99 protein-coding genes (1 of these 99 running past the window's edge) are annotated in these 115,343 nt (G+C 29.8%); 63 read left to right on the top strand and 36 right to left on the bottom strand.

The window, feature by feature from the left end; genetic code table 11:
• From GQS58_RS04845 to GQS58_RS04835, 3 genes are all read left to right on the top strand, one after another.
• A protein-coding gene (locus tag GQS58_RS04845) for an efflux RND transporter permease subunit (RefSeq protein WP_166383444.1) crosses the window boundary here: on the top strand, nucleotides 1-3,010 show its 3' portion. The gene continues 185 nt to the left of window position 1, outside the view; only the last 3,010 of its 3,195 coding nucleotides appear in the window; the start codon falls outside the window, past its left edge; the stop codon is at nucleotides 3,008-3,010.
• A 99-nt stretch (nucleotides 3,011-3,109) separates the two neighbouring features.
• Nucleotides 3,110-3,415, top strand: coding sequence for a hypothetical protein (locus tag GQS58_RS04840; RefSeq protein WP_166383443.1), 306 nt, complete (start codon nucleotides 3,110-3,112; stop codon nucleotides 3,413-3,415).
• A 19-nt stretch (nucleotides 3,416-3,434) separates the two neighbouring features.
• Nucleotides 3,435-3,620, top strand: coding sequence for a DUF2892 domain-containing protein (locus GQS58_RS04835; protein WP_166383441.1), 186 nt, complete (start codon nucleotides 3,435-3,437; stop codon nucleotides 3,618-3,620).
• Nucleotides 3,621-3,641: 21 nt separating this feature from the next.
• Here the strand turns inward: GQS58_RS04835 and GQS58_RS04830 are convergent, their stop codons facing one another.
• From GQS58_RS04830 to GQS58_RS04815, 4 genes are all read right to left on the bottom strand, one after another.
• On the bottom strand, nucleotides 3,642-4,544 hold the full coding sequence (locus tag GQS58_RS04830; protein ID WP_166383439.1) for a YihY/virulence factor BrkB family protein: 903 nt from the start codon (nucleotides 4,542-4,544) through the stop codon (nucleotides 3,642-3,644).
• A 129-nt stretch (nucleotides 4,545-4,673) separates the two neighbouring features.
• On the bottom strand, nucleotides 4,674-7,415 hold the full coding sequence (locus GQS58_RS04825; RefSeq protein WP_166383437.1) for an outer membrane beta-barrel protein: 2,742 nt from the start codon (nucleotides 7,413-7,415) through the stop codon (nucleotides 4,674-4,676).
• Nucleotides 7,416-7,944: 529 nt separating this feature from the next.
• The gene (locus tag GQS58_RS04820) at nucleotides 7,945-8,709 is read right to left on the bottom strand and encodes an SGNH/GDSL hydrolase family protein (RefSeq protein ID WP_166383435.1); all 765 of its coding nucleotides are present in this window, start codon (nucleotides 8,707-8,709) and stop codon (nucleotides 7,945-7,947) included.
• Nucleotides 8,710-8,749: 40 nt separating this feature from the next.
• The gene (locus tag GQS58_RS04815) at nucleotides 8,750-9,928 is read right to left on the bottom strand and encodes an acyl-CoA dehydrogenase family protein (protein ID WP_166383433.1); all 1,179 of its coding nucleotides are present in this window, start codon (nucleotides 9,926-9,928) and stop codon (nucleotides 8,750-8,752) included.
• 171 nt (nucleotides 9,929-10,099) lie between these two features.
• Between GQS58_RS04815 and rnpA the strand changes: the two genes are divergently transcribed.
• The 10 genes from rnpA to GQS58_RS04765 all read left to right on the top strand — a co-directional run bounded on the left by rnpA (nucleotide 10,100) and on the right by GQS58_RS04765 (nucleotide 21,398).
• Nucleotides 10,100-10,516: a ribonuclease P protein component gene (rnpA, locus tag GQS58_RS04810; RefSeq protein WP_240914558.1), complete on the top strand. Its 417-nt coding sequence runs from the start codon at nucleotides 10,100-10,102 to the stop codon at nucleotides 10,514-10,516.
• On the top strand, nucleotides 10,503-12,134 hold the full coding sequence (locus tag GQS58_RS04805; protein WP_166383429.1) for a S41 family peptidase: 1,632 nt from the start codon (nucleotides 10,503-10,505) through the stop codon (nucleotides 12,132-12,134). The genes rnpA and GQS58_RS04805 overlap by 14 nt, the downstream gene beginning before the upstream one ends.
• Before the next feature lie 26 nt (nucleotides 12,135-12,160).
• On the top strand, nucleotides 12,161-13,840 hold the full coding sequence (locus GQS58_RS04800; RefSeq protein ID WP_166383427.1) for a DUF6909 family protein: 1,680 nt from the start codon (nucleotides 12,161-12,163) through the stop codon (nucleotides 13,838-13,840).
• A gap of 32 nt (nucleotides 13,841-13,872) precedes the next feature.
• Nucleotides 13,873-14,910: a hypothetical protein gene (locus tag GQS58_RS04795; RefSeq protein WP_166383425.1), complete on the top strand. Its 1,038-nt coding sequence runs from the start codon at nucleotides 13,873-13,875 to the stop codon at nucleotides 14,908-14,910.
• A 3-nt stretch (nucleotides 14,911-14,913) separates the two neighbouring features.
• Nucleotides 14,914-15,921 (top strand): dTDP-glucose 4,6-dehydratase, encoded by a 1,008-nt coding sequence (gene rfbB, locus GQS58_RS04790; RefSeq protein WP_166383423.1) that lies wholly within the window; start codon nucleotides 14,914-14,916, stop codon nucleotides 15,919-15,921.
• Nucleotides 15,922-15,923: 2 nt separating this feature from the next.
• Nucleotides 15,924-16,781 (top strand): glucose-1-phosphate thymidylyltransferase RfbA, encoded by an 858-nt coding sequence (gene rfbA / locus GQS58_RS04785; protein ID WP_166383421.1) that lies wholly within the window; start codon nucleotides 15,924-15,926, stop codon nucleotides 16,779-16,781.
• Entirely contained in the window at nucleotides 16,778-17,329 is a 552-nt protein-coding gene (rfbC, locus tag GQS58_RS04780; protein WP_166383419.1) for a dTDP-4-dehydrorhamnose 3,5-epimerase, read from the top strand. Before rfbA ends, rfbC begins: the two co-directional genes overlap by 4 nt.
• A 219-nt stretch (nucleotides 17,330-17,548) precedes the next feature.
• Nucleotides 17,549-18,964 (top strand): lipopolysaccharide biosynthesis protein, encoded by a 1,416-nt coding sequence (locus GQS58_RS04775; RefSeq protein ID WP_166383417.1) that lies wholly within the window; start codon nucleotides 17,549-17,551, stop codon nucleotides 18,962-18,964.
• Nucleotides 18,961-20,181 (top strand): glycosyltransferase family 4 protein, encoded by a 1,221-nt coding sequence (locus GQS58_RS04770; RefSeq protein WP_166383415.1) that lies wholly within the window; start codon nucleotides 18,961-18,963, stop codon nucleotides 20,179-20,181. Before GQS58_RS04775 ends, GQS58_RS04770 begins: the two co-directional genes overlap by 4 nt.
• A 35-nt stretch (nucleotides 20,182-20,216) precedes the next feature.
• Nucleotides 20,217-21,398 (top strand): glycosyltransferase family 4 protein, encoded by a 1,182-nt coding sequence (locus GQS58_RS04765; protein ID WP_166383413.1) that lies wholly within the window; start codon nucleotides 20,217-20,219, stop codon nucleotides 21,396-21,398.
• Here the strand turns inward: GQS58_RS04765 and GQS58_RS04760 are convergent.
• Nucleotides 21,369-21,692 (bottom strand): hypothetical protein, encoded by a 324-nt coding sequence (locus GQS58_RS04760; protein ID WP_166383411.1) that lies wholly within the window; start codon nucleotides 21,690-21,692, stop codon nucleotides 21,369-21,371. The genes GQS58_RS04765 and GQS58_RS04760 overlap by 30 nt on opposite strands.
• Nucleotides 21,693-21,819: 127 nt before the next feature.
• Between GQS58_RS04760 and GQS58_RS04755 the strand changes: the two genes are divergently transcribed.
• The 8 genes from GQS58_RS04755 to GQS58_RS04720 all read left to right on the top strand — a co-directional run bounded on the left by GQS58_RS04755 (nucleotide 21,820) and on the right by GQS58_RS04720 (nucleotide 31,042).
• Complete coding sequence (locus tag GQS58_RS04755; RefSeq protein WP_166383409.1) at nucleotides 21,820-22,551, top strand: hypothetical protein; 732 nt, start codon at nucleotides 21,820-21,822, stop codon at nucleotides 22,549-22,551.
• On the top strand, nucleotides 22,548-23,867 hold the full coding sequence (locus GQS58_RS04750; protein ID WP_166383407.1) for an O-antigen ligase family protein: 1,320 nt from the start codon (nucleotides 22,548-22,550) through the stop codon (nucleotides 23,865-23,867). Before GQS58_RS04755 ends, GQS58_RS04750 begins: the two co-directional genes overlap by 4 nt.
• Nucleotides 23,854-24,909 carry a glycosyltransferase family 4 protein gene (locus tag GQS58_RS04745; RefSeq protein ID WP_166383405.1) on the top strand — a complete coding sequence of 352 codons (1,056 nt, stop codon included), beginning with the start codon at nucleotides 23,854-23,856 and terminating at the stop codon, nucleotides 24,907-24,909. The genes GQS58_RS04750 and GQS58_RS04745 overlap by 14 nt, the downstream gene beginning before the upstream one ends.
• A 288-nt stretch (nucleotides 24,910-25,197) precedes the next feature.
• The gene (locus GQS58_RS04740; RefSeq protein ID WP_166383403.1) at nucleotides 25,198-26,301 is read left to right on the top strand and encodes a glycosyltransferase; all 1,104 of its coding nucleotides are present in this window, start codon (nucleotides 25,198-25,200) and stop codon (nucleotides 26,299-26,301) included.
• A gap of 1 nt (nucleotide 26,302) precedes the next feature.
• Nucleotides 26,303-27,658 carry an exopolysaccharide biosynthesis polyprenyl glycosylphosphotransferase gene (locus GQS58_RS04735; protein WP_166383401.1) on the top strand — a complete coding sequence of 452 codons (1,356 nt, stop codon included), beginning with the start codon at nucleotides 26,303-26,305 and terminating at the stop codon, nucleotides 27,656-27,658.
• Nucleotides 27,659-27,662: 4 nt separating this feature from the next.
• Nucleotides 27,663-28,433 (top strand): glycosyltransferase, encoded by a 771-nt coding sequence (locus GQS58_RS04730; RefSeq protein WP_166383399.1) that lies wholly within the window; start codon nucleotides 27,663-27,665, stop codon nucleotides 28,431-28,433.
• Between the two features lie 110 nt (nucleotides 28,434-28,543).
• Nucleotides 28,544-29,818: a phosphoribosylamine--glycine ligase gene (gene purD, locus GQS58_RS04725; RefSeq protein WP_166383397.1), complete on the top strand. Its 1,275-nt coding sequence runs from the start codon at nucleotides 28,544-28,546 to the stop codon at nucleotides 29,816-29,818.
• 165 nt (nucleotides 29,819-29,983) lie between these two features.
• Nucleotides 29,984-31,042 carry a UDP-N-acetylglucosamine--N-acetylmuramyl-(pentapeptide) pyrophosphoryl-undecaprenol N-acetylglucosamine transferase gene (locus GQS58_RS04720; protein ID WP_166383395.1) on the top strand — a complete coding sequence of 353 codons (1,059 nt, stop codon included), beginning with the start codon at nucleotides 29,984-29,986 and terminating at the stop codon, nucleotides 31,040-31,042.
• Here the strand turns inward: GQS58_RS04720 and GQS58_RS04715 are convergent.
• Both GQS58_RS04715 and GQS58_RS04710 read right to left on the bottom strand, forming a co-directional pair.
• On the bottom strand, nucleotides 31,007-32,047 hold the full coding sequence (locus GQS58_RS04715; protein WP_166383393.1) for a sensor histidine kinase: 1,041 nt from the start codon (nucleotides 32,045-32,047) through the stop codon (nucleotides 31,007-31,009). The two genes, GQS58_RS04720 and GQS58_RS04715, sit on opposite strands and share 36 nt — an antisense overlap.
• Before the next feature lie 9 nt (nucleotides 32,048-32,056).
• On the bottom strand, nucleotides 32,057-32,755 hold the full coding sequence (locus GQS58_RS04710) for a response regulator transcription factor (protein ID WP_166383391.1): 699 nt from the start codon (nucleotides 32,753-32,755) through the stop codon (nucleotides 32,057-32,059).
• Between the two features lie 231 nt (nucleotides 32,756-32,986).
• Between GQS58_RS04710 and GQS58_RS04705 the strand changes: the two genes are divergently transcribed.
• Entirely contained in the window at nucleotides 32,987-33,796 is an 810-nt protein-coding gene (locus GQS58_RS04705; protein ID WP_166383389.1) for a T9SS type A sorting domain-containing protein, read from the top strand.
• Nucleotides 33,797-33,890: 94 nt separating this feature from the next.
• Nucleotides 33,891-34,607, top strand: coding sequence for a 3'-5' exonuclease (locus GQS58_RS04700; protein WP_166383387.1), 717 nt, complete (start codon nucleotides 33,891-33,893; stop codon nucleotides 34,605-34,607).
• 214 nt (nucleotides 34,608-34,821) lie between these two features.
• Here GQS58_RS04700 and GQS58_RS04695 read toward each other — a convergent pair whose 3' ends face one another.
• Together GQS58_RS04695 and GQS58_RS04690 are read right to left on the bottom strand one after the other, a co-directional pair.
• Nucleotides 34,822-36,693, bottom strand: coding sequence for an ABC-F family ATP-binding cassette domain-containing protein (locus tag GQS58_RS04695; protein ID WP_166383385.1), 1,872 nt, complete (start codon nucleotides 36,691-36,693; stop codon nucleotides 34,822-34,824).
• Nucleotides 36,694-37,237: 544 nt separating this feature from the next.
• Nucleotides 37,238-40,396, bottom strand: coding sequence for a S8 family serine peptidase (locus GQS58_RS04690; RefSeq protein WP_166383383.1), 3,159 nt, complete (start codon nucleotides 40,394-40,396; stop codon nucleotides 37,238-37,240).
• 355 nt (nucleotides 40,397-40,751) lie between these two features.
• Here GQS58_RS04690 and GQS58_RS04685 point away from each other — a divergent pair, with 355 nt between their 5' ends.
• From GQS58_RS04685 to GQS58_RS04665, 5 genes are all read left to right on the top strand, one after another.
• Complete coding sequence (locus GQS58_RS04685) at nucleotides 40,752-41,768, top strand: sugar phosphate nucleotidyltransferase (RefSeq protein WP_166383381.1); 1,017 nt, start codon at nucleotides 40,752-40,754, stop codon at nucleotides 41,766-41,768.
• Entirely contained in the window at nucleotides 41,769-42,749 is a 981-nt protein-coding gene (locus tag GQS58_RS04680) for a tetratricopeptide repeat protein (protein ID WP_166383379.1), read from the top strand.
• Nucleotides 42,750-42,751: 2 nt separating this feature from the next.
• On the top strand, nucleotides 42,752-43,522 hold the full coding sequence (locus tag GQS58_RS04675; protein WP_166383378.1) for a DUF4292 domain-containing protein: 771 nt from the start codon (nucleotides 42,752-42,754) through the stop codon (nucleotides 43,520-43,522).
• Entirely contained in the window at nucleotides 43,522-44,766 is a 1,245-nt protein-coding gene (locus GQS58_RS04670; protein WP_166383376.1) for a murein hydrolase activator EnvC family protein, read from the top strand. Before GQS58_RS04675 ends, GQS58_RS04670 begins: the two co-directional genes overlap by 1 nt.
• Nucleotides 44,767-44,887: 121 nt before the next feature.
• Nucleotides 44,888-45,448 carry a type 1 glutamine amidotransferase domain-containing protein gene (locus GQS58_RS04665; protein WP_166383374.1) on the top strand — a complete coding sequence of 187 codons (561 nt, stop codon included), beginning with the start codon at nucleotides 44,888-44,890 and terminating at the stop codon, nucleotides 45,446-45,448.
• 136 nt (nucleotides 45,449-45,584) lie between these two features.
• Here the strand turns inward: GQS58_RS04665 and GQS58_RS04660 are convergent, their stop codons facing one another.
• The 3 genes from GQS58_RS04660 to GQS58_RS04650 form a co-directional block, all read right to left on the bottom strand.
• Entirely contained in the window at nucleotides 45,585-46,085 is a 501-nt protein-coding gene (locus GQS58_RS04660; protein ID WP_166383372.1) for a mechanosensitive ion channel family protein, read from the bottom strand.
• A gap of 11 nt (nucleotides 46,086-46,096) precedes the next feature.
• The gene (locus tag GQS58_RS04655; protein WP_166383370.1) at nucleotides 46,097-46,606 is read right to left on the bottom strand and encodes an acyl-CoA thioesterase; all 510 of its coding nucleotides are present in this window, start codon (nucleotides 46,604-46,606) and stop codon (nucleotides 46,097-46,099) included.
• Between the two features lie 77 nt (nucleotides 46,607-46,683).
• Nucleotides 46,684-47,595 carry an SPOR domain-containing protein gene (locus GQS58_RS04650; RefSeq protein ID WP_166383368.1) on the bottom strand — a complete coding sequence of 304 codons (912 nt, stop codon included), beginning with the start codon at nucleotides 47,593-47,595 and terminating at the stop codon, nucleotides 46,684-46,686.
• A 96-nt stretch (nucleotides 47,596-47,691) separates the two neighbouring features.
• Between GQS58_RS04650 and dprA the strand changes: the two genes are divergently transcribed.
• Both dprA and GQS58_RS04640 read left to right on the top strand, forming a co-directional pair.
• Nucleotides 47,692-48,792: a DNA-processing protein DprA gene (dprA, locus tag GQS58_RS04645; protein WP_166383366.1), complete on the top strand. Its 1,101-nt coding sequence runs from the start codon at nucleotides 47,692-47,694 to the stop codon at nucleotides 48,790-48,792.
• A 34-nt stretch (nucleotides 48,793-48,826) separates the two neighbouring features.
• Nucleotides 48,827-49,894 carry a hypothetical protein gene (locus GQS58_RS04640; protein WP_166383364.1) on the top strand — a complete coding sequence of 356 codons (1,068 nt, stop codon included), beginning with the start codon at nucleotides 48,827-48,829 and terminating at the stop codon, nucleotides 49,892-49,894.
• Nucleotides 49,895-50,091: 197 nt separating this feature from the next.
• Here GQS58_RS04640 and GQS58_RS04635 read toward each other — a convergent pair whose 3' ends face one another.
• The 6 genes from GQS58_RS04635 to mutY all read right to left on the bottom strand — a co-directional run bounded on the left by GQS58_RS04635 (nucleotide 50,092) and on the right by mutY (nucleotide 57,800).
• Nucleotides 50,092-51,450, bottom strand: coding sequence for a hypothetical protein (locus tag GQS58_RS04635; protein WP_166383362.1), 1,359 nt, complete (start codon nucleotides 51,448-51,450; stop codon nucleotides 50,092-50,094).
• 11 nt (nucleotides 51,451-51,461) lie between these two features.
• Entirely contained in the window at nucleotides 51,462-53,879 is a 2,418-nt protein-coding gene (locus tag GQS58_RS04630; RefSeq protein ID WP_166383360.1) for a TonB-dependent receptor domain-containing protein, read from the bottom strand.
• Between the two features lie 498 nt (nucleotides 53,880-54,377).
• Nucleotides 54,378-54,929, bottom strand: a complete 552-nt coding sequence (gldD, locus tag GQS58_RS04625) for a gliding motility lipoprotein GldD (RefSeq protein ID WP_166383358.1) — start codon at nucleotides 54,927-54,929, stop codon at nucleotides 54,378-54,380.
• Nucleotides 54,922-56,250, bottom strand: coding sequence for a gliding motility-associated protein GldE (locus GQS58_RS04620; protein ID WP_166383356.1), 1,329 nt, complete (start codon nucleotides 56,248-56,250; stop codon nucleotides 54,922-54,924). The genes gldD and GQS58_RS04620 overlap by 8 nt, the downstream gene beginning before the upstream one ends.
• 19 nt (nucleotides 56,251-56,269) lie before the next feature.
• Entirely contained in the window at nucleotides 56,270-56,716 is a 447-nt protein-coding gene (locus tag GQS58_RS04615) for a single-stranded DNA-binding protein (protein ID WP_166383354.1), read from the bottom strand.
• Between the two features lie 40 nt (nucleotides 56,717-56,756).
• The gene (mutY, locus tag GQS58_RS04610) at nucleotides 56,757-57,800 is read right to left on the bottom strand and encodes an A/G-specific adenine glycosylase (protein WP_166383352.1); all 1,044 of its coding nucleotides are present in this window, start codon (nucleotides 57,798-57,800) and stop codon (nucleotides 56,757-56,759) included.
• Between the two features lie 164 nt (nucleotides 57,801-57,964).
• On the opposite strand from mutY, the gene GQS58_RS04605 reads away from it, so the two are divergent.
• The 6 genes from GQS58_RS04605 to GQS58_RS04580 all read left to right on the top strand — a co-directional run bounded on the left by GQS58_RS04605 (nucleotide 57,965) and on the right by GQS58_RS04580 (nucleotide 67,205).
• Nucleotides 57,965-61,300 (top strand): SusC/RagA family TonB-linked outer membrane protein, encoded by a 3,336-nt coding sequence (locus GQS58_RS04605; protein WP_166383350.1) that lies wholly within the window; start codon nucleotides 57,965-57,967, stop codon nucleotides 61,298-61,300.
• Nucleotides 61,301-61,320: 20 nt separating this feature from the next.
• Complete coding sequence (locus tag GQS58_RS04600) at nucleotides 61,321-62,796, top strand: RagB/SusD family nutrient uptake outer membrane protein (protein WP_166383348.1); 1,476 nt, start codon at nucleotides 61,321-61,323, stop codon at nucleotides 62,794-62,796.
• A gap of 2 nt (nucleotides 62,797-62,798) precedes the next feature.
• Nucleotides 62,799-63,650, top strand: a complete 852-nt coding sequence (locus tag GQS58_RS04595) for a substrate import-associated zinc metallohydrolase lipoprotein (RefSeq protein WP_166383346.1) — start codon at nucleotides 62,799-62,801, stop codon at nucleotides 63,648-63,650.
• A gap of 11 nt (nucleotides 63,651-63,661) precedes the next feature.
• Complete coding sequence (locus GQS58_RS04590) at nucleotides 63,662-64,948, top strand: DUF4302 domain-containing protein (RefSeq protein WP_166383344.1); 1,287 nt, start codon at nucleotides 63,662-63,664, stop codon at nucleotides 64,946-64,948.
• A gap of 150 nt (nucleotides 64,949-65,098) precedes the next feature.
• A complete protein-coding gene (locus tag GQS58_RS04585; protein ID WP_036824254.1) occupies nucleotides 65,099-65,389 on the top strand; it encodes an HU family DNA-binding protein in 291 nt (96 codons plus the stop codon).
• Between the two features lie 292 nt (nucleotides 65,390-65,681).
• Complete coding sequence (locus tag GQS58_RS04580; protein WP_166383342.1) at nucleotides 65,682-67,205, top strand: ribonuclease E/G; 1,524 nt, start codon at nucleotides 65,682-65,684, stop codon at nucleotides 67,203-67,205.
• 553 nt (nucleotides 67,206-67,758) lie between these two features.
• On the opposite strand, the gene GQS58_RS04575 is transcribed toward GQS58_RS04580, so the two are convergent.
• Nucleotides 67,759-68,823: an endonuclease/exonuclease/phosphatase family protein gene (locus GQS58_RS04575; RefSeq protein ID WP_166383340.1), complete on the bottom strand. Its 1,065-nt coding sequence runs from the start codon at nucleotides 68,821-68,823 to the stop codon at nucleotides 67,759-67,761.
• Between the two features lie 133 nt (nucleotides 68,824-68,956).
• Here GQS58_RS04575 and GQS58_RS04570 point away from each other — a divergent pair, with 133 nt between their 5' ends.
• The 7 genes from GQS58_RS04570 to truB all read left to right on the top strand — a co-directional run bounded on the left by GQS58_RS04570 (nucleotide 68,957) and on the right by truB (nucleotide 76,446).
• On the top strand, nucleotides 68,957-71,713 hold the full coding sequence (locus tag GQS58_RS04570; RefSeq protein WP_166383338.1) for a carboxypeptidase-like regulatory domain-containing protein: 2,757 nt from the start codon (nucleotides 68,957-68,959) through the stop codon (nucleotides 71,711-71,713).
• A gap of 16 nt (nucleotides 71,714-71,729) precedes the next feature.
• Nucleotides 71,730-73,154 carry a DUF5689 domain-containing protein gene (locus tag GQS58_RS04565; protein WP_166383336.1) on the top strand — a complete coding sequence of 475 codons (1,425 nt, stop codon included), beginning with the start codon at nucleotides 71,730-71,732 and terminating at the stop codon, nucleotides 73,152-73,154.
• Nucleotides 73,155-73,207: 53 nt separating this feature from the next.
• Nucleotides 73,208-73,624 (top strand): methylmalonyl-CoA epimerase, encoded by a 417-nt coding sequence (gene mce, locus GQS58_RS04560; RefSeq protein WP_166383334.1) that lies wholly within the window; start codon nucleotides 73,208-73,210, stop codon nucleotides 73,622-73,624.
• 58 nt (nucleotides 73,625-73,682) lie between these two features.
• Nucleotides 73,683-74,561, top strand: a complete 879-nt coding sequence (locus tag GQS58_RS04555) for a cell division protein FtsX (RefSeq protein WP_166383332.1) — start codon at nucleotides 73,683-73,685, stop codon at nucleotides 74,559-74,561.
• A gap of 4 nt (nucleotides 74,562-74,565) precedes the next feature.
• Nucleotides 74,566-74,808, top strand: a complete 243-nt coding sequence (locus tag GQS58_RS04550; protein WP_166383330.1) for a DUF3098 domain-containing protein — start codon at nucleotides 74,566-74,568, stop codon at nucleotides 74,806-74,808.
• Nucleotides 74,809-74,810: 2 nt separating this feature from the next.
• Nucleotides 74,811-75,605: an undecaprenyl-diphosphate phosphatase gene (locus GQS58_RS04545; RefSeq protein ID WP_166383328.1), complete on the top strand. Its 795-nt coding sequence runs from the start codon at nucleotides 74,811-74,813 to the stop codon at nucleotides 75,603-75,605.
• Nucleotides 75,606-75,741: 136 nt separating this feature from the next.
• Nucleotides 75,742-76,446, top strand: a complete 705-nt coding sequence (gene truB / locus GQS58_RS04540) for a tRNA pseudouridine(55) synthase TruB (RefSeq protein WP_166383326.1) — start codon at nucleotides 75,742-75,744, stop codon at nucleotides 76,444-76,446.
• A gap of 73 nt (nucleotides 76,447-76,519) precedes the next feature.
• Here the strand turns inward: truB and mscL are convergent, their stop codons facing one another.
• The 3 genes from mscL to GQS58_RS04525 are packed head-to-tail and all read right to left on the bottom strand — an operon-like array spanning nucleotide 76,520 to nucleotide 78,701.
• A complete protein-coding gene (mscL, locus tag GQS58_RS04535) occupies nucleotides 76,520-76,930 on the bottom strand; it encodes a large conductance mechanosensitive channel protein MscL (RefSeq protein WP_166383324.1) in 411 nt (136 codons plus the stop codon).
• 49 nt (nucleotides 76,931-76,979) lie between these two features.
• Entirely contained in the window at nucleotides 76,980-78,080 is a 1,101-nt protein-coding gene (alr, locus tag GQS58_RS04530; RefSeq protein WP_166383322.1) for an alanine racemase, read from the bottom strand.
• Nucleotides 78,081-78,701, bottom strand: coding sequence for a thymidine kinase (locus GQS58_RS04525; protein WP_166383320.1), 621 nt, complete (start codon nucleotides 78,699-78,701; stop codon nucleotides 78,081-78,083).
• A gap of 100 nt (nucleotides 78,702-78,801) precedes the next feature.
• Here GQS58_RS04525 and GQS58_RS04520 point away from each other — a divergent pair, with 100 nt between their 5' ends.
• The 3 genes from GQS58_RS04520 to GQS58_RS04510 all read left to right on the top strand — a co-directional run bounded on the left by GQS58_RS04520 (nucleotide 78,802) and on the right by GQS58_RS04510 (nucleotide 81,305).
• Nucleotides 78,802-79,665: a hypothetical protein gene (locus GQS58_RS04520; RefSeq protein ID WP_166383318.1), complete on the top strand. Its 864-nt coding sequence runs from the start codon at nucleotides 78,802-78,804 to the stop codon at nucleotides 79,663-79,665.
• Between the two features lie 96 nt (nucleotides 79,666-79,761).
• Nucleotides 79,762-80,745, top strand: a complete 984-nt coding sequence (locus tag GQS58_RS04515) for a glycosyltransferase family 4 protein (RefSeq protein ID WP_166383316.1) — start codon at nucleotides 79,762-79,764, stop codon at nucleotides 80,743-80,745.
• An 83-nt stretch (nucleotides 80,746-80,828) separates the two neighbouring features.
• Complete coding sequence (locus tag GQS58_RS04510; RefSeq protein ID WP_166383314.1) at nucleotides 80,829-81,305, top strand: DUF4252 domain-containing protein; 477 nt, start codon at nucleotides 80,829-80,831, stop codon at nucleotides 81,303-81,305.
• Nucleotides 81,306-81,439: 134 nt separating this feature from the next.
• On the opposite strand, the gene GQS58_RS04505 is transcribed toward GQS58_RS04510, so the two are convergent.
• Nucleotides 81,440-81,787 carry an arsenate reductase family protein gene (locus tag GQS58_RS04505; RefSeq protein ID WP_166383312.1) on the bottom strand — a complete coding sequence of 116 codons (348 nt, stop codon included), beginning with the start codon at nucleotides 81,785-81,787 and terminating at the stop codon, nucleotides 81,440-81,442.
• 41 nt (nucleotides 81,788-81,828) lie between these two features.
• Between GQS58_RS04505 and GQS58_RS04500 the strand changes: the two genes are divergently transcribed.
• Nucleotides 81,829-82,284: a DinB family protein gene (locus GQS58_RS04500; RefSeq protein ID WP_166383311.1), complete on the top strand. Its 456-nt coding sequence runs from the start codon at nucleotides 81,829-81,831 to the stop codon at nucleotides 82,282-82,284.
• A gap of 175 nt (nucleotides 82,285-82,459) precedes the next feature.
• The gene (locus GQS58_RS04495) at nucleotides 82,460-83,608 is read left to right on the top strand and encodes a cystathionine gamma-synthase (RefSeq protein WP_166383309.1); all 1,149 of its coding nucleotides are present in this window, start codon (nucleotides 82,460-82,462) and stop codon (nucleotides 83,606-83,608) included.
• A gap of 229 nt (nucleotides 83,609-83,837) precedes the next feature.
• Here the strand turns inward: GQS58_RS04495 and GQS58_RS04490 are convergent, their stop codons facing one another.
• Complete coding sequence (locus GQS58_RS04490; protein ID WP_166383307.1) at nucleotides 83,838-85,460, bottom strand: Ig-like domain-containing protein; 1,623 nt, start codon at nucleotides 85,458-85,460, stop codon at nucleotides 83,838-83,840.
• A gap of 56 nt (nucleotides 85,461-85,516) precedes the next feature.
• Nucleotides 85,517-86,086 (bottom strand): ComF family protein, encoded by a 570-nt coding sequence (locus GQS58_RS04485; RefSeq protein ID WP_317168364.1) that lies wholly within the window; start codon nucleotides 86,084-86,086, stop codon nucleotides 85,517-85,519.
• Between the two features lie 168 nt (nucleotides 86,087-86,254).
• Here GQS58_RS04485 and GQS58_RS04480 point away from each other — a divergent pair, with 168 nt between their 5' ends.
• The gene (locus GQS58_RS04480) at nucleotides 86,255-86,818 is read left to right on the top strand and encodes a class I SAM-dependent methyltransferase (protein ID WP_166383303.1); all 564 of its coding nucleotides are present in this window, start codon (nucleotides 86,255-86,257) and stop codon (nucleotides 86,816-86,818) included.
• Nucleotides 86,819-86,862: 44 nt separating this feature from the next.
• Complete coding sequence (locus GQS58_RS04475) at nucleotides 86,863-88,404, top strand: glycine--tRNA ligase (protein WP_166383301.1); 1,542 nt, start codon at nucleotides 86,863-86,865, stop codon at nucleotides 88,402-88,404.
• A gap of 91 nt (nucleotides 88,405-88,495) precedes the next feature.
• On the opposite strand, the gene GQS58_RS04470 is transcribed toward GQS58_RS04475, so the two are convergent.
• Nucleotides 88,496-88,828 (bottom strand): cation transporter, encoded by a 333-nt coding sequence (locus tag GQS58_RS04470; protein ID WP_166383299.1) that lies wholly within the window; start codon nucleotides 88,826-88,828, stop codon nucleotides 88,496-88,498.
• 161 nt (nucleotides 88,829-88,989) lie between these two features.
• On the opposite strand from GQS58_RS04470, the gene GQS58_RS04465 reads away from it, so the two are divergent.
• Nucleotides 88,990-89,865, top strand: coding sequence for a DMT family transporter (locus GQS58_RS04465; protein ID WP_166383926.1), 876 nt, complete (start codon nucleotides 88,990-88,992; stop codon nucleotides 89,863-89,865).
• A 77-nt stretch (nucleotides 89,866-89,942) separates the two neighbouring features.
• Here GQS58_RS04465 and GQS58_RS04460 read toward each other — a convergent pair whose 3' ends face one another.
• Both GQS58_RS04460 and GQS58_RS04455 read right to left on the bottom strand, forming a co-directional pair.
• Nucleotides 89,943-91,994 carry a M16 family metallopeptidase gene (locus tag GQS58_RS04460; RefSeq protein WP_166383297.1) on the bottom strand — a complete coding sequence of 684 codons (2,052 nt, stop codon included), beginning with the start codon at nucleotides 91,992-91,994 and terminating at the stop codon, nucleotides 89,943-89,945.
• Nucleotides 91,995-92,013: 19 nt separating this feature from the next.
• Nucleotides 92,014-93,324: a M16 family metallopeptidase gene (locus tag GQS58_RS04455; RefSeq protein ID WP_166383295.1), complete on the bottom strand. Its 1,311-nt coding sequence runs from the start codon at nucleotides 93,322-93,324 to the stop codon at nucleotides 92,014-92,016.
• Nucleotides 93,325-93,590: 266 nt separating this feature from the next.
• Here GQS58_RS04455 and rplU point away from each other — a divergent pair, with 266 nt between their 5' ends.
• From rplU to GQS58_RS04395, 12 genes are all read left to right on the top strand, one after another.
• A complete protein-coding gene (gene rplU / locus GQS58_RS04450) occupies nucleotides 93,591-94,067 on the top strand; it encodes a 50S ribosomal protein L21 (protein ID WP_166383293.1) in 477 nt (158 codons plus the stop codon).
• A gap of 26 nt (nucleotides 94,068-94,093) precedes the next feature.
• Entirely contained in the window at nucleotides 94,094-94,354 is a 261-nt protein-coding gene (gene rpmA / locus GQS58_RS04445) for a 50S ribosomal protein L27 (RefSeq protein WP_036782547.1), read from the top strand.
• A 473-nt stretch (nucleotides 94,355-94,827) separates the two neighbouring features.
• Entirely contained in the window at nucleotides 94,828-96,060 is a 1,233-nt protein-coding gene (locus GQS58_RS04440) for a 3-deoxy-D-manno-octulosonic acid transferase (RefSeq protein ID WP_166383291.1), read from the top strand.
• A gap of 2 nt (nucleotides 96,061-96,062) precedes the next feature.
• Nucleotides 96,063-96,620 carry a YeeE/YedE family protein gene (locus GQS58_RS04435; RefSeq protein ID WP_166383289.1) on the top strand — a complete coding sequence of 186 codons (558 nt, stop codon included), beginning with the start codon at nucleotides 96,063-96,065 and terminating at the stop codon, nucleotides 96,618-96,620.
• Nucleotides 96,621-96,622: 2 nt separating this feature from the next.
• Entirely contained in the window at nucleotides 96,623-97,036 is a 414-nt protein-coding gene (locus GQS58_RS04430; protein WP_166383287.1) for a YeeE/YedE thiosulfate transporter family protein, read from the top strand.
• Nucleotides 97,037-98,029 carry a GTP 3',8-cyclase MoaA gene (moaA, locus tag GQS58_RS04425; protein ID WP_166383285.1) on the top strand — a complete coding sequence of 331 codons (993 nt, stop codon included), beginning with the start codon at nucleotides 97,037-97,039 and terminating at the stop codon, nucleotides 98,027-98,029.
• Between the two features lie 28 nt (nucleotides 98,030-98,057).
• On the top strand, nucleotides 98,058-99,245 hold the full coding sequence (locus GQS58_RS04420) for a molybdopterin molybdotransferase MoeA (protein ID WP_166383283.1): 1,188 nt from the start codon (nucleotides 98,058-98,060) through the stop codon (nucleotides 99,243-99,245).
• Nucleotides 99,245-99,718 carry a cyclic pyranopterin monophosphate synthase MoaC gene (gene moaC, locus GQS58_RS04415; RefSeq protein ID WP_166383281.1) on the top strand — a complete coding sequence of 158 codons (474 nt, stop codon included), beginning with the start codon at nucleotides 99,245-99,247 and terminating at the stop codon, nucleotides 99,716-99,718. Before GQS58_RS04420 ends, moaC begins: the two co-directional genes overlap by 1 nt.
• A 55-nt stretch (nucleotides 99,719-99,773) precedes the next feature.
• On the top strand, nucleotides 99,774-100,877 hold the full coding sequence (locus GQS58_RS04410) for an NTP transferase domain-containing protein (RefSeq protein WP_166383279.1): 1,104 nt from the start codon (nucleotides 99,774-99,776) through the stop codon (nucleotides 100,875-100,877).
• A gap of 43 nt (nucleotides 100,878-100,920) precedes the next feature.
• Nucleotides 100,921-101,385: a hypothetical protein gene (locus GQS58_RS04405; RefSeq protein ID WP_166383277.1), complete on the top strand. Its 465-nt coding sequence runs from the start codon at nucleotides 100,921-100,923 to the stop codon at nucleotides 101,383-101,385.
• Nucleotides 101,386-101,435: 50 nt separating this feature from the next.
• Nucleotides 101,436-102,845 carry a sensor histidine kinase gene (locus GQS58_RS04400; protein ID WP_166383924.1) on the top strand — a complete coding sequence of 470 codons (1,410 nt, stop codon included), beginning with the start codon at nucleotides 101,436-101,438 and terminating at the stop codon, nucleotides 102,843-102,845.
• 49 nt (nucleotides 102,846-102,894) lie between these two features.
• A complete protein-coding gene (locus tag GQS58_RS04395) occupies nucleotides 102,895-103,671 on the top strand; it encodes an enoyl-CoA hydratase/isomerase family protein (protein ID WP_166383275.1) in 777 nt (258 codons plus the stop codon).
• 91 nt (nucleotides 103,672-103,762) lie between these two features.
• On the opposite strand, the gene GQS58_RS04390 is transcribed toward GQS58_RS04395, so the two are convergent.
• The 8 genes from GQS58_RS04390 to GQS58_RS04355 form a co-directional block, all read right to left on the bottom strand.
• On the bottom strand, nucleotides 103,763-105,211 hold the full coding sequence (locus tag GQS58_RS04390) for a T9SS type A sorting domain-containing protein (RefSeq protein WP_166383273.1): 1,449 nt from the start codon (nucleotides 105,209-105,211) through the stop codon (nucleotides 103,763-103,765).
• Nucleotides 105,212-105,239: 28 nt separating this feature from the next.
• A complete protein-coding gene (locus GQS58_RS04385; protein ID WP_166383271.1) occupies nucleotides 105,240-106,385 on the bottom strand; it encodes a cytochrome-c peroxidase in 1,146 nt (381 codons plus the stop codon).
• An 8-nt stretch (nucleotides 106,386-106,393) separates the two neighbouring features.
• Entirely contained in the window at nucleotides 106,394-107,872 is a 1,479-nt protein-coding gene (locus GQS58_RS04380; protein WP_166383269.1) for a hypothetical protein, read from the bottom strand.
• Nucleotides 107,859-109,328, bottom strand: a complete 1,470-nt coding sequence (locus GQS58_RS04375) for a RagB/SusD family nutrient uptake outer membrane protein (protein WP_166383267.1) — start codon at nucleotides 109,326-109,328, stop codon at nucleotides 107,859-107,861. Before GQS58_RS04375 ends, GQS58_RS04380 begins: the two co-directional genes overlap by 14 nt.
• Nucleotides 109,329-109,332: 4 nt before the next feature.
• Nucleotides 109,333-112,689 (bottom strand): SusC/RagA family TonB-linked outer membrane protein, encoded by a 3,357-nt coding sequence (locus GQS58_RS04370; RefSeq protein ID WP_166383265.1) that lies wholly within the window; start codon nucleotides 112,687-112,689, stop codon nucleotides 109,333-109,335.
• 1 nt (nucleotide 112,690) lies between these two features.
• On the bottom strand, nucleotides 112,691-113,797 hold the full coding sequence (locus GQS58_RS04365; RefSeq protein ID WP_166383263.1) for a FecR family protein: 1,107 nt from the start codon (nucleotides 113,795-113,797) through the stop codon (nucleotides 112,691-112,693).
• A gap of 206 nt (nucleotides 113,798-114,003) precedes the next feature.
• Nucleotides 114,004-114,612, bottom strand: coding sequence for an RNA polymerase sigma-70 factor (locus GQS58_RS04360; RefSeq protein ID WP_166383261.1), 609 nt, complete (start codon nucleotides 114,610-114,612; stop codon nucleotides 114,004-114,006).
• 282 nt (nucleotides 114,613-114,894) lie between these two features.
• Nucleotides 114,895-115,343 (bottom strand): hypothetical protein (locus GQS58_RS04355; RefSeq protein WP_166383260.1); only part of this gene is annotated, 449 nt, incomplete at its 5' end.

The following is a 115,343-nucleotide window of genomic DNA, read 5'->3' as shown; positions in this document are numbered from 1 at the left end:
AGAAGTAGAAAGTAGAGTTGTAAAACCTTTAGAGAAATTAATTTCTAATATTAAGGGTGTGGAGTATGTGCATTCTACTTCTATGAACGAAAAAGCAATGGTAATTGTGCAATTTTATGTGGGCGAAGATATTGAGCGTTCTTTTGTGAAATTATACAACGAAATTAACAAACACATGGATCAAATGCCTGCGGGTGTTACGTTTCCGTTGGTTAAAACTCGTGCTATTGATGATGTGCCAATGTTGGGTTTAACGTTGTGGAGTGAAAACTATAGCGATTATCAATTAAGCCAAATGGCGCAAGAGTTAGAATCGGAAATTAAGAAGGTAAATGATGTTTCTATTACACATAAAATTGGTGGAAGAAATCGTCAATTACGTGTGGTTTTAGACAAAGATAAATTGGCAGCAAGCGGATTGGATTTCTTATCGGTTTCTGAAATGATAAAAGCCAATAATACCCAATTAATTTCGGGTAGTTTTGATAAAAATGATACCGAATTTTTAGTAAATACTGGTACCTTTTTAGCGTCTGTAACAGATGTAGAGAATTTAGTGGTTGGTGTGCAGCAGAACAGACCTATTTATTTAAAACAAATTGCCAATATTGTTGATGGACCAGAAATCCCTCAAAATTATGTGTCTTTAGGTTTTGGTAAAGCGAGTGAAAAATCTGCAGATTACAAATCTGAATATCCTGCGGTTACCATTTCGGTAGCTAAAAGAAAAGGTGCAGATGCAATGAAAATTGCGGAAGTTATTTTAATAAAAGTAGACCATTTACGAACTACTTTAATTCCGGATGATGTTCACGTAGAAATTACAAGGAATTACGGAGAAACAGCTTCTCATAAAGTATCTGAATTGTTGTGGCACCTTATCGGTTCTATCTTTGCAGTAACCTTGGTTGTGATGTTGGCAATGGGCTGGCGTGGTGGTTTAGTGGTGTTTTTATCTGTGCCAATTACGTTTGCTTTAACGTTGTTGAGTTACTATATGATGGATTACACGCTAAACAGAATTACCTTGTTTGCGTTGGTTTTTGTAACTGGTATTGTGGTAGATGATTCTATTATTATTGCTGAAAATATGCACCGACATTTTAAGATGAAACGACTGCCTTTTAAACAAGCGGCTTTGTATGCAATTAATGAAGTTGGTAACCCAACAATATTAGCAACATTTACCGTAATTGCTTCTGTTTTACCAATGGCTTTTGTGTCTGGTTTAATGGGTCCTTATATGGCGCCAATGCCAATTGGAGCATCTATTGCAATGATTTTATCATTATTTGTAGCATTGACAATTACCCCTTATTTAGGATATATTTTCTTAAGAGAAAAAGATAAAAAAGGTGGTGTAGAGAAAGTTGAAAAACCATTAGAAGAAACTTTTATTTATAGAATTTATAGCAAGTTTGAAAGACCTTTGTTAGAAAACGGAAAGTTACGTTGGTTGTTTTTAGGTGGAACATTTGTGGTTTTAATGGCAACAATGGTCTTGTTTTTCACCAATTCTGTAGCTGTAAAAATGTTGCCTTTTGATAATAAAAATGAGTTTCAGGTAGTAATTGACATGCCAGAAGGAACCACTTTAGAAAGAACAGGAGTTGTTGCGCAAGAAATTTCTCAGTATTTATCTACAAGACCAGAAGTAGTGAATTATCAGAATTATATTGGTACTTCTGCTCCGATTACTTTTAACGGTTTGGTACGTCATTATGATTTACGAGGTGGGTCTAATATGGCAGATATTCAAGTGAATTTGGTTGATAAGGGAGAAAGATCTATTCAGAGTCATGGAATTGCAAAATTATTAAGACCAGAAATACAACGAATTGCTGCAAAATATAATGCAAATGTAAAGTTGGTAGAAGTTCCACCAGGACCTCCAGTTTTATCTACCATTGTTGCCGAGGTGTATGGACCAGATTATAATGAGCAAATGAGAATTGCCAATGATGTTCAGAATATCTTAAAAAATACCGCGGATGTGGTAGATGTAGATTGGATGGTGGAAGCAGACCAGAAAGAATATCAATTTGAAATTAATAAAGAAAAGGCAATGTTGTATGGCGTTGCGCCACAACAAATTGCGTATACCATGAATATGGCGTTGTCTAACAGACCTGTTACTAATTTGTATGATGAAAATGCCGTGAATCAGGTTGGGGTGGTATTGACTTTAGATGAAAAAGAAAAGTCTACTATTTCTGATATTTCTCAATTAAAAGTAAAATCTAAACAAGGAAATATGATTCCTATTGCAGACTTGGTAGAAATTAAAGAAACGATTGCTGCAAAAAGTATTTATAGAAAAAACCAAAAACGTGTAGTTTATGTAACGGCTGATATGGCAGGAGAATTAGAAAGTCCGGCGTATGCCATTTTAGGAATGGAAGATAAGTTGAAAGAAATAGAACTTCCAGAAGGCTATAAATTAGACGAAATGTATTTAGGTCAGCCAGATTTTGAAGATGATTATACTGTGAAATGGGATGGAGAATGGCAAATAACCTTAGAGGTTTTTAGAGATTTAGGAATTGCTTTTATGGGAGCCATTATTTTAATTTATATTTTAATTGTTGGATGGTTTCAAAACTTTAAAGCACCAATTGTAATGATGGTTGCAATCCCGTTATCATTAATAGGAATTATTTTAGGACACTGGATTATGGGTGCCTTTTTTACAGCAACGTCTTTTATAGGAATGATTGCTCTGGCGGGAATTATGGTTCGGAATTCTGTTTTACTGATTGATTTTATCAACTTAAGAACAGATGAAGGTATTCCTTTAAAACAAGCTTGTATAGAAGCAGGAGCCGTAAGAACAACGCCTATTTTATTAACTGCAGGAACTGTTGTAATTGGTGCATTTGTTATTTTGTTTGATCCTATTTTTCAAGGATTAGCAATCTCATTAATGGGAGGAACCATTGTTTCTACCGTATTAACGTTATTAGTTGTGCCATTGGTATATTATATGATAGAGAAGAAAAATTATAAATAAAGAACTTTTTCCCGCAGATTAAGCGGATCTACGCAGAAGAGTTAAATAAAAATCTGCGATTATCCGCGAGATCTGCGGGAAGCAAAAAAGGAAAAACTCATGAAATTAGTAATAGTTACAGCAGTCGAAGAATTTCAAAAGGAGGTTTTAAAAATCTTCAAGAAAGCAAATATTGAAAACTTTAGTAGTTCTGATATTGATGGACATAAAAATGTACCTCAATTATTAAAGGCTTCTAATTGGTTTTCTGCAGAGAAGAATGGTAATGAATCTATCATGTTTTTCTCTTTTACGGAAGCAGAAAAAATAGATGGCTTGTTTGTGCTCATAGAAGATTTTAATAAAAACATTAAAACAAATAATCCTTTAAAAGCAATTGTTCTGCCAATAGAAAGATATATATAATTAAAAATTAGAGTAAGAAATGTTAAATAAATATTTTAGAGTTGTAGTAGGAGTAATGGTTTTATTAATGGTTGTACTAACCTATTATGTGAGCGTAAATTGGTTGTGGTTTGGAGTTTTTATTGGACTAAATTTAATCCAATCTGCATTTACAAAATGGTGTTTACTTGAAACCATTTTAGTGAAGTTGGGCGTCAAAAAATAAGAGTTGATCTTAAAATAAGACTTATTCGATAATTTTTTCTGGTTGTTTTAAAAGATATTTTGTTGAATAAGCTCTTGTAAAGTGTGCCCCATAAAAGAGAATTAAGCTAGTGTAAGAAACCCACAGCATTATTAAAATTATAGAGCCTGCAGCACCATAAGTAGAACCGGGTTCTAGTTCGCTAAAATAAATTGCAAGTAAATATTTACCAACAACAAAAAGAATTGAGGTTAGCAATGCACCAATTCTAACAGCTCTCCATGGTACGTTTGCATTTGGTAGAATTTTAAACATCGCAGCAAAAACAAAATAAATAGAAGCTAAGGAAATAAAAATATCTAAAGTAAAAATAGAATTCACGAATTCATTGGAAATAATATTTTTTAAATTTTCTCCAAAAGTACTAAGTAGTGAAGTTAATACAAGACTTATTAAAAGTAAGAAAACAATAATAAGGATAAAACCAAAACTTTTTAATCTAACAAAAACAGTTTCTAAAACACCATTTTTAAACCTAGGTTTAGCATCCCAAATGGAATCTAAAATATTTTGTATTTGAAAAAACACCCCAGTAGAACCGTATATTAAAGTTGCAATACCAATTATTGTTGTAAAAAATGACGTTTTTTTACCTCCATCATTAAGCATCATTCCTTTTATTGTTTCTGCAGTTTCAGCACCAATAGCATTCGATATTTCGTTTAAAATTTGTCCTTCTACAATTTCTTTACCCCAAATAGAACCAACGAGGTTAAAAATAATAATTAGAAGTGCAGGTAAAGAAAGTATTGCATAATAAGCAATAATTGCAGCTTTATTAAAAGGATCATCTTTAAACCAAGATTTAGCACTCGTTATTAATAACTCGGGTAAGTGTTTTAGGTTAAACTTTTTTCTTTTAGTATCTTCTTTTTCATCTATCATTAAAAGCTAAATTATAGCATAAATATAAATCTAATTTTCTTTTTTAACGAGTGTTTTAGTATACTATTTATTCTTCATCTTTTATGTTGAAAAATAAATAGTAAAATGCTGCTTTTTAGTTTCTATAATTTATCCTCTATGTCTTCCTCTTCTTTGTGGTTCAAACTTTTTACCTTCTCCTCCTAAACTATTAAATTTCCAGGTAAATGTTAGCATTGCATATTGCTTTAAAACGGTACTTGAAGAATCTTGAATATAATCTTCTGTTGCTACTCTTCTTGCATTTGTATTCTGATTTAAAATATCATACACCTTTATACCAACGGCTCCTTGATCTTTTAAGATGGAATAACGCAAAGTGGTATTCCAAAACCAAGCACTTTTTTGAAATCCGTCTGCAATATTCGGATTAAAGTTATACTTAACATCATTTCGCCATTCTAACTTTTTAGGTAAAAAAGTAGAGGTACTTATTAAAACATCATGACTTGTAAAGTTTTTATCACTAAAACTATCTATGTCGTAAGTGTTTCTGTTGAAAGAAACAGCGTAAGAAGGTCTAATTTCAAATACATCATCCCACATAAAATCAAAACCAATTCTTGGAGAAATTGACGTTGCTTTACTAGAATATTGTACACCATTATTAAAGTTAATATTTTTATTATGATTTCCAAAAACCATAAATTCATATTTTAAACTACCTAAATCTTCCCATTTTTTGGTTACACTATAACTTCCACCACCTTGTATGCTATAAAAACCATCTACGTTGGCATAGGTAGTTTCTCTAATAAGTGTATTTTGGTCTATTACAGTATTTGCAATTACTCTGTCGTTTGTTATAGAAGCATTACCAAAAGCCCAAAAACCTGTTCTGTCTTGCCAATTAAAATTAGAGAGCCCAAAACGAAGGCTATGTGTTTTAGTTGGGTCTAACTCTGGGTTCCCTGTTACAATATTTAGAGGGTTAGATTCATCTCTAAATGGTTGTAATTCATATAATGATGGAGTTCCGTTTCTAAAGTTATACCTAAGGCGAAAGCTACTAGTTTTGTTTTTTCTAAAACGGAGACTTAATCCATATTCTAGGTTGTTAAACTCTCTTTCTAAATCTGTTTCTGGTCTTAGAAAGTCTGTGTTTTTTAGGGTTCTGTTTACGTAAGCGATGTCTGCAGATGTAGACCATTTTTCATTTCTGAAAGATAGCTTTGCACGTGGCTTTTTTACATTATCTTGATACTTAAAATCGGTACTTAATAAACTACTAAAATCTGAGTAATCGTTTGTGTTTTCATCAAGATTAAATGTACTTCTTTTCTTTATTGTATTGGTGTTGGAGTATTCATAAATAACATCAAAGTGTAAAAGTTTAGAGATGATTGGAATACGATAGGTAACCTCACTACCTATTTCTGTTTTGTCTGTATTACCATCAGAAAATTGATCTCTTACTATTTGATTTGGACTATCTCCATAAATATTGGTTTCTGATTTTACCAAATCTTCAGTTTCAGATTTATCTACATTTGCTGTCAATTCTACTTTTAAAAATGCACCTCTACTACCAAACATCTTTGTTATGTTTATCTCATTATCAAACTTTTTTCTATTAGAATCTGCAATAGAATTAGAGTTAGAATCGTTTGTAAGTGTGTTGCTATTATTAAAACTTTCTGAGATACTTGAGTATGTGTTCTTGTTTGTATCTGCATTAAAATCAGACTCTATATCAATTCTAAAAGTACTGTCAATTTCAATCTCAAAATCTACACTTGCATCATGACTATCGCTTTCATTAAAAGAAGTGTTGTAAGAATTTGTAGAAAAGCTTGTACCGTCTGCTAAGAATGTTTCTCTGTTTCTAGTTGTTTTATTGTCAGATTCACTGTTTTTATAGAAATAATCACTAGAAAGTTCAAATTTTTCTCCAAAATCATTTATGTAGTTTAGACCATAATTGTTAGAAGTAACAATACCTTGGCCACCTCCAAAACTTCTATCATTTCCACCAAACTGTAATCGTTGATTTCCAAAACTAAAACCAGGAGAATTTACATTATTTCCACCAGCTAAAAGTCCAATTCGTTCACTTTGTTTAAAACGCGTTGCCATGCCTGCATATTCATACCTGCCGTCTGTTCCTATACCAGCTGCAGTTTTACCAAAATATCCCTTATTATTTTCTTTTCTAATAGTAAGGTTTATCGTTTTGTTTTCTCCATCAGAATCTTCACCAGCAAACGCTTGTGCATTTGTTTTTGTATCTGAAATTTGTATTTTTTCTATAATATCTTTTGTAAGATTTCTGGTGGTAATTGTTGGGTCGTTACCAAAGAAAGGTTTTCCGTTAACGAGTATTTTATTAACAGATTTTCCGTTTACGGTAATGCCACCTTCATCATCTACCTCTACGCCAGGTAGTTTTTTTAGCAGATCTTCTACATTGGCATCCTTTTTAGTTTTAAAAGACTTTACATTAAATTCTACAGTATCTTTTTTTATGGTGATAGGAGCACTAGATCTAATAACAACAGCATCTAATGCATTAGCTAGTTCTAAGTTTAAATTACCAACATGCTGGTTTTTTGTATTAATTATTTTTGTGTACGGTTTATAACCAATATATGAAACGACTAATTTTATTTGGCTATCTGCTGTTTTTCCTTCAACATTAAAATAACCTTTAGCGTCGGTTATTGTATAAGAAATAATACTGCTGTCTTTTAAACGTTCTGCATGTACGGTTGCAGATTCTAGTAATTCATTATCTTCTAGAGATGTTATTGTACCAGTAATTTTAAATTCTTTAGTTTGAGAATAGGTGATACAGGTAAAAATTAAGCAGATGAGTAAAAGAACTTTCTTCATTATTATTGGTTGATTAAATGAGGTGTGAAATAGTGTAACTAAATTTCTAGGCAAAGGTTTAATTAAAGAATTGATAAATATGGTGTTTTAACAAAACTTTAAGTTTTTAGATTGCTATTTCTTTTTCTATTTTGAGAAAAAAATGAACCAAGTTTATCAGGTATCCATTGCGTGTATTACAATAAAAATTAGTTAAGTGTGGAGATTTTATAGTTTTTTATTTTGTTATTCTTATTTATTCTAAATAAATACTATATTTGCGATATAATTATTTAATATGATAGTTTTTTATACCGAAAGTAAGTCTGTAGTTTCTATGTTAAATACATCCGTTTGTGATAGTGTTTGCTCTTCTAACTGCATAAAACCAAAAAGTAGCTGTTGTAATAAGTATAAAAAAAAGGGTATCAACTGTAAGCGATGCCCAAATATTTTACTAAAAGCTTCTTAAGTCCTTGCTCTTATTACTTTTTTAAGTTGATTGGTAATAAAGTTAATTGTAGATAACAAGCTGTTTTATTTAGAATACTTACTGTTTTGCTAACTTTTCTAATGCAATTGGTAAAAGTCTTTCTACAAATTTTGTATAGGCTAATTTAGAAGGATGCAAACCATCATTAGCAACTAAAGCAGTGTTTGATAACCCCATTTTTGTAATGTCTGTAATGTTTAAGAAAGTAATGTTTTTTTCTGCGCAGTAAGATTTAGCAAAATCATTATATTTTTTAATATCACTAGAAATAGTAGGGTTTCCTTGTCCAAAAGGTGTAAAAGCATAGTCGGGAATTGATACAACAATAAGATTATTCATATTACTATTAGCCGCTTTTATAGCCATGTTTACCAATTTAGGAAATTCTTCTTTATAAAGGGAAAACGATTTATTCTGATATTGATTATTGACACCAATTAACAATGTAACTAAATTATAGTCTGTACTAATTTTTTCTGATGCTATTGCGTTAATTAAATTAGTAGTAGTCCAGCCAGTTCTTGCTATTATTTTTAAAGGAAAAGTACTTTTGTTTTCGGTTTGTATTAAAAGAGAACCTACTAATTGTTCAGGAAATCTACAAGTATTACAAACACTTTGTCCGATAGTATAACTATCTCCTAGCGCTAAAATTTTAAAAGCTTGGTGTTTTATTGTATCAGAATTATTTATGTCTGTTACACTATCTTTTACGGTAATAATCTCTTCATTTTCTATGATAGCATCTATTTCTGAAACGCTAGCACAAGATAAAAACAATAAAAAACAGACTGCAGTAATAAGGAGGTATAAGTTCTTCATATTATTGTAGTCTGACTTTTAGTGATTTAATTACACAATTTTATTTAAAAGCGCTTAAACCCGTAACGTCTAAACCTGTAATTAATAAGTGAATGTCATGCGTTCCTTCATAAGTAATTACACTTTCTAAATTCATCATATGGCGCATAATAGAATACTCGCCAGTAATTCCCATTCCGCCTAACATTTGTCTTGCTTCTCTTGCAATGGTAATTGCCATGTCTACATTGTTTCGTTTAGCCATAGAAATTTGAGCAGATGTTGCTTTGCCTTCATTTCTTAAAGTACCCAATCTCCATGCTAATAATTGTGCTTTGGTGATTTCTGTAATCATTTCTGCTAATTTTTTCTGTTGAAGCTGAAATTGACCAATTGGTTTGCCAAATTGTTCGCGCTCTTTACAATAACGCAAAGCGGTGTCATAACAATCCATGGCAGCACCAATTGCGCCCCAAGCAATTCCGAATCTGGCAGAATCTAAACAACCTAAAGGCGCTCCTAATCCAGATTTATTAGGTAATAAATTTTCTTTAGGTACTTTAACGTTATCAAAAATAAGTTCTCCGGTTGCAGAAGCACGTAAAGACCATTTATTATGTGTAGTAGGCGTTGTAAAACCTTCCATTCCGCGTTCTACCAATAAACCATGAATTCTACCTTCTTCATTTTTAGCCCAAACAACGGCAACTTGAGCAAAAGGCGCATTAGAAATCCACATTTTAGCACCATTTAAGAGATAATGATCTCCCATATCTTTAAACTTTGTTTCCATGCCAGAGGGATTAGAACCGTGGTTTGGTTCCGTTAATCCAAAACAGCCCATCCATTCACCAGAAGCTAACTTTGGTAAATATTTCTTGCGTTGTGCTTCATTTCCATATTTATAAATAGGATACATAACTAAAGAAGATTGTACGGAAGCTGTAGAGCGAACTCCAGAATCTCCACGTTCTATTTCTTGCATTATCAATCCGTAAGAAATTTGATCTAAGCCTGCGCCACCATATTCTTCTGGAATATAAGGCCCAAAAGCACCAATTTCTGCCAAACCACTAATAATCTGAGTAGGAAACTCTGCTTTTTGAGCATATTCTTCAATAATAGGAGAAACGTCTCGTTTTACCCATTCTCTAGCGGCATCTCTTACTAGTTTATGTTCTTCGGATAATAAATCATCTAAATTATAATAATCTGGAGCTTGAAAAAGATCTTGTTTCATAAGTTTATATCTAAAAATTGATTCGAATTTAATCTTATTTTTTGAACAATATGTATGTTTTTAAACAAATATATTGATTCTTGTTTAATATTGATGTTTATGTTTGTTAAAATGAAACTTTAAAAAAGCAACAAATATTAAAGTTAAAGATACAAAATCTATAAAAAGTAGATGATTTCTATTAAGTTTGTATACATGAAGCATACCTTAGGAAAAGAAGAGCGTTTAAAGAGTAAAAAGCTCATAGAAAAACTTTATATGGAGAGAAATTCTGTAAAGGCGTTTCCTCTTAGAATGATTTTTTTACAAACGGAGCATACCTCAGAATTCCCAGCTCAAGTGGGTGTTTCTGTTCCTAAACGTAATTTTAAACTAGCTGTAGATAGAAATAGAATTAAGCGATTAATGCGAGAATCTTATCGTTTACAAAAAGAAATTGTCTACAATAATATAGAGTTACCTTATGTTTTTATGATTTCGTATATTGGGAAAGATAAATGTACTTATGACGAGATGTACTTAAAAATGGAAAAGTTACTAACTCGGTTTGTGAGCGAAATAAATAATAAGAAAAATGACGAGGTTTAAGATTTCGAAAAATACAATTATTGTCCTTTTGGTAGGAACAATCTTTTTATCGTTTGCATTTAAATCGAAATTTTTTGAGGTTGCAAAACAAATTGAAATTTACAATACTTTATTTAAGGAGTTAAATATGTATTATGTAGATGAAATTAATCCTGCAGAATTAACAGATAGTGCTATTAAAAATACGCTTAAAAATTTAGATCCTTATACCAATTTTTACAACGAGCAAGATGTAGAAAATGCAAAAATATTAAGAGAAGGTGAGTACGGAGGTATTGGCGTTACTGTTTATTATTTAAAAGAAGGAATTCAGATTAAAGAAATTTTTAAGGGATATTCGGCAGATAAAGCTGGTTTAAAACCTGGAGATATTATTGTTTCTATTAACGGACAAACTATAAAAGATATGGAAAGTGAACAACTTTCTATGTTGATAAAAGGAACGCCAAACAGCATGTTTTCTGCAGAAATTGAAAGACAAGGAAAAAGGATTCAGAAAGAAATAACAAGGGATAAAGTGGAGATAAACCCAGTACCTTTTTCTGAAATGATCGATGAAGAAACGGGGTATATTGTATTAACAAGATTTAATGAAAAAGCGTCATTTGAAGTAAAAAAAGCATTTAGAAAATTAAAGAAAGCAGGAATGAAGCAACTGGTTTTCGATTTAAGAGGGAATCCCGGAGGTTCTTTGTTAGAATCTATAAATATTTCTAATTTCTTCTTGCCAAAAGGAGAAGTAATTGTTTCTACAAAAGCTAAAGTTAAAAAATGGAGCAATATTTATAAAAGTACTAATGATCCTTTAGACTTAGAAATACCGATTGTAGTTTTAGTAAATGGACGTTCTGCTTCGGCCTCTGAGATTGTAAGTGGTTCTTTGCAAGATTATGATAGAGCGGTAATTATGGGGCAACGTTCTTTTGGTAAAGGATTGGTGCAGCGTTATAGAAAATTGACATACGGTACGCAGTTAAAATTAACAATTTCTAAATATTATACGCCAAGTGGTCGATGTATTCAAGAATTAGATTATGCTAATAGAGATAAAAATGGAAAAGTTCCTAAATTTTCTGATGCAGGAGTTAATGTCTTTACAACGGCAAACGGTAGAAAAGTATATGATGGAGGCGGAGTTTTACCAGATGTAGTTATTAAAACATCAGAAAAAACAGCAGCAACAGAAAAATTATTAAGCGCTATCACTATTTTTAATTTTGCAACAAATTATTATTATCAGCATCCATCAATAGAAAGTGAAGTTAATTTTGATTTTAAAGAATCAGATTTTATAGATTTTACTAATTATTTACAATCAGATACTACGTTTGTTACCAAACAAGAGAAGCTTTTTAAGGAAGCTTATCAGGCATCAAAAGGAAATGATATTTCTGACGAGTATAAAAAAATTAAAGAAAAATTGGTTAAAGATAAGATTGATGAAATATCAAAGAATAAAGATATTTTAAAAAGAGTAATTAAAGAAGAAATATTAAATAGATATTATTATCGAAAAGGAGTTTATAACCATAATTTAAAAAATGATTTGGTTATAAAAGAAGCAGTTAAATTACTGTATAACCAAGATGAATATAAGCAGCTATTGTCCGCTAATTAATTTATCTTTGAAGATTAAAATTTAGAATGGCGAAAATAAATAAAACAGATAGAACAAGAGCCCAAGAATCTACCAATGCAATAGAGAAATTATACATTTCTATGCGTCATTTATTTAGTAGAGGTTTTTATAAACCAATGGGAATTTCGGGAGAAACATTGCGTAAATCTTTACTTTCTTTAAGACCAGAGATTTATGGTTCAATTGCAGAAGAAAGAATTGAATTAAGTGGTTTGGTCTATGTAATAGAAAGATTACCAAAAGGAATTGAAGAGTGTCAATTTATCAATTTAACGGCAGATGAAGGCTATGGTGATTCTCATTTCGAAAGCATAATTCCTCCAAAAAGAAGAAGAAATTGTTATAGAATAGACAAAGATCAAATGAACATAGAGATTACTCGTGGGCGTTCTGAAATTTATGATATTCTTACACATTTAACGTTCTTGTTTATAGAATCTCATAAAATTCAAAAAAGAGTAACCATAAACGAAGGAACAGATTTTATTAGAGAATGGAAATATTTAGAAGATATTGTTATCTATAATAAAGAAATTACAGACCAAGAAAGAGAGGTTGCTACTGCTCATTTAAGTAATATTTTAGGAAGAACTTTTGAGGAAGTAGTAGATATTCATAAAACATTTGCAACATCAGAAAAAAAAGATCGTTTTTTTCATTTAATTTATTGGTTAGGTAAATTAGCAATAGATGAAGTTTTAGATAACAAAAAGAGAAAAGTTACTTTTAGCTCTGTTTTAATTGAAGAAATCGGACATCATATTTATGGTGATATTTGGGCAAATAATATTAAAAAAGTACTAAAAGAAAATAGTTTACTAAAAAGACCAATTCATATTATTAGTGCAAACATGCACAGTGTCTTAAATTCTATTTATGCAAAAGGTGCGTTGCCAAAAGAAGCTGAAGAACATGAAGGTTTTGGCCTGTTTCAGTTATTAAGTAATTCAGATAGTAAACCTTTGCAAAAAGCGGTTAAGCAATATGCGTCTGAAAATGGATTGATCTATATTAAAGATACTTCTGGTACCAATATTAATGTACAAGTAATAGATACAGAGAAAATTAATTTTGAAGATTCTCCGTTTGATAAAGTAAATTCTGTAAACAAAAAGCCTGTTATTATTGTAATGGATTATGCTTTTGGTGAACAAGCTTACGAAACTATGGATGAGCTTTTAAAACCGTATAAAAACACAAAGAAGAAAAATCACCTAGATGTAAAATCTGTTTCCATAATGGGAAAAGCAGGTATTTTAGAAGGTGGTAAAGGAGATATTATGATTCCTACTGCACATATTTTTGAAGGTACTGCAGACAATTATCCGTTTAAAAATGAGTTGTCTAAAGAAGATTTAGAAGGTTTTGGAGTAGAAGTTTTTGATGGTTCTATGATTTCTGTTTTAGGAACCTCATTACAAAATAAAGATTTGTTACAGTTTTTCCATGATTCTACATGGAATGTTATTGGTTTAGAGATGGAAGGAGCTCATTATCAAAAAGCAATACAATCTGCCTCTAAAATTAGAGGAAATATTTCTAAAAACGTAAAAGTAAGATATGCATACTATGCATCAGATAATCCGCTAGAAACAGGAGCAACATTGGCCTCAGGAGGTCTAGGTATGACAGGTGTTACACCAACATATGCGATTACACAAAAAATATTAGAACAAATTTTTTAATAGCCAAAGGCTAAATTTTAGATCAAAGAAGAATGTCAACAAATCAAAAAAATAACGAAGAAGAAATAGATTTAGGTTCTTTATTTGTACTTATAGGTAAAGGATTTTCTAAGTTTTTTAATTTTATTGGAAGTATTTTTAAAGCGTTTTTTAATTTTCTAATCATAATTTTAATCTTTTTTAAACAACACTTTATTAAAATTGCAATTGCAGCATTAATAGGGGCTGTTGCAGGTATCTTTTTGGAGGTAAAAAAGAAGGATCTTTATGGATCTGATCTAATTGTAAAACCGAATTTTGAAAGTACAAGGCAATTATACAATAATATAAATTACTATAATGATCTTGTAAAACAACAGAAAACGGCAGATTTAGCAGCTATTTTTAAATTAGATGAACCAACAGCTGCCAGTTTTAAGAAATTTACAATCACCTCAATTAAAACTGAAAACGATATTATTGATTCTTACAATGAATTTATTTTGGATGTAGATACAGCAACTGTTAAGAGTTATAAATATGAACAGTTTAAAATGGCGTTCTCAGATTATGACTATAAGGCTCATGAAATTCATGTAGTTTCAGAGAAAAATGACGTTTTTAATAATTTAGGAGATGTTATTATTTCTTCAGTTACAAAAAATAAATACTTTAATAGATTAAAAGAGTTAGGTAATGAGAATTTAAATAGAACAGATTCATTATTACGCCAAAATTTAGGTCAGGTAGATTCTTTGAGAAAGGTTTACATGCAAGTAATGGTTGAAGAGGCTAAGAAGCAAAGTAATGGAACAAATATAGATTTAGGAGGAGTAAAGAGCACAACTAAAGAATTAGAGCTATTTGAAACAAACAGAAGGATTAATAATGAATTAATGAGTGTTGTTGATGATAAATCTGAAAAATATGAGATTATAAATGTAATTTCTAATTTTCAGGCGGTAGGTTATAAAATAAGTGGAGTTACACAAAATTATGTGTTTTTATTATGTGCTTTAGGTGCGGCTATTATGATTTTATTTTTAATGATAAAACAGTTAAATACGTTTCTAAACAACTACAAAAAATAAACAATGCAAACAATTCTTATAACAGGTGGAGCAGGGTTTATAGGCTCTAATTTTATACCTTATTTTTTAAATACCAATAAAAATTACAAAGTTGTAAACTTAGATCTACTTACGTATGCAGGAGATCTTTCTAACTTGTCTGAAATAGAAGATAATGAAAGATATATTTTTGTAAAAGGAGATATTTGTGATAGAGATTTGGTAGAAAACCTTTTTAAGGAACATAAATTTACAGGGGTTATTCATTTTGCGGCAGAATCTCATGTAGATAATTCTATTAAAAATCCTGATGCTTTTGTTAGAACAAACGTTTTTGGAACTTTTAATTTACTAGATGTTGCAAAAAAATATTGGATGGAAAGCCCGAATGTATTTACAAAAGGTTTTGAAAGCTCAAGATTTTTACATGTTTCTACAGATGAGGTATATGGCACTTTAGGTGAAACAGGTTTGTTTACAGAAGAAACACCTTATGCACCAAATAGTCCGTATAGTGCATCTAAAGCATCATCAGATTTTATGGTAAGAAGCTATTTTCATACGTTTGGGATGAATGTTGTAACCACCAATTGTTCTAATAATTATGGACCAAAACAACATGATGAAAAACTGATTCCTACAATTATAAGAAAAGCAATTTCTGGGGAAAATATTCCCATTTATGGTGATGGAAAAAATATAAGAGATTGGTTATTTGTATTAGACCATTGTACTGGAATAGCACTTGCTTTTAAAGAAGGTAAATTAGGGGAAACCTACAATATTGGCGGTAAAAACGAACGAAATAATTTATATATAGCAAATGCTATTTGTGAAATTTTAGACGATGAAAAACCAAAAGGAAAATCGTACAAAGAACAAATTAGTTTTGTAGAAGACAGAGCAGGTCATGATTTTAGATATGCAATTGATGCATCGAAAATAGAGAATAAATTAAACTGGAAAGCTCAAGAAAATTTTGAGACTGGTATTAGAAAAACCATTCAGTGGTATTTAGAAAAATATAGTTAAATATGAAAGGAATAGTTTTAGCAGGAGGTTCTGGTACAAGGTTGCATCCTCTTACATTAGCGGTTAGTAAACAGTTAATGCCAGTGTATGACAAACCGATGATTTATTATCCTATTTCTGTTTTAATCCTTTCAGGGATAAATGAAATATTAATCATTTCTACACCGCAAGATTTACCATTGTTTAAAAGATTATTGGGTGATGGAAAAAAATATGGATGTGATTTTCAATATGCAGTTCAAGAAGAACCTAATGGATTGGCAGAGGCATTTATTATTGGGGAGAAATTTATAAAAAATGATAGTGTAGCTTTAATTTTAGGTGATAATATTTTTTATGGTTCTGGTTTACCAAGATTATTAAAAGAAAATAATAATCCTGATGGAGGAATTGTATATGCTTATCATGTAAATGATCCAGAACGCTATGGAGTGGTAGAGTTCGATGATGATAAGAAGGTGTTATCTATTGAAGAGAAACCTTTAGAGCCTAAATCTAATTATGCAGTTCCAGGAATTTATTTTTATGATAATTCTGTTATAGAAATTGCAAAAAAAATGAAGCCAAGTAAAAGAGGAGAGCTTGAGATAACAGATATTAATAAAACCTATTTAGAAAAAGGAAAATTAAAAGTAACCATTTTAGATAGAGGTACTGCTTGGTTAGATACTGGTACTTTTAACTCTTTAATGCAAGCCTCTCAATTTGTACAGGTAATTGAAGAAAGACAAGGTTTAAAAATAGGTTCTATAGAAGAAGCTGCTTTTAGAGCTGGTTTTATTACCAAACAAGAAATGTATGAATTAGCAAAACCACTTTTAAAAAGTGGTTATGGAAATAATTTATTAGAAATAAAATGATAGTTAAAGAGACAGGATTAAAAGATTGTTTTGTAATAGAACCAATTTTCTTTAAAGATAATAGAGGGTGTTTTTTAATGGAATATAATAAAAAAGAGTTTCAAGAAAAGACAGGTTTTACTGGAGATTTTGTTTTAGGAAATCAATCTACTTCGCAATATGGTGTTGTAAGAGGTTTGCATTTACAAAGAGGCGAGTTTGCACAAGCAAAATTAGTAAGAGTTGTAAAGGGCAGAATTTTAGACGTTGCCGTTGATGCAAGAAAAGATTCTGAAACTTTTGGGAAAGTGTTTTCGGTAGAATTGTCTGCAGATAATAATAAACAATTATTTGTGCCTAGAGGTTTTTTACATGGTTTTTCTGTTTTAGAAGATGATACTATTGTATCTTATAAATGTGATAATTATTACAACCTAAAGTCTGAAGATGGAGTTATTTATAATGATGAAGATTTAAAAATTGATTGGAAAATACCTTCTAATAAAGTTACATTGTCAGAAAAGGATACTAAATTACACCCATTTAACAAGTTTGTAAAGGAATCATAATTTACAATAAGTTATTTATTAAAAAATATACCTCATCTCAATTATAACAAAAATTATTTTGTTTATTCGAGATATATCTAGCAGCACAAGCTATTAAAAGATTCTCGTACCTGTAAGTAAGCTACATAACATTTATGGAGTCAGAATCGTAGATGAAAAATAATAAAACACAGATTAAATCTTTATTGTTTAGAGGTTAAAAGTATTAAATTATATATAATGAATTTAGTTATTAAAGGTTTTAGTTGGAATTTTATTACGCAAGTATATAAAGTTTTATTTTCTTCTTTAACCTTAGTTGTATTAGCAAGGTTAATTGATGTCTCTGACTTCGGTATTATAGGTATGGCAACTGTTTTTGTGCTATTTTTTAATACAATACAAAATATTGGGTTTGATAGTTCTATCATTTATTCTAAAAGTTTTAAAGAAAATCATTTACTTTCTTTATTTCTTTTAAATATAATTTTAGGGGTTTTTATTTATCTAGGAGGATATTTATTATCACCATTTTTATCATATTTTTATGATAATAAAGAAATAGAATCGATCTTTAAAGTACTTGTTTTAACAGTCTTATTATCTAGCTTTGGTATTGTTTCTAGAGGTTATTTGCAAAAGAAATTAGATTTTAAAAGATTAGCTATAGTAGAAATAATTGCTATTACTATATCAGGAGTTATTGCAGTTTTTTTAGCAATAAAAAATTATGGTTACTGGTCTTTAATAGTTCAGCAATTAGTTACAGTTGGTTTAACTTCTTTGGGTTTTTTACTTATAACATTTAAGAGTGTTTTTGGACATAAGTTTTTTTCATTTAAAATTATCTATGAACATTTAAAGTTTGGGTATAATGTATTTATTTTTAACGTTTTAAATTTTTTCGCTCAGCAATTAGATGTTCTTTTAATTGGTAAATTACTTGGTGAGGAACAGTTAGGGATATACTTATTAGCCTTCAATTTAATTTTAAAACCAATATCATTATTAGTTCAGATTTTCAACAAAACTATTTATCCCGTTTTAACAAAAGTTAAATCATCTTTAATTAGAGATAGTTATATTAGTTTTACATATTCATTTTTCTTTTTTTTAGCGCCATTAATTATTTTTCTTGTATCTATAAGTCAAATTTTGGTACCAGAGCTTTTAACTAATAAATGGATTGAAACTTTACCACTTCTTTTAATTTTTGGTTACCAATGTGTTAGAATGATAATAGCATCTCCATCAGGACTATTATTTTTAATAACAGGAAACCCAAATAAACAATGGAAATATGCAATATTTATATCTATTCCTTTAAGGTTTATTGGAGTGTTTTTAGGTTACTTTTTTTTTAAATCTGCTTTAGGTATAGCTTTGGGCATCAATTTATTTGCTACAATTGAAATGTTTGCTGGGTTTTATATTACCTTTAAATTAATAAATTTAAAAATATATAATTATTTAATGTATTTTAAAAACTACTTTTTTTCACTATTCTTACTTATTACCTTATTATTTATTATTAATACGTTTATTTCTTTAGTTTGGTTTTCATTTTTAATGCAGCTCTTAACAATAATAATATTTGTATTTTTTAATAGAAATGAAATAGGAATTAATATAAAAAAAGTTAAAGAAATTTTATGAAAAAAATAGGAATAGTAACTACTTGGTTTGAAAGGGGAGCTGCTTATGTCTCTAAACAATTTAAAGAAATTTGGGAAGAAGAAAACGAAGTATTTATATACGCTAGAGGTGGTGAGGATGTTGCCTCTAATGACCCAAAGTGGGAGACAAAACAGATTACTTATGGTAAAAGGTATTCTTACACAAAGTTAGATAAAATAGACCTTAAGCATTTTGAAAATTGGGTTAAAACAAATAATCTAGACATTGTTTTTTTTAATGAACAGCATATTTGGTCACCAGTTTTATTGTGTAGAGAACTAGGAGTAACAATTGGTTCTTATATAGATTATTACACAGCATCAACAGTTCCTTTATTTGGTGTTTTCGATTTTCTAATTTGCAATACTAAGAGACATTATAATGTCTTTAATTGGCATCCACAAGTTTTTTATATTCCTTGGGGTACAAACCAGAATATATTTAACAAAACACAAAAAAAAATCACAAAATTAAATGAAATAGTTTTTTTCCATTCAGCAGGAATGAATCCTTATAGAAAAGGGACAGATTTTTTGATAAAAGCATTTAACGAATTAGATTCAGATATAGCAAAGTTAATTATACATTCTCAGGCAGATATTTTTAATTTTTTTCCGAAATTAAAAAATGTATGTGAAGATTTAATAAAACAGAACAAACTAGAAATTATAAATGGAACAATATCCGCACCTGGTTTGTATCATAAAGGTGATGTTTATGTATATCCAACTAGATTAGAAGGAATTGGTTTGTCTATTGCGGAAGCAGGGAGTTGTGGAATGCCGGTAATAACAACAAATGAAGCACCAATGAATGAGTTTGTTGTTGATAAAAAAAATGGTCACTTAATTAATGTTTCGTCCAGAAAAGAGAGAAGGGATAAATATTATTGGAAAGAGAGCTATGTAGATATAAATCATTTAACATTTTTATTACAAGATTATGTTACTAATTCTCTGAATTTAGAAGAAAGAAAGAGAAATGCAATAGCCTATTCAGAAGAAAACTTTAATTGGTCTCAGAATGCTAAAAATATATTACCAATTGTAAAGGAGGTAAAAAAAATAGAAAATGATACAGAATTAATTTTTAATATTAAGAAGTACGAGCAATCTAGAGGGCTCAAATTTTATTTAAGTAATTTGGTGTTATATGATAAGGTTAAAAATAAAATTAAAAATCACCTAATAAAGTGATATTAAAAAAATACTTACTAAAGTAGAGTTTGTTTATGAAAATATTGATTGTTAATACTTTATATTATCCTAATAGTATTGGAGGTGCAGAGAAATCAGTACAAATTTTAGCTGAAAAACTAGTACTTTCAGGACATGTTGTAAAAGTTGTTTGTTTAGATAAACAAGACTCAAATTATGAAATAAAAGGAGTTAGTGTTAATGCTTTAAAAATTAAAAACAATTATTGGCCTTTTGATAATAGTACTAAGTCTCCATATCAGAAATTTTTATGGCATTTAAAAGATTCTAAGAATACCAACTATCTTAGTGAGTTTAATAAAATATTTATAGAATTTAAACCAGATGTTTTATTTACAAATAATTTAAGTGGCTTTTCTACCAATATTTGGTCAATAGCAAAGCAATTTAAGGTAAAGATAGTTCATACTTTAAGAGATTATTATTTACAATGTCCAAAAATAACAAAGTTTAAAAATGAAAAAAATTGTAAAACTCTTTGCGTAGATTGTAAATTACTTTCTATTACAAAAAAGAAAGATTCAGCTAAAGTAGATCATGTAATAGGTATTAGTAATTATATTTTACAAGATCATTTAAAAAATGGATATTTTAAAGATGTGCAGAATCAAGTAATTTATAATGGTTTTAATATTAAGAGTAAACATAATTCTATAAATAATGATAAAATTGTGTTTGGTTATATTGGTCAGGTTAATAAATCGAAGGGTGTTGAGTTGTTATTACAAAGTTTCTTAAATATAAAAAGTAAGAATTGGCAACTTTTAATTGCAGGAAATATAGAGGAAAAATATCTTAATTATTTAAAAGGAATTAATAATTCTGATAAAATAAAATTCTTAGGGTTTATAAATAGCAATGATTTCTTTAAGAAAATAGATGTGTTAATTGTGCCTTCATTATGGCACGAGCCTTTCGGAAGAGTTGTTTTAGAATCTTTAATACATAAAAAACCTGTTATTGGTAGTAAGAGAGGTGGCATCATAGAACTTTTGTCGAATAATAAAGCCTTTATTTTTAACCCGGATGATGAAAATTTAGATCTTCTTATCGAAAAAATAATTTTAGACAAGAATTTTTTAAATAGTTTTAATTTTAATGAGGAGTTTCTTAAACAGTTTAAAGTAGAAAAAGTTGTGGAGGAGTATTTAAATGTGTTTCATAAATTATTGATCAATGAGGGTAAAATTAAATAAGCTTTTTTTTTGGTCTATTCTTTTAACAATAATATCTACACAAGGTGTTTTAACTTTTGTCGTTTTTAAATTTCTTGGTAATTGGGAATTAAAAAAACTTATCCATCCTCTTTCTTTTTTTTTAATTTGTTTTCTGTTCCTTTTTAAAGCAATAAAAAAAATAAAAGTCACCATTATAGACTCACTTTTTATTCTATATTTTTTGGGGTTATTTATAGTATTGTTGTTTAATAATAATGGATTACAATCTTTATATATTTCGTTTAGAGAAGTGTATTTTTTATTTATTCTCATTTTTATATTTCAAAAATTAGAAATCGAAGAAAAAGAGTGGAATAAAATATTAAACCTTCTTTTTTATTTACTAATATTAAATACAGGGTTTATAATATTAACCTATGTTTTAGGGCCAAAGAGTTATATGGAATTAATGACAGGACGTTATAGATGGGGAATTGATCCTGAATATAAATTTAAAATGACTAATTTTTCTAAATTTTGGAGATCTCCAGCTCTTATTGGTAATCCTGCATCTGTAGGTTATTTTAGTATTTTAACTTATCTTTTAATGGATCAAAATGAAAAATTTAAAAAGAAGAAATACTTTGCATTAATACCTTTAATTTTTTCATTTGTAAGAAGTCCATACTTGATTTTTATAGTATATGAGTTTTTTAAGTTTTTTACCAAAAAGAAAAATTTGAAGAAGTTAGTTTTACTTTTAAAGGTTGGAATGCCTGTTGGTGTTTTAACATTTATTTCTTTAGCTAAAAATAATATTTTATCAACAGCATCTTTATATGATAGAGTTCATTTATGGACTACTCAGATTAATGTAGATTATAATTTTCTTTTTGGAGGAGCAATTGGTAATGTAGGAGGAGGTGTTAGAGGAATAGGTGGTTTTATAGAGACTATAGATAGTTCTTGGTTCTTTTTTTTATTTTCATCTGGGTTTATAGGAATTGTTTTAATTATTCTTTTTATTCTTCAAAAAATTAAAAATAATAATAAGTCCTTTTTTATTTTAATAGCCTTTTTTTTAGCTGGTTTTCTTGTTCATTTAACACAAAGCATTGTGTTTTTAGGAATCTTTCCGTTATTGTTTATAAAAATAAAAAAAGAGAAAGTAATACATAATTTAGAAAAATGAAAATAAGTATTTTACATAAGTTCTTTTTAAGTTTCACTTTAGTTTTAGCATCTTTTCCTTTACTTCCTTTTGGAGTTAGAAGTGTCGTAACTGTTATCTGGTGTCTATCTGGTATTTTATTTTATTTTAAAGAAAATAAGATTAATGTTAAATTGAATAAAGAAATATGGGTGTTTTTAATTCCGTATTTAATATTAATTTTTTCATTAATTTATTCTAAAAATACAAATGAAGGAATAAATACCTTAACTAAAATGTTGTCTTTTATAATTATTCCAATTCCTTTTTTTTTAAATAGAAATATTTTTAATAATAAAAATGTGTTTAGAATTATATATGTTTTTTCTATTGCCGTTGTTTTACTAGTTCTTTATCAATTAAGTGTAGTCTTATTTAATATGGACTATTTATTGGAAGGATTATCAGTATCAGAAATAAAAATTAACGGATACAAATCTATTCATGAGGTTACTGAAGAAGCTGTTTCAAGAATCAAGCTTAGAAGGTTTAGAAGTTTTATAAATACCATTTCAAACACACATACTACTTACCAAGGATTATGGATATCTTTTACTATTTTTATATTTAGTGCTTCAATTTATAAAAGGAAGATATGGGCTGAAAGAGTCGTTTTATTCTTTTTAGTAGTTATCTTGTTAACTTGGTTATACCTTATTTCAACTAGAATGCCTTTATTGTCTCTTTTAGTATCTAGTATTATAACTATTGTTGTTTTTGGTAGATTAACAAAAAAGAAGTTGTTTTATTTAGGTTTTACTTTTTCGCTAATTTGTATTCTTACATTATCGTTTAAGAACCCACTATCTATAAGGGTAAAAGAGTATTTTAACACAGGGTTTCAGGTTTTAAATAAAAGTTCAAAAATTAATGATTATAATTCTTCAAATGTTAGAAACGGTATATATTACTGTTCGTTAAATTTAATTCCTAAAAATTTATTTTTAGGTGTTGGTATTGGTGACATGCAAGATGAATTAAATAATTGTTATTCTACAGAACTTAGTTCTGTTATTTATAGTTGGAATGATTATAATACTCATAATCAGTATCTTTTATTTTTTGTTTCTTCTGGTGTTATTGGTTTTATAGCCTTTATGTTTTTTTTGTTTTATATGATAAGAAAATCTTATAGAGATAAAAATTTTATATATTTTTATTTTATAATATCTATTTGTCTGATGTTTTTAACGGAAAATATTTTAGTAAGATCAGATGGTGTTATCTTTTTTTCTTTCTTTAATTCGCTTTTATTTTTTAATACCCTAAAAAAGAAAAATTCGTATGATTATAATTAATTCAAGATTTTTAACTCAAAGAATTACAGGGGTTCAAAGGTTTGCAATTGAAATTTGTAAGGAGTTAAAAAAAAGTAATTTAGAAATTGAATTTGTTTCTCCAAAAAATATTATAAATTCTGAGATTGCAGAAGAATTAGATATAAAAAAAATTGGTAATTTAACAGGTCATTTATGGGAGCAAATAACATTACAATTGTATGTTAGCAAAAAAGATGCCTTATTAATTTCATTATGTAATACTGCTCCTCTTTTTTTAAAACATCAAATTGTAACAATCCATGATCTAAGTTTTAGGTTATTTCCCGAATGGAATTCAAAAATGTTTTCATTGGTATATAATTTTATGATACCGATTATAGCTAAAAAGGCAGACCATATATTAACAGTTAGTAATAGCTCTAAAAAAGAACTGATTAGTGAATTAGAAATACCTGAAAATAAAATTAGTGTTATCTACAATGCTGTAAGTACCATTTTTTTAGAAAAAGATGCACAAGAAAAAGAAAGTTATAAAAATGAAGAAGATTATATTCTAACAGTTTCTTCTTTTCATCCTAGAAAAAATTTAAAAAGATTAATTGAAGCATTTCTTATATTACCTGATAAAAAATTAAAGTTATATATTATTGGTAATTTTGATAAAAATTTTGCTTTTGAGGCTTTAAATATAGAAGAACATCATTCTCGCATTAAAATACTAACAGGTGTAAATGATTATGATTTAAAAGGATTTTATAAGAACGCAAGGCTTTTTGTATATCCTAGTTTGTATGAAGGTTTTGGTATACCAATAATAGAAGCTATGAGTTGTGGTGCTCCTGTATGTGTTTCTAATATAGATGTTTTTAAAGAAGTTTGTGGTAACAATGCGGTGTATTTTAATCCTAAAAGTACAGCGGATATAAAAGATAAAATTATTTTATCAATAAATAAACCTAAGCAAGTATTTAATCAATTGGATAAATATAGTTGGACGAAGTCTGCTAGTTTCTTAAAAATAAAAATTTTAGAATTAGAGGCAAAGCATTTAAAAAAGTAAAACCTTTTTAATAAATGAATCTTCTTGTTGTGTGTAAATATGGTTTTAGTAGGTTATTTGATGTTGTAGTTTTTTTAAAATATCATCTGTTATATTACATGTGTTTTTAGGTTTTACTATAGGGTCTATTAACACCATTGTTATTTAGTTTTTTCTACAAGAAGTTCAATTTTAGAGGTTTATTTGTATATCCCTTTTAAGTTTAGAAAAATTACTGTCATTTTTTTGATTTTACACTATTTTATAAGGCAACATTCCATAAATTTGGGCTAAAAAGCTAGAAATTAAATGAGAAAAGCACTAGTACATGACTGGTTTTATACAAATGGTGGAGCCGAAAAAGTAGTTCATTCAATTGGTAATATTTGGGATGATTTAGAATATCACTCACTTATAGATTTTTTAGATGAAAAAGACAGATCTTTTATTTTAAAAGGAAAAAAAGTTAAAACTAGCTTTATTCAAAAGTTTCCAACAGCTAAAAAGAATCATAGAAAATTTTTGCAATTTTTTCCAAAAGCGATAGAATCCTTTAACCTTAACGACTATGAATTAGTAATTTCTTCTTCGTCATCGATAGCTAAAGGTGTTTTAACAAACCAAAACCAATTACATATTTGTTATTGCCATTCTCCAATGAGATATGCATGGAATTTATATCATGAATATTTAGAAGATAAAAACCTAACAACAGGTTTAAAAGGGTGGTATGCCAAACGAGTTTTACATAAATTAAGAACTTGGGATGTTATTTCTACCAATAGAGTAGACCATTTTGTAGCTAATTCTAATTACATAGCCCAAAGAATAAAGAAAATTTATAATAGGGAAGCTACTGTTATTTATCCACCTGTAGATATACAAAATTTTCCGTTAGAAGAAAATAAAGAAGACTATTACGTAGCAGCTTCTAGATTAGTTTCTTATAAGAAAATTGCTTTAATTGTTGAAGCTTTTAATAAAATGCCAAATAAAAAATTAAAAGTTATTGGAGAAGGACCAGAGATGTCTAAAATTGTTGAAATTGCTAAAAGCAATGTAGAAATTTTAGGAAGAAAAAAACAAGATGACATGGTTAAAATTCTACAAAAAGCAAGAGCATTAGTTTTTGCCGCTGATGAGGATTTTGGAATTTTACCTGTAGAAGCTCAAAGTTGTGGTACACCAGTTATTGCACTAAATAGAGGTGGGTTAAAAGAAACCGTGATTAATAATGAAACTGGTGTGTTTTTTCAAAAACAAGAAACTACAGATATTATGGAAGCTGTAAACAAATTTGAGACTTTAAAATTTGACGCTAAGATAATTAGAAGAAATGCAGAGCGTTTTAGTAAAGAAAGGTTTGAAAGAGAATTTAAAGAATTTGTAGAACAAAAAATAAAAAATCTTTAATTTGAGAAAAAGATATTCAACATATATAAAACCAGTATCATTTTTTTTTGATTTATTAATAATAAACTTAGTAATCTTTTTTATCTATGATTCTGAGTTTTTAAATAAATTTTTTCTAGTTTACATTTCCCTATTTTGGTTAATTTCTTCTTTAGTTTTAGGATACTATAATACGTATAGAAATACCAAACTTTATCAGCTTATTAAAATATTAATATCCCAGACGGTTATTTTTATTTTAGGCTATTTTACTTATTTTGGTTTTTTTAGAGAGGGGGTTGTTATTAATAATCAAGCAAAAATTTTAACAATAATTATAGCATTTTTATGGATCTTCAAACTTTTTGTTTTTTATTCGATAAGATTATACAGGTCTAAAGGTAATAATTACAGAAACGTTGTTGTTTTAGGGAGTGATAGTTCAACAAAAAAAATTATACAAACATTAATAGAAGATAAGGAATTAGGATATAAGTATCTAGGTTTTTTTTCAGATAAAGTAAAAGTTAATAAGTTGTATTTAGGTACTATTAAAGCTAGTTTTAAATATGTGTTAAAAAATGAAGTTGATGAAATATTCTGTTCTTTAGATGAATTAAAAGAAGTAGAATTAAGAAAAATAAGAAAGTTTGCGAATAGAAATAATTTAATACTAAAATTAATACCTAACTCAAGAGAAATATATAATAAAGATTTAAATACAGAGTATTTTGGTAATTCTTTACCAATTTTAAATGTAAAAAAATTACCACTTGAAATCTTTGAGAATAGAGCTTTAAAAAGATTTTTTGATATTTTATTTTCTTTTTTAATCGGTATACTTGTTTTTTCATGGCTATTTCCTATTATTATTCTTATTATAAGAATTGAATCTAAAGGGGCAACAATTTTTAAACAAAAAAGAGAAGGTATAAATGGAGGAGACTTTATGTGTTATAAATTTAGATCTATGTATCAAGAAAAATCAATAGATGCAGGCCATACAAAGAAAAATGATGCCAGAATTACTAAAGTAGGAGCTTTTTTAAGAAAAACAAGTATTGATGAATTTCCTCAATTTATTAATGTATTTTTAGGTCAGATGAGTATTGTAGGGCCAAGACCACATATGAATATTCATTCTTTAAAATTTGATAAAGAAGTTAATAATTATATGAAAAGAAAGTCTGTAAAACCAGGAATTACTGGTTTGGCTCAGGTTAGTGGTTATAGAGGTGAAATACAAAAAAAATCAGATATAGAAAATAGAGTTCGTTTAGATGTTTTTTATATAGAAAATTGGTCATTTTTATTAGATATTAAAATTATATTTAAAACTTGTATGAATATTTTTAAAGGAGAAGAGAAAGCATATTAAATAAATGAAAGAGAAATTAGACATAACAGTATCTATTGTTCTTTATAATGAAAATTTAGAGGAGCTTACCGAAACAATAAATTGTTTTTTAAGTATTCCACTAAAAAAGAAACTTTATTTAATAGATAATACTCCTGAAAAAATGTTTAATAATCTTTTTTTACAAAATGAAATAGAATATATAGCTATTGGACATAATATAGGTTTTGGCTCTGGACATAATATAGTTTTAGATAAAATTGATAAAAGCTCTAGGTTTCACTTAGTATTAAACCCAGATGTTTTTTTTAAACCAACAGTTATACTTAACTTAATTAAAGAATTAGCAAACAATAAAGAGGTTGCAATGATTGCGCCAAAAGTTTTGTTTCCAGATGGTAGGCATCAGTATTCTTGCAGAAGGTATCCTTCTGTTTCAGAGTTAATTGCTAGGAGGTTTTCATTGTTAAAACCATTTTTTACAGCTGTTATTTTAAAAGGAGAATACAGAGAAAGAGATTTAAAAGTGCCTTTTTTTGCAGAATATATTACAGGCTGTTTTCAATTATACAGAACAGAAGACTTTATAGCATTAAAAGGTTTTGATAAGCGATATTTCTTATATATGGAGGATGTTGATATTTGTAAAAAAATAGATGTATTACAGAAGAAAAAAATCTATTTTCCTCAAGAAGAAATCATACATGTTTTAAAACAAGGCTCTTCTAAAAGCAAAAAATTATTTTTACGACATACTTTATCTGTGGTTAAATATTTCTTTAAATGGGGGTTTTAAGAACGCAAAGTTCTTAAATAGAATTTCGTTTTCCTTTAAATTGTCTATACAATCAAAGGGGAATCCAATATTTTTAAAATATATTTGCAATAACAACAACACAACAAACAATGAATGTACTTATTTTAGGTTCTGGAGGTAGAGAACACGCTTTTGCAATTAAATTATTAGAAAGTAAAAAAATTAATAAACTATTTGTAGCTCCAGGAAATGCCGGAACAGACAAAATTGCCACCAATATTAATATTGATGCTACAGATTTTGAAGCGGTTAAAAAAGTAACCTTAGAAAACGACATTAAAATGGTTGTTGTTGGTCCAGAAGTACCTTTGGTAGCTGGCGTTCACGATTTCTTTTTGGCAGACGAAAAGTTGAAAGATATTCCTGTAATCGGACCTAAAAAAGACGGAGCATTGTTAGAAGGATCTAAAGATTTCTCTAAACAATTTATGCAAAAACATGGCGTTCCAACAGCCAGATATCAATCTTTTACGAAAGATAATTTACAAGAAGGTTTTGATTTCTTAGAAACCTTAGCACCACCTTTTGTATTAAAAGCAGACGGTTTAGCAGCAGGAAAAGGAGTATTAATTTTAAACTCTTTAGAAGAAGCAAAAACCGAATTAGAAGATATGGTTTCTAACAAAAAATTCGGAGAAGCATCTACAACCGTTGTTATCGAAGAATTTTTAAAAGGAATAGAATTATCTGTCTTTGTTTTAACAGACGGAAAAAGCTATAAAATTTTACCATCAGCAAAAGATTATAAGAGAATTGGCGAAGGTGACGCAGGTTTAAATACTGGCGGAATGGGCGCAATATCTCCCGTACCATTTGCAGATAAAGCATTTTTAGATAAAGTAGAAGAATTGGTTGTAAAACCAACAATTGCAGGTTTACAAAAAGACGGAATAGATTACAGAGGTTTTATTTTTATTGGTTTAATGAACGACAACGGAAACCCTTCTGTGGTAGAGTATAACGTGAGAATGGGAGATCCGGAAACGGAAGTTGTTTTACCAAGAATTGAGTCAGATTTATTTGAATTGTTCGAAGGAGTGGCACATCAAAATTTACATGAAAAATCATTTTCTGTAACCGATAAAACGGCAACAACCGTAATGTTGGTTTCTGGCGGATACCCAGATGCATACGAGAAAAATAAAGAAATTACAGGTTACGATACCGTAGAAGATTCTTTCGTTTTTCATGCAGGTACTACCATTAAAGATGGTAAAGTGGTTACAAACGGAGGTAGAGTTATCGCGGTAACTTCTTTTGGTAACACCATTGAAGAGGCTTTAGAAAAGAGTTATAAAAGTATAGATAAGATTCATTTCGATAAAATGAATTACAGAAAAGACATTGGTTTCGATTTAGTGTAAATTTATTTTTATTTGGGCGTTTTAACAGGCTTGGAATTTATCTTGAGCGGAGTCGAAAGATTATATCTTTTTTTCAGAAAAAGAAAAAAAGGATGCCATTTCAATCCCTAACGCACTTGTTTAAAAGCAACTGTTTTATCCGAGTTTTTTAGTGATGATTAAAAAATGAAAGCGAGCCAAAATAAAATAATAATTGCACCCTTAAATTGGGGTTTAGGTCATGCAACACGTTGTGTGCCTATTATAAATGCATTATTAGAAAATAATTTTACACCCATTATTGCATCAGACGGAAACGCTTTAAGCTTTTTAAGAAAAGAGTTTTCGAACTTAGAATATATAGAAATCCCAGCTTATAATATTTCTTACCATAGAAATTTAAAGTTGGGATTACTTTTGCAAATACCTCAAATTTTAAAAGCAGTTAGAGAAGAGTCTAAAATTATTAATGATTTTATACTTAAAAATACAGACGTTGTTGGTGTAATATCAGATAACAGATTCGGAGTAAGAAGCTCGTTAGTTCCTTCGGTTTACATAACCCATCAAGTAAATGTTTTATCTGGTAGTACTACTTTTTTTACCTCTTATTTTCATCAACAAATAATAAAAAAGTTTGATGAATGTTGGATTCCCGATAATGAAAATTCTCAGTTTTCAGGAAAACTATCATCAACCAAAAAAAATCTGAACACAAAGTTTATTGGAGTTTTAACTCGTTTTAAAAAACAAGAATTAACTCAAAATACAGACGTTTTAATCATTCTTTCTGGTATTGAACCCAACAGGTCATTCTTAGAGAAAAAGTTAATCTCAGTCTTTAAAAACGACACTAGAAACATTTTTTTTGTTTTAGGTAAAATCGAGTCCGCAAAAAAAAGTTGGAAAATAGGAAATACTACTTTTTACAATTATGTACTATCACACGAACTTCAAGATTTAATAAACGCAAGTAAAATTATTATTTGTAGATCTGGTTATTCCTCTATAATGGATTTGGCTGTTCTGGGTAAAAAAGTATTTTTTATTCCAACAGAACAACAAGATGAGCAAGAATATTTAGCATCATTTTTAGAAGAAAAAAAGTATGCTCCATTTTCTAAAATGAAAGATTTTGTAAAAGAAGATGTTTTTAAAGTTGAAGATTATAAAGGTTTAAAAACTGTAGAAACAATATTAGATTCAGATTTATTTAGCCTTTTCGAGCGTAAAAGAAAACTCTGATCCTTCGCCATAAGTACTCTTTAGTAAAATGGTTTCGTTATGTGCTTCTATGATGTGTTTTACAATAGACAAACCTAAACCAGAACCACCTTGTTCTCTAGATCTGCTTTGGTCTACTCTATAAAATCGCTCAAAAAGACGCGAAAGGTGTTGTGGTTTAATCCCTTCACCATTATCTATTGTTTTAACAATAAATTTATTTTCATTGTAACTTTCTACCGCAACAATAGTAGTACCGTTTGGTTTACCATATTTAATAGAGTTTACAATTAGGTTTATTAAAACTTGTTCAATTTTTTCTGCATCTCCTTTTACAAATACAGGAAATTCATGAATTCTATCAAATTTTAAGATAATGTTTCTTTTTTTAGCTCTCATTTCAAACATGTCAAAGACATTTTGTACAAGTTCTAAAATATTAAAGACATCTTTATTTAGTTTCATACCATCATTTTCTAATTTAGCAATCATATCTAAATCTTTAATAACAGCAACCAATCTTTCTACTCCTTTATTGGCTCTTTCTAAGTATTTTGTTCTAATTTCTTTGTCATTTACGGCTCCTTCAATTAAGGTTAAAATATAGCCTTGTACCGTAAATAAAGGTGTTTTTAGTTCGTGTGCAACATTTCCTAAAAAATCTCTTCTAAAAGAATCTCTCTCTGTTAAACTTTTTATTTCTAGTCTTTTACCTTCTACAAATCTTTGCATTCTTTTAGAAAGTTTTTCAATATCTGTAGTTACAGAATCTCTTCGTAAATCGTTTACATCTAAAATAGAAACATCTTCATATATTTTTTTAAGACGTCTGTAAATAAAGTGTTCTGTTCTATACTGAATGATAAAAAAGGAAATTACAAAAAGAACTACAATAGAAAAAAAGACAGAAACGGCACCAATATAATTAGAAAAAAAATAATAGGATATTAATGCGATAACAACAGTAAGCATTGTTAAATATACGGCAGACCAAAGTGCGTAAGAATACGTTTTTTTAATTTTCATGAGGCAATTTTAATGTTCTGCACCTTCTAAAACAAACTTATAGCCAACCCCTTTTACAGTTTTAAAGTGGTCGTCACCAATTTTTTCACGCAGTTTTCTAATGTGTACATCAATAGTTCTACCGCCTACAACAACTTCATTTCCCCAAACGGTATCTAATATAACTTCTCTTTTAAAAACTTTACCAGGTTTAGAGGTTAACAAAGAAAATAATTCGAATTCTTTTCTAGGTAGCGATATTCTTTTTCCTGCCTTATAGACTACATATTCATCTCTATCGATAACAATATCACCAATTTTAAAAGTTTCTTCGCTATCTTTTTTTGTTTTTAGTCTTCGTAAAAGAGATTTTACTTTACTTATTAAAACTTTAGGTTTAATAGGTTTTGTAATATAATCATCTGCACCGGCTTCAAAACCAGCTAATTGAGAATAGTCTTCGCCTCTAGCTGTTAAGAATGCAATAATAACGTTTTCTAGTGATTTTACTTTTCTAATTTTTTCGCAAGCTTCTATACCGTCCATTTCTGGCATCATAATATCTAATAAAATTAGATGAGGAATATTTTTCTTAGCAGCTTTAACAGCTTCTACACCATTTGTTGCTGTAAATATCTGATAACCTTCATTTTTTAAATTGTAACCAACAATTTCTATAATATCTGGTTCATCATCTACCAATAAAATTTTAATATCACTTTTATTCATATAACTAGTTAAAGTACCGTTGAATATCAAAAATAGTAATAATTATATTAGCAAGTCTATTACTTAACAATCATTTAATCTCAAACAAGTCTATTAACGTTAATGTAACATTAAAATATATTATTGATTAAAATTTAGTTTTTTTTTAATTTTATTAGTTGAATAATAAATTAAGCTATTAATAATTCAATTATATGTATTTTTACTTGAATAATCTAAAATAGTTGCAGCATGAAAAAAAACTACATTTTTACTTTATTAATTACACTTTGTTTAACAGGTGTTTCTTTTGGTCAAGAAATGCTATTAAACGGAGGTTTAGAAAATTGGGATGATGATACGTCTCCAACAAGTTGGACAAAAGCAGAGAGTTTAACCAAAATAACAACAGAAATACATGGTGGTTCTTTTTCAGCGGTTAGAAATGGTGAATCTGGGACTAAAGATTTAGGACAAACAATTACAGGAATTGTTCCTGGTGAAAGCTATACAGTAAGTTTTTGGTATAAAGTTACTGCCGGAGATGATAAGGATGCAAGAATTTGGTGTACTTGGAAAAATGGTTCAACTACAGTTTATCATGCAGGAGATGGAAATGATCGTTCTGCTGATATTTTAAGAGGGCCAGAAGATGGTTATTTAGATAATAATGGTGGTGTTTGGACAAAACACGAAGTTATCGTTACTGCTCCTGCAGGTGTAGATCGTTTTTATTACGAGGTAAGATCTTATTCAAACTCTGTTACTTATTGGGATGATTTATCATTTATTAAAAATACAACAGCATCAGTAAAAAATAATGCTATAGAAGGTTTTGCAACATACCCAAACCCAATTACAGATAAAAATTTTACGATTTCTAGTAATAGTTCAGATACTAAACAAGTAGCTATTTTTAGTGTTATTGGTAAAAAAGTGTTTTCTACTTCTTTTACAGGTTTAAAGAAAAACTTAGATGTTTCTACAGTAAACTCTGGAATCTACATTTTAAAAGTTACAGAAGATGGTAAAACAGCTACTAAAAAATTAGTGATTAGATAATTTCTAAACACCTCTTTATTATAAAAGCTCCGAATTAAATTCGGAACTTTTTTATTTTTAGTATCTTACTAGGTGAACAAGAAAATATATTGCTATGAATTTACCTTTAAAACTTAATGATGTTCTTTTTTTAGATATTGAAACTGTGCCAGAATATGAAGATTGGGAACAGCTTGCAGAAGAAACGCAAGTACTGTACAATAAGAAAACTGAATACCAACGTAAAGAAGATGTTACGGCCGAAGAGTTTTATGAAAGAGCTGGTATTTGGGCAGAATTTGGCAAGATTGTTTGTATTTCTGTTGGGTATTTTGTTGATGTTGAAAAGAGAAAACAATTGCGTTTAACTTCTTTTTATGGTGATGATGAACATCTACTTTTAACGGAGTTTAAATCGTTACTAAACTTACATTTTAATAAGAAAAGCAATGTTTTATGTGCACATAATGGTAAAGAATTCGATTTTCCTTTTATCGCCAGAAGAATGATTGTACATCAAATAGAATTACCAAGTAAATTAAACTTGTTTGGTAAAAAGCCCTGGGAAGTTCCGCATATAGATACACTAGAACTATGGAAATTTGGCGATTATAAACATTATACATCACTAAAATTATTAACGTCTATTTTAGGTATTCCATCACCAAAAGATGATATTGATGGGAGTGAAGTGGCTAAAGTCTATTACCAAGAAAAAAACCTACAAAGAATTGTAACCTATTGTGAAAAGGATACCATTGCAGTGGCTCAAATTTTATTGCGTTTTAACAACCAAGAATTATTGAAAGCAGAAGATATTGTGAGTGTTTAATAATTATTACACGGATATTTATATAGGAAAACTGAGAAAATGATGGTTTTTTTCCTGCAAGGTTTTAAGAACCTTGTAGGTCTTTTTTATTAGGTACATTTTTGGTATAACACCTACAAGGTCAAAAAAAAGACCTTGCAGGTGAATAAAATTATTTGTTTACTCAGTGCGTCTTTGCGCAATTTCTCAGCGAATCTCTGTGTAACAACCTTTTTTAATCTTCTAATTTCATAGAAAGCTCTAACCAGCGTTCTTCTTTTTGCTCTAAATTAGCGATTGTTTCTTGTAATTCTTCAGATTTTTTAGCAATATCATCAGGCGCAATTTCTACATTTAAAAATTCTGCTTCTATCGTTGCTTTTCTTCTTTGAAGTCTTTCAATATCTCCTTCTAAAGCCCCAAACTCTCTTTTTTCATCAAAAGTTAAGGTGTTTTTATTTGATTTTTTAACCTCTTTTTTATCTTCCTGTTTCCCTATAGGTTTTGCTACAACTTCTGTTAAAGCAGAACCATCATCGTACGCTCTAAAATCTGAGTAGTTTCCTGGAAAATTCTCTACAACACCTTCGCCTCTAAAAACAAATAATGCGTCTACAATTTTATCCATAAAATACCTGTCATGCGAAACAACTAATAGGTTACCAGGGAAATCTAATAAGAAACTTTCTAATACATTTAGTGTTACAACATCTAAATCGTTTGTTGGCTCATCTAAGATTAAAAAGTTAGGATTCTGAATTAAAACAGCACATAAGTATAAACGTTTTTGTTCTCCTCCAGATAGTCTTTCTACAAAATCGTATTGTTTTTTCTTGTCGAATAAAAAACGCTCTAATAATTGTGATGCAGAAATTTTTCTTCCTTTAGTTAAAGGGATAAATTCTCCAAATTCTTTAACAACATCAATTACTTTTTGTCCTTCTTTTATTTCTATACCAGCTTGTGTATAGTAACCATACTTTACAGTTTCACCTAAAATAACTTTACCAGCATCTAATTCTGCCGTTTCTGTAATAATATTTAAGAAAGAAGATTTACCGGTTCCGTTTTTACCAATAATACCAATACGTTCTCCACGTTTAAAGACGTAATCGAAATTCTCTAAAATCTTTTTATCACCAAAAGACTTAGAAACCTTATGAAGTTCGAGAATTTTACTTCCTAAACGTTCCATATTTATTTCTAATTGCACTTGATGATCTTGTCTACGTTGATGTGCTTTTTCTTTAATTTGATAAAAGTCATCTGTTCTAGATTTCGATTTTGTAGTTCTTGCCTTTGGTTGCTTACGCATCCATTCTAATTCTTTTTTAAATAAACTTTTAGCTTTCCCTAAATTGGTTGCTTCTAAAGCTAAACGTTCTTCTTTATTTTGTAAATAGTAAGAGTAATTACCCTTGTATTTATATATTTTACCTTCATCTAACTCTAAGATTTCGTTACAAACACGTTCTAAGAAATAACGGTCGTGCGTAACCATAAATAAAGTGATTTTTTCTTTTGCAAAGAAAGCTTCTAACCATTCGATCATTTCTAAATCTAAATGATTTGTAGGCTCATCTAAAATTAATAAATCTGGTTTATTAATTAAAACGATTGCTAGAGATAACCGTTTTCTTTGTCCACCAGAAAGTGCACCTACTTTTAAAGTTAAATCGTCTAACTTTAATTTTGATAAAATTTGTCTGTATTGTGTTTCAAAATCCCAAGCATTGTATTGTTCCATTTGCTCAAAAGCAGTTTGGTATGCATCGGTATCGTCTAGGTTTAATAATGCTTTTTCGTATTGGTTAACAATAGAAAGAATTTTATTATCTGTAGCAAAGATGGTTTCTTCTATGGTTAAATCTGGATTAATATCATCTTTTTGAGCCAAATAAGCAATAGAAATACCTTTTCTACTAACTACTTGCCCAGAGTCTGGAACATCTAAACCAGCTATAATATTTAAGATAGATGTTTTACCACTACCATTTTTAGCTACAAAGGCAACTTTTTGGTCTTTACTAATTCCAAAAGAGATGTCTTCAAATAAAACGCGTTCTCCGTATGACTTAGAGATATTTTCAATAGATAAATAATTCACAGAAATAAATTTATTTTTTGCAAAGAAACAAAAAACCAAAGCGTTAACTTAGGTTTTTGATGGCATTTAATTTTTTTAGAGGAATAAATTAAATATTTTCTAATAATAAATAAATATCTGGTAAAATAAAGCACGAGTTTATTACTTATAATCGTAAATTTTTGTCTCTGTAAAAATGATAGTACAAAAAAAAAGAACCCTTAAGTTAAACTTAAGAGTTCTAGTAGTTAGTTAGTTGATTTTTTACTGTTTAGTTAATTTTTTTGGTAAAAGTTTTTCTTTTTTTTGATACTGTAGTTAAATAAATTTCTTTTTTAAAAGTATTTAGATCCACAGTATTATTTTTAAAGGTATTGTTTAACCTAATAAATTCTAATACAATAATAATGTAAATATATAATGAATAAAGGTACTTGTCAATACCCGAAAATGGTGAAATTTCACCTCCCTGAAAATGGTGAGATGACTCCCTGAAAATGGTTATGTAAAATTTAAAACCCCAGGCTATACCTAGGGTTTTAAAGGATGATTGGTAATAAGTTATTTATTGTTTAATAAATTTCTGAGTAAAAGTTTCTTCTTCGTCGGTTAATTTTATTAAATAAATTCCTTTTTTTAGGGTGCTAATATTTATAGCATTATTTTTAATACTCCCCGTTCTTATTATTTGACCTAATACATTTGTAATACTATAATTAGGTGATATTAAACTAAAATTAGGATTGATATTTAAAATATCTCTCGCAGGGTTTGGATAAACCATTTTATCGCCATTAAATAAACTATTGTTAGTTGTAAAACCTATGTTTTTAGTAGGCAGTGCATTAATAGCGTTTTCGGCAGCTTTATTGCCAACGATACCTTTAATAGTTACTTGGTCTATATAGATGTAATCGTTATTACTAGAGGCGTCATTTTGAAACCTGAAGGCAGCATTAGTTGCAAAATTTACATCAGTATTATTTAAATTGATTTTAGCGGTGTAGAATTTGTCATTTTCAAAATTTGTTCCACTTGCCCAAGCAGCTACTGTAGTCCAAGAAGACCCATTGTAATAACGTAGCCAAAAATCTTCTCCGTTTTCCATAGAATAAGAATAGAAATAGAATTCTACTTCAACAGAATTGTAACTAGTTAAATTAAATGTTGGTGATGTCATTGCAGATTCGGTACCAGAATTATCTCTAATTCTAATTGAAGAATTACCTTGGTAAGAGCTAGTGCCAGTATATCTATAGCAATCAGTTCCTCCGTCAGACCAACCGCTCCAGTCAGATTCAAAATAAGCTTCATGTAGCATTGTTGTAGATGCTGTTACTGCAGCAGCAGCCGTAATATTTACAGTATAATCTTCGGTTTCTCCATAATCAAAAGAATTACAAGCAGAAGGAGTTGTATTGTATTGCATAACAACACGCATTCTTGTTGGTCCTGTAATTGCAGATGTTGGCACTGTGAAAGAACCACTTATTGGTGTTGTTTCTGAAGTTGTAACAGTCCAAACAATTTCTCCACTATCAGTAAAGTCACCATCTTTATTATAATCAATAAAAACAGCATAACCTTCATTATATGCAGTTCCTGTCCAGATAGGAGTTATTGTAATTGTAGAAGAAGTTCCTTTAGTTAAATTTGTAGATTGAGAAGTGTAATCTGTATATCCACTAGGTGCTCCTCCGGTTGTATTGTTAATACTTCCTAAAACTACTTTACTAATATATTCATCATTTACACTATTTCCATTAGAGTTACAATAATTTAATTGAACATCTTTAGTAGTAAAATTAGCAGATTGGCTATATGCTGATGTAGAATTATTTGAACATTTACTTCTTACTTGTACTTCGTATGAAGTACTTGGCGTTAAGCCTGATAAAGAAGTAGAAGTTGTAGCGGTAGTAGTGTTTGTCCAGGTAGAAGTTCCTGTTTTTCGATATCTAAAATCGTAAGAAGTACCTGTAACTGCACTCCAAGAAGCAGTTGCGGTAGAAGAATCAAAATTATCAATAGTAAGACTTGTTGGAGTTGTAGCATTACAGACAGCAGGAGTTCCTGTTAAACCAGTTACTATTAAAGAGTAATTTTGACTTCCACCAATTAAAGTTCCCTTATGGGTTACTTTAATTGTATAAGTTCCTGATGCATTTGCAATATCTACTCTTTCATAAGGATCTACGGTATTATCTCCTTTTCCGTTAGTGGTAACACCCGTTAGTTTCCATGGTGTGTATGTAGTTTGGTTTTTTGAGACTCTAATATCTAAATCATTTACTAAAACAGCTGTATTTGAATTTACTTTTGTTGTTGCTACCCCCGCTCTATCTGTCCAAGAAATTGAAGCCATTAAATCATTCACTCCGTCAGAATCTACAGTAATTTGGTATGTTTGACCGCTTGTTAAAGTTAATTCTTCAATTTTAGATTCAGTACCGTTTTGTGTAATTGCAACCGCTGCTTTTTTAGCATTCATTAATCCCCATCCAAAAATAGCATCAGGACCATTGGCACCTGCATCATCTGCAGTATGTAAAGCAATTCCTTTTAACGTAGAAGCTTTTATAAATGAACCCCTAACATTGTTGGCGTGTTGTTGTAAAATTAATAACGTACCAGCAACGTTTGGAGATGCCATAGAGGTTCCTGTAATACTATTGTATGCAGTATCGCTAGATTCATAAGTAGAATAAACGGCAGTTCCGTTTCCTGTAATATCTGGTTTAATACGGTAATCGTCTGTTGGTCCTTCGCTGCTAGAAGAGTTTATGGTAACAGAAAGTAGGTTTCCATTGGCATCAATATTTGCATCATTAGCATTGGCTACAACCATTCCGTTTTTAGAGGTTGCATGACCAGATAGCTTATCATAAGAAGAATTTCCATTTAAAGGAGTTCCGTTTGCAGAATTATCATTTCCGTCATTTCCTGCAGCCACAACCATTAAAAAGTTAGGAGCATTAAACATAACGTTATCCCAATCTCTAGAATCAGAAATATATCCTCCAAAATAATAATCTGGAAGTTGAGGTTGCCCTTGTTGATTTCTTGTAGCAAAACCATAAGAGTGATTTGAAACTAACATTCCGTTTGAAGCAGCATTTGTAGCTTCTGAAGTATCATTATTCCAATCATAACCAACCGCTCTTGCTTGTGGTGCCATTCCTTTTGCTTTTGCAACTACACCAGAAGCAATAATAGTACCTGTTACATGTGCAGAATGATAGTTTAATGTTGTTGTGCCGTCTCCAATAGAAAATCTATTTGTTCCGCCAGCTCCATCATATTCTTGATGAGAAGTTCTTGCTAAACCACCATCCCAAACATGTGCAATCATATTTTGCCCCATAAGATTTAAGCCTAAAGATCCGCCAGAATTTAGGTGGTTTGTTCTTGTAGATTTTGCTGCAGCAACATTAAATGTTGTGTAGTAAATTGGTTTTCCGTTTACTACTTTTTGAAGTTCAAGTAATTCGCCTTTTTTGTTAGTAAACCTAACATCCCATCCTTTCTTTTTTGCTATTTTAAGTGCCTTTTCTTTTTCAAAAGAAGACTTTTCTTTAAGTTTATTTTCTAAAGTACTTAATGTTTTTTGATTGTACTTGGCACTAATTTTTTTTAATTCAACTTGCTTTTGTGCATGCAGGTTTAAGCTGAATGCGAAAAAAACTCCTATAATAAGAAGTTTACTGAAGTAATTTGTTTTCATTGTTTTTGTAGTTTTCAATTAATGATTGTTTGGGTTAATTTTATCGCCTTTTTTTTTGAAAGTCTAAACGATAAGACTTAATAGAGATGTGTATTATTAATTTTATTTAATAATATATTACGAATAATTTTTATTTTTGTGTGGATTAGTAAATATTTATAAATTATTCTTTACAAAATTATATTTTTATTACGGATCTTGCAATCACTGAAAATGGTGAAATTTACCATCACTGAAAACAGTGGGATAACTAACTGTTTTCAGTGAGAATGAGAAAGTAAAATTGAAATCTTGTTTTTTTACATCTCCTATATTAATAGTATATTGCGCTCATATTTATTGATAAAAAAAAGATATGAAAATAATAGTACCAATGGCCGGAATTGGGTCTCGTTTAAGACCTCATACATTAACAGTTCCAAAACCTTTAACAGTAATTGCAGGAAAACCAATTGTACAACGTTTAGTAGAAGATATTGCTTCTGTTATTGATGAAGAGATTGATGAAATTGCATTTGTTATCGGTACAACAGCCAAAGGATTTCCTACAGATACAGAAGCACAATTATTAAAAATTGCTGCAGAATTAGGTGCTAAAGGATCTGTTTATGTACAAGAAGAAGCTTTAGGAACAGCACATGCAATTTACTGTGCTAAAGAATCTTTAAGCGGACCGTGTGTTGTAGCGTATGCAGATACTTTATTTAAAGCAGATTTTACGTTAGATGTAAATGCAGATGGTGCAATTTGGGTAAGTAAAGTAGCAAACCCAAGTGCTTTTGGTGTTGTAAAATTACAAGATGGTTTTATTACAGATTTTATAGAAAAACCAAAAGACTTTGTTTCTGATTTAGCTATTATTGGAATTTATTACTTTAAAAGTGGCGATAAATTATTAGAAGAAATTCAATATTTAATCGATAACGATTTAAAAGAAAACGGAGAATATCAACTTACCAATGTTTTAGAATCTTTAAAACAACAAGGATCTAAATTTGTACCTGGTACAGTTAGCGCTTGGATGGATTGTGGTAAAAAAGACCCAACGGTAGATACAAACAAGCAAGTTTTAGGTTTTGAGCATGAAGCTGGTAATAATTTAGTAGCTAAAGATGTAGTTTTAGAAAATTCAGAAATTATTCAACCATGTTTTATTGGGAAAAATGTAGTGCTTAAAAATACAAAAATAGGACCGTATGTTTCTATTGGAGCAAATAGTGTAGTAGAAAATTCTACGATTGTTAATTCTTTAATTCAATCTAATGTAGCAATTTCTAATGCAGATTTAGACAATGCAATGATTGGTAACCATGCTAAATATAATGGTAAATATACTTCTGTAAGTATTGGTGATTATACAGAATTAACATAAATGAAATTTAGAAGGAAGAACAAAGAGTTTGGAGAAAAGAACATTATTGGTTTTTATAACTATGTTCTTTTTTCTTTCTTCTTTGTTCTCTTTTCTTTAAACTCTTTCACACAAGATAGTATACCAATTGCTAAAGATTTAACAGAAGAAAAAGAGTTAGATTTTCAGCAATTTTTTTTTAAGGCTTTGTCAGAAAAATCAATTGGTAATTATCAAAAAGCTATTGAAAACTTAGAAAGCAGTAATCAGATCTTAGCAGGTAATATGGCTGTTTATTTTGAGTTTTCTAAAAATTATTTATTGCTTAATAAAACATTATTGGCAAAAGAGTATATCAATAGAGCACTGAGTAATGAACCCAATAATATTTGGATGTTACAGCATCTTGTTAAAATCCATATAAGAGATAAAAATTTTTCTGAAGCAATTGAGGTTCAGCAAAAATTGGTTGCAATTAACTTAAATGAGCAAGAGTTGTTGGTAAAGTTGTATTTAAATAATAAAGAAGAAGATAAAGCGATTTCTTTAATGAATACAATGGAGCAAAACAATGGACTTTCTACTTCTTTTAAAAGGTTGAAAGAAGGCTTAACTAAAAGAAACAATAAAGCAGTAGTTAAAGAGGGGATAACTAACGGTAGCTCTCTAGAAGAGCAATTTAAAGCGAATAATTCGTATGCCTTTTTACAACAAATTTTAATAGCATCTAAAGAGAATCCTGAAAAACTTTTAAAATATTCTGATGAAGGTATTTTACTGTTTCCTGCGCAGGCTTTTGTATATTTAATGAAAGGAAAGGCATTAAATTATCAGAAAAAGTTTAAAAAGGCGTTAATAAGTTTACAGAATGGTATCGATTTTGTAATTGAAGATACTATGGAAGTAGATTTTTATAAAGAAATGGCAGTTTCTTATAAGGGTTTAGGTAATATTATAGAAGAAAAAAAGTTTATTGAGAAATCAAAAAAAATAAAAGAATAAGAATGAAGTTTTTAAAATATTTTGTGGTTTTTGCAGTAGTCTTTACTTCTTGTAAAACAAAAAAAGATTTAATAAGTGCAAATAATATTGCCGAAGAAATGTCTGCAAAAAAGGTTGCAAGAAAACATATTGCTGCTAATTTTGATAAACAAACGGTAGATGCAAAGCTAAAAGCAAACTTTAATAACGGTAAGATTAATCAAGGTTTTTCTGTTAGTTTAAAAATGGAAAAGGATGAAGTAATCTGGCTAAAAGGAACTAAGATTATTACGTTGTTTAAAGCAAAGATTACACCAACTTCTGTAAGTTATTATTCCTCTTTAGAAAGAGAATATTTTGAAGGAGATTTTACAATGCTAAAAAAGTTATTGGGTACAGATATTAATTTTAATCAACTTCAAAATTTGTTTTTGGGGCAATCTTTAAAAAATGTTAAAGATCAAAAGCAACATGTAAGCATCATAGATAATTCGTATGTTTTATCTCCAGAAACCCAAGAAAAATTATTTGATGTTTTCTTTTCTGTAAATCCTTCGCATTTTAAATTAGACAAGCAATCTATTGTAAATACAGCAAAAAATCAACGTTTAGATATCTTTTACCCATCTTATAATTTGGTTGATGATGCTATTTTTCCATCAGAAATTAATATTAAAGCAAAACAACCAGGTAAATTTACAGATATAGATTTTATAGTAAGATCTGTGGAGTTTAATAAAGATATAGACACTTCTTTTTCAATACCTAAAGGTTACAAGAAAATTAAATTATAGTGAAAAGCAGAAAAATTTATATACCCGTTTTTATTTTATTTTTAAGTGTTTTTTCTGTTTTTGGACAAACAAGAAAACAGTTAGAAGAGCAACGTAAAAAACTTAATTATGAAATTAAGCAAGTAAACTCGTTGCTTTTTAAAGAAAAGAAGAAAGTAGATAATGCCTTAGAAGATTTAAATGATTTAAATAGAAAGATTAGTGTTAGGGCTAAATTAATTTCTATAATTAACGCAGAAGCAAGAATTTTATCAAAAGAGATTCGTGCAAATGAAATGGAGCTAAAAAAATTAGAGAAGAAGTTAGCAGATTTAAAAGCAGATTATGCAAGTATTATCCTTAAATCTTACAAAAGTAAATCTCAGCAAAGTAGAATGATGTTTTTACTTTCTTCCCAGAATTTTCATCAGGCTTATAAAAGGTTTGAGTATATGAAACAGTATACTGCTTATAGAAAAAAACAAGGAGAAGAAATTGTTGTTCATACAAATGAAGTACAAGTTGTAAATGACTCTTTATTGGTTCAAAAAAACTTAAAAGACAAGTTAATAGCTTCTGAAAATGAACAAAAAAAGGAAATTGAAGAAGATAAAAGGAATCAAGAGAAATTATTAGCTACTATCAAGAAAAAAGAAAGTAGTTACAAGAAAGAGCTTCAAAGTAAAGTTAAAGAAGAGAAAAGGGTTACAGTACAAATTGATAGAAAAATTCGTGAAGAAATTGAGCGAGCAAATAGAGTTGCAAGAGCTAAGCTAAAAGATGAGCCCAATAAACCAACTGTTGTTAAGAAAAATGAGTTTATTTTAAGTCCGGAAGCAAAGGCTTTAGCCGCAAAATTTGAATTAAATAAAGGTAAGTTACCTTGGCCTGTAAGTGAAGGTATTGTAATTAGAAAATTTGGTACTCAGCCTCATCCATCATTTCCTGGAATTACCGTTAATGGTACTGGTTTGCATATTGCTACCAAAGAAGGCATAAAGGCCCAATCTATTTTTAATGGAAGAGTATTAAATGTTTTGGTGAGTGCAGAGGGTAGAAAAAATGTTTTAATACAACATGGTAATTATATTTCATCTTACAATAACCTAGAAAAAGTTACTGTTAGTAAAGGAGATGTTGTTATAACGGGGCAAGCAATTGGTCAGGTTTTTACAGATAAAGTTTCTAAAAAAACGAAATTAATCTTTGTATTGTTTAAAAATACAACACGTTTAAATCCTTCTTCTTGGATTTTAAGAAGATAAAATTACTTAAAATAGTATTTGCGTTAAAATAGAATTTGATACCACACATAAGAACGCTGGTATATAATTAATTTTGTAGTAGAATTTACAAATTTTTTATATTAATTAAAATTTTATTAAAATGGAAAACTTAAAAAGAAAGACCGTTGCAATATTAGCAACTAATGGATTTGAAGAAAGTGAATTAAAAGAGCCTAAGAAAGCTTTAGAAGCAGCTGGTGCAGAGGTGCACATTGTGTCTTTAGAATCTGGAGAAATAAAATCTTGGAATGAAGGTAATTGGGGAAAAACGTATAAAGTAGATAAAACTTTAAAAGAAGTATCTCAAGAAAACTATAACGCATTGATGTTGCCTGGTGGAGTTATAAACCCAGATGTATTGCGTAATAATGCAGATGCCGTTAGTTTTGTAAAATCTTTTTTTGAGCATCATAAACCTGTAGGTGCTATTTGTCATGGACCTTGGTTATTGGCAGAAGCGGATGTTTTAAAAGGGAGAAAAATAACTTCATATAGCTCTATTAAAACAGACCTTATAAACGCCGGAGCAAATTGGGTAGATGAAGAAGTAGTTGTAGATAAGGGTTTGGTTACCAGTAGAAACCCTGATGATTTACCTGCATTTAATGCTAAGTTAGTAGAGGAAGTATATGAAGGTAAACACAAAGGTCAAATGGCTTAGTTTTATCTTTTAAATAAAACGATTACTATTGATAAATAAAAAAAGAAGCGCAAATTTAAATTTGCGCTTCTTTTTTATGATAATCTTTAACTATTTTAATCTAAACAAAAATCTTTACTAAAAAATTAAATAAAGACTACTCTGGTTGAGGAGAATATTTAATGTTTTTTTGAAGTATAACTGCATTAGGAATGGTTATTAATTCTTTTTCTAGCGTTCTTAGCGTGATAAAAAATGCACCAATATCTCTAATTTCGCCAGTAATATTATTATCTTTTTCTAAAATAGTAATGGTATCTCCAATTTTTACAGGGTAATTTATAAATAAAATTAAGCCCGCAGTAATATTAGAAAGAATAGACCATTGCGCAAAAAAAGCAATACCTAAAATGGTTAAAAAAGAAGAAACGTAGACTAATAATTGTTTCTCATCTACACCCCAAACAAAAGATACAAATACAATTATGGTAATGTAAATAAGCACTGAAATTATTTTATTAGTTAAAATAATTCTGGCTTTTTGAAACCCAAATTTCAGTTGAATTTTTTTTAAAGAATTGGTAATTACAAAGCGAATAAAAAAAGCAACAATTAAAATTGCTAGCGAGGATATAATTTTATAATTGTAAAATTCCATAATTATAGTATTTAACTAAATACAGCTTTTAAGGCAGTTGCATCTCCAGGTTTTAGCTTTCCTGCTAAAACTAAACTTAATTCTTTACGTTGTAAAGCACCTTCGTAGCGTGTCTGTTCTAAATCTGTTTCTGGTCTAATTTGTGGAATTGCAACAGGTCTTCCTGTTTCATCTACGGCAACAAACGTATAAATACCTTCGTTTACTTTAGTTCTAGATCCAGATTGTCTGTCTTCTGTCCAAACATCTACATATGTTTCCATAGAAGAGTTAAACGCTCTCGAAACTTTAGCTTCTATAGTAAGCACACTTCCAACGGGTACTGCTTTGCTAAAAGCAACATGGTTTACAGAGGCTGTAACTACAATTCGTCTAGAGTGTCTCCCTGCAGCAATACTACAAGCTCTGTCCATTCTGGCAAGTAATTCGCCTCCAAAAAGGTTGTCTAAATAATTGGTTTCACCGGGTAAAACTAAGTCGGTAAGTATTGTTAAAGATTCTTTCGGCGTTTTTACTTCCATCAAAAAATATTTTTTTTTGCAAAGATAGTAATCGCTTCTTAAAAAATGAGTTTTAAAAATGTTAAAGAAAAGTAGTGTTAATCTAACTTTTCAACAAGCAACCAAGCATCTTTAGATACTGTTTTTTGAATTCTATAAAGGTTATTAGTAGCTTCATTACGGTTAGTGTAACTATTAAAAGTAACTTGTGTTAACCCCCATTTATTAATGCCTATTATTTGAGCATCAAATCCTTTTGCTTTTAATTCTTCTACTCTTTTTTCTGCATTTTCTGCAAATTGAAAAGCTCCAGCAATAATATGAAAAGGTTTTGCTACTTCTTTAACAACATTTAAGTTAATAGTAGGTAAAGGGTTAGAAATAACAAAAGTAGCCGATTGTATTTTTTTCTGAATTGCTTTTTCTTGATTTGCTAAATTTTCTTTTTGTAGATTATTTTCATAACCATTATAACCAGCAAAACCCAACGTTAGTAAAATAGCTGCAGTTGCCGCGTATTTTATAAATGCAGGTATTCCTTTATTTTCTTCTTTTACAGGAAGAGGGTTTAAAGGTTTTACTTGTTCTTTAAATCTAGAAATAGCAGAAGAAGTTACGGTATCTAAACCAAAAGATTCTGTTAAATAGTTAACAGCAGTATTTGGTTCAAAAATAATTTGTTTTTCTTCATTTAAAGACAAAATACCTAAACTATCAATTTGTACAGCTTTAGATTGCAATTCATTTTGCCATTTAATTACAGATAATGAAATAGCAGTAGATGCTTTTGTAAAAGAAATATTTTCTGCAGAAGCAATATAATTAGCTAATAAACCATCATTGTGTTTTAACAAGCTGTTAAAAGTAACCTGTTTAGTAGGTGGTGTAAAAGTATGTGTAAAATTATTGGTTTTTGCACCAATTCTATTAGTTACAAATCCTCCAAAATCAGGTACAATTACGCAATCGTATCTGTACAGTAAATCGTTTATGTAAGTTGCTAAATTCATTGTAGCAAATATAGAAATTAAGCCGTTTTGTAAAAGAATTTCTTAACAATTTTATTAACAAATATTTTATATATTGGTATTCAAATTGTTACAAAATTGAAAGAAGAAAAATTATTAGCGATCTTAAGATTACAAAAGAGCAAAGCAATTGGCGATATTTTAGCCAAAAAACTCATTGTAAATGTGGGAGATGTAGAACAGGTATTTAAAGAAAAGACAGCGATACTCTCAAAAATTAACGGAATAGGAGGTCATGTTTTAAAACATTTGTTCGATTCGAAAAATATAGAATTAGCGCAACAAGAGCTAAAATATATTCAAGATAATAAGATTTCTTATACTTATTTTTTAGAAGATGATTATCCTAAAAATCTTCAACATTGTATAGATAGTCCTATATTATTGTTTAAAGATGGAAACTTAGATTTTTCTAACCAAAAAATTATTTCTATCGTTGGTACCCGAAATATTAGTTCTTACGGACGCGATTTTTGCAATCAATTAATTAAAGAAATTGCAGTTTACAACCCTATAATTGTAAGTGGTTTTGCGTACGGAGTAGATATTTGTGCACATAAAGCAGCAATAGAAAACAACTTGCAAACCATTGCTGTTTTAGCACATGGTTTAGAGCAAATTTATCCGAAGGTACATAAGAAATATATAAACCAAGTAAATGAAAATGGCGGTTTTTTAACCGAGTTTTGGAGTGAAGAAACTCCTTTAAGAGAAAATTTTTTAAAAAGAAACAGAATTGTTGCGGGTATATCTAAAGCAACCATTATTATAGAATCTGCCTCAAAAGGAGGTTCTTTGGTTACAGCAGATATAGCGAATTCTTATAATAAAGATGTTTTTGCGGCTCCAGGAAGAACCACAGATATTTATAGTAGAGGTTGTAATAATTTAATTAAAAATAACAGAGCGCACTTGCTAACCTCTGCTTCAGATATTGTAAAAATGTTAAATTGGGATGTTCAAGAGAAAACGAAACCAATTCAGAAACAATTGTTTATAGAATTAAACGAGAAAGAGCAAAAAATTCATGATTTATTACACGATAAAGGACAACAATTATTAGATGTTATTTCTTTAGAATGTAATATTCCTATTTATCAATTATCATCTATTTTGTTGCAAATGGAATTAAAAGGCGTAACAAAACCTTTGCCAGGAAAGATGTTCGAACTTACTTAATAATGCTTATTTTTGATGAAAATATGAAGTAAAGATGGCGGTAGAGAAAAAATTGATGTCCAGAAAAAAACCAACATTTCCCGTAAATGAAATGCTTGGTGCTTATTTAAAGAACTATAATAGAAATATAAAGATTCCTCTTTATTATGATGATTTATTACGTTTTCAAGGATCAATAACTGTCTATGATAAGAATGATGAAGACACTTTATGGGTAAGGACCTACTTTTCTCAATACGAAAGAGAAGAGATTGATAGAAATTTAAAGAAAATTTACACAAGGTTGCATTCCGATGGTAATGATGATAGCATTCCGTATTTAAACATAGATGCTATAGATTATTGTACGTTTGGTAACTCTAAACCATTTAGAATTAAAGTTAGAAATATTTTAAATGATAACTTTACCTATTTTTATGTAAAAAAGGCAGATGCTTCTCGTATTTATGGTTTAGAATTAGAACATATTCTGTCTCCCCATAACATGAACTTTTTGGTATTTAAAGACACCTTAATAGAAGAGCACATTGCAGGCATACCTGGAGACGATTTTATTAGAGACATTTTACCAGGCTGTACCGAGTTAGAAAAAGCACAAATAGCCAAAGAATTTGTAAAGTTTAAAGAACGATGTTTAATCCGTTTATTGGGCGATATGCGTTCGTACAATTACGTAATTACACCAATTCACGATTTCGACCAAGTTATCTATAAAATAAGAGCTATAGATTTCGATCAGCAATCTTTTGAAGGAAACTTAAAAGTCTACAACTTACAGTTTATGAAAGAGAACTTTAAGATGGTAGAAATGGTTGGTAAAAAACTACAAAATAGCTCTATAGATCAATACAAAATAGAAGAACGTTCCTTTATGGCTAAAAGGATGATTACCGCTCCAAGAAGAACTGCCCGTTTAATAAAATGTATGAAAGCAGATACTATTTCTTACCCAAAAAACGTAGCGCTTCTAAAAAAGCAATTAATTAAATATGTAGGAGATGTAGAGTTTAAAAAATGTAATAATATGGGCGAGATTTTAGAAACTATTCTAGCTTTTGTTAAGCGTAACTATTTAGATATTAGTAATAAAGAGTTGTTTTAGAAGCTATTTCCTGCTTTCCGTTATATCTTTTTTTGAAAAAACAAAAAAAGGATGCCACTTCAATCAGGGCTAAACTTGTTTGTAAACTATTTTACTAAAGGAATTACAAGCATTAGTATCTAAAAGAAAGATTCTGAAATAAAAAAAAAGGACGTAAAAATTAATTTACGTCCTTTTTAGTTGGCATTATTTTAATATTACCAAGCCCCAATAAAATGACTTCCTGTTGCGTTTACTAACTCAGCACCTTTAGTTACAGCACCACTTTCAGTATCTACAACATAAATGTTTCCGTTTTGGCCAACAGGCGCTTGTGTTAAATAGATTTCATTTCCATCAACCGCAAAACCTTGGTATTGGAATAAGTAAAAATCTGGATCATAAGGAATATCTTCAATTTTTACAGCTGTTTTAGCATTTAAATCTACCAAAGCAAAAAATCCTTGAGCTCCTGCTAAACCATCCGCAGAAGCTTCATGACGATACGCTAATACTGCTTTTCCGTTTGCTGCAGGTCTCCAAGCAAGAACATAAGCTCCTGTTACGCCTAAAGCATCGTCTAAATTAAAGTCGTAAGAATTGTCATATTCATTATTAGCTCCAATTTTTAAAATATGAGAACCTTCTGGATCACTTTGGTTTGCTTGGTAAACACTTCCGTTATATTCAAAAGCATTAATACTTCTGTATCCGTTTGTGTTTCCATGTCCTACAGTAGAAGTGATTACTGTTGGGTTGTCTAATGATGGATAATCTAATACAATTGTCTTAGAACCTAAAATTTCGTAATCACTTTCACTTTCTACAGTAGTCGGATTTACTTTACTTAAACGAGCTCCGATATATAATTTATCTCCTGCTGCATTTAAAGTTGGCATGTCAATTCTAGAAAAATAATAACCTGCTTCTTCTTCTTCTGCACTTAAAGGAACCACGTGATCTTTAAAGTCAATTATTGCTGAGTTTTCTAAATCTAAAGTAACAACACCTATAGTCGCTTCTGTGTTTGTATAAACATCATCTGTTGCATCCTCTGGTGTTCCGTTATCATCCACTTGGTGTTCTGTAGATACGTATACTGCAGATCCTGTTTTATCACCATCAAATAACTTTATCCATCTTGGTGCAGTTCCTACATAAGGAGCAATACTTATAGATGTACCTTGTGGTGTAAAATTTTGACCACCTTCTACAGTATACTTTGTGTAATTACCACCAGTATCTCCTGCATAACTAATGTTAAAAATAGTGTTCCCGTTTTCAGAAGCCTGTAATCTAGCAGTTCTATTAGAAGGTGCTATAAAACCATTTTCGAAAGGATCTATAGACACTGTTGGGTCTTTTGCATCTTCACTAGATACACTATAAATTAATGTTCCTCCATTTCCATCTCCTGGTGCATCTCCCATTTTTGCTCCAGCAATTGTTATCCATCTAGTAGCATCTGGTTCTGGGGTATCAATTGGATCATCGTTGACATCTTCGCTACATGCCGTAAATAGGCCTAATGATAATACAAGGGCTAATGCTTTGTGGTTTAAAAAAAATCTTTTCATTTTTATTTTATTTAGTTAAATTTATTGATTGTGTAATTTAATTTTATGTAAAAAGCTCTACCTGGTTTTTGTACAGATAAATTATCGAATACAGGTTTGTCAAATATGTTTTTAATATCGAAACTAGCAACAAGTTTTTTGTTTGGAAAAGAATAACTCAGACCAAAATCTTGAGAAAATTGTTTTGGTACTTCAAAAAAATCATTACCAACTGTATTAGAACCCTGTGGTACTAAGTATGAAAACTCATCTGTAAAGTACATCGAGTAAAATAGGTTTAGTCTAGATTTTTTCTGTATTAAATCTTTAAAAGAGTAGCGTAAACTACCATTCATGGTAAAAAAAGGTGTGTTTGGTACATCTATTTCTACATTGCTATTTATAATTTGTAAATCGAAACGAGACACGTTAAAATTTACTCCAAAATTTCTATCATAGGTGTAATTTAATTGTGCGTCTATCCCTTTAGAAGTTGCGGTTCCTTGATTTACGTATACAATTAATTCGTCATCAACATTAAAAGATGTTTCTATAGGTAAACCAATTCTGTCTTTAATGTTTCTTGTAAATACATTGGTAGAGATAGAGAAATCATGGTCTTTTATGTTAAAGGTTCCAAATCTAAAACCTAAGTTATAGTTGTTACTTTGTTCTGGTTTAATAGTTGGGTTTGCTACTACATTATCACCATCATTACCAAAAACTTCAGTTTCATCTGGTAAACGAACAGCTTTTTCTGCAGAAGTTAACAATGTAACTTTTGGAGAAATAGCATAAGAAGCTGCAAAACCGTATCCGTCTTTTTTGTTATTACTACTTATAATTTCATCAACGATGCTTTTGTTTCCGTTTGTGTCTGTTTGTATTTCAGGATCTATACTTGTTGTTTTTTGTTGATAATGTTTTCCAAATATGCTTGTTCTTAATCTATTATTAAAAGCTTTAAATTCATAGGTTAAAGAATAGATGTTTTTGTCAATATTTCTTGTGCCTTTAAAGGTGTTTTCTAATACCGAAACTAAAACATCACTGTCTTCTCTGTCAACTCCGCTGTAAACGTGGTTTACTAAAACTTTATGTTGATCATTAAAATTATAAGAGATACCAGATCTAATAGAAGCTACTTTTCTTTTAATTTTAGCTAATGTTGGTCCTCCTTCTTGCTGAGATCCCCAAGTATATTTGTATTCGTTACCTCTAAAATCTATTGCCTTTTCTCCGGTCCAACTATAAGCCCAAGCAACTGTATCGCTAATAGCACGGTTTCTTTTTCCGTACAATCCGTTTATTTTTACATCCAACCCTTTGGTAAAAAGATTTGTCTTTTGATAAGTTATGTTTGCTAACAAAGCATCTGATTCTAAAAAACGATCTTTATAGGGTGTTATAGTCATAAAAGCACCATGTTGTACCTCTTTGTAATCACTAGAAGCATTAAAGCCAACCAAAAACTGGTCTGCCCATTCTACATCTGTAAAACCAACTTGAAAAAGTCCTCCAGTAGATTTATAAGCATCATTAAATCTTTTGGCAGTAATTGGGGTTTGCACGCCTCCTAAACCTGTATCTACAACACTTCTTCCAGATACTTTGTAGTTGTTATCTGAGTAATTATGAAAAATAGCAGATTTTACTGTAAATCCAGATTTTTCAAAACGATATAAGCCATTTACGTTAGTTTGTAGGGTGTTAAATGAACCATAAGAAACAGATGCGTTTAAATTTGTTTTAACGTCATTATGTAGTACAATATTAATGGCACCTCCTAAAGCATCATCTGTTAAATGCCCAGGAACGACTCCTTTATACACTTCAATATTCTTTATCATGGAAGGAGGAATACTATTTAGGTTGTAGGAAGAACCATACATAGAACTAGGGATTCCATCAATAAAAATTCTTACAGCATTACCTGATAATCCATTTAAACTATAACTAACTTCTGATCCCAAGCCACCATTTTGACGAATTTTTACACCAACTGTAGTGTTTAATAAATCGTTTGTTTGAACATTTCTAAGACTTGCTTCTTCGGTTTTTATAACATTTACAGCAAAACCTTGGGTCTCTTTTTTTGTTTCTTCAGTTTTGGTTGTTATACGGACTTCGTCTAACTGATTTTTTATACTTTCTAATAAAACAGTTACTTCTTTCTTTTTAGCATTAAGTTGAACAGTAATTGTTTTAGATTTTGAATTTAAAGAATGGAATTGAATTTTATGAGTTCCGTAAGGAATTGATTTTATGTAGAATTCTCCATTAAAGTCAGTAACTGTTTCTTTATAAAAGTTATTTCCTTTTATAACTACAAAAATATCGATACCTGGTTCATTGTCATCTACTTTTACTTTTCCGTAAAAATCACCTTCTTGACCAAAAGCAGTGTATGATATAAGTAGCAGTATAAGTGTTTTAAAAAAAGATGGCATTTGTTTTATTTTTCGACAAATATAATATTATTTATAATTAGTCTAAATAAACTTAATGGATTTAAGGAATTATTTTTTTTATGCTACTTTTAGGATGTATGTGTTAATTTTTAGGTGTTTATAATGATAATAATTAAAAAAATACACGTTATTTTTAATGATTCTATATAGTGTGTTTTTAGTTTTGTTATTTTATAAGCACAATTATCCTTTTAAAAATAGCTTTTTTTATTTTTTAGGAGATACAGAAGGCTAGGTTAATTTGTAGTGTTGTGATAATAAGGATTATTGAATCTATTTTTTCATTTTACAAAAAATATAAACTAAAATGGTAGCAAAACTAACTTTACATAATATAATTGCTTCTGTGGTAAAGCAATGTATTTATCTAAAACAGCAGAGGTGCTTATAAAAAATGTTGATAAAAGTAAGAGGGTAAGTTTTTTACACGTGAGTTTTTCATCTATATTTTTAGATGTTAGTAAAAAGCTTAAAGGTTTATTGTTTCCATTCTAGTGTTTCTACTAAACGTAAAATGTCTTTTTTTACATAATCTACAGCAGGTAAAATGGAATCGTAGTTTGGTTTGGCGTAAAAATACAAGGATCCTTTTATAAAATTTTTGGTACTATCTGTTATGTGAAATTGAATTTGAGAGGCCGCATTACCAGTTATATAATACATGCTACCAAACACTCTTTTTTTAGGATTCACAAAATCTTTTGGAATAATTTGTTCTGCTTTTATTGTATGTTTAAAAACCAGTTTTTCTGCTTCTGTTAGCAGTTCTTTAATGTTATTTTCTACAGGTCTATATGTAATGTCTATCGAAGCTTTTAAATTAGGGTATTTTATGGTTAGCCAATTGTTAGGGTCGTCATAAACTTTTGTATTTTCTAAAATATCAAAAGAATAAGGTCTTTCTAAATCTAATTTTTTGTAGGCTTTTGTAGGGTATGTTAAACTTAAATATCCTTTTGGTTTTGGTAGAACATCATCTTTACAAGATAGAAATAGAATTGTAAGAGTTAATAGAAAAATATTACGCATTTCGTGTGGCTTTAACTTGTTTAATGCGTTTTTTATCTAACGCTTCTATGGTAAACGTATAATTTTTAAAGTTTATTTTCTCTCCTTTTTTAGGGAATTTACCAGAAACTTCTAAAATAAAACCAGCCAAGGTTTCACTTTCTCCTTTTTCTTCTTCAAATATATCTTCATCCTCGTCATCTAAAATCTTGCAGAAATCTTTAATACTTGTTTTACCTTCAAAAATATAATTGTTAGCGTCTATTTTAGAATAATGTAAATCTTCATCATCAAATTCATCATTTATATCGCCTACAATTTCTTCTATTACATCTTCTAGAGTAACTAAACCGCTTGTTCCTCCATACTCATCTACAACAACTGCTAAGTGATTTTTTTTCTCTCTAAAATCGACTAATAAATCATCTAATTTTTTGTTTTCTGGCACAAAAAAAGTTTCTCTTAGTAGTGCTTGCCACTTAAAGGTTGTTTTATTTAAATGAGCTAATAAGTCTTTAGCGTATAAAACTCCAACAATATTATCTATGTTGTCTTTATAGACTGGGTTTCTAGAGTAGCCATTTTTTAGAATTTTGTCTAAAACTACTTCGTAGGATTCAGTATCAGAAAGCGCAAATATATCTATACGAGGTACCATAATTTGCACGGTTTCTGTATTTCCGAAGTTTACAATTCCTTCAAGAATTTTTTGCTCATCTTTTGTGGTTGCACCTTCAGAAGTTAACTCTAGGGCCTGGGATAGTGTTTCTACCGAAAAATTAGAATTTTTACTACCTAATTTTTTTTCAATCCACTTTGTTAATGTAATTAATGGTAAACTAAAAGGTGTTAATAGTATGTTTATGGCATGTATAAACTTAGACATTGTTTTAGAAAAGCTAAGCGCATTTCTAGAAGCGTAGACTTTTGGTAAAACCTCTCCAAATAAAAGTATTAGAAAGGTTACAAGAACAATTTCTAATAAAAATCGGGTAGGAATTAAAAACGAAAATAGCTCTAGTTTAAAATCGAAGCTACCAAATAAGGTTTCTGCCAATGAAGCAAATAATAATACAATTAAGATATTTATAAAATTGTTGGTTATTAAAATTGTGGCTAGTAATTTTCTAGGTCTTTCTAATAAACTAACTACTATGTTTTGGTCTTTTCCGTTGTTAGAAAGTTCGTTTAAATCGGTTTGTGAAAGTGAAAAGAAGGCAACTTCTGCTCCAGAAACTAATGCAGAACTTATAAGTAAAACAATTAGAAAAACTGAATTAAACGTAGTTACAAAATCTATTGAGGCAAATAATGAGAATAATATTTCGGGATCTGGGTCCAATTGTTATAAGTTAGATTAATTAAAATGGTAAATCATCGTCTTCTTCTGGTGTAGCAACACTTTTTGGTGCTGGGGCAGAAGCTTTAGATTCTTGTTGTGGTGCCATAGGGGTTGAGCTATCTGTGTTTTTCTTGGTAGAAAGCATGGTCATTTCATTTACATGAATTTCTGTAGAATAACGTTTAACGCCATCTTGTTCCCATTGTCGGTTTCTTAATTTACCCTCAACATATACTTTATCTCCTTTAGATAAGTATTTTTCACACACTTTTGCCAAACCATTTCTTACAACAAGGTTGTGCCAATCGGTAGAGGTAACTTTTTCTCCGTTTTGTTTGTTTGTGTAACTTTCACTGGTTGCTATTGGAAATCTACCAACACAATTTTGATCATCAAAATAATGCATTTTAACATCATCACCTAGATTACCAATTAAAATAACTTTATTTATTGTTCCTGCAGCCATGGCTTGTGAGTTTTAAATACAAAAGTACTAAAAATATCAATTACTTTTCAGTTTGAAAAGCTTCTAAAAAATTTGCAATTAAAATAGGAACAGGGTATTTTTCAATTTCATTCCATTTTATAGTTGTTTCGGCAGTATTTGCAGTTTCTACAATCCAGAATTGGGTATATAAATGTTGATGAGATAATTTATGAACAATTTCTTTTGAGTTAAAAAGTGAAATGGTGGTTTCTAAAGGAAATAAATTGATAAATTCTTCTGCTGAAACTAATTCTTCCTTATTAATAATTTTTTCACTTTCTATTAACGGAAATTGGTATAAACCTTGCCAGATTCCTTTACCTTTTCTTTCTGATAAAATAGTTTTATTATCATCGGTTTTTATCACAAGAAAATTAAAATATCGTTTTCTGACCTTTATTTTCTTCTCTTTTACGGGCAATTCTTTGGTTAACTTTTTTTCTAAAGCTACACAGCTATCAGAAAAAGGGCAGGTATCACATAATGGATTTTGAGGCTTGCAGTGCAATGCTCCAAAATCCATAATAGCTTGGTTATACGTTCCAGGTTGTGTTTCATCAATTAATGATTGTGCCAAAGCTTTAAACTCTTTAATTCCTGCAGTTGAATTTATAGGTGTATTTATACCATAATAACGAGAAAGCACTCTATATACATTACCATCTACCACTGCGGTTGGTTCGTTAAAACAAATAGAGGCAATAGCAGAAGCAGTATAATCTCCAATTCCTTTTAGTTTTATAATCTCTTTATAGGTAGTTGGGAATTCGCCATTAAGTTCGTTTGCAATTTGTTTTGCAGAAAAATGTAGGTTCCTTGCTCTAGAATAATATCCTAGACCTTGCCACATTTTTAAAACGGTACTTTCATCCGCTTTAGCGAGGTTAAAAACAGTTGGAAAATCTGTAGTAAATTTTTGATAATAAGACAAACCTTGGGCAACTCTTGTTTGTTGTAACATGATTTCTGATAACCAAATAAAATATGGGTTTTTGGTTTTTCGCCATGGTAAATCTCGGTTATTTTGTAAGTACCAGTGTATTAATGTTTTATGGAATTTCAATTTTTAATAGATTTTATGTTAAAATATGGTGTTATGTTAAAATTCATATTGTGTTTTAACTAATTTGGTAATTATTAACATTATCGTTGTTAAAATTAGCATTTATTTTGCTTTATTAACAATTAATTATGATGTTTACAGAAATTAATTCAAATAGAATATAAATGAAATTAAAAACAAACTTTATTCTAACGCTGTTTTTAGCGTTTGTGGTGCAAATGACTTTTGCGCAAGATAAAAAAATCTCTGGAACTGTTTCAGATAAAACAGGTGTTCTACCGGGGGTTTCCGTTGTTAATAAAACATTAAAAAAAGGTGTAGAAACTGACTTTGATGGTAAATTTACTATTATCGGAAATAATGGAGATGTACTTGTTTTTAGGTACTTAGGAATGAAAACCATAGAGAAGGTTGTTAATGGAGATACTGTTAATGTAATTCTTGAAGAAGATGAACAGTCTTTAAATGAAATTGTAATTACAACTGGTTATGATAAAATCAATAAAAAATCTTTTACAGGTGCTGCAAGTACTATAAGAATGGAAGATGTAAAAATTGATGGTGTTATAGATGTTGCTAGAATGTTAGAAGGAAGAACACCTGGTGTAAGTATACAGAATATTTCTGGTACTTTTGGTGCTGCTCCAAAGATTACTATTAGAGGGTCTTCTTCAATATTTGGTAATAATGCTCCATTATATGTTATAGATGGTGTAGTGCAAGAAGATATTGTGGAGGCTAATTTAGATCAGTTATCTTCTGGAAATGCTGAAACTTTAATAAGTTCTTCTATTGCAGGTGTAAATGCAAATGATATAAGAAAAATTGATATTTTAAAAGATGCATCTGCTACATCTCTTTATGGAGCGCGTGCAAGAAATGGTGTTGTTGTTATAACGACAAAGAGTGGTAGAAAATCATCTCCCTTAAAAGTAACTTACTCTTTAGAGCAAACAGTAAGAGATTTACCATCTTATTCTCAATATGATATTTTAGATTCTAAAGAGAATTTAAGTATTCTAAAAGAATTAGAAGCTAAAGGATTCTTAGAGTTACCGAGTGTAGCGCAAGCAAGATATGGAGGGGTTTATGCTATTATGGCAAATAGAACAAATACGTATAATCCTGAAACTGGAAGGTTTTTACTTGAAAACACACCAGAAGCTAGAAATAGTTTTTTACAACAATATGAGTTAGGGAATACAGATTGGTTTAAAAAACTGTTTAGACAGTCTTTAACTCAAAATCATTCTTTAAGTTTTTCTGGTGGTGGAGAAAAGAGTGCAATGTATGCTTCTGTAAGTTTTTTTAATGATCCAGGGTGGTCTGTTGCAGAAAACGTAAATAGATTAACATTTAATTTAAAAAACACTTTTTACTTTTCAGATAAATTTAATTTAACACTGTCTTCTAATGCTTCTATAAGAGAGCAAAGAGCGCCAGGAACATTTGAGCGTCAGACAGATAATGTTTCTGGAGATGTTTCTAGAGATTTTGATATCAATCCATTTAGTTATGCTTTAAATACTTCTAGAACTTTAAGACCAAGAGATGCTAACGGTAATTTGGAATATTACCGTAATAACTGGGCAGATTTTAATATTTTAGAAGAAATAGAAAATAATTATATAGATTTAAATTTAAGAGATATCCGTTTTCAAATAGATGCTTCATATAAATTATCAGAACATATAACTTATGATTTTAATTCTGCTGCTAGATATGTAAATAGTGTTAGAGAACACAATGTAAAAGAAAACTCTAATGTTATAAAAGCATATAATGCGAATGAAACAACTATAGTAAGAGATGCTAATATCTTTTTATTTACAGATCCAGAAAATCCAAATGCTACTCCTGTGCCAGTTTTGGGAGAAGGAGGTATTTATAATAAAAACGACAATTTTTTAACTACTTATTATTTAAGAAATAGTTTTAATTACAATAATATATTTAAGGACAAACATGAGTTAAATGTTTTGTTAGGGCAGGAGTTGAGATATGTAGATAGAAGTAGCACAGATTTTACAGGTTATGGTTTACAATACGAAAATGGATATGTGCCTTTCACGGATCCTAGGGTATTAGAGAAAATAATTACTGAAGGTGATAATTATTTTGCACTTAACAATGAAAGAGAAAGAACAGTTGCTTTTTTTGGTAAAGCTACTTATGGTTATGATGATAGATATATATTTTCTTTAACAGGAAGATATGATGGTTCTAATAGACAAGGGCAAACATCAAGTTCTAGATGGTTACCTACAGGTTCTGTAAGTGCTAAATGGAATGCTACCAATGAAGATTTTCTTCAAGATTCTAATACTGTTAGTAATTTAGCGGTTAGAGGTTCTTATGGTTTAGTAGCAACGCCAGGTTCTGCTACCAATGCTGCAGCAATATTTCAAAGTTTAATTAGCAATAGATTAATTCCTGGAGACAGAGAAACATATCTAAATATAAGTGATTTACAAAACTCTGAATTGACTTGGGAAAAACAATATGAATTAAATCTTGGACTAGATTTAGGATTATTTAATAATAAAGTGTTTTTAACAGCAGATGTTTATTTTAGAGATATTTTTGATAACGTAGATTTTGTTAGAACTTCTGGTATTGGAGGACAATTTATAAAACAAGGTAATAACGCAGATGTTACTACAGATGGTTTTGAACTTGGTTTGACGACAACCAATATAGATACAGGAAATTTTAAATGGACTTCATCTTTAAATGTTTCTTATTATGATCAAAAAATAACAAAACTAGAAAATACGCCTATTGCATTAGGTTTAGTAGATCAAACAGGTGGTAATATAGAAGGATACCCAATTAATTCATTGTTTTCTTTTAAGTTTGATGGTTTAGATAGTAGAGGTTTTCCAACATTTGGACTTCCAGAAGGATCTGATGTTACAACAGGGGTTGATTTTCAAAATTCTGTAGATGTTACAGATTATTTAGTTTTTGAGGGGTCTGTAGATCCTAATATTTCTGGAGGTTTTTCAAATAATTTCAAGTATAAAAATTGGAGTTTAGATGTTTTAATAACTGGGTCTGGTGGTAATAAAGTGCGTTTAAACCCTTTATACTCTAGTCAATATTCAGATTTAGATGTTTTTTCTAAAGATTTTGTAAATAGATGGACGGTTCCTGGAGATGAGAATTTTACAAATATTCCTGTTATTGCTAGTGCACAACAACAAGCAACTATTAATAATTTAAATGTAGCTTACAATGCTTATAATTATTCAACTGCTCGTGTTGCAGACGGAGATTTCTTAAGAATGAAAAACATTGCTTTAGGGTATTCGTTTAATAAGCAATTAACCGATAAACTAGGTCTTTCTTCTTTTAGCGTAAGATTTCAAGGTACTAACTTGTTCCTAATTTATTCAGATTCTGCATTAAATGGACAAGATCCAGAGTTTTATAATACAGGGGGTGTTGCTCTTCCTATAAGAAGACAATTCACAATGTCGTTAAATCTTAGTATATAATTAATCTTAAAAAATAAAACATGTTAAAAAATAAATTTAATATTTTACTTTATATCTTCATTTTCTCTTTTTTAGGGTGTGAAGGTTATTTAACCGAGCTACCGGATAATAGGACTAATATTGATTCTGCAGATAAAATAGCAGCATTAACTACAGGGGCTTATACGGAAGCAAACTATATGTTAATAGCAGAGTTAATGTCTGATAATGCAAGTGAAAAATTTGTAAATGGAGGAGATCAATTAGATCTTGAAATGTATCAATGGCAAGATTCTAATTTAGAAACAGACAGAGATGCACCAGTATTCTTTTGGAATAATACATATGAAGCAATTGCTCAAGCAAACCAAGCCTTAGCGTCTATAGAAGAACTTTCTGGTTCTATAAATTTAGATGCACAAAAAGGAGAAGCACTTTTAGCAAGAGCGTATGCACATTTTATGTTAGTAACATTTTGGGGAAAAACCTATAATCCGGCTACAGCAAGTTCAGATTTAGGAGTGCCTTATGTGCTAAGTCCAGAAACAGCATTAATACAAGAATATACAAGAAATACAGTACAAGAAGTATACGACCTAATTGAAAAAGATTTAACAGAAGGTTTAAGGCTTGTAAAAAATGAATATAAAGAACCTAAATTTCATTTTACCAAAGATGCTGCCAATGCATTTGCAACAAGGTTTTATTTATATAAGGGAGATTGGGATAATGTAATATTATATGCTTCTAAAGTTATTTCTAATCCACAAACAGAGATTAGAGATGACGTTGCGTATGGTAGTTTATCTTATTCAGAAACAGCTAGAACATATGGTAGTGCTTTAGATAGAACAAATTTATTATTAAGTTCAACTTCATCTTTATGGGCACGTAAGTTTGCGAGTTCTAGGTTTGGTTTAAGTTCTAATCTTGCAAGTCAATTCTTTTTTGGAGGTAGTGGAAATCCTTTTGGTAAAGCTTGGGCTTATAGAGTATTTGGAAATGATGAGGTATATAACTTACCAAAATTTGATGAATATTTTAAAATAACAAATCAAAGTGCGGGTACAGGTCTACCTTATTTAGGTATTGTTTTATTTGATAAAGATGAAGTTTTATTAAACAGAGCAGAAGCTTATGCTATGAAAGAAAATTATGCAGCATCTTTAAGCGATTTAACATCTTTTTTATCATTAAAAACTGCAAACTTTAATGCCGCAACAGATATACTAGAAGAGTCTGATCTGACTTCTAGATACCCTGTAATAGAAAATGAGTTTACGCCGTTCTATACTTTAAATGATACGCAAACATCATTTATAAAAGGTATTGCAGATTTTAAAAGAAGAGAATATTATCATGAAGGTTTGAGATGGTTTGATGTAAAAAGATTTCAATTAGAAGTTACACATTCATTTAATAACTCTCCTATAGTATTAACAAAAGAAGATAAGCGAAAAGAATTACAAATACCATTAACAGCACAAAATTTTGGTGTAACACCTAATCCTAGATAATTATGAGATATATATATATTTTAATAGCATTCGTCTTTCTAACACTAGCTATCTCTTGTGCAAAAACAGAAGATACTTTAACAGAGAGTAATTTAGACACAGAAACACCCTCTTTAAACGCTACAGATATTTGGTTAAGAGGTAATTATACTTCTCCTTACAATATTGAGGTTTTTTATAACTGGAATGAAAATAGAGTAGATTTTAATAGGTATTTATTTCCTCCAACAGTAGAAAAAGTAATGCCTGCAATGGAGGCTGTAAAAACTATTTGGTTGGAAACTTATAGAGAAGTAGCTGGTGATGATTTTATAAAATTAATAGCACCAAGAGAAATTTTATTAATAGGTGGTATCAATTTAAATCCTTCCGGAACTATTACATTAGGTCTTGCAGAAGGGGGTAAAAGAATTACCTTTTTTAATACAGACTTAGTAGATCTAAAAGATAGAGATCAATTAATTAGATTTGTATCAACAATACAACATGAGTATACACACATTATCAATCAAACAGTACCTTTCGATAAAGAAACTTTTGAGCAAATAACCCCTTCAGGATATACGGCTCAATGGTTTAATAGTTCTATTTCAGAAGCAAGAGAATTAGGGTTTATATCGGATTATGCGAGGTCTAATGAAACAGAAGATTTTGCAGAAATGGTTACTGCAATGCTATCTAATGATAATGCAAGTTATAATGCAATTATCGATGCAATTACAAGTGAACAAGCAAAGATTGATATTAGAGCAAAAGAAGCGCTTGTAGTTACTTATTTTAAATCAGAATTTGATTTAGATATTTATGAGCTTCAAAGAGTAGCAGCGGAAAATGTATTAAAAGTATTAAATTAAAAATGAAACAAATGAAACAAATTATAAATAAAATAAGTCTTATTGCTGTTGCATTTTTTATTCTAAATGCATGTACAACAAATAATGATCCTGATGAAGTTTTTAATGAAGTGCCATCAGTAAGGTTAGCTAAGCAAAAAGAAGATTTAAAAGAGTTACTTCAGTCTTCTGAAGAGGGGTGGAAAGTAACCTATTTTACAGATGATTCTCAATTAGGAGGATATACGTATTTAATGGATTTTACTGGAGACAAAACAGTAGAAATGGATTCTGACTTTGGTTCAACTCAAGGAACAAGAACGGCTAGTGAATGGGATGTTACCCTTGGATCTACGGTGAAACTTACTTTTACAACCAGAAATAAAATACACGAATTATCAGACTCTAATAATGCTCCTGATGCCGATTTAACTGGTCAAGGATATTTAGGAAGCTTTGAATTCTTGTATTATGGTACAGATGGAGATAATATTATCTTTAGAGCAAATAGAGGTTTTAATGAGGTTATATTTAAAAAAGCTACTTCTGCTGACTGGAGTGATTTAAGTAAAAATAATACTATCGTAAGTGCTATTTCTGGTCAGTTAGCTTATGAAGTTGGTGGAGATATTAATTTTTTTAGTTTTAATAATGCTAGAAGGTTTGTTTCTAACTTAGATACACAAATTAATGATACAGATTTTGGAATTGGTTACACGCCAACAGGTATTACTATAAGTCCTGCAATAAAAGCGGATAACGGTAATGAGTATTCTAATTTTACGTTAAATGATGCTAAAAATAAGTTTGTGTCTGAAGATGGTGAATTTTCTATAGAAATATTAGTTTCTCCTTTTAATATTAGTGATGTTTGGACAATCAATGTAACAACAGCTGATGAAGTTTCGGATACATTTTTAAATACTTTTAATCAAATCTATACAGCAAATACCAATAGATATGGAGAAACACTAGTAGCAAATAGAATCTTTTTTGGAGGTACTCCTTTTGACCCTGCAGGTGTTTTGGGTGCTTCAGGAATAATTTTTAGATCAGAAGATATACCATCAGGAAGTGGTTATTGGGCTCAATACAATTTATCATTTGCAGGTGTTTTTGGTAATCCTAATCAGTTAAATATAACAAAGGTTGAAGGAGCTTATAATTGGCGTTTTTATGCGCAATTTCAACCGTTGGTAGATTTAATTGCAGATAATGCACCTTATCAAATAGAACCAACACCCACTATTGACCCAACAGTAGTGAAATTAACAAGTGCATCTAACCCAGATGTCTGGTTTTTAATTAGAATTTTTTAAATAAAACAAAAGGCCTTGAATTAATAATTTCAAGGCCTTTTATTTTTAAATAAATTTTAACTCTTTAATTACTTGGAATTGATTAATTATCATATATTTGCATCCGCATTTTTGAAAGTAAATTAATAAAAATATAGTAAAAATAGAGACATGACGAAAGCAGATATCGTATCGAAAATATCAGATAAATCAGGAATCGAAAAAACAGATGTTTTAGCAACTGTAGAGGCATTCATGACTGAAGTGAAAGATGCATTAGAAAATGGCGACAACGTTTATTTGAGAGGTTTTGGTAGTTTTATTATCAAAACAAGAGCAGAAAAGACAGGTAGAAATATTTCTAAGAATACTACAATTAAGATTCCAGCACACAATATTCCAGCCTTTAAACCGGCAAAAACTTTTACTGAAGGAGTGAAAAGTAAAGTAGTAGTAAAGTAACAAACACACAATATTAATCTAAATCTTAACAGATTTAAAAATTCTAAACATTATGCCAAGCGGTAAAAAAAGAAAAAGAGCTAAGATCTCTACACACAAGAGAAAGAAAAGAGCAAGAGCAAATAGACACAAGAAGAAAAAGTAAGCATCCGCTTACTTTTTCGTTTATTGTATAACGAAAAGAAAAAAGTTCATTGACATAAGAGATTAAATAATCTCACACGGTATTACAAATACCTGACAATATTAATCCCATCTGCACAATTATGTGTAGAGTTAAAACCATTTCAGCATGAAAACAGAATTAATAATTCGTTCAAATTCATCTGATATTGATTTTGCCTTATTAAGAGATGGAAAACTTATTGAATTAAATAATGAAACTAGTGATAACAAATTCTCGGTTGGCGATATATTTTTAGCCAAAATAGGAAAAGTTTTAACTGGTTTAAATGCAGCCTTTGTAAATGTAGGATACCCAAAAGACGGGTTTTTACATTATCATGATTTAGGTGCGCAAGTAAACTCATTAAATTCGTTCATTAAGAAAGTAAGCACAGGTAAGTATAAAGAATTCACTTTAAAGAGCTTCCAAAAAGAGGAAGATATCAACAAAGACGGTAGTATTAACCAAGTACTAAAAACAGGGCAAAACCTATTAGTACAAATAGTAAAAGAACCAATTTCTACAAAAGGACCACGATTAAGTTCAGAGTTGTCCATAGCAGGTAGATTTTTGGTTTTAGTTCCTTTTTCTAACCGAGTTTCTGTTTCTCAAAAAATAGCAGACCCAAAAGAAAAAGAACGTTTAAAAAGATTAGCAAAAAGCATTAAGCCAAAAGGGTTTGGTGTTATTTTAAGAACTGTTGCCGAAGGAAAAAAAGTAGCAGAACTAGATAAAGATTTGCAAAACTCATTAGAACGTTGGGTAAGAATGTGTAAAAGTATACCTAATACAAACACACCAACAAAAATTTTAAGCGAGTTAAACAGAGCATCCTCTATCTTAAGAGATGTTATGAATGATTCTTTTACTAGTATTGTAACAAATGATGAAACTTTGAAAGAAGAAATAAAAGAGTATTTACAAGAAATTTATCCCGAAAAGGAAAAAATTGTAAAATTACACAAATCTGAGACTCCTATTTTTGAAAAATACGGAATTGAAAGGCAAATTAAAACATCGTTTGGTAAAACAGTTTCTATGAGTAAAGGTGCCTATTTAGTTATAGAGCACACAGAAGCATTACACGTTATTGATGTAAATAGCGGAAACCGTTCTAATAAAGCTGGTTCTCAAGAAGACACTGCATTAGAAGTAAATCTAATTTCAGCTACAGAAATAGCACGACAGTTACAACTGCGTGATATGGGAGGTATTATAGTTGTAGATTTTATTGATATGCACAAAGCAGAAAATAGAAATAAACTGTTTCAGCATTTAAAAGATCAAATGGCTTTAGATAGAACAAAGCACAAAATATTACCTCCAAGTAAGTTTGGATTGGTACAAATTACAAGACAAAGGGTAAGACCCGAGTTAAGTATAAAAACTACCGAAGCCAACCCAAATATTAATGGAGAAGTAGAAGCACCTATTGTTTTGTTAGACAAAATAGAAGCAGATTTAGAGAAGTTTATGTCAACCTCTAAAGCAGGAAAAGTACAATTAAATGTACACCCTTTTATTGCATCTTATCTAACAAAAGGAGTAAATTCTATTCGTTTTAAATGGTATTTAAAACACAAAAAGTGGATTACAATTATACCTCGTGACGCTTACACATACTTAAATTATAAATTTAAATCTAAATAGTTTTAAATATTATAGTATAAAGGCAATAATTTTTTATCAAAAAACCCCGAAACATTTATGTTTCGGGGTTTTGTGTTTTATAAGGTTTTGGTAATTCTTTGGGCGTTACCACAAGGGGCAGGCTTTCGCACTCGCTTTTTTTATTCAGAAAAAGAATAAAAAAGAGCTCAAACAATTGCTCTATCCTTAACGCATATAGAGAAATAGATAGAGTAGTTATTTTAAAAAACACCTAGCTATTTCTAAGCAAAGAGAAGTCTCATAACGGTAATAATACAGCAGTAAATCACCCACAATTGTCATCCGCCGTTAGGAGAAATCACATGATCGTTATCTCATAACAGTACACTGCAACACTTGTCACTTCGAAAGCAAAGAGAAGTCTCATAACAGTGATAACGTATTAGTAAACCACCACAATTGTCATTTCGATGTTAGGAGAAATCACATAAAGAAGCTAACGCAAAACAGAGCAACTTCATGGGATTTCTCCCAAAATGGTCGAAAAGACAAAATTGTGTAGCAAAACTGAACGCTAAGAATAACGTTGAAATTATTTATTCTGTTTCGCTTCTTTAATCAAATACAAATAAACAGGATAATGATCAGAGTAGCCACCTGTGTAATTTCCGCTAGAAAAACTTCTAAAAGGATACCCTTTATATTTACCCTTTTTAGTGGTTAAAAAGCGTTTATTAAAAATCATTGCCTTGTACATTTTATAAGTAGAAAAATCTTTTTCACCTTTATCTAGTAAAGGAGACGTAAAGAAAATCATATCAAATAAGTTTATTTTATCTCTATACTTTAAGGTATTAAATCCTCTGCGAAACATGTCTTCATATGGGTTATATAAATCTCCTTCTGCTACTTCTTTTTTTCTGCTTTTAGTCTTTAGTACATTTTTAAAACTAGAATTATTAGGGTCATCATTAAAATCGCCCATAATTAATATTTTAGCATTGGCATCCTGTTCTCTAACCTGCGCTATAATTTTAGTATTCTGGTAAGCAGCTTTTTCTCTATTTGGCCTGCTCGCAGCTTCACCACCCCTTCTAGAGGGCCAATGGTTTACAATAATATGTATTAATTCATCATCTAAATAACCAGAAACCAATAGCTGATCTCTTGTGTAAACTGGGTAGTTGTCTTTAAAAATTTTAGGATTAAAGGCTTCGTGATAAATAGGGTTAAAGTATTTTTTCTGATATAACAAAGCCACATCTATTCCTCTTTTATCGGGAGAATCATAATGTATAATTCCGTAATCATTCTTTATCAAATGTTTAGAATGTATTAAATCTTCTAAAACATTTAGATTTTCTACTTCAGAGACACCAATAATAGCAGGACTAGTTTTTGATTTATCAGCACCAATTTGAGCTATTGTACTACTTAGCTTTTCAATTTTATCCCAATAAACCTTAGATCTATTCGATTTTAACTCCATTATTGGGCTTGCTTCGTCATTCTTATTTACATCGTTAATCGTGTCAAATAAGTTTTCTAGATTGTAAAAAGCAATGGTTCTAATGTTATATTTTTTTTCGTTTTTCTGAGAATTACATACCGTAATTGTTAGCGAAAAAATAAAAATAAAAAATATTTTCTTACTCATTTTAGTGTTTTTATAAAGTAGTAAAAGTAAGTAACTAAAGTTGTTTTATGAGTTAAGAGTACTTGAAATTCAGTGCTTTATTTTTTTTTGACTAACTTTAAGTGCAAAAGAAAAATTAGAATACCTCTTATTTATGAAAAAAATTGTTATGGCAACTTGTTTGTTGTTAGCTTCTTTTATTGAGGTTAATGGGCAAAGTACAGTAAAAGGAATTGTTTTAGAAAACAATTCTAAAAAACCACTTAAAGGTGTTTTAGTTACCTTAAAAAATACAGATATAAGTAAAACTACAGACTTAAAAGGTAATTTTATAATTAAGAATTTCCAAAATAGAAAAGCTATTTTAGAATTAAAAATGATTGGTTTCGAAACTCAAAATATACCCATAGAACTCTCGGACAATACTTTAAATTTAGGAAGTATCTTTTTAGTTAAAAATATTATAGAGCAACAAGATTTAAGTTTAATTACTTTATCTGATGATGAATTAAATGACGATGCTAGTTCTGCTGATAATATTTCTGGACTACTACAAGCATCAAAAGATATTTTTCTTAGAACTGCTGCTTATGAATTTAGTTCTTCCTTTTTTAAGATAAAAGGATTAGATTCTGGAAATGGTAAAGTGTTAATTAACGGCATAGAAATGAATAAAATCTATGATGGTAGAGCACAATGGGGAAATTGGGGAGGTTTAAATGATGTCTTAAGAAACCAAGAATTTAGAAACGGATTAACACCTTCTGATGTTACTTTTGGCGGGCTTTTAGGATCAACAAATATGAATACCAGAGCTTCAGAACAAAGACCAGGAATAAGAGTTTCTTACTCTTCATCTAACAGAAGTTATCAGCATAGAATGATGGCAACGTATGCTACCGGAATGTTAAAAAACAATTGGGCTTTTACATTTTCTGGAAGTAGTAGGCTGGGTAATGAAGGCTTTAATGATGCTACTTCTTACAAAGCATATTCTTTTTTTACATCCATCGAAAAAAAGTTAAGTGATAAAAGTAGTATTAATTTTACGGGAATTTTTACGCCAAATAGAAGAGGGAAATCATCACCAAATACACAAGAAGTCTTTGATTTAAAAGGAATAAAATACAATGATTATTGGGGTTTTTTAAATGGAGAAAAGAGAAATTCTAGAATAAAAGAAGTCAGTGAGCCTATTTTAATGTTGAATCATTATTGGAATCTTTCAGAAAAGACTTCTGTAAACACAAATGTTGCGTATCAGTTTGGGAAGATTGGTAATAGTAGAATTGATTATAACGGAGGTTCTAATCCGAGTGCTGCTTATTATCAAAATTTGCCAAGTTATTTTTTAAGATATGACGATTTTGAAAGTGCGTATGATGCTGAAAATAATTTTAAAAACGACGGACAAATAAATTGGAATCGGGTTTTTGATGCGAATAGGATAAATAAAAATTCAGGTTTAGAAAATGCTTATGTTTTATATGAAGATAGAAATGATGACAAGCAATTTACCATAAATACTATTTTAAATAAAGAAATAGATGACCATATTTCTGTCAACGGAAAATTGGAATACAAACAACTGCGTTCTCATAATTTTGCATCTGTTATCGATTTGTTAGGTGGAGAAGGATATTTAGATATCGATCCTTTTGGTGCAACTGTAAACGAGAAACAAAACGATCTTCTAAATCCGAATAGAATAGTAGGCGAAGGAGATGAATTTAAGTATAATTTCAATATAAACTCTACTATTATTGCTGCTTTTACACAAGCTCAATTTAGATATAATAAAACAGATTTTTATGCTGCTTTAAATGTTTCTAGTACAACACATCAACGAGAGGGTTTGTATAAAAATGGTAGTTTTTCTGAGAATTCTTTAGGAATGTCTGAAGCACAAAAATTTATAAATTATGGTTTTAAAACAGGAGTAACCTATAAAATTACCGGTCGGCATTTGGTAGATGTTAATGCGGCATATATAACCACTGCACCTATCACTAGAAATACGTTTTCTAACTCTAGAGAAAATAACAATGTGGTTTTAGATTTACAAAGTGAAAAAACGCTTTCTACAGATATCAGTTATGTTTTTAGAAGTCCGATTATTACATCTAAAGTTACTGCATATTACACTTCTGTAAAAGATGCTACAGAGATTTCGTTTTATTTTGCAGATGGTGTTGGTGGTGATAATACTGCTTTTGTACAAGAAATTCTAAGTGGAATTAACAAAAAACATTTGGGACTAGAATTAGGTTTGGAAGCTCAAATTACAGCTACTTTAAATTTAAAAGGAGCTGCTGCTATTGGTCAGTTTACGTATGATAATAATCCTAATTTATACTTAACAACAGAAGCAGATACAGAATCTTTATCAGCAGGTTTTGTAAACGGATTTAAAGATTTTGGAACCACAAACCTTCAGAATTACAAATTAGCTGCCGGACCTCAAAATGCGTATTCCGTTGGGTTTGAATATAGAGATCCATCATATTGGTGGTGTGGAGCAACACTTAATTATTTTAGCAACACATTTATAGATATTTCGCCTTTAAATAGATCTCAAAATTTTTATACAGATAATGATGGGTTGCCTTTTTTAGAATATGACAATGAGATTGCTAAAGGACTTTTATCTCAAGAAAAATTCGATAATTATTCGGTAGTAAATTTAGTTGGAGGAAAATCTTTTCTTATCAACGGTTATTACATCAGTTTTTTTGCTACTGTAAATAATTTATTGAATAAAACTTATAAATCTGGCGGATTTGAACAAGGAAGAAATGCCAATTACAGACAATTATTAGAAGATAAGTCTTTAGATAAACCTGTTTTTGGTAATAAGTATTGGTATGGTAGAGGCGCAACTTATTTTATGAATGTAAGTGTGTCATTTTAAGAAAAAAAAATTATAGATGAAAAAGAAAAGGATAATTACAATAGTTATAGCGCTTATAGTAAGTGTTTTATTTGTTACCTGTGCTGACGATACAGATTTTAGAGTCCCAGAAAGTTTAGGTAATGAAGAAAATGAAGCTGTAAGTGATCTTTTAGATAGTATTTCTACCGGAATGCTTCAATTAAAAACAATAAAACAACTAAAAGAGCTTTACATAATTGGTAATGATCCGTTAGAAATTACTTCAAATATAGTGGTTAAAGGATATGTAGTTTCTTCGGATAAATCAGGTAATTTTTATAAAGAATTTTATATGCAAGATGCTCCAGAAAACCCAACAGCAGGTATAAGAGTTGCTTTAAATTTAAGTAATAGTTATAATAAATTTAATATTGGTAGAGAGGTTTACATTCGCTTAAAAGGTTTATATGTTGGCGAAACAAATTCTGGAGATGGTAATATTACCATAGGTGGAAAAATTAGAGCTACAGACCTTATGGAGATTGAAAATGTTACTTCAAATCAAATTCCGAATCATATTTATAGAACAGAAACTACAGCAGAAATTATACCCAAATTAATTGCTTTTGGAGGAATTAATGCCTCTGATATCGGGACTTTTATAACGCTAGAAAATGTTTTTTTCGATGTCAAATTATTAGGTACATCTTATGTAGATCCCGTAGAAGATTTTGATACACAACGTAAAATTCAAACTTGTTTAGGCTTAGGCTATGATGATTTATTGGTAGAGACAAGTTCTTTTTCTCGTTTTTCAAGCGAAACTTTGCCAGAAAAAGCAGGTACTATAAATGCGATTGTTTCTAAAGATTTTAAAGGTGATTTAATTGTACTTGTTTTAAATGATAGCAAGGGTGTTGTTATGAATGATGAAAGGTGTACACCGCTACCAGCAGAAGAATATTCGACAATTTTATTATCAGAAAATTTTGATAATGAGTCCGGAGATATAGATGTTTTAAATTGGATTAACTTAAGAGAAGAAGGTACAAAATCTTGGAGATCTTATACGGATACTTATGCGCAAAGTAAAGCTGCTAGAGTTAATTCTATTAATTCTGGAGATGAAAGTACTATTACTTGGTTAATTACTGGCGGAATTAATTTAGACAATACATCTCAAGAGTTTTTATCTTTTGAAACTTCTAATAGTTTTGGAAATGGCAGTGAGTTACAAGTTTTAATTTCTACAAATTTTGATGGTAACAAAAAAAATATAAATACTGCAAGTTGGACTGTCTTACCAGCAAAAATTGTTTCAGATGGAGAAAATTTTAAAAATTGGGTGCATTCTACCTATTTAGATTTATCTGCCTATTCAGGTACTGCTTTTATCGCTTTTAAATATACTGGAAATGGCAATGAAAATTTTAATGGAACTTATGAGTTAGATAATGTAAGTGTTGTGGCTAAAGAATAATATTGTACTTTTTTGATGCATACATCATTCAGATGTTTTCTTATTTTTACAAAATGGATAAAATAGAACACATTGGCATTGCTGTAAAAGATTTAGAAAAATCGAATAACTTGTATGCAGCACTTTTAGGGGTATCGCATTACAAAACCGAAGAAGTTGTTTCCGAAGGAGTAAAAACCTCTTTTTTTAAATCAGGTCCTAATAAAATAGAATTGTTAGAAGCTACAAACCCAGAAAGTCCAATTGCTAAGTTTATAGAAAAAAAAGGTGAAGGAATTCATCATATTGCTTTTGCAGTTTCAGATATTAAAGCAGAGATAAAAAGGCTTCAAAATGAAGGTTTTATTGTTTTAAATAAAGAACCTAAAAAAGGAGCAGATAACAAATTAGTGGCATTTTTACATCCAAAATCTACCAATGGAGTTCTTATTGAGTTGTGCCAAGAAATAGATTCGTTAAAATACTGCTAACAGTTACGGTAACTGCATTCTAATTATTATCTTGCGTGCTTAAAAAATATTCTATAATATGTCTTCTAAATTTGATGCTTATCAAAAACGACGACTGCTATCTTCTTACTTATCAGTAGTAGTAAGTATAGCTTTAGTGCTTTTTATGGTCGGTATTTTAGGGTTAATTTTGTTAAAATCTACCTTTGTTGCCAATAAAGTAAAAGAAAAAGTAGCGATAACTTTGTTTTTAAAAGATAATGTTTCTACTAAAAACAGAAACAATTTTAAAGATTCTTTATTAGAAGAAGAGTTTACAAGAACAATTATTTATACAAGTAAAGAAAAAGCAGCAGAAACGTATAGTGAAGAAATTGGTGAAGATTTTTTAAAATTCTTAGGAGAGAATCCGTTAAAAAACGGAATAGACATCTACTTAAAAGCCGATTATGTAACACCAGAAAAAATGCAAGAATTAGAAACACGTTTTCTTAAAAATGCTTTTGTATCTGATGTTTCTTATGATAAACCTTTAATTAATTTATTAACAAAAAACATTAAACGAATTAGCTTTTGGCTATTGGTAGTTTGTGGCTTCTTTGGTTTAATAGCAATGATATTAATTAATAGCTCTATTAGGTTGTCTATTTATTCTAAACGTTTTAATATTAAAACCATGCAAATGGTTGGTGCTACTAAAGGTTTTATTAGAAGACCTTTTATTTGGCAAAGTATTAAATTAGGTATTATAGGGGCTCTTTTAGCACTTGTAGCTTTAGGTGTTATTATTTATTATGTAGATCAGCTTGCACCTAGTTTGCATTTGATAAAAGATTATGTTACACTAGGATATTTAGTTGGAGGTGTTTTAATTTCAGCCTTTTTAATTACTTGGATTAGTACTTACTTTGCAACGCAACGTTTTTTAAACTTACAAACAGACGAACTTTATTATTAATACAATGAAAAACGAAATTACAGAACAACCAGTTTTTTTATTTGGTAAAAGAAATTATACTTTTATGATTATTGGTCTCATTTTTATTGCTTTAGGTTTTATATTTATGGCAGGAGGTGGAAGTGACGATCCAGAATTTTTTAATGAAGAAATTTACAATTGGCAACGCATTCGTTTAGCGCCAACATTAGTAATTATAGGTTTAGGAATTGAAATTTACGCTATTTTAGCAAATCCAAAAAAATAAAAATGGATATATTAGAAGCAATAATCTTAGGTATTATACAAGGGTTAACAGAGTTTTTACCAGTTTCTTCAAGCGGTCATTTAGAATTGGCTAAGGTTATTTTAGGAGACACATCTGTGCCAGAAGAAAGTTTAACCTTTACGGTGGTATTACATTTTGCAACAGCATTAAGTACTTTGGTTATTTTTAGAAAAGAGGTAGCAGAAATATTTAAAGGGTTGTTTCAGTTTAAATGGAATGATGAATCTAAGTTTTCTTTAAAAATAATTCTTTCAATGATTCCTGCTGTTGCAGTTGGTTTACTTTTTGAAAAAGAATTAGAATCTTTTTTTGGAGGAAAAATTCTATTAGTAGGTGTTATGTTATTAGTAACTGCTGTACTTTTATTATTAGCAGATAAAGCAAAAAACACCAATAAAGAAGTAACATTTTCTAATTCATTAATAATTGGAATTTCTCAAGCAATTGCAATGTTGCCAGGTATTTCTAGATCTGGAGCAACAATTTCTACCTCTGTTTTATTAGGTATTGATAGAACTAAAGCAGCACGTTTTTCTTTTTTAATGGTAGTTCCATTAATTTTTGGTAAAATAGGTAAAGACTTATTAGGTGGAGATTTAAGTTTTCAATCTTCAGAAATGTTACCAATTTCAATTGGTTTTGTAGCTGCTTTTTTATCAGGTTTATTAGCCTGTAAATGGATGATTGCATTGGTTAAAAAAAGTAAGTTATCTTACTTCTCATTATACTGTGCTATTGTAGGTTTTATTGCTATTGGTTACGCTCTTTTAAATTAGTGACACTCAAATTTTATTAATTACTTAGTAATGTAATAAAAGTTGATAGTTGAACTAATCCTGCGAAAAGCAGGTTCTTTATAATTATGAATCCTTTAATCTTTTTAGGAATTCACTTTGAAATAATTTTGTGTTTATGACAGCAGAAGAGTATAAAAATGGTCAAGTTTTATTAATAGACAAACCTTTAAATTGGACCTCATTTCAAGTAGTTAACAAACTTCGTTGGGAAATAAGACAACGGTTTAATATTAAGAAAATTAAAGTTGGTCATGCAGGTACTTTAGATCCGTTAGCTACAGGTTTATTAATTATTTGTACAGGTAAGCAAACAAAAGAAATACATGTCTACCAAGGGCAGGAAAAAGAATATACAGGTACGTTTACCATTGGGGCAACCACACCTAGCTACGATTTAGAAACTGAAGTAGATAATACCTATACGACAGATCATATAACAGAAACATTGTTACGTGAAACTACCAAGCAATTTATTGGTGATATTCAGCAAAAACCACCTATTTTTTCTGCAATTAAGAAAGATGGTAAGCGTTTGTACGAGTTAGCAAGAAAAGGTGAAACTACAGAAATTAACGCTAGAACGGTAAGTATTACAGAGTTCGAAATCACAAAAATAAATTTACCAGAAGTAGAATTTAGAGTGGTTTGTAGTAAAGGAACTTACATTCGTTCTTTAGCATACGATTTTGGATTGGCCTTAAACTCAGGAGCACATTTATCAGCATTAAGAAGAACTAAAATTGGTGACTTTTCTGTTGAAAAAGGAGTCTCTGTAGAAGGTTTTATTGAAGATTTAAAAGCAAATTCTGTAGAATCTTAAAAAACAATATTTATTTAAGCATAAAAAACCCAAGCAAATGCTTGGGTTTTTTATTATATTGAAAAGTAAAAACTTATTTTTTAGCTAATAAATCTCTAATTTCTGCTAATAAATCTTCTTGACTTGGTCCTTTTGGAGCTGCCGGAGCTGGTTCTTCTTTCTTTTTCATGTTGTTGTATCCTTTTATCATCATAAACATAACAAAACCAACAATAATTAAATTGATAATAGAATCAATCCAAGCACCATATGTAATTGCATTTTCTGGAGTTGCAACTTTTCCTGCTGCATCTAGAACTGCTTCTGATAAAACATATTTTTTGTCAGAAAAACTAACTCCTCCTGTAAATATACCTACAATTGGCATCACAATATTACTAACAAATCCTTTTACAACTAGGCCTATTGCACCTGCCATTATTACGGCTACAGCAAATTCAATTACATTACCACCAGTAATAAATTTTTTAAATTCTTTTAACATTTTACTTTGTTTTTAATTAATTATTAGAATACAAAAGTACTAAAAAAAACTAGGTATTTAACATTTTGTTAACACGCTGTGAGATTGCGGTTAAGGTTTCGTAAGGTATGGTTTCAGAAACATCAGCAATATGCTGTATCATTTCTTGATTATTAAAGATAATTACTTCATCACCTTCTGTACAATCAATTTTAGTAATATCTACCATAATCATGTCCATGCAAACGTTACCAATTATGTATGCTTTTTGATTGTTAATAAGTACATATCCTTTCTTATTTCCTAACCTTCTAGATAAACCATCTGCATGACCAATTGGTATGGTTGCTGTTTTACTTTGTCTTTTGGCGGTATAAGCTCTGTTGTAGCCTACTGTTTCTCCTGGTTCTATAACATGAATTTGAGAAATAATAGATTTTAGATTATGTGTATTTTTAAGTTGAGCAGTTTCTTTTTCATCATTACCAAAACCATACAAGCCAATACCTATTCTAACCATATTAAATTGTGCTTTTGGGTAGTTTATCACACCAGAAGTATTTAAAATGTGTAAGATTGGTTCGTACCCTAAATGTTTGTAGAATTGTTGGGCTATATATGCAAAATTATTTATCTGATTAATGGTAAAGTCTTGCTCTTCTAGATCTTCACTTGCAGCCAAATGAGAAAATACGGAAGCTACTTTTACGTGGGTTGTTTCTTTTAGATTGGCAATTATAGTAGGAATATCTGTATACCAAAAGCCTAATCTATTTAAACCAGTATTAAATTTTAAATGAATTGGGTAATTCATTAACGGAGCTTCATCAGCTAATTTTAAAAAAGCATCAAAAATTCTAAAATTATACAAACAAGGTTCTAGCCTGTATTCTACAATAGATGCAATATTTTGAATATGTGGATGCAGCACTAAAATGGGTGTTTCTACACCAGCTTCACGTAAAGCGATTCCTTCAATAGCATACGCTACGGCAAAATAATCTACTTTGTCTTCTAAAAATTTAGCAATTTGTACAGCATCACTACCGTAACCAAAAGCTTTAACAACCGCTAAAATTTTTGTTTCTGGTTGTAATTTTTCTTTAAAATAATTTAGGTTATGCAACAATGCATCTCCATCAATTTCTAAAACTGTAACATGGTTATTCATTTATTCTTTAGTTGGTTCAGCATCTTTTTGTGCTAATATTTTTTGTTTTTGAATTGCTTTGTAATATGCAGCTCTACTTAAAGGCTCATATTCTTGAGTTTCACCTAATAGAACCAAATTATCATTTTTCGCTTTTCTAAAACTGTAATTAGCTAAGTTTCCTGTATGTGTGCAAACTGCGTGAACTTTTGTAACATATTCTGCAGTTGCCATTAAAGCAGGCATTGGACCAAAAGGATTTCCTTTAAAATCCATATCTAAACCCGCAACAATTACACGAACACCTCGGTTTGCTAAATCGTTACAAACGGCAACAATTTCATCATCAAAAAACTGCGCTTCATCAATACCAACAACATCTACATCAGTTGCTAATAAGCGAATGTTAGAGGCAACAGGTACTGGTGTAGAACGAATTCTATTATCATTATGAGAAACTACTTCCTCTTCATCATAGCGGGTGTCAATAGCAGGTTTAAAAATTTCTACGCGTTGTTTTGCAAATTGAGCACGTTTTAGTCTTCTAATCAATTCTTCTGTTTTACCAGAAAACATAGAGCCGCAAACTACTTCAATCCAGCCAAATTGTTCTGAATGATTTACTGTATTTTCGAGAAACATTTTGTAATTTTAGGCGTTAGAATATTAAATTTGATGTTACTTTGAATTTCAACAAATTTAGGAATATTTACGAGTAAAAAATAACTTCAACTTACAACTTATGCACAAAAAATTAGAAGCCGATTTAATGAGTTTAGCGCACAGCATTTTACAATTAAAAAATAAAGAAGATGTGTTTGCTTTAAAAGAAAAATCGAAAGAAATTTATGAAAAATTATCTTTATTAGCTTTTGTAGAAGAATATATAAATACAACACCAAATTTAGAAGTAACAAAAGAGGCATTAATTGAAAATGTAGAAAACGGATTGACTTTAAAAGAATCTCAAGAAGTTTTTTTAGTTGATGTTGAGCCTGTTAAAGAAGTTATTGAAGAAGAAGTAACGCTTTATGAAATAGAAGAAGAAGAAACTTTACCAGTAGAAGAACTCTTAGCGGAAGCGTTAGTTGAAGAAGTAATAATAGAGGAAGCTGAAGAGGAGTTTAAAGAGGAAATAGAAGAAGAGATTGAAGAGGAAATAGAAGAGGAAGTAAAGGTTGTAGTTGAAGAAATTATAGAACAACCTTTTGATGAAATAGAAGATATTATATTTGCGAAACCAGAAGCTGTAGAAATAAAAGACGAAATTAAAGTATTGTCTTTAGAAGAAGAATTAGAAGATACTATTTCTGTTGATGAAATGGCAACTTTGTTTGATATTCCTGTTGCTGCACCAAAATCATTAAATGATAAATTTTCTGGCAACATTCAAATAGGTTTAAATGATAGAATTGCCTTTGTAAAGAATTTGTTTGATGGTAGTCAAGAAGATTTTAACAGAGTAGTTTCTCAATTAAATACGTACGGAACAGAAAAAGAAGCGTTAAAGTTTATAAATAAAATGGTGAAACCAGATTACGACTGGTCTACTCAACAAGAATTAGAAGCTCGTTTTATAGAAATTGTAGAACGTAAATTTGTATAAAAATATTTAAAAGTAGCGCAGTTAGTCATTTTATAAAAACTGAAGTCTTTCTGCGCTATATTTTAACCAATTAAACCTAGAAAATAAAAACAACTCTTGAAACCAATTTTAATACATACACATTTTCATAAAAGAAGAACCGGAGTTACTAGAAGTATAGAAAATGTGCTGCCTTTTTTTAATAAAGAATATGAGACTTATATTTATGGTTATAATGTTGAAGGAGAGAAAATTACGACATCAAGATTAAGAAAACTTCTTTTTTCTGATCGAGAAGTTGTTGTGCATTGTCATAGAAATAATGAAATAATGAGAATGTTATTTCTACGTTTTTTAGGCGCAAAATTCACCTTAATAGCTACACGGCATGCAGAAACTACCCCGTCTGGTTTAACTTTAAAATTATTAAAAAAAGCAGATAAAGTGGTAACGCTCATAGAAAGTATGAGTAAAAACTTAGGTATAAAAAATACCATTGTTGGTCATGGAGTAAATGTTAATTTGTTTTCTCCTAAAAAGAATGTCACTCTAAAAAACATTCAACAAGAAAATATTATTTTATGTGCTGGGAGAGTTCGTAAAGCAAAAGGGCAAGTTGTTTTATTAGAAGCAGCCAAAGTTTTAAAAGAACATAAAAATTGGGCGTTGGTAATTGTTGGTAAAATAGATAAACCTGCTTTTTTAGAGGAGTTAAAAACAATTTCTAAAAAGCATCATATTGCAGGTCAAGTGTATTTTGTAGATGAAACATCAGAGATTGTCTCTTATTACCAAGCTTCAAAAATAGCAGTAGTTCCTAGTTTTTCAGAAGGATTTTCTTTAGTAACTGCAGAAGCAATGTCTTGTGGCTGTTCTGTAATTGCAACTAAAAATGTTGGAGTTCACTCTTCATTAATACATAGTAATAAAAACGGTTATTTGGTTGAAGCAGGTAATATTTCTGAATTAGAAATGCTTTTATCTAAATCATTAAAGAATGAAATTCCTCTTTTAGGGAAAGAAGCACGAGAAGAAATTATAAAAAATTGGAGTGCACAAAAAGAAGCAGAAAACTTAATGGCAATCTATAAAAAAATATAGATTTATATGCTTTAAAAGAAGCTGTAAAAATAGTATTTGTAACAAACGTAGTTGGTAGTCGTCTAAATTTAAAACCTACTAACATGAAACATTTAGCAACAATTCTATTTGCATTTTTTATTACAGCAGTTTCAGCTCAAGAAGCTAAATTCGAAAACTTTTACAATTCAAATAACGAAAAATCTACTTTTTCAATTAATTTATCCGCTTCATTGGCAGGTTCATTTTTAGATAGTGAAAACGATGACGATTTAATGAACATTATTAGAAAATCGAGCGATTTTAAATTGATGATTTTTAATAATGAAGACAGCAATCTTTCAAAAGACTTTAGAAAGTTTAGCAGAAAAAACAACCTAAAAACACTGGCAAGAGTAAAAGAAAACGGTAGTAAAGCCGAATTATTTTTTATAGAGAAAGGTAACTACATCAGAGAAATAATTATAAGAGCCAACAGCGATTCAGATAAAATGGTGCTTTTTGGCTTAAAAACTAAAATTACACACGATGAACTAGCAGCTATGATTTCTTCTTCTGATGTAAAGTATTCATCAAATTAAAAAACAATAAAAAAGCTACTGTCTAAGAGGGGTAAATCTTGTCATACTGAGCTTGTTTCAGTATCTTAAGTTTCTGAAATTCAATATCCATAAGAATCTGAAATAAATTCAGATTGACAAAAAAAGAGAAGATTTTAACCAATCTTCTCTTTTAAAGTTTCAATTACTTTCTTACTATTTCCAATAAAAATTTCATTATCAACAATAAAAACCGGACGCTTTAAAAACGTGTATTCATCTAAAAGAAACTGTTTATAATCTGCTTCAGACAAAACCTGGTTTTTCAAATCCATAGATTTATACAATTTTGCACGCTTGTTAAAAAGAGCTTCGTAACTACCAGAAAGTGTGTACATTTCTTCTAATTGAGCTGCGGTAATGTTGTTTGCTTTAATTTCTTGTCGTTCAAAACCATCGGTATTTACCTCTTTTAAAATTCTTCGGCAAGTATCACAAGTTTGTAAAAAATAGACTTTCTTCATTTTTATGGATTATATTTACAGTTCCAAAATTACACAAAAAAATGAACATACAATTCGATCTTTTAAGAACATCTCGCACACTAGTTTTAAAGGAATTAGAAGGCTTAACTTTAGAACAGTTACACATTATACCAGCTGGTTTTAAAAACAATATTGCTTGGAATGTGGCACATTTAGTGGTTACGCAACAGGTTTTAAACTACAAATTAGCAGGTTTAAACTGTTTATGTCCAGATGAGTTAATTGAAGATTATAAAAAAGGAACAGTACCAACAAAAACCTTTACAGAAGAGGAGTTTGAAGAAGTTAAAGAGTTGCTTTTAGGCTTGCCAGATACTTTGCAAGAAGATTACGAAGCTGGTATTTTTGAGGATTTTGCAGAATACCCAACAAGTACTGGTTTTATACTTAATTCTATAGAGGCTTCTATTTCTTTTAACAATTTTCACGAAGGAATTCACTACGGAATTATAAGATCTATCAAGAAATTTTTATAGGTTTCTTAGAAGCTATTTCTAGCTTTCACTACTCGCTTTTTTTGAGATGCTAAAAAACAGCATCTCAAAAAAGAGCTCAAACAATTAGCCTGCCTTGAGCTTGACGAAAGGTTCAATCTGGGTTAAACTAGTTTGCCTATTTATAGCAATCTAAAATCTTCAATACATTTTAAAGATGAAATTCAACACCAAAACCATTCACGGAGGTCAAAAACCAGAAGAAACTACCGGAGCCATAATGCCACCGGTTTTTTTAACCTCTACTTTTGCGAAAACTAGCCCTACAGAACACAAAGGATTCGAATATTCTAGAGGAGGAAACCCTACAAGAGCTGCTTTAGAAAATAGTTTAGCAGCATTAGAAAACGGAACCCACGGATTTGCATTTGCATCTGGTTTGGCAGCAATAGATGCCGTTTTACGGTTACTAAATCCGGGAGATGAAATTATTGCAGGAGATGATTTATATGGCGGAAGTTATAGAATGTTTACCAAATTATTTCAAAAATACGGGTTAGAATTTTCTTTTGTAAACATGGACGATGTTAAAAATATTACAGATGCCATTACAGAAAACACAAAACTAGTTTGGATAGAAACACCAACAAATCCGTTAATGAAAATTGCCGATATAAAAGCAATTTCATTAGCCGTAAAAGATATTGATTCTAGTATTTTAATAGGAGTAGATAATACATTTGCTACGCCTTATTTACAGCAACCGTTAAATTTAGGAACCGATATTGTAATGCATTCTGCAACAAAATATCTTGGTGGTCATAGCGATTTAATTATGGGAGCTTTAATTGTAAAAGATAAAAAGCTAGCAGAAGACATTCATTTTATTCAATATGCCGCAGGCGCAATTTCAGGACCAATGGACTCTTTTTTAGCATTAAGAGGCATAAAAACGTTACATATAAGAATGCAGCGACATTGTGAAAACGGAATTGTAGTGGCTCAATTTCTAGAAAAGCATCCAAAAGTAAGTGTGGTATATTATCCAGGTTTAGAAAATCATCCAAATTACAAATTGGCAAAAAGTCAAATGAACGGTTTTGGCGGAATGGTTTCTTTTCGATTAAAAGAGGAGACTCAAGAAGCAGCATATGTATTTTTAGAAAACACTAAAATATTTACGTTAGCAGAATCTTTAGGCGGCGTAGAAAGTTTATCTAATCACCCAATAAGTATGTCTCATGGTTCTATTCCTGCTCCAGAAAAAGAACGAATGGGTATTACAAATTCTTTAATTCGTTTAAGTGTTGGTATTGAGGATATAGAAGACATACTTGCAGATTTAGAACAAGCGTTAAAGTCATAAAAAAAAAGAGCCAATTGGCTCTTTTTTTTGTCAATCTGAATTTATTTCAGATTGTTATAATTTTCGAATTTCAGTAAGTTGAGATACTGAAACAAGTTCAGTATGACAAGATGGAATCCTTTTTAGAAAGCCTTTTTATGTCAATCTGAATTTATTTCAGATTCTTATGAAGATTGAATTTTAGAAACTAGAGATGCTAAAACAAGTTTAGCATCTCTAGTTTTTATACTTATTCAGGATTCTTAACAGTAAAAACATTTCCATCTAAGTAGTAATTAGCTCGTAATTTTAATTCTTGAGAATAGTAAATAATGTTTTCTGGTTGTTGTTTTAGTAAGTAATTACCAGTGTCCCATTTATTGTTTTTATTTTTATCAATAATAGCTCTTATATAATATGTTTTAGGTTCTAAAAGATTGTATTGTATTTGTCCAGAATCTGTAATAAAGCGTCTTTCTATAAGTTTATCTTTGTTTTTTCCTTCTAAAAGTTCAATAATTAAATGATTAGAAGTTTCATTTACAATATCCATTGTAATTCTTCCGTAATCTTCAATATCTTTTGTAGTAAATTTAAAATTTAAAGTGTCATTTTTTTGTTCAAAGATATCAGAAATAGCGTCAGGCATTATTTTTAAAGCGTATTTCTGTTTTGGTGTTATATCAAAAACAAATGCTACTTTGTTCTCTATATTAGAAATAATACTAACAAAAGGAACTGATAATGTATCTTTATCTACCAATGTAATTTTGCTTGTATCAATGTTTACAAGTGGGTTATTTCCTCTTATAAAAAAAGTGTCTCTAAGGTGCAGTGTTCCGCTTGTAGAAGAGTTTAAAATTAAGGAGTCTATTTTCTTTTTACGAAGGTTTACAGTAACGGTATCTATAAATTTGTCGTTTGTAACTATAAAATTTAAAGAATCAGCGTCAAAAGGTTTGTACCAGTAATTTAATGTGTCTTTGCCTATTTCTAGCTTAGAAACACTTCTAAAGTCTTCTGGAGTATCAGAAATAATTTGAACTTTTAAATCTTTTATAACACCTTCATAACCAAATTCAATTTTACCTCTTGTAATTTCTTTGCCACGTTTAAATGAATAAGGTTGTGTTTCTTTAAATAATACTATTGGTTTTTTTATAATACTATCTCTAGGTAGAGTTATGGTGTCTGTAAAAAAACCTATTTTATCTTCCCTAGGATTAAAAAGGTAATCGTTGGCAGTTTCTTTTAAAGCAACCATTAAATACTTACCTTCTTTTAAGTTACTAAGGTTAAAAAGAGAGGTATCTAAAGAACTTGTTACATAATTTGGTTTCTTTTTAAAAACGATAGAATCTGTAAAAGAACTATCTATTTTATATAACAGCACATTAATGTTTTTTTGACTTTCATCTAAATAAGCATCTTTAATTTTACCCGAAGTAGAAAGAGAATCTATATATGTTCCGGTAGAGAAAACATATTTAAAACTTTCCAGTTTATTTCCTTCATTATTGTCTTCAATAGCGTTACCAAAGTTTATAATATACGTGGTGTTTTCTTGTAAAGTATCAACAATTTGGATGTTTAAAAATTTACTTGCCGTACCTTGTGGGGTAACTAATAAAGGAGTTTTTAAAGGAGGAGAAACAATAAGTTGTTTGTTTAAGTCCTTTAATTTTATAAACTCGTTAAAGTTTAATCTAATTTCCTTTTTATCAAAATTAAGCGTTTTGTAGGGTGGGGAAGAGGTTACAAACAAAGGTGCGTCCTCGTCTTTTGGCCCACCTTCTGGGTTTCCTGTTTTTGCGCAGTTGGATAAAATTACAATTGAAATGCTAAAAAAAATAAATCTAAAAATGTGTTTCACAAAAAGTAAATTTTATACAAATTAACAATATATTTTTGACTTAAAAATCATAAAGTTTATTCGGTGTATGCCATTGTTAAAATACTAATTTTTACACCTTCTATTTTTTGAAGCTCTTTTGCACAAGCTTCTAAGGTTGCACCTGTTGTTATCACATCATCAATGAGTAAAATATGTTTGTTTTTTAAGGCTGTTAAGTTAGATAACTGAAATTTTGTGTCATTATTATTAAAACGTTCAAAACGAGCTTTAAAAGTTTGGGTTTTTGAGGTTGATGTTCTTAGCAAAATGTTTTCTACAAATGGTTTTTCTAAGTGATGACTTAAAGTTTCTCCAAATTTTGAAACTTGATTATAACCTCTTTCTCTTCGTTTTTTTGGGTGTAAGGGCACGGGGATAATAACATCAACATCTAAAAATTCATTATTTTCTATTAAGATTTCTCCAAGCCAATTGCCAAAAAAGACACCTACCTCTTCATTTCCTTTGTATTTTAATTCGTGAATTAATTTTTTAGTAATTCCTGTTTTTCTGTAAAATAATAATGAATTTGCTTTTTCTATGATTATTCTTCCATAGAATGTTTTCGTTATTTTGTTTTCACAATAGTTAGTAAAATTAGTCAAAGGCAAGTCATGCCTACAAAAGGTACATATTGCATTTTCATTATTAATGAGTTGATTATTGCAATTAGCACATAATTTAGGGTAAAAAAGATTGAATAAGTCTTTTAAAATTCGCATTTTTACAAAGCCTTTTTTTAGAAAGATAACACTATAATTTAAGAATAAGATTTGAACAACAGGATAAATTTTTTAAAAGAGTCTATAAAAAACTTAAAAACATTAGGAACCGTTACACCGAGTTCTCGGTTTTTGGCGGAAAGAATGTTAAAAGGAATCGATTTTTCTAAAGTAGAAGTTTTGGTAGAATTGGGTCCGGGAAACGGAGCAATTACCAAGCTTATATTACAAAAATTGCCAGCAAATGCTACTTTAATTTGTTTTGAGATAAATGATAATTTTTATAAAGAACTATCACAAATAGAAAACAAACAACTTATTGTCGTTAAATCATCCGCAGAAAAAATTGAAGAAGAGTTAAAGAAATTAAACTTTAATAAAACCTGTCATATTATTTCTAGTTTACCGTTAACAATTATTCCAGAAGAAGTTACAGATGAAATTTTAGAGAAATCTTTTCATGTTTTAGCAGATAATGGAACCTTTATTCAGTTTCAGTATAGTTTAACGTATTTTAAAAAACTTAAAAATGTGTTTAATCAATCTATATCTTTAGGTTTTGAACCCTTAAACTTCCCTCCAGCCTTTGTTTATCATTGTAAAAAAGTAGGTTAGATTTTTATTGGTAAATTTTTAGATTGATGTATATTTGTCGCATTATGGCAAAACAAGAAGATCAATTTAAAAAAGTTTTATCGCACGCTAAAGAATACGGTTATGTTTTTCAGTCTTCTGAAATATATGATGGTTTAAGTGCGGTTTACGATTATGCTCAAAACGGAGTTGAGCTAAAGAAAAATATTAGAGATTACTGGTGGAAAGCAATGGTGCAAATGCACGAAAACATTGTGGGTATAGATGCTTCTATTTTAATGCACCCAACAACTTGGAAAGCTTCTGGGCATGTAGATGCATTTAACGATCCTTTAATTGACAATAAAGATTCTAAAAAACGTTACAGAGCCGATGTTTTAATTGAAGACTATTGTGCTAAAATAGAAGGAAAAATAAATAAAGAAGTTGCTAAAGCAGAAAAACGTTTTGGTGAAGCCTTTAATAAAGAAGAATTTGTTGCAACCAACGGAAGAGTTGTTGGTTATCAAGAAAAAATAAATACCATTTTAGCAAGAATGGGTGCGTCTTTAGAAAAAGAAGACTTAGCCGATGTAAAGCTATTAATTGAAGAATTAGAAATTGCAGATCCTTTAACAGGTTCTAGAAATTGGACAGACGTTAAACAGTTCAATTTAATGTTTGGTACAAAATTAGGTGCATCTGCAGAAACTGCAATGGATTTATATTTAAGACCAGAAACGGCGCAAGGAATTTTTGTAAATTTCTTAAACGTGCAAAAAACAGGAAGAATGAAAATTCCTTTTGGTATTGCACAAACCGGTAAAGCATTTAGAAATGAAATTGTTGCAAGACAGTTTATTTTTAGAATGCGTGAGTTTGAACAAATGGAAATGCAATTTTTTGTAAAACCAGGCACTCAAAAAGAATGGTACGATCAATGGAAAGAAACGCGTTTAAAATGGCATTTATCTCTAGGGATGGGCGCAGAGAACTACCGTTTTCATGACCACGATAAATTAGCACATTACGCAGATGCAGCGGCAGATATTGAATTTAATTTCCCATTCGGATTTAAAGAATTAGAAGGTATTCACTCTCGTACAGATTTTGATTTAAAAGCACATGAAAAATTTTCTGGTAAGAAATTACAGTATTTCGATCATGAAGAAAATAAAAGTTACACACCGTATGTAGTAGAAACTTCTATTGGTTTAGATAGAATGTTCTTAGCTGTTTTTTCTAACTCTCTACAAGAGGAAGAATTAGAAAACGGAACAACAAGAACCGTTTTAAAATTGCCATCTGTTTTAGCTCCTTTTAAAGCAGCTATTTTTCCTTTAGTTAAAAAGGATGGTTTGCCAGAAGTTGCCCGTGAAATTATGGATGATTTAAAATGGGATTTTAACGTTTTTTACGATGAAAAAGATGCCGTTGGTAAACGTTACAGACGTCAGGATGCAGCAGGAACACCATTTTGTATTACTGTAGATCATGAGACTTTAGAAGATAAATGTGTTACTATAAGACATAGAGATACGATGGAACAAAAAAGAGTTGCTATTGCAGATTTAAAAGAAATTATTAAAGCAGAAGTAGCTGTAAAGACTTGGTTACAGAAAATGTAATTCAATTTTTTAAGGATAAAAAAAAGCTGAATCTCAATTGAGATTCAGCTTTTTTTTTGATATAATTTTTTGTTACTAGCTTTTAAAGGCATTATTCTTTTGATGCAATAGAAGCTTTATAAAGTTCTCCGCCAGCAATACCGCTAACAAAAGAAGCTAAATCTTCTTTAGATGTTGTATTTGCATCAAACTCAATGTTTGCAATACTATCGGTAAAAATTACTTTGGCATCTATAACACCTTCTTTTTTAGATAATTTAGATTGTATTGTTCTTGCGCAACCAATTTGACAAGTCATACCAGAAATAGCTAAAGAAACATTTTGTTTGTTAACAGGCAGTATTTCTTTTTTTGCTTCACTTTTACAACCAATTAAAACGAAACAAGCAAGTAGAAAAGTAAATAATATTTTTTTAATTTTCATAAAAATAGATTTAGAATATAAATATTTGAGTTAAAAAATAATTTGAATAAACCCTTAACGAATTGCATAAGGTTAAATTATAAAATTATTATGCAAATTTATCAATAAAAGTACTGAGATTTAAACTTTTGTCGGATTTTTACGGAATACTTTTATCAGCAATGAATAATCAACAACAAAAATGGTTTTACCTTATTATTCTTTCTATCGTTTGGGGTAGTTCATTTATTTTAATGAAAAAAGCACTCTTGGGAGTAACTCCCATTCAATTAGGCGCTTTAAGAATGATTTTTACAGCTGTATTTTTACTTTCTGTAGCTTCTCCGTCCATAAAGAAGATTAAAAAAAGACATTGGAAATATATCGTTTATACAGCACTAGCGGGTACCTTTATACCTAGTTTTCTATTTGCTTTTGCAATTACGAGTATAGATAGTTCTATTGTATCTATTTTAAATTCATTTACACCTTTTAATACCTTAATTTTTGGAGCAATTGTTTTTGGCTTCGCTTTTAAGAAAGCACAATTGTATGGAATTTTAATTGGTTTAGTAGGGACTTTAATTTTGATATTAAAAGGAGCCGATGTAAACCCTAACCAAAATTATTGGTATGCTTTATTAATTATAGTAGCTTCCGTAGGGTATGCTTTTAATGCAAATATTGTAAAGAAATATCTAGACGATTTAGATGCTTTGGCAATTACAACAGGTAATTTTTTATTATTAATTATTCCTGCAATTATTGTTTTAAGTTTTACAGATTTCTTCACTACGTTTGATGTTAAAAATGAAAATCTAATGCATTCTTTAGGATACTTGGCAATTTTATCTGTAGTAGGAACTGGAGTTGCAAAAACTATTTACAATAAATTAGTACACATTTCAAACCCTGTTTTTTCATCTTCAGTAACCTATATAATACCTATAGTTGCTATATTTTGGGGTATGTTAGATGGTGAAAAGTTAAGTTTAATTCAGGTTTTAGGAGGTGTAATTATTCTTTTAGGAGTGTATTTTGTTAATAAGGCTAAGTAGTTTTTAAATTTGTGCATAAAAAAAGAGTCAAGAACTAAATCTTGACTCTCATTATTAAAAAATATTTCTAAAGTTGCTTATTTAAAATCAGCATCTGAAACACCTTCATTAATTTTAACTGAAATTAAAGTAGACTCAATTTTCTGAGGTCCCATAGTTCCAGATTTTTTTGTAGGAAATAGAATTCCATCAAAATCTTTATAATCGCTAAAAGTAGCTTCTTGATTTTGAGTTTTTCCTCCCATAGAAATAGTCTGAACTTCTTTTACTTTTAAACCTGTTGCTACATCAAAATAAGTAGAAACAGAAACTATTGTTCCTTTTTTAGCAACGACATAAACATTTTTACCATCTAATTTTTCTATACTTGTTAATGTAGTTTTACTATTATTTAATAATCCTAACTCAGGGAAAGCACCTAATGTATGTGTCATTTCAGATGCTATATTAGCAGGTAAAGCTTGTCCGTTAGTACTAACTCCGTCTTTATTGGTTAAGACTTTCATCATTACATTACCACCAACACTAATTTCACTAGAAAAATTGTTTGCATCTCTTTTTTCAATAATCTGAAGAGTTTGCCCCATTGCACTTGCTTCATAGGTAGTTAAGGTTGTTTTTATTGCTTTCACTTTCTCTACTCCACCAATTGCTTTAAAGTAATTGTTAATAACAGTTTCTTTTGTAATTCCGTCAGGAACTGCGATTGTCATTTCTGGCTTTTCTGCAGCTTCGGCATTTTTGTCGAAATAGTTGATTGTATAACCCGATTTTTCTAAATTATCTAAAACATCAATTGCTTTACCTGTAACAATTATACGAGCTTCATCACTTTTAAAGTATTTTAAGGCTGCATTTTGTACATCTTCTACAGTAACTGCATTTATATTAGTTAAATAGTTTTCGTAAAAATCTGTTGGTAAATTATAACGTGCAATATTTAAAGCAAAACTAGCAGCAGTAGCAGGTTTTTGTACATCCATAACAAAGCTACCAACATATTGTGCTTTCGCATTTTTTAACTCTTCTTCGGTAACTTTTTCAGTACGAATTTTATCGATTTCTTTTTTAATTTCTACAATAGAACTGTCTGTAACTACGTTACGAACACTTGCAGAAGCTCTAAAAGTTGCAGCTACCTTACTTTGTCTAACGCTAGAGTAAGAACCGTAAGTATACCCTTTGTCTTCACGTAAATTCATAAATAAACGAGCAGTTCCGCCACCACCAAGAATATTGTTTGCTAATAACGCTGCGTAGTAATCTTTGTCTCCTAATTTTAAATCGATATTGTTAGCAATTACAACTTCAGATTGTACTGCATTTGGCATATCGATAAAATTGATTTCTGTTTTAGAAACATTTTCTGGCTTTGTAAAAGCAACTTCTGGTACATCACTTTTTTTCCATTTTTTAAATAAACTCTTTACTAATTTCTTAGTTTCTTTTGGGTTTATATCTCCAACAATTACTAAGTAAGCATTGTTTGGCTTATAATAAGTAGTGTAGTTGTTTTTAACATCGGTTAAAGTAATGTTATTAACCGTTTCTTTAGAAACAAACTCTCCATAAGGATGGTTTTTACCATACAATAAAGCACTTTCTACTCTTCTTGCAGTACTTGTAACATTTTTTTCATCAGATTTTAATCCGTCTAAAGTAATTTTAATTTCTTTGTCGAATTCTTCTTGTGTAAACTGAGAATTTTTAATTCCGTCTGCCATTAACGCTAATACTTCTGGGAAATATTTTGTTAATGATCTTGCAGAAGCACCAGAACTATAAAAGTTAACACCAGCCCCTAAGAAATCTACTTTTTCATTAAATTCATCTTTGGTAATGTTTGCTGTTCCTCTACCTAGTAAACTTCCCATTATGCTAGAAACACCTGCTTTATCTCCTTCAACTACAGGTTTATTATCTATAGTTAAACTAGCTGATGCTCTTGGTAACTTATGGTTTTCTACCATAATTACTTGTAATCCGTTAGATAAAGTAAATTTTTCGGATTTACCTAATTGAACCTTTGGTGCTGGTCCTGGTTTAGGTTGTTGGCTTCTATCTATTTGTGCAGTTGTAGCAAAAGACATTGCTATAATTGCGATAAGTGATATTATCTGTTTTTTCATTGTATATGTCTTTTGTTAATTATTTTTTAGGTAAATACTCTAAAGTTACTCTTTGATTTGGATTTAAATATTTTTTAGCTACTTCTCTAATATCTTCACGAGTAATAGAACGATAAATCTCAATTTCTGTATTAATTAAATTTGTATCGCCGTATAATACATTGTATCGAGCTAAAGAATTTGCAATTCCTTCTACACTAGAATTAGAATTTACAAATTGATTTTCGAATTGATTTTGAAGTTTTTGGTATGTTTTTTCAGAAATTAATTCTGTTTGTAGCTTTAAAATTTCTTCATCAATTTCTGTAACAATGTCTGCTAATTTAGTTTCCCCTTGTGGTAAACCGAAAATAATATAGGTTCCATAATCTTCTTGACTTAAGTTAATTGCACCAGCTTGTAAAGCCATTTTTTTAGTGTCTACTAATTTTTTATATAAGACAGAGCTTTTTCCTGTACTTAAATAAGAAGAAATCATATCTAATATTCTAGAGTCTTTAGTTTTCATAGATGGCGTTCTGTAAGCCGTTATAATTGCTGGAATTTGAATATTAGGGTCATATCCTTTTGCTGCAATTGGTGCGGTAATAGGTTCTTCTTCTATAACTGTTCTTTCTATATCTGTTCCACGAGGAATTGGACCAAAATAAGCTTCAATTAATTTTTTTGCATTTGCAACATCAATATCACCTGCAACCACTAAAGTAGCATTGTTAGGTACATAAAACTTTTTATTAAATGCTAAAAAATCATCTAAAGTAGCAGCATCTAAATGTGCCATTTCCCCAATAGTTGTTCCTTTATATGGGTGTTTTTTAAAGATTTCTTTTTTAACATATTCTAAAAAACGAGAGTAAGGTTGGTTATCTACTCGTAATCTTTTTTCTTCTTTTACAACTTCGTTTTGAGTATCTACACCTTCTTGCCCAATAACTGGGTGTAATAAACGCTCAGATTCCATCCATAAACCTAATTCTAGATTATTAGAAGGAAATATTTCATAATAATACGTTCTATCATCAGTAGTGTTTGCGTTGTTATTTCCTCCATTCGCAGCAACTATTTTAGACCATTCTCCTTTATCAATATTCTCTGTTCCTTCAAACAATAAGTGTTCAAAAAAATGAGCCATACCAGTTCTATCTGGTTGTTCGTCTTTTGCACCAACATGGTACATTACTGCAGTAGTAACTACAGGAGCAGATGTGTCTTGATGTAAAATAACATGCATTCCGTTGCTTAAATCGTACTCTTCAAATTCTACTTTCTGCGCGTTTAAAGAAAATGCGACTAAAAAAGCAGAAGTAAGAGATAAAATACTTTTCTTCATAAAATTTATTTAATAAGTTATTAATTGATACGCTGTTTGACGCTGGTAGGTTTTGTTTGTTACACTTTCTGCCAAACAATTTGTAATAGATACCAAAAATAAAAAAGATATACATTAAAAGTAGTACACTTTTCTTTTACTTTGCTCATTTTGATGAAATTATTTATAAAAACAATATTGGTTAGTTATAAAAAAGATGTATATTTGCACCCGCATTTTCATTAGGATAATGCAAAATAATTAGTAATAAACGCAAAATAATTAGTATGTACGCAATCGTAGAGATGGCAGGGCAGCAGTTTAAAGTTGCAAAAGACCAAAAAGTATACGTTCACCGTTTACAAGGAGAAGTAGGATCAAAAGTAACTTTTGATAACGTTCTTTTACTTGATGAAGAAGGTAATGTAACAATTGGCGCCCCAGCTATAGAAGGAGCTTCAGTAACAGCTCAAATTTTAAGTCACTTAAAAGGTGATAAAGTAATCGTTTTCAAGAAGAAAAGAAGAAAAGGTTACATTAAGAAAAACGGACACAGACAATTTTTAAGCGAGATTCTTATTGAATCTATTGCTGCTACTGGTGCAAAAAAATCAGTAAAAAAAGAAACTGCTCCAGCAAAAGAAGCTTCAACAGATTATAATACTATGACTGTTACAGAATTAAAAGCTGCTGCTAAAGATCAAGGTATCTCAGGATATACTTCTTTAAAGAAAGCTGAATTAATTGACGCTTTAACTAAATAAAAATTCAATTTTAAAACCATAGGATCATGGCACATAAAAAAGGAGTAGGTAGTTCGAAGAATGGTAGAGAATCAGAATCGAAACGACTAGGTGTAAAAATATTTGGAGGACAAGCTGCAATTGCAGGGAACATTATTGTTCGTCAAAGAGGAACAACTCACAATCCGGGAGAAAACGTTTACATGGGTAAAGATCATACTTTACATGCAAAGGTTGACGGTGTTGTAGAATTCCGTAAGAAAAAAGATAATAGATCTTATGTATCTATTACTCCATTTGAAGCTTAAGAAATTTAGCTTTTAAAAATTAAAAAATGCTCAAACATGAAAATGTTTGAGCATTTTTTGGTTTAGAAATTATTTGCGTTTACTTTACTAAAGTAAATAATTTTATGTTTTTAAGGAGTAATTACGTTTGTAAACTAGTTATAAATGAGCTTAGAGCTATTTTATTAAATGAAATTTATGATAAGAATAAAAGTAAGCTATTGTAGTAAAAACGATTGGTTGTTTTTAAATTTATGATTTTTAGCTTGTTAAGTGTGTTTTTTGAATCACTTATAGCGACTACTCATTTTATTATTGTATATTTAACACTGAATTTTAATTTACTTGTAACATTTTTTTCGGGGGAATATAAATGTTACTACTAATAGTTAAGTTTCATAAACAAAAATAAGCTACTCTTTTTAGGGTAGCTTTTTATTTATCTAGTTAATTATGTAGAAGCTTAGTTGTTAGTATTTCGTATTTTTACGGTTATGAAATTTTTATACAACTTTGTCGTTTTTATTGCCTCTCTGTTACTGCCAATAATTGCTTTATTTAATAAAAAAATAAAACTTTTTGTAGCCGGTAGAAATGAAACATTTTCTAAAATATCTACCTTAAAAAACTCAGACGTTATTTGGTTTCATGCTGCTTCTTTAGGCGAATTTGAACAAGCAAGACCAATTATAGAAGATATTAAAAAAGAATACCCAGCTTATAAAATTCTAGTTACTTTTTTTTCTCCTTCTGGATTTGAAATTAGAAAAGACTATAATTTAGCAGATGTTGTTTGTTATTTGCCTTTAGACTCTAAAGCAAAAGCAAGAAAATTTGTAGAGATTGTAAACCCTAAATTTGCTGTTTTTGTAAAATACGAATTTTGGCCAAATCTTTTAAATGAATTAAAATCAAAAGAAATTCCAACAATCTTAGTTTCTGGTATTTTAAGAGAAAAACAATTGTTCTTTAAAAGTTATGGAGGTTTTATGAGAAAATCTTTAGAAGCTTTTCATCACTTTTTTGTACAAGACGAAAATTCTAAAAAACTACTAGATTCTATCAGTTTTAAAAATGTTACCATTGCTGGTGATACCCGTTTTGATAGAGTTTCTAAGATCTTAGAACAAGATAACTCGTTAGATTTTATCAATCAATTTAAAGATGATAAATACACAATTGTTGCTGGTAGTACTTGGCAAGAAGATGAAGAATTATTGGTAAATTACATTAATAATAATGCATCCGAAGATGAGAAGTTTATAATTGCTCCTCATAATATTAAGCAAGCGGCAATTTTAGAATTACAGAATTCCATCAACAAAAAAACAATTTTATTTTCTGCTAAAGCAGGTAAAAACCTGGCAGAATACCAAGTTTTTATAATTGATACTATTGGTATTTTAACCAAAATTTATGCTGCTGCAGACTTGGCTTATGTAGGCGGAGGTTTAAAAACAGGTTTACATAATATTTTAGAGCCAGCAACATTTGGGATTCCTGTTGTGATTGGTAATAATTACGACAAATTTAAAGAAGCGGTAGATTTGGTTAAAATAGGAGGTTGCATTTCAATAAAAAATCAAGCAGAATTTACATCAAATTTTATCAGTCTAAAAAATGATGAAAACTTTAGAAAGTTAACAGGAGTAATTAATAAAAGATATATTCAAGACAATTTTGGAGCAACAAAATTAATTATGAATTATTTAAAAGAGAAGATTTAATAATGGATTTTATATTACAACCTTGGGCTTGGTATGTTGGTGGCCCTTTAATAGCAATATCATTACTGTTGTATTTTTATTTCGGTAAAAATTTTGGTGCATCAACAAATTTTGAAACATTATGTACTATTGCAGGTGCAGATAAAGTGTCTGATTATTTTAAGAAAGATTGGAAAGACAGAGACTTTGCATTGATGTTTGTAGTTGGTTTAATTATTGGTGGATTTATTTCAGCAAATTTTTTAATGCCAAATCAAGCAATAGATTTAAACCCTAAAACGGTAAAAGAATTAACAGATTTAGGTTTTTCGAATGTTGGAAGTCAATATTTTCCAGATGAAATTTTTAGTAAAGATGTTGTATTTTCATTAAAAGGGTTTCTAATTTTAATAATTTCAGGAATCTTAATTGGTTTCGGAACCCGTTATGCTGGTGGTTGTACATCTGGTCATGCAATTACAGGTTTAAGTAATTTAGAGTTACCTTCTTTATTAGCGGTAATTGGCTTTTTTATTGGTGGTATTATTGCTACTTGGTTTATAATTCCATTATTATTTTAATTATGAAAAATATCAAATTTTTAGTATTAGGAATCTTTTTTGCAATCGTTTTAAGTAAAACGCAAGCAATTAGTTGGTATCGTTTTTACGAAATGTTTAAGTTTCAATCTTTTCATATGTTTGGCATTATTGGAGGAGCGGTTGTAATTTCTATGGTTTTTATGCAGCTATTTAAAAAAGGAATTATAAAAGACATTCATGGAAATAAAATAATACCAAAACCAAAAGAAAAAGGTTTTATAAGAACTCTTTTAGGAGGAACATTTTTTGGATTAGGATGGGGGATTTCTGGTGCTTGTGCAGCACCAATTTTTGTAATTCTTGGTTTTGAATTAATACCAGCTTTAATTTTATTATTCGGATCGCTTTTAGGAACGTTACTTTATGGCGTTTTAAGCAAAAAACTACCAAATTAAATGAGCAAATTAGTAGACGGCTTTGGCAGACAAATGGAATATGTGAGACTAGCAGTTACAGATCGTTGTAATTTGCGTTGTCAATATTGTATGCCTGCGCATGGTATAGATATTGTTCCGAGACAAGAATTACTTACTTTTAAAGAAATGTATCGTTTAATTCGTGTGTTAACAGAATTGGGGGTAAATAAAGTCCGTTTAACTGGTGGAGAACCTTTTGTACGTAAAGATTTTGTTGGTTTTTTAGAAATGTTGTCTTATAACGATTTGTTAGATGCAATAAATATTACTACAAATGGTGCAATGATTTCTAAGCATATTTCTAAAATAGAACAGTTAGAAAAAGTAAAAAACATCAATTTAAGTATTGATAGCTTAGATAGAGAAAAGTTTGCAAAAATTACAAGAAGAGATGTATATCCAGAGGTTTATAAAACCTTTGAACTATTAGAAAAAAGTAGTTTAAATTTAAAACTAAATGTAGTTGTACAATCTGGTTTTAATACTGATGAAATTGTAGATTTTGTACGATTAACAAAAGATAAAAATGTTGCGGTTCGTTTTATTGAAGAAATGCCTTTTAATGGTAAAGGACAACGTGATATGAAAGAAAATTGGACTTTTAATAAGATTTTAAATGAAGTTAAAACGGAGTTTGATGTTCAGGAAGTTCAATCAGAAAAATCATCAACTTCTAGAAATTATAAAGTTGATAATCATCTAGGAACTTTCGGAATAATTCCTGCTTTTACAAGAACTATTTGTAACGATTGTAATAGAATAAGAATTACATCAACCGGAACTTTTAAAAACTGTTTATTTGATGATGGTGTTTTTAATTTAAGAGATTTTATTAGAAAAGGCGCTTCTAATGACGATTTAAAAGAACTATTTTTAAGTTTGGTAAAACAGAAACCAGAAAATGGTTTTATAGCAGAAGCAAATAGAAAAGATGGTGGTGCTTCAGAGAGTATGAGTACTATTGGAGGGTAAACATAGAACAATTACACATTTATAAAAAATGATTTCAGTAAAAGAAGCTTTACAAACCGTTCTAAATTCAAATCAAGATTTTGGAGTTGAAGAAATTCCGTTTATAAAATCTGTAAGTAGAATTTTAAAGGAAAAAATTACTGCTGATAGAGATTTTCCGCCTTTTAATAGAGTTTCTATGGATGGAATTGCAATTGATTATATTGCTTTTAAAAATGGACAAAGAGGTTTCAAAGTAGAAGGAATTCAAGCTGCTGGAAGTGAGCAAATCACACTTCAAAACCCTGAAAATTGTATAGAAGTTATGACTGGAGCTGTTTTGCCATATAATGCAAACACAGTTATTAGATATGAAGATGTAACTATAGTAGACGGAATTGCAACTATAAATATTGATACAATTAATGATGCCCAAAATGTTCATTCTAAAGGAAAAGATGGAAAAACTGGCGATATATTAATTGAAGAAAACACCCTAATTTCAGCAGCAGAAATTGGAGTCTTAGCAACCGTTGGTAAAGGAACAGTAAAAGTAGCAAGACAACCAAAAATAATGATTGTTTCTACGGGTGATGAATTGGTTGGTGTTGATGAAACTCCGTTAGAACATCAAATTAGAAGGAGTAATGTATTTACGCTGGTGTCTTTGTTAGAAAGGTTAAATATTTCTTCGGAAACAGCACACATTACAGATGATAAGCCAATTTTAAAATCGAAAATAGAAACCTATTTACAAGAATATGATGTGTTGCTTTTTAGTGGTGCTGTAAGTAAAGGAAAATATGATTTTTTACCGGAAGTTTTTGATGAATTAGGCGTAGAAAAATTGTTTCATAAAGTGGCACAAAGACCAGGTAAACCTTTTTGGTTTGGTGAAAATAGAAACTGTAAAGTATTTGCTTTTCCTGGTAACCCGATTTCTACTTTTGTAAATTGTTTAGCGTATTTTTATCCTTGGTATTATAAATCGGTAGGCGTAAAAGTAGAAGAAGAAACGGCAATTTTAAATGTAGACGTTTCTTTTAAACCTAATTTAACGTACTTTTTACAAGTGAAGTTAGAAAATAATAACGGGCAAATAATTGCGACTCCAATTAATGGAAATGGTTCTGGAGATTTAGCCAGTTTGGTGAAAACAGATGCTTTTATTCAATTGCCAAATGATAAAACTGAGTTTAAAAAAGGAGCGGTTTTTCCGATAATAAGATATAGATAATGAGCGATTTTAGTCATTTAAACGAAAGAAATAACCCTAAAATGGTAAATGTTTCTGATAAGAAAATTACCAAAAGAACAGCAATTGCGAAAGCAACCATGTTTTTAGGAGAAGAAGTAATTGCTCATTTTACAAATGATGAGTTATTTACTAAAAAAGGACCCGTTTTTCAAACAGCAATTATTGCAGGAATTCAAGGTGTTAAAAAAACATCAGAATTGATACCAATGTGTCATCCATTATTAATTAATGGAGTTGATATTGATATTAATATTATAGATTCAGAAAACGTTGAGGTTCTTTGTGAAGTTACAATTACCGGTAAAACAGGTGTGGAAATGGAAGCTTTAACGGGAGCAAACATTACGTGTTTAACTATTTATGACATGTGTAAAAGCATCAGTCAGAAAATGGTAATTAAAGAAGTAAAGTTATTAGAAAAAACAGGCGGAAAATCTGATATTAAGAATTAAATGTCTCCTCGAGCGCGCTCGAACAGACAGATATAACTGATTCAAGAGAAAAAAAATGAAAAAACACAATAAACATACCAATTTAGAAAGAAGAGATAACGATAATTTTGCTCCGAATGAAATTGCAATTTTGGGTACAAATTGTGGTATTATTTCAGATTTGGTACATAAAGTATCTCAAAATTTATCAGATTATAAATTGGCTTATTTTGATGCTTCTCACGCCAAGGATGTGGTAAAAAATAACTTGTCTGAATATGTGTTTCATCACCAAGGAAATTTACAAGTAACTATTTCTGGAGATATCAATAAGTTTCAGCAACGTTTAGATTTTGCTGGGTTCGATTATGTTTTTATCAACGGAAACCATTATCAAGGTGCTAAACAGATTTTAGTATTAGACGAAGCTAAAGAAGCTTCTGTTTTAAAAAGATTAGATCAGTTAGATCGTATTCAGTTTATTATTAAGTTGAAATCAGAAACAGAATATTTTCCTTTTTTAGAAGAAAAATATCCGCAGATAAAAAATATTACGTGTTATACTATTAATGAGGTTGATAAAATTACCAATCATATTCATAATTTAATTCAAGAAAAAATTGCATCCGTAAAAGGTCTAGTTTTGGTTGGTGGTAAAAGTACAAGAATGGGACAAGATAAATCTGAATTGAATTATTTTGGGAAACCACAGAAAGAAGTGGCAAAAGAATTGTTAGAAAATAACAATATAGAAACGTTTTATTCCGTTCAAAAATCATCAGAAAAAGAAGATGAAATATCTGATAAATTTATCAATTTAGGTCCGTTTGGTGGAATTTGTTCTGCGTTTCAGAAAGATCCAAATACTGCTTGGTTTGTATTGGCAACCGATGTTCCGTTTGTAGATACAGCCCTTATTAAATTATTATTAAAACATAGAAATCCTAGTAAAGCAGCTACCGCAATTAGGGGGAAAGGAAAAGATTTTCCTGAGCCTTTAATTACTATTTATGAGCCAAAAGCGTATGCTATTTTATTACAATACTTGGCACAAGGATATTCTTGTCCGCGTAAAATGCTAATTAATTCTGATGTTGAAATTGTTGAAATTGACGATAATTATATTAGAAATATAAATACTCCTGAAGAGTTTAATGAAGCTAAAAAAGAACTAAATTAGTTGTAAATTAAAATGTTTTAATTGAAGTAATATCATTTTTATTATGAAAACAAAATCTTATTTTTTTATACTTCTATTCGGAATACTTTTTGCTAGTTGTGAACCAGCACTTTCTACAAAAGATTTTATGGTAGATAGTTGGGAGACTACTTATCTAAAAATAGAAATGTACACCGTTAATAATACAGATTCTTTACACGTTTACGAAGATAAATTTGATAATAACCCAGAACTAGTGGCACGATCTCAATATAATAATGACGGTACTTTTTCTGCTTGGTTTAAAAACACAAAGGGAGAGCAGATATCTAAAGCTATTGGTAAGTGGGATGTAGTAGGAGATTCTTTAAAAGTATCTTATAATTATGGAGGTAAAGACAAGAATGTGAGTTACTTGATTGAACGAACTACAGAAGGTTTTATCGGTACAAGTAAGTATGATTGGGACGAAGATGGAACCTTAGATGACTTGTTAACTATGAAAACAAAGAGAATTAAAATAGATTAGATTTGGTAAGTTTTAAAAAAATATCCTTAAGAATACGTATCTTTTTATCAATGATTTTATTGATGTTACTGGCATCGGTATTAATCTTGGTTGTTACTATTTATCAGTATGACGAACAAACAAAAGACTACAATATTCAACGTTTTGAGCGTAAAGAAGCCACCACTAAAGAAATTATAGAATTAGAGCTTAAAAACAAAACTACCTATCCTGTAAATACCGGAAATTTAGCTAAAATATTTCAAGAACGTATTTTCGAAATATCATCTATTAATAAATTAAATATCTCGTTTTACGACTTAAAAGGAAATTTACTAAAGTCTTCTACGGCAAACGCTTTTGAAAAGGTAGATATAAAACCGCTTCCTTTGGATGTTTTAAAAGAGTTGGCGCAAAATTCTAATCATAAAATATTAAAAACCAGTGTTGAAAATGGAACGGGTTTTCAATCTTCATTTTCTTTTATTCACGATCCAAAATTTAAAAGAATAGGTATTATAGAGTTACAGTTTACGCAAGATAACTCTGAGATAGAACACGAGTTGAGAGAATTTATGTTTCGATTAGGTGTGGTTTATATATTGATGTTTTTAATTGCAATTGCAATTGCATATTTCTTATCAAGTTATATTACAAGATCTATAAAAACAATTTCAGATAAAATGCAGCAAACCCGTTTAAATAAACGGAATGAAAAAATTATTTTAGACAAAGCGAGCTCAGAAATAGAGATTTTGGTTGAAGCCTATAATCATATGATTGATGAGTTAGGAGAAAGTGCTGCTAAATTAGCCAAAAGTGAGCGAGAACAAGCTTGGCGAGAAATGGCAAAGCAAGTAGCGCATGAAATAAAAAACCCATTAACTCCAATGCGCTTAACAGTGCAAAGTTTTGAGCGAAGATTTGATCCTACAGATGAAATGGCAAAAGAGAAGTTAAATGAATTTTGCCAAACTTTAATTCAGCAAATAGATGTAATGAGTTCTATAGCGTCTGCTTTTTCTGATTTTGCCAAAATGCCAACTCAAAAGAAAGAACGGGTAGAGCTAATTAGTGTTGTAAAGTTTGCTTTAGATATTTTTACAGAAAGTTACATTAAATATTATCCGCAAGAAGAAGAGTTATATGCTAATTTAGATAAAACTCAATTAATTAGAGTGATTACTAATTTAGTGAAAAATGCAATTCAGGCGGTAAATTTAGAGGAAAATCCTTTAATTGAAGTAAAAGTTTTTTCTGATGACCTAAATATAAAGCTTACCGTTTCTGACAATGGAAAAGGAATTCCTGACGACTTAAAAGATTTAATTTTTGAACCTAAATTTACTACAAAATCTAGTGGAATGGGGTTAGGTTTAGGTATGATAAGAAATATTATTGAAGCCTATAAAGGAACTATTTCTTTTACATCTAAAGAAGGGTTAGGTACTGTTTTTACTGTTGTATTGCCAAAAAGTTAATATAATCATTGCCTTGAATGTAAAGGATAGGCAACTAAATTTATAAAAAATGAAATTCGAGAATATTTTAATTGAGAGAAAAGATAGTTTGGCTCAAATAACGATTAATAGACCAAAAAAATTAAATGCTCTTAATAAGGCTACTATTATTGAATTGAATCTAGCTTTTGAAGAATTAGAAGATGATACTACTATTAGAGCAATTATTTTAACAGGTAGCGGAGAGAAAGCTTTTGTTGCAGGCGCAGATATCTCTGAATTTGCAGATTTTTCTGTAAATGAAGGAACTCGCTTATCTAAAATTGGGCACGATACTTTATTCGATTATGTAGCAAATTTATCTACACCTGTTATTGCAGCCGTAAATGGTTTTGCTTTAGGCGGTGGTTTAGAGTTGGCAATGTCTTGTCATTTTAGAATAGCATCTGATAATGCAAAAATGGGCTTGCCAGAAGTTTCTTTGGGTGTAATACCAGGTTATGGTGGTACACAACGTTTACCGCAATTAGTTGGTAAGGGAAAGGCTATGGAAATGATTATGACAGCAGGTATGATTTCTGCGGATGAGGCAAAAGAAAACGGTTTGGTAAATCATGTTACAACACAAGAAGAGTTATTGCCATTAGCAGAAAAAATTGCAAGTAAAATTATACGAAATTCTTCTGTAGCTATTAGCGCTGCTATTAGGGCTGTAAATGCTGGTTTTGAAGATGGTGTTAATGGTTTTGATGTAGAAATAGATGAATTTGGAGAATGTTTTGGTACAGATGATTTTATGGAAGGTACTGATGCTTTTTTAAATAAAAGAAAACCGAATTTTAAGTAGGGATTATACTAAAAAAGTAGGTCTAATTTTGGCCAAATAAAAACCTCATAATCGTAAGACTATGAGGTTTTTTATGTATTTATAAATTGATTTATTTTACCATTATTTTTTTAGTGATGGTATTTAAGTTGGTTTGTACTTGTAATATGTATAAACCACTGTTTAAATTTAAGTCAATTTTTTCTGAAGAAATTACGCCTTCACTTACGCTTTTTCCTGAAATATCATAAATAATATATGTAGATTTTAAAAGACTTTGTGGTACCATAATATATTCTGATGCCGGATTTGGAAACACTTTAATAATTTCTGCAGATACATTTTCTGTAGATAAAGTTGCAGGGTTAAGGCTATAAAGCTCGTTACCAGATTTTCCATCATCTCCTTCAAAATATAAAATATTGTTTAATACTGTAATTTCATCAATATCTTTAATTAAGTTATCTATTTGCTCAATAGTGGTACCATTGGTTCTAAATAAATGTCCGCTTGTATCATTTGCATCTTCTCCTCGGTAGTATAAATATCCATCATAAGCAGCATAATCAGAAGGGTCATGGTTTTTGTTGTCTCCAGAAATATTGCTAATGTTAGTTACTGTATTTAATGCTGGGTCTAGTACATAAAGTTGATCTCCCGTTGTACCGTCATCACCTTCAAAAAACAACTTACTATTCCAAGCATATACATTCGCTATTCCAGATAAAGAAGCAGCAGGTGCTACAGCTATTGTACCCGTTTCCGTTCCATCTGTTTGCCAAAGAGCATTATCTGCTTCAAAATATAAGATATCATTTAGTATTGTAAAGTTACTAATACTAGCATCTCCAGTACCTGCATCTACATCTTTAATTAGTGTAAAAGTATCTGTAGTAGGAGTATATTTGTAAAGTTCGTTACCGTACGTAGCGTCTTGCGTAGAATAATTCATGTACATGTAAAGAGCATCTTTATAAACAACCATGTTAGTAAGAATAGATTCATATCCGTCACCTATATCTGCAACTTGCACTGCGTTATTAACACCGTCCCATTCTATTAACTTGTTTGTAGTTTCTGCACCTGAACCTGGTTGACTTCCAACAGTAAAATAAGCCATTCCGTTTAGTTCGGCAAAACGTTGGGGAGCTTCACCTGTTATGGTTGGCATAATATCTACTTTTGTGGTTCCTGCTTCTGTTCCGTTGGATGTCCAAAGTTCTGTACTTCCATCATTTGCTGTAAAGTAAAGTTTATTGTTAAAGGTGAAAAAGTTAAATGGATTTCCACTACCAGAACCTGGTTTTATGTCTTTTACAAATGTTGTACCTTCTGTACTACCATCTGTTATCCAAAGTTCTTTTCCTAAATCTGCACCTCCAGGTGTGTTAGATCCGTTAGAGTCGTCTGCAGAAAAGAAAATTTTACCATCTAAAACAGTAAGATTAGAAGGGTTAGAACTAGAAGTTCCGTTGTTATTAATTTCTTTTACAAGTGTAATTTGTGCATTAAAGGCAATTGCACTAATAAGTGAGGTGAATAAGAGTAGTTTTTTTCTCATAATTTACGGTGTTTAAAATTGATTTATATTAATTAGGAAGATTAGGAATTAAAGTTCTACCTTTTCCTGAAGACAATGTTTCTAAAAAGGCTAATAGATCTAAAACTTCGCTTTTATCTAAGTTTAATTTTTGAAGAATAGGAGAGGTATACGGAATTAAAGAATCTCTTCCTATACCTAAATATTTCTTTTGAATTGGAGATGGATTACCAAGGTTGTAAAATTGTAGCACATCTAAAAGACTTGGAAAATGTCCGTTATGCATCCATGGGCCTGTTCTTGCAACTTCTCTTAAAGTTGGTGTTCTTATTTTACCAATATCTGCCATATTCTTGGTAACATTATAGCGACCAAAATCTTCGTCTTTTGTGCCAAAAAGTGTTTGTCCGTCATTATGGAATTGATTATCACTAAAATAAGGAGTGTTATGACAGTTAATACATCTTGCTTTTGTTCTAAATAAATGCAAACCATTAACTTCTTGATTGGTTAATTTAGTAGAATCACCTTCAATAAATTTATCGAAATTTGTTTTGTAACTTTTTACGGTACGTTCAAAAGTGGCAATGGCATATTGAATGCGTTGTAAAGAAATAGTATCGTTACCAAAAGCAGCCTTAAATAAAGGTTTATAACCTTCAATCTCTGCTATTTTGTCTACTGCAATATGTAGTTTTTCATTCATTTCTACAGGATCACCAATAGGAAACCTTGCCTGGTCTTCTAAACTAGAAGCGCGACCGTCCCAAAATAAAGTGTGCGCATAACCCGAGTTTAAAATAGTCATAGAATTTCTTGCTCCGGTTTGTCTGTCATGTCCAAAAGAACGAGTAGAGTTATCTGTCCAAGCCAATTCTGGATTGTGGCAAGAAGCACACGCTATTTGTCCGCTAGAAGAAAGACGTGGGTCAAAAAAAAGTGTCTTACCTAATTTTGCTTTTTTTGCATTGTATAGATTTCTTTTAGGGTGCGTAACATTTGGTAAAACGCCAATGTCTTTAAAGGTTGTTTTATTTACCGTGCTATCTAAATTAGGTTTTGGCCATGTAGAAACATCTCCGCTAGAATACACTGTTTTTAAAAACGAAATGTTTTTGTATTTAGCTTCTTTTTTCTGTGTACAAGAAAATAAAAGAAGAGAAATAGAGAAAATTAAAAGAAGTTGATTTTTCATAAATATTTTTATAAAGTATATGATTTTGTTACACAGTTTGTAGTAGTTATGTTTTCTGGGTCTGTATAATTACTTGTGTTGTATAAACGATATTCTGATGTAATTGTACCTCCAAAAACTTCATCATTTGTAATATTTAATTTAAATTTTAGTTCAAAGATTCCATTACTAATTTCTTGGTAAGTACCTTCTCCGGAAATGGCAAAAGCATAACTATTGCCATTTTTTCCGGAAATGGATAAAAATTGGGGGATAACTAATATGGTTCCGTTTGTAGTGCTTGTTCCGTTTTCTGGAAAAAACTCTATTGCGGGTGTTATATTAAAGCCTGGTGAGCTGGCACGATCTGTAGCAGAATTTGTAAAGTATCTTTTTAGGTTAAAAGAGTTTGTGGTGGTGGTTGCAATTGGACTATCGAACCCTATTTGAAACGCATGATGATAAATATCGTCTGAGGTATCTACAGTTGCCATATCATCATAAAGTACCGCATTAGGGTTTGTTGCATCTACCACAACTGGGTACGTAAAAGCAAAAGTAGATTGCCAAGCACAAATACCATCTTCATTAAAATCGTTCCAATGTTCTACGTAGGTTCTGTGGAAACTATTAGATAAATCATAAAAATTTGAAGCTATGTTTATAGCATTATCACGAGATGTTTTAATTGGTTTTACAATTTGCAAATTTTTGTTACCTGTTGCATTATAGTTTTCAGTATCATTTAAAGTGATGATAGTTTGGTAAAGAACATCATCATTATTAATGGCTTCATTTAAAGTTAAACGATAGGTAATTGATGTTTTATTTTTTCCTAAATTTAAAGGAGTTAAGGTGTAATCGAATCCATTTAAAAAATTGAAAATATTTTCGTTTTCTATTTCAGAAGAAAAATATCCATTCGGAAAATTTACATCAAAGTCTATTTCTTCTCCCATTTCTCCTGTAATTTCAATTCTATTTTCAGGAAAAGTATAAGACGTTTCAATAGTGCCTAAATTAATCGTAAAAGTGTCATTTGGTGCTTCAGAGTTTATATTACCAATGTTTATTGATGCATCAGAAACCGACTTTAAATTTAAAACGATGTTTTGTTCAGTTGTCCAACGTTCATTAAAATCAACATAAATAGTATCTGTTAATTGATTATTTTGAAAAGAAACTTGGTTGGTTGGTTTAATGTTAAATACATTATTATCTTCACTAGAACTTACGCTATAATCTACCGTTACAGTTTCTTTTAAAGTATATGAAGTAAGTGTAACTGGTATTTTTAAGGTATTTATACTTGAGTTTTTAAATGTTGTTATTGGTATTACACCGCTATTAACTTCAGGGTAAACTAAAGGTTCGTTATTACTATTTGTTAAAAAGTTAAAACGGACAAAACTAGGAATAGTAAGTGCTGAATTATCTTCTGTTTCAGAGCAAGCAAATATGAGGCCTACTATAATAGTTAATGCGATTATTATTTTAGTATGATTCATTTTGAGCTAAGTTTTCGTTAAGTTCTATATTACTTTGTGGTATTGGTAAAATGAATTTTAGTGAAGGGTAGTTTAAACTACATGTTTGTGAAATACAATCTGCACCACGAACAATGTCTTGCTGATTTCTTGCTAAATCGAAAAAGTATTGCCCTTCAAAACACATTTCTTTTCTACGTTCTAATAACAGTGCTGTTTTTAAACCTGTAGTGTTTTCTAAAAGACTCGCATTTGCTCTACTTCTTATAATGTTGATGTCTGTTTTACAATCTTCTAAATTATTTAAACCTAAAGAAGCTTCTGCTCTTATTAAATACATTTCACTTAATCTAAAAACTACATAACCAGGATTGTCTTGAAATTTTTTAGTGAAAAAATAAGAAGCATCTTCTAAATCTTCATCAACTAATGTTGGCAATTGTTCTTCTAAGAAAAGTTGTTTACGGAGGTCTGAGTCTTCGTAAATAGCTATTAAATCTGCAGAAGCCACATAATCTGAATAATTAGAAGAAGAAGTAAAACCAAAGTGACTGGCTAACGAACCACCAACAGAGCCACCGCTACCTCTAGGGACAGAGAGTTCAAGTAATATTTCGGAAACAGGTGTGTCTGTTTTTTCCCATTCAGATATTAAATTATCTGAAGAAATTAAGGAAGTACCAGAATTTAAGATTACATCATTTGCAGTATCGTAGGCGTTTTGAAAATCGTTTTTAGAAAGATAAACGCGCGCTAATAATGCCTTAGTACTAATGGTATTAAAATAAGAATACGTTGGTCCGTCTAAAAGTAGCGCATCTGAATAATAGGTTAAGGCAGTTTGTAAATCTGTAATAATTAAAGAATAGGTATTTGCAGAGTTTTCTCTAGAAGGATATGTTATTCCGCTTGTTAAAGTTGTCGTGTTATAAACGATTCCTTTGTGGCTAGCACCAGAAGTATAACCATAGTTTTGTGAATAAAGGAGCGATAGCGTAAAATGTGTGTACGCTCTAATGGTTAAAGCTTCTGCTTTTATTTGATTTTTTTCTGTTTCTGTAGCATCTGTAAGTACATCAACATATTCTAAGATTAAATTTGTTTGGTTAATAATGTCATAACTCTTATTATAGAAATTTTCAAGATTACTTTCGATAGAAATATCAGAAAAAGAATAGGCGTTTTCTATGGTAAAAGGAACTTTAATTTGACCTATATTATTACCTGTATCTGTTGGTGTAAATGTTAGGTTTCCAGATTGTAAATCTGAATATACAGCTAAAACCTCACTACGCAGATTAGACTCTAAGTTAGAATAGATGCCGTTTAATGCCGTAACTACTCCCGGTTTAGTAGAAAGTTGTTCGTTAATAGATGTTTGAGACCCTGGTTCTTGTTCTAAAAAACCACTGCAATTATAGAAAGCGATAAACAGCGAGATTAATATGTATTTTATAACTTGTTTTGTATGTATCATCGTTTTAAAATTTTGCTTTTAATCCCATTGAAATCGTTCTTGCTTGTGGGTAGGTAAACCTAAATTCTCTAACGCCATTTCTATCCTTTATACTTTTGTCTTTATACCAATACAATACGTTTGAAACGTCGACATATACAGATACGGCATCCATAAAATTGAAACTCTTTTTAGGAAAATTATAATTTAAGTTTACGTTACTAATTTTTAGAGAGGTTGCGTCGTAAATATATTTATCGAAGTTAGAAATTGTAAGGTTGTTACTTGTAACTATGGGTTGTAGCGCAACATCTCCTTGGTTTCTCCAATAATCGTAAGCATTTACAGAAAGGTTTCTGTTGCTAGTAATATTGTATTTAGCGATGCGTTCATCTTCAGTAAGAAAATCTCCACCAATTTGAAAACTTCCACGGATAGAAAAGCTTAAGTTTTTATAAACAATGGTATTACTAAAACCACCATAAACATCAGATTGGTAATCGCCAATTGGTACCCAATCTGCATTAGAAAATAAGTTGTTGTAAGTTACAGCGTCATAAATTTCACCATCTTTTTCTAGTAAATCTCTACCAGTTGCAGGATCTATACCAGCCCAATGAATTCCCCAAATTGTAGAGGTACTAAACCCTACTTTTTGAGCCAATGCATTTTCTGAAGTAGAATATTTACTTCCTAATCCTTTTAGTTCTGTAACTTCACTTTTTAAGGTAGATAGATTAAAAGAAGTATTCCATTTAAAATCTCCTTTTTGAAACCATTTAATTTGTGTAGAAAGTTCTAGCCCTGTATTATACATGCTTGCTGCATTTAATTGTACGGTAGGATATCCACTTTCTCTAGGAATATCTCTACTGGTAATTATATCGCTAATATTATCGTAGTAATATTCTAAAGTGATGCTTATACTGTTTAAGAAGTTAAAATTTAAACCGGTATTAAATTTTGTGTTTTTTTCCCAACTTAAATCGCCATTTGGGGCAGAAGAAGGTGAGGCATCATCAAAATTATTATAACCGTTTTCACTAATTGTATATAAACCTTTAGATCGATAAGAACCAATTCTAGAATTACCAGTGGTACCATAACTTACTTTTAGTTTTAGTAAATCAATCCAATTCGTAGTTTTTAAGAAGTTTTCGTTTGATAAAATCCAACTGAAACCCGCACTACCATTATAAGCAACATTAGTATCGTCTCCAAAAACAGAACTTTGGTCGCGTCTAAAATTACCTAAAATAAAATAGCGTTTTTTGTAGTTGTAGTTTACTTGAGAAAATAATGAAACTTTAGAATTGTAATTAATATCATCTTGGTAAATTTGGTTACCTGTAGTTTCATCTATTGTTGTTAAAGGATTATCATCTTGCATAGCATCTGTTACGTTATTAATAATATTTGGGTTTACAAAACCTCTACCAGAAGCATAATTAAAATCTGTTTTTTCTTTAGATAATTCAAAACCTATAATTCCATCAATTATATTGTTTTCATCTATTTGTTTAGTATAACTAGCTTGCGTTTGCCAGTTCCATTTGGTGGTATTTCTTTCGTTTAATAAACGACGACCATAGCTTGGGTAACTTGTTCCATTAAGGTTAAAAGTTCCATTAGTTTGCCCACTTTCGTTTTCTCCAGAAAAGTATCTATCTTGTTTTTTATCGCTATATGAAAGTCCGAATAAAGAAGAAACACTTAAGTTATTGGTTGCTTGATAAGCAGCTTTTAAGCTACCAAGTATTCCATAACTGTCCGTATTATTTCTATTTTGTTCAATAGCAGCCAATGGGTTTCCTAATCCGGTAACCCCAACATTTGCAAAAGAACCATCTTCATTATAAGGAGATAAATTTGGCGTAAAAGCATAACTATAATAAATGTTAGGAGCATTTTTTTGTCCATAACTAGGGTTTAAAGTTAAGTTTATGTTTAATTTATCGGTTGTATAACCTAAGTTTATATTGGCGTTTAATTGTTTTGTTTTATTACCTATCTGAGGCTCGTCTATATTTAAATACGTTAAACTCGTTCTGTAAGAAAAGGTATCTGTAGCACCAGATACATTAAAATTGTATTTGTTATAAATACCAGTTCCGTTTAATAAACCAAACCAATCTGTATCTACGCCGTTATAAGCTACGGGAGTATAATTTGACGTTGTATTTTTTAAATATTCATTTCTAAGATTAGAATACTGTTCTCCGTTTAAATATTTAATTTGATTCACCGCAGAAGAAACTCCTAATTGTGAAGAAAAACTATACTTTGCTTTTCCTTTTTTTCCTTTTTTGGTAGTTATTAATATAACACCATTTGCTCCGTCTGCTCCATAAATACTAACCGCAGCTGCATCTTTTAAAACGGTAAAACTTTCAATATTTTCTGGTGATATTTGCGATAATGGATTAGATAGGTTTTCTGAATAAGCACCACTAGAATCGAAAAACGTATTATCTATTCCTGTTTCTTCTGCAATTACAACACCATCTATAATAATTAAAGGTTGTGTTGAGGTCCCTAAAATAGCACCACTTAAAGGAGTTAGAGTTCCTTGACCACGAATGTTAATTTTTACGGGTCCACCAATACCAGAAGTGTTTTCTATTAAGACACCTGCAATTTGCCCTTCCACCATTTTATCAATACTTTCCGATGCTTGCTCTAAAGCAATGTCTTTAGAGTTTAAGGTTTCTATACTACCAACAACCTCTTCTCTTAGTTTTTTTGTTCCGTAAGATGATGTAATTATAATTTCTTCTAAAGAATTTCTAGATTCTTGTAAATAAAAAGAGAATTGAGATTGACTTCCTACTACTTTGATATTAGTTTCCATACCTAAAAAAGATACTTCAAGTACAATTTTATTAATATCGTTTCCTTTTAATAGATACGTAAACTGACCATCGTTATTAGTTATAGCACCAATTCTAGATCCTTTAATTAATATGGTTGCTCCCGGAAGAGGTAGTTTGTTATTAGCCGTAAAAACGGTTCCTTTTATAAGCCTTGTATTTTTTTGAGTTTTAACAGCATTCGTTTTAACCTGCTGTTTTTCTAGAAGTATAATTTGCTTATTTTTAATTACATAAGTAAGCTTTGTGTTTTTTAGTAATTTTGATAAAACGTCTTCTAAGGTATTGTCTGTTACAAATAAACTAATCTTTTGATTGGTATCTATTTTAGCTACATTATAAATAACTCGATATGAAGTTTGACCTTCTATTATTTTTAAAACAGTACTTAGCGGTTGTTCTTTAATGTTAATAGAAATGGTTTTTGTTTGTGCAAAGGCACCTTGAGAAAACAATAGAATTCCTAAGGAGAGAATTAGTGTTTTGATATGTGGTGAAAAAAGAGGCTTCATATTAATTGCTACTAATTATTATTTGGTTGTCTTTAATGGTGTATTCAAAATAGGTATCAAACTTTAGTAGATCTAAAATGTTTTCTAAACTCGAAGTTTTAAAATTGATTGTTCCACTAAATTCTTGCAATTCTAATACCTCATTGTTGTTTATTATTTTAACATTGAAAGCACGTTCTAGTTTTTTAGTTATTTCACTAAAATGTGCAGAGTCTAAAATAAGTTCGCCTTTAGTCCATGAAGTATATAAATCTGTATTTACCTCTTCTAGTTTAAATGGTTTGTCTGTTTTGGTCCAACTAGCTTTTTGGTTAGGTGTTAATAAAGAGTTGTTATTTGTATGAGATACGGTAACAGAACCTTCTACTAAAACACAGCTATAAGTTGCATTATTAGAATACGCGTTCACATTAAATTTTGTTCCTAATACTTTTACATCAACATCGGCTATATTTACTATAAAAGGTCGAGTTGCATCTTTTTCAACTTCAAAAAATGCTTCACCTTCTAAATAAACAAGTCTGTTACCCTTTTTATGAAACTGTTTAGGGTATTTAAATGTAGTACCAGAATTTAAGTGAACTGTTGTTCCGTCTGAAAGTTTTACCTTAAAAGTTTTACCTAAAGGGATGTTTAAAGTGTGGTATATAACTGTTTTTGTTGTGGCTTCATTTTTATAGACAATTTCATTGTTGTTGTGCTCTGCGATAACTTTACCTGCAACATCTAAAATATTCTGCTTATTAGTGTTCAGGTTAATGGCTTCTTTTATGTTTTCTACTTCTAGTACAATACTATTTTCTTGTTTTGGTTTGTTGTTTATGGAGGACCAAGAAATTTTTCCAAGAGTGATAAAAATGATTATTACAGCAGCATATTTAAGCCATGTTGTATAGTTGAATGATTTTCTGCTTTTTATTTTATTTTGAATTGATTGCCAATCTTTTTCCTTTGTTTCTGATTCTATAGAAGTAAGTACCCATGTTTTTTTTAAGGCGATAAATTCTTTTTTGTTAGCATCTGATGCTGCTATCCATTCAAAAACCAATTCAACTTCTTTCTCCGTTGCTTGATTGTTTAAGTATTTCGTTATTAAATTCGAAATCATTTTAAGATAGTTTTGGTTTAATACTTGAGTTTTGTTCTTTTTGTTGCACATAAATTAGTACACCTCATTTTTAGATAACCCTATGAAATAATTTTATTATTATTTAGACTAATTAAAAATAATAAGCAAAAGTATTGAGTTTTTTGTTATAAGCGCTATTAAATACTAATTATTTTAAAAGATTTAAAAATGAATAGTGCTTATTGTTACTGGTGTTTAGAGAGGGTTATGGCAATCAATACAAGTGGAAGGTAATCGGATAGTTTTACTCTTAAAATTTTTAAAGCTTTGGTCATATGAGCTTCAACAGTTTTTAAAGTAATATTTAATTCATCTGCAATCTCTTGGTTTTTTTTGCTTTCGAATCGTTTTTTTACGAAAATAATTCTTGTTTTTTCTGGTAAATCTTCAATAGATTTAGAAATAAGATTTTCTAATTCCATTAAAGTTAAAGAGTCAAAATTAATGGCATTTAATACATCAAGATCTAAAGCTCGTTCTTTATCGTTTAAAGTTTTACTTTTAAAACGTTCTTTTACCTTGTTATGCCTAATAGCATTAAGACATTTAGATTTGGCGTAGGTGTATAAAAAAGATTCAATACCGTTTATTTTTTCAATCTTACTTCTATTAAGCCATAAGTTTAGAAAAGCCTCTTGAGTTATACTTGAAGATTGAGGTTTATCATAAATAAATTGGATGCAAAATCCCAGAACATGACTGTAATATTTATTAAAAAAAAATTCAAAGGCTTTCTCGTTACCTAATTGGAGGTTTTTAAAATGCCGTATTTCAATTTTACTATAATCTTTCATGTAGAATACCTAGATTAACCAATTTCGTTGAAATAGGTGATAAAAAAGTAAAAGTACAATTTTTAAAAAAATAATGGTTAATCCTTTTCAAATGGATGAATTTTTATAATGAATATTTTTTTTTAGTACTGCTGTTATATTTAACACGTTATTTTATAAAGGTAATTCTAGTAGTTGTAATTTGTTTCTAAAATTAATGATAAACTAAAAAAGCGAGTCTATATTAGACTCGCTTTTACCATCAAAGTATGGCAGTAGATTGATGATTAAATTTACTATTTTTTAAATTACGAAGTTTTTTCTATAAGATCTGTTATCTGTATGTATAATAACCTTGTAAGTTCCTTTTACTTCATTAGATAATCTGTAAATTCTGTTTAAAAGTTCTTCTCCAGCTACTTTTTCAGAAAGAATAATACTATTGTTGTAATATAAAGTAACTTCTAGGGGTTTATTATTAAACGCTATTTTAGAAATCATAACCAAATTTCCTTCTGTTCTAATTACTGGCTTAAATATTACTTCATTTTCATTCTTATAGAAAGTAACAAAACCATCTTTAACTTCTAGTTTTTTAACTAAAATTTCGAAGTCTTTTTCTAGTTCAGTTGTGTATATACCATCTTCTAAATTCGTTAAATCGAAAGTTTTAGTATAGTTTCCAGAACTTTGTAATACTTGTTTATATATAGTTGTTCCATATTCATTTTTAATTGTTAAAGCATTTCCCT

Source organism: Polaribacter sp. 11A2H, assembly GCF_011379025.1.
In the GTDB taxonomy this organism is placed as follows: Bacteria; Bacteroidota; Bacteroidia; order Flavobacteriales; family Flavobacteriaceae; genus Polaribacter.
This window is presented reverse-complemented; position numbering and strand designations above follow the sequence as displayed.

Coding starts and splice junctions, on each gene's coding strand:
- GQS58_RS04840 (WP_166383443.1), top strand. CDS start 3,110: ATGAAATTAGTAATAGTTACAGCAGTCGAAGAATTTCAAAAGGAGGTT.
- GQS58_RS04835 (WP_166383441.1), top strand. CDS start 3,435: ATGTTAAATAAATATTTTAGAGTTGTAGTAGGAGTAATGGTTTTATTA.
- GQS58_RS04830 (WP_166383439.1), bottom strand. CDS start 4,544: ATGATAGATGAAAAAGAAGATACTAAAAGAAAAAAGTTTAACCTAAAA.
- GQS58_RS04825 (WP_166383437.1), bottom strand. CDS start 7,415: ATGAAGAAAGTTCTTTTACTCATCTGCTTAATTTTTACCTGTATCACC.
- GQS58_RS04820 (WP_166383435.1), bottom strand. CDS start 8,709: ATGAAGAACTTATACCTCCTTATTACTGCAGTCTGTTTTTTATTGTTT.
- GQS58_RS04815 (WP_166383433.1), bottom strand. CDS start 9,928: ATGAAACAAGATCTTTTTCAAGCTCCAGATTATTATAATTTAGATGAT.
- rnpA (WP_240914558.1), top strand. CDS start 10,100: ATGATTTCTATTAAGTTTGTATACATGAAGCATACCTTAGGAAAAGAA.
- GQS58_RS04805 (WP_166383429.1), top strand. CDS start 10,503: ATGACGAGGTTTAAGATTTCGAAAAATACAATTATTGTCCTTTTGGTA.
- GQS58_RS04800 (WP_166383427.1), top strand. CDS start 12,161: ATGGCGAAAATAAATAAAACAGATAGAACAAGAGCCCAAGAATCTACC.
- GQS58_RS04795 (WP_166383425.1), top strand. CDS start 13,873: ATGTCAACAAATCAAAAAAATAACGAAGAAGAAATAGATTTAGGTTCT.
- rfbB (WP_166383423.1), top strand. CDS start 14,914: ATGCAAACAATTCTTATAACAGGTGGAGCAGGGTTTATAGGCTCTAAT.
- rfbA (WP_166383421.1), top strand. CDS start 15,924: ATGAAAGGAATAGTTTTAGCAGGAGGTTCTGGTACAAGGTTGCATCCT.
- rfbC (WP_166383419.1), top strand. CDS start 16,778: ATGATAGTTAAAGAGACAGGATTAAAAGATTGTTTTGTAATAGAACCA.
- GQS58_RS04775 (WP_166383417.1), top strand. CDS start 17,549: ATGAATTTAGTTATTAAAGGTTTTAGTTGGAATTTTATTACGCAAGTA.
- GQS58_RS04770 (WP_166383415.1), top strand. CDS start 18,961: ATGAAAAAAATAGGAATAGTAACTACTTGGTTTGAAAGGGGAGCTGCT.
- GQS58_RS04765 (WP_166383413.1), top strand. CDS start 20,217: ATGAAAATATTGATTGTTAATACTTTATATTATCCTAATAGTATTGGA.
- GQS58_RS04760 (WP_166383411.1), bottom strand. CDS start 21,692: ATGAGAATAAATAAAAAATACACTTCTCTAAACGAAATATATAAAGAT.
- GQS58_RS04755 (WP_166383409.1), top strand. CDS start 21,820: ATGGAATTAATGACAGGACGTTATAGATGGGGAATTGATCCTGAATAT.
- GQS58_RS04750 (WP_166383407.1), top strand. CDS start 22,548: ATGAAAATAAGTATTTTACATAAGTTCTTTTTAAGTTTCACTTTAGTT.
- GQS58_RS04745 (WP_166383405.1), top strand. CDS start 23,854: ATGATTATAATTAATTCAAGATTTTTAACTCAAAGAATTACAGGGGTT.
- GQS58_RS04740 (WP_166383403.1), top strand. CDS start 25,198: ATGAGAAAAGCACTAGTACATGACTGGTTTTATACAAATGGTGGAGCC.
- GQS58_RS04730 (WP_166383399.1), top strand. CDS start 27,663: ATGAAAGAGAAATTAGACATAACAGTATCTATTGTTCTTTATAATGAA.
- purD (WP_166383397.1), top strand. CDS start 28,544: ATGAATGTACTTATTTTAGGTTCTGGAGGTAGAGAACACGCTTTTGCA.
- GQS58_RS04720 (WP_166383395.1), top strand. CDS start 29,984: ATGAAAGCGAGCCAAAATAAAATAATAATTGCACCCTTAAATTGGGGT.
- GQS58_RS04715 (WP_166383393.1), bottom strand. CDS start 32,047: ATGAAAATTAAAAAAACGTATTCTTACGCACTTTGGTCTGCCGTATAT.
- GQS58_RS04710 (WP_166383391.1), bottom strand. CDS start 32,755: ATGAATAAAAGTGATATTAAAATTTTATTGGTAGATGATGAACCAGAT.
- GQS58_RS04705 (WP_166383389.1), top strand. CDS start 32,987: ATGAAAAAAAACTACATTTTTACTTTATTAATTACACTTTGTTTAACA.
- GQS58_RS04700 (WP_166383387.1), top strand. CDS start 33,891: ATGAATTTACCTTTAAAACTTAATGATGTTCTTTTTTTAGATATTGAA.
- GQS58_RS04690 (WP_166383383.1), bottom strand. CDS start 40,396: ATGAAAACAAATTACTTCAGTAAACTTCTTATTATAGGAGTTTTTTTC.
- GQS58_RS04685 (WP_166383381.1), top strand. CDS start 40,752: ATGAAAATAATAGTACCAATGGCCGGAATTGGGTCTCGTTTAAGACCT.
- GQS58_RS04680 (WP_166383379.1), top strand. CDS start 41,769: ATGAAATTTAGAAGGAAGAACAAAGAGTTTGGAGAAAAGAACATTATT.
- GQS58_RS04675 (WP_166383378.1), top strand. CDS start 42,752: ATGAAGTTTTTAAAATATTTTGTGGTTTTTGCAGTAGTCTTTACTTCT.
- GQS58_RS04665 (WP_166383374.1), top strand. CDS start 44,888: ATGGAAAACTTAAAAAGAAAGACCGTTGCAATATTAGCAACTAATGGA.
- GQS58_RS04660 (WP_166383372.1), bottom strand. CDS start 46,085: ATGGAATTTTACAATTATAAAATTATATCCTCGCTAGCAATTTTAATT.
- GQS58_RS04655 (WP_166383370.1), bottom strand. CDS start 46,606: ATGGAAGTAAAAACGCCGAAAGAATCTTTAACAATACTTACCGACTTA.
- GQS58_RS04650 (WP_166383368.1), bottom strand. CDS start 47,595: ATGAATTTAGCAACTTACATAAACGATTTACTGTACAGATACGATTGC.
- GQS58_RS04640 (WP_166383364.1), top strand. CDS start 48,827: ATGGCGGTAGAGAAAAAATTGATGTCCAGAAAAAAACCAACATTTCCC.
- GQS58_RS04635 (WP_166383362.1), bottom strand. CDS start 51,450: ATGAAAAGATTTTTTTTAAACCACAAAGCATTAGCCCTTGTATTATCA.
- GQS58_RS04630 (WP_166383360.1), bottom strand. CDS start 53,879: ATGCCATCTTTTTTTAAAACACTTATACTGCTACTTATATCATACACT.
- gldD (WP_166383358.1), bottom strand. CDS start 54,929: ATGCGTAATATTTTTCTATTAACTCTTACAATTCTATTTCTATCTTGT.
- GQS58_RS04615 (WP_166383354.1), bottom strand. CDS start 56,716: ATGGCTGCAGGAACAATAAATAAAGTTATTTTAATTGGTAATCTAGGT.
- GQS58_RS04605 (WP_166383350.1), top strand. CDS start 57,965: ATGAAATTAAAAACAAACTTTATTCTAACGCTGTTTTTAGCGTTTGTG.
- GQS58_RS04600 (WP_166383348.1), top strand. CDS start 61,321: ATGTTAAAAAATAAATTTAATATTTTACTTTATATCTTCATTTTCTCT.
- GQS58_RS04595 (WP_166383346.1), top strand. CDS start 62,799: ATGAGATATATATATATTTTAATAGCATTCGTCTTTCTAACACTAGCT.
- GQS58_RS04590 (WP_166383344.1), top strand. CDS start 63,662: ATGAAACAAATTATAAATAAAATAAGTCTTATTGCTGTTGCATTTTTT.
- GQS58_RS04585 (WP_036824254.1), top strand. CDS start 65,099: ATGACGAAAGCAGATATCGTATCGAAAATATCAGATAAATCAGGAATC.
- GQS58_RS04580 (WP_166383342.1), top strand. CDS start 65,682: ATGAAAACAGAATTAATAATTCGTTCAAATTCATCTGATATTGATTTT.
- GQS58_RS04575 (WP_166383340.1), bottom strand. CDS start 68,823: ATGAGTAAGAAAATATTTTTTATTTTTATTTTTTCGCTAACAATTACG.
- GQS58_RS04570 (WP_166383338.1), top strand. CDS start 68,957: ATGAAAAAAATTGTTATGGCAACTTGTTTGTTGTTAGCTTCTTTTATT.
- GQS58_RS04565 (WP_166383336.1), top strand. CDS start 71,730: ATGAAAAAGAAAAGGATAATTACAATAGTTATAGCGCTTATAGTAAGT.
- mce (WP_166383334.1), top strand. CDS start 73,208: ATGGATAAAATAGAACACATTGGCATTGCTGTAAAAGATTTAGAAAAA.
- GQS58_RS04555 (WP_166383332.1), top strand. CDS start 73,683: ATGTCTTCTAAATTTGATGCTTATCAAAAACGACGACTGCTATCTTCT.
- GQS58_RS04550 (WP_166383330.1), top strand. CDS start 74,566: ATGAAAAACGAAATTACAGAACAACCAGTTTTTTTATTTGGTAAAAGA.
- GQS58_RS04545 (WP_166383328.1), top strand. CDS start 74,811: ATGGATATATTAGAAGCAATAATCTTAGGTATTATACAAGGGTTAACA.
- truB (WP_166383326.1), top strand. CDS start 75,742: ATGACAGCAGAAGAGTATAAAAATGGTCAAGTTTTATTAATAGACAAA.
- mscL (WP_166383324.1), bottom strand. CDS start 76,930: ATGTTAAAAGAATTTAAAAAATTTATTACTGGTGGTAATGTAATTGAA.
- alr (WP_166383322.1), bottom strand. CDS start 78,080: ATGAATAACCATGTTACAGTTTTAGAAATTGATGGAGATGCATTGTTG.
- GQS58_RS04525 (WP_166383320.1), bottom strand. CDS start 78,701: ATGTTTCTCGAAAATACAGTAAATCATTCAGAACAATTTGGCTGGATT.
- GQS58_RS04520 (WP_166383318.1), top strand. CDS start 78,802: ATGCACAAAAAATTAGAAGCCGATTTAATGAGTTTAGCGCACAGCATT.
- GQS58_RS04510 (WP_166383314.1), top strand. CDS start 80,829: ATGAAACATTTAGCAACAATTCTATTTGCATTTTTTATTACAGCAGTT.
- GQS58_RS04505 (WP_166383312.1), bottom strand. CDS start 81,787: ATGAAGAAAGTCTATTTTTTACAAACTTGTGATACTTGCCGAAGAATT.
- GQS58_RS04500 (WP_166383311.1), top strand. CDS start 81,829: ATGAACATACAATTCGATCTTTTAAGAACATCTCGCACACTAGTTTTA.
- GQS58_RS04495 (WP_166383309.1), top strand. CDS start 82,460: ATGAAATTCAACACCAAAACCATTCACGGAGGTCAAAAACCAGAAGAA.
- GQS58_RS04475 (WP_166383301.1), top strand. CDS start 86,863: ATGGCAAAACAAGAAGATCAATTTAAAAAAGTTTTATCGCACGCTAAA.
- GQS58_RS04470 (WP_166383299.1), bottom strand. CDS start 88,828: ATGAAAATTAAAAAAATATTATTTACTTTTCTACTTGCTTGTTTCGTT.
- GQS58_RS04465 (WP_166383926.1), top strand. CDS start 88,990: ATGAATAATCAACAACAAAAATGGTTTTACCTTATTATTCTTTCTATC.
- GQS58_RS04460 (WP_166383297.1), bottom strand. CDS start 91,994: ATGAAAAAACAGATAATATCACTTATCGCAATTATAGCAATGTCTTTT.
- GQS58_RS04455 (WP_166383295.1), bottom strand. CDS start 93,324: ATGAAGAAAAGTATTTTATCTCTTACTTCTGCTTTTTTAGTCGCATTT.
- rplU (WP_166383293.1), top strand. CDS start 93,591: ATGTACGCAATCGTAGAGATGGCAGGGCAGCAGTTTAAAGTTGCAAAA.
- rpmA (WP_036782547.1), top strand. CDS start 94,094: ATGGCACATAAAAAAGGAGTAGGTAGTTCGAAGAATGGTAGAGAATCA.
- GQS58_RS04440 (WP_166383291.1), top strand. CDS start 94,828: ATGAAATTTTTATACAACTTTGTCGTTTTTATTGCCTCTCTGTTACTG.
- GQS58_RS04435 (WP_166383289.1), top strand. CDS start 96,063: ATGGATTTTATATTACAACCTTGGGCTTGGTATGTTGGTGGCCCTTTA.
- GQS58_RS04430 (WP_166383287.1), top strand. CDS start 96,623: ATGAAAAATATCAAATTTTTAGTATTAGGAATCTTTTTTGCAATCGTT.
- moaA (WP_166383285.1), top strand. CDS start 97,037: ATGAGCAAATTAGTAGACGGCTTTGGCAGACAAATGGAATATGTGAGA.
- GQS58_RS04420 (WP_166383283.1), top strand. CDS start 98,058: ATGATTTCAGTAAAAGAAGCTTTACAAACCGTTCTAAATTCAAATCAA.
- moaC (WP_166383281.1), top strand. CDS start 99,245: ATGAGCGATTTTAGTCATTTAAACGAAAGAAATAACCCTAAAATGGTA.
- GQS58_RS04410 (WP_166383279.1), top strand. CDS start 99,774: ATGAAAAAACACAATAAACATACCAATTTAGAAAGAAGAGATAACGAT.
- GQS58_RS04405 (WP_166383277.1), top strand. CDS start 100,921: ATGAAAACAAAATCTTATTTTTTTATACTTCTATTCGGAATACTTTTT.
- GQS58_RS04400 (WP_166383924.1), top strand. CDS start 101,436: ATGATTTTATTGATGTTACTGGCATCGGTATTAATCTTGGTTGTTACT.
- GQS58_RS04395 (WP_166383275.1), top strand. CDS start 102,895: ATGAAATTCGAGAATATTTTAATTGAGAGAAAAGATAGTTTGGCTCAA.
- GQS58_RS04390 (WP_166383273.1), bottom strand. CDS start 105,211: ATGAGAAAAAAACTACTCTTATTCACCTCACTTATTAGTGCAATTGCC.
- GQS58_RS04385 (WP_166383271.1), bottom strand. CDS start 106,385: ATGAAAAATCAACTTCTTTTAATTTTCTCTATTTCTCTTCTTTTATTT.
- GQS58_RS04380 (WP_166383269.1), bottom strand. CDS start 107,872: ATGAATCATACTAAAATAATAATCGCATTAACTATTATAGTAGGCCTC.
- GQS58_RS04375 (WP_166383267.1), bottom strand. CDS start 109,328: ATGATACATACAAAACAAGTTATAAAATACATATTAATCTCGCTGTTT.
- GQS58_RS04370 (WP_166383265.1), bottom strand. CDS start 112,689: ATGAAGCCTCTTTTTTCACCACATATCAAAACACTAATTCTCTCCTTA.
- GQS58_RS04365 (WP_166383263.1), bottom strand. CDS start 113,797: ATGATTTCGAATTTAATAACGAAATACTTAAACAATCAAGCAACGGAG.
- GQS58_RS04360 (WP_166383261.1), bottom strand. CDS start 114,612: ATGAAAGATTATAGTAAAATTGAAATACGGCATTTTAAAAACCTCCAA.